The organism is Bradyrhizobium sp. B097 (assembly GCF_038957035.1).
Classification (GTDB): Bacteria; Pseudomonadota; Alphaproteobacteria; order Rhizobiales; family Xanthobacteraceae; genus Bradyrhizobium.
In genome coordinates, this window is sequence record NZ_CP152412.1 from 6650989 (window position 1) to 6766331 (window position 115343).

Annotated in this window: 81 protein-coding genes and 9 pseudogenes (1 of these 90 running past the window's edge); 23 read left to right on the forward strand and 67 right to left on the reverse strand. The window is 59.7% G+C overall.

Annotated features, from left to right (window positions below):
- The 3 genes in view from AAFG07_RS30760 to AAFG07_RS30770 are tightly spaced (at most 49 nt apart) and all read right to left on the reverse strand, a layout consistent with a single transcriptional unit that may run on beyond the window.
- A protein-coding gene (locus tag AAFG07_RS30760) for an ABC transporter substrate-binding protein (protein WP_342723504.1) crosses the window boundary here: on the reverse strand, positions 1-613 show its 5' portion. Its footprint begins 392 nt before the window's first position; only the first 613 of its 1005 coding nucleotides appear in the window; its start codon is at positions 611-613; its stop codon lies beyond the left edge, outside the window.
- 49 nt (positions 614-662) lie between these two features.
- Complete coding sequence (locus AAFG07_RS30765) at positions 663-1523, reverse strand: ABC transporter permease (protein ID WP_342729286.1); 861 nt, start codon at positions 1521-1523, stop codon at positions 663-665.
- A 28-nt stretch (positions 1524-1551) separates the two neighbouring features.
- A complete protein-coding gene (locus AAFG07_RS30770; RefSeq protein ID WP_342723505.1) occupies positions 1552-2322 on the reverse strand; it encodes an ABC transporter ATP-binding protein in 771 nt (256 codons plus the stop codon).
- Between the two features lie 370 nt (positions 2323-2692).
- On the opposite strand from AAFG07_RS30770, the gene AAFG07_RS30775 reads away from it, so the two are divergent.
- Positions 2693-3637, forward strand: a complete 945-nt coding sequence (locus AAFG07_RS30775; protein WP_342723506.1) for a LysR family transcriptional regulator — start codon at positions 2693-2695, stop codon at positions 3635-3637.
- Here AAFG07_RS30775 and AAFG07_RS30780 read toward each other — a convergent pair.
- The 9 genes and pseudogenes from AAFG07_RS30780 to AAFG07_RS30820 form a co-directional block, all read right to left on the reverse strand.
- A complete protein-coding gene (locus AAFG07_RS30780) occupies positions 3626-4369 on the reverse strand; it encodes a sulfite exporter TauE/SafE family protein (protein ID WP_342723507.1) in 744 nt (247 codons plus the stop codon). The genes AAFG07_RS30775 and AAFG07_RS30780 overlap by 12 nt on opposite strands.
- A gap of 36 nt (positions 4370-4405) precedes the next feature.
- A complete protein-coding gene (locus tag AAFG07_RS30785; RefSeq protein WP_342723508.1) occupies positions 4406-4723 on the reverse strand; it encodes an NIPSNAP family protein in 318 nt (105 codons plus the stop codon).
- 47 nt (positions 4724-4770) lie between these two features.
- Positions 4771-5451: a fumarate hydratase C-terminal domain-containing protein gene (locus AAFG07_RS30790; protein WP_342723509.1), complete on the reverse strand. Its 681-nt coding sequence runs from the start codon at positions 5449-5451 to the stop codon at positions 4771-4773.
- Positions 5415-6377 carry a fumarate hydratase gene (locus tag AAFG07_RS30795; RefSeq protein ID WP_342723510.1) on the reverse strand — a complete coding sequence of 321 codons (963 nt, stop codon included), beginning with the start codon at positions 6375-6377 and terminating at the stop codon, positions 5415-5417. The genes AAFG07_RS30790 and AAFG07_RS30795 overlap by 37 nt, the downstream gene beginning before the upstream one ends.
- Positions 6374-8140, reverse strand: a complete 1767-nt coding sequence (locus AAFG07_RS30800) for an FAD-binding protein (RefSeq protein ID WP_342723511.1) — start codon at positions 8138-8140, stop codon at positions 6374-6376. The genes AAFG07_RS30795 and AAFG07_RS30800 overlap by 4 nt, the downstream gene beginning before the upstream one ends.
- 2 nt (positions 8141-8142) lie before the next feature.
- Positions 8143-8487 (reverse strand): succinate dehydrogenase, cytochrome b556 subunit, encoded by a 345-nt coding sequence (gene sdhC / locus AAFG07_RS30805; protein WP_342723512.1) that lies wholly within the window; start codon positions 8485-8487, stop codon positions 8143-8145.
- On the reverse strand, positions 8484-8816 hold the full coding sequence (locus AAFG07_RS30810; RefSeq protein ID WP_342723513.1) for a succinate dehydrogenase: 333 nt from the start codon (positions 8814-8816) through the stop codon (positions 8484-8486). The genes sdhC and AAFG07_RS30810 overlap by 4 nt, the downstream gene beginning before the upstream one ends.
- The gene (locus tag AAFG07_RS30815; RefSeq protein WP_342723514.1) at positions 8810-9544 is read right to left on the reverse strand and encodes a 2Fe-2S iron-sulfur cluster-binding protein; all 735 of its coding nucleotides are present in this window, start codon (positions 9542-9544) and stop codon (positions 8810-8812) included. Before AAFG07_RS30815 ends, AAFG07_RS30810 begins: the two co-directional genes overlap by 7 nt.
- A 482-nt stretch (positions 9545-10026) precedes the next feature.
- Positions 10027-10314: pseudogene (locus AAFG07_RS30820) on the reverse strand (IS110 family transposase); the annotation flags it as partial.
- Between the two features lie 181 nt (positions 10315-10495).
- Between AAFG07_RS30820 and AAFG07_RS30825 the strand changes: the two are divergent.
- Positions 10496-10714, forward strand: a pseudogene (locus tag AAFG07_RS30825) (transposase domain-containing protein); the annotation flags it as partial.
- A 33-nt stretch (positions 10715-10747) separates the two neighbouring features.
- Positions 10748-10903, forward strand: a pseudogene (locus tag AAFG07_RS30830) (IS110 family transposase); the annotation flags it as partial.
- Here AAFG07_RS30830 and AAFG07_RS30835 read toward each other — a convergent pair.
- Positions 10901-11867: pseudogene (locus AAFG07_RS30835) on the reverse strand (IS481 family transposase). The pseudogenes AAFG07_RS30830 and AAFG07_RS30835 sit on opposite strands and share 3 nt — an antisense overlap.
- A 57-nt stretch (positions 11868-11924) precedes the next feature.
- Here AAFG07_RS30835 and AAFG07_RS30840 point away from each other — a divergent pair.
- Positions 11925-12805: pseudogene (locus tag AAFG07_RS30840) on the forward strand (IS110 family transposase); the annotation flags it as partial.
- 582 nt (positions 12806-13387) lie between these two features.
- On the opposite strand, the gene AAFG07_RS30845 reads toward AAFG07_RS30840, so the two are convergent.
- Complete coding sequence (locus AAFG07_RS30845) at positions 13388-13603, reverse strand: transposase (protein ID WP_342723515.1); 216 nt, start codon at positions 13601-13603, stop codon at positions 13388-13390.
- A gap of 74 nt (positions 13604-13677) precedes the next feature.
- On the opposite strand from AAFG07_RS30845, the pseudogene AAFG07_RS30850 reads away from it, so the two are divergent.
- Positions 13678-14265, forward strand: a pseudogene (locus AAFG07_RS30850) (DDE-type integrase/transposase/recombinase); the annotation flags it as partial.
- Positions 14266-14781: 516 nt separating this feature from the next.
- Here AAFG07_RS30850 and AAFG07_RS30855 read toward each other — a convergent pair.
- A complete protein-coding gene (locus AAFG07_RS30855; protein ID WP_342723516.1) occupies positions 14782-15264 on the reverse strand; it encodes an IS630 transposase-related protein in 483 nt (160 codons plus the stop codon).
- An 868-nt stretch (positions 15265-16132) separates the two neighbouring features.
- Between AAFG07_RS30855 and AAFG07_RS30860 the strand changes: the two genes are divergently transcribed.
- Positions 16133-18856 carry a Ulp1 family isopeptidase gene (locus AAFG07_RS30860; RefSeq protein WP_342723517.1) on the forward strand — a complete coding sequence of 908 codons (2724 nt, stop codon included), beginning with the start codon at positions 16133-16135 and terminating at the stop codon, positions 18854-18856.
- Positions 18857-19177: 321 nt separating this feature from the next.
- On the opposite strand, the gene AAFG07_RS30865 is transcribed toward AAFG07_RS30860, so the two are convergent.
- Both AAFG07_RS30865 and AAFG07_RS30870 read right to left on the reverse strand, forming a co-directional pair.
- Positions 19178-20626: an IS4 family transposase gene (locus tag AAFG07_RS30865; protein ID WP_342723518.1), complete on the reverse strand. Its 1449-nt coding sequence runs from the start codon at positions 20624-20626 to the stop codon at positions 19178-19180.
- Positions 20627-20697: 71 nt separating this feature from the next.
- The gene (locus AAFG07_RS30870) at positions 20698-22143 is read right to left on the reverse strand and encodes an ISNCY family transposase (RefSeq protein WP_342723519.1); all 1446 of its coding nucleotides are present in this window, start codon (positions 22141-22143) and stop codon (positions 20698-20700) included.
- A gap of 1655 nt (positions 22144-23798) precedes the next feature.
- Here AAFG07_RS30870 and AAFG07_RS30875 point away from each other — a divergent pair.
- The 4 genes and pseudogenes from AAFG07_RS30875 to AAFG07_RS30890 all read left to right on the forward strand — a co-directional run.
- On the forward strand, positions 23799-29729 hold the full coding sequence (locus tag AAFG07_RS30875; RefSeq protein ID WP_342723520.1) for a shikimate kinase: 5931 nt from the start codon (positions 23799-23801) through the stop codon (positions 29727-29729).
- A gap of 178 nt (positions 29730-29907) precedes the next feature.
- Positions 29908-30663 (forward strand): ISL3 family transposase, encoded by a 756-nt coding sequence (locus AAFG07_RS30880; protein ID WP_342723521.1) that lies wholly within the window; start codon positions 29908-29910, stop codon positions 30661-30663.
- A gap of 537 nt (positions 30664-31200) precedes the next feature.
- Positions 31201-31449: a transposase gene (locus AAFG07_RS30885; protein WP_342723522.1), complete on the forward strand. Its 249-nt coding sequence runs from the start codon at positions 31201-31203 to the stop codon at positions 31447-31449.
- A 227-nt stretch (positions 31450-31676) separates the two neighbouring features.
- Positions 31677-31867: pseudogene (locus tag AAFG07_RS30890) on the forward strand (IS256 family transposase); the annotation flags it as partial.
- Positions 31868-32137: 270 nt separating this feature from the next.
- Here AAFG07_RS30890 and AAFG07_RS30895 read toward each other — a convergent pair.
- The 3 genes from AAFG07_RS30895 to AAFG07_RS30905 form a co-directional block, all read right to left on the reverse strand.
- Positions 32138-41116, reverse strand: a complete 8979-nt coding sequence (locus AAFG07_RS30895) for a shikimate kinase (protein WP_342723523.1) — start codon at positions 41114-41116, stop codon at positions 32138-32140.
- A 1803-nt stretch (positions 41117-42919) separates the two neighbouring features.
- Complete coding sequence (locus AAFG07_RS30900; RefSeq protein ID WP_342723524.1) at positions 42920-43429, reverse strand: plasmid pRiA4b ORF-3 family protein; 510 nt, start codon at positions 43427-43429, stop codon at positions 42920-42922.
- A gap of 212 nt (positions 43430-43641) precedes the next feature.
- Positions 43642-44478: a LysR family transcriptional regulator gene (locus tag AAFG07_RS30905; protein WP_342729288.1), complete on the reverse strand. Its 837-nt coding sequence runs from the start codon at positions 44476-44478 to the stop codon at positions 43642-43644.
- A gap of 154 nt (positions 44479-44632) precedes the next feature.
- On the opposite strand from AAFG07_RS30905, the gene AAFG07_RS30910 reads away from it, so the two are divergent.
- Positions 44633-46132 carry a CoA-acylating methylmalonate-semialdehyde dehydrogenase gene (locus AAFG07_RS30910; protein ID WP_342729289.1) on the forward strand — a complete coding sequence of 500 codons (1500 nt, stop codon included), beginning with the start codon at positions 44633-44635 and terminating at the stop codon, positions 46130-46132.
- 76 nt (positions 46133-46208) lie between these two features.
- On the opposite strand, the gene AAFG07_RS30915 is transcribed toward AAFG07_RS30910, so the two are convergent.
- The 5 genes from AAFG07_RS30915 to acdA all read right to left on the reverse strand — a co-directional run bounded on the left by AAFG07_RS30915 (position 46209) and on the right by acdA (position 51977).
- Positions 46209-46955 carry a CoA transferase gene (locus AAFG07_RS30915; protein WP_342723525.1) on the reverse strand — a complete coding sequence of 249 codons (747 nt, stop codon included), beginning with the start codon at positions 46953-46955 and terminating at the stop codon, positions 46209-46211.
- Positions 46952-47740, reverse strand: coding sequence for a CoA transferase (locus AAFG07_RS30920; RefSeq protein WP_342729290.1), 789 nt, complete (start codon positions 47738-47740; stop codon positions 46952-46954). The genes AAFG07_RS30915 and AAFG07_RS30920 overlap by 4 nt, the downstream gene beginning before the upstream one ends.
- A 224-nt stretch (positions 47741-47964) precedes the next feature.
- The gene (locus tag AAFG07_RS30925) at positions 47965-49290 is read right to left on the reverse strand and encodes a tetratricopeptide repeat protein (protein ID WP_342723526.1); all 1326 of its coding nucleotides are present in this window, start codon (positions 49288-49290) and stop codon (positions 47965-47967) included.
- Between the two features lie 76 nt (positions 49291-49366).
- Complete coding sequence (locus AAFG07_RS30930; RefSeq protein ID WP_342723527.1) at positions 49367-50566, reverse strand: CoA transferase; 1200 nt, start codon at positions 50564-50566, stop codon at positions 49367-49369.
- Positions 50567-50765: 199 nt separating this feature from the next.
- A complete protein-coding gene (gene acdA, locus AAFG07_RS30935; RefSeq protein WP_342723528.1) occupies positions 50766-51977 on the reverse strand; it encodes a 3-sulfinopropanoyl-CoA desulfinase in 1212 nt (403 codons plus the stop codon).
- 113 nt (positions 51978-52090) lie between these two features.
- Here acdA and AAFG07_RS30940 point away from each other — a divergent pair, with 113 nt between their 5' ends.
- Positions 52091-53002, forward strand: a complete 912-nt coding sequence (locus AAFG07_RS30940) for a LysR family transcriptional regulator (protein WP_342723529.1) — start codon at positions 52091-52093, stop codon at positions 53000-53002.
- Positions 53003-53922: 920 nt separating this feature from the next.
- On the opposite strand, the gene AAFG07_RS30945 is transcribed toward AAFG07_RS30940, so the two are convergent.
- A complete protein-coding gene (locus AAFG07_RS30945) occupies positions 53923-54810 on the reverse strand; it encodes a LysR family transcriptional regulator (protein WP_342723530.1) in 888 nt (295 codons plus the stop codon).
- Between the two features lie 360 nt (positions 54811-55170).
- On the opposite strand from AAFG07_RS30945, the gene AAFG07_RS30950 reads away from it, so the two are divergent.
- A complete protein-coding gene (locus AAFG07_RS30950; protein ID WP_342723531.1) occupies positions 55171-56358 on the forward strand; it encodes an ABC transporter substrate-binding protein in 1188 nt (395 codons plus the stop codon).
- A gap of 95 nt (positions 56359-56453) precedes the next feature.
- Here the strand turns inward: AAFG07_RS30950 and AAFG07_RS30955 are convergent.
- The 12 genes and pseudogenes from AAFG07_RS30955 to AAFG07_RS31010 form a co-directional block, all read right to left on the reverse strand.
- Positions 56454-57027 (reverse strand): annotated as a pseudogene (locus AAFG07_RS30955) (SDR family oxidoreductase); the annotation flags it as partial.
- 517 nt (positions 57028-57544) lie between these two features.
- Positions 57545-58303 (reverse strand): glucose 1-dehydrogenase, encoded by a 759-nt coding sequence (locus AAFG07_RS30960; RefSeq protein WP_342723532.1) that lies wholly within the window; start codon positions 58301-58303, stop codon positions 57545-57547.
- Between the two features lie 36 nt (positions 58304-58339).
- Positions 58340-59893: an AMP-binding protein gene (locus AAFG07_RS30965; protein ID WP_342723533.1), complete on the reverse strand. Its 1554-nt coding sequence runs from the start codon at positions 59891-59893 to the stop codon at positions 58340-58342.
- Complete coding sequence (locus AAFG07_RS30970) at positions 59890-61275, reverse strand: acetyl-CoA carboxylase biotin carboxylase subunit (RefSeq protein ID WP_342723534.1); 1386 nt, start codon at positions 61273-61275, stop codon at positions 59890-59892. Before AAFG07_RS30970 ends, AAFG07_RS30965 begins: the two co-directional genes overlap by 4 nt.
- A gap of 9 nt (positions 61276-61284) precedes the next feature.
- Positions 61285-61797: a biotin/lipoyl-containing protein gene (locus AAFG07_RS30975; protein ID WP_342723535.1), complete on the reverse strand. Its 513-nt coding sequence runs from the start codon at positions 61795-61797 to the stop codon at positions 61285-61287.
- Positions 61787-63286: a pyruvate carboxylase subunit B gene (locus AAFG07_RS30980; RefSeq protein WP_342723536.1), complete on the reverse strand. Its 1500-nt coding sequence runs from the start codon at positions 63284-63286 to the stop codon at positions 61787-61789. The genes AAFG07_RS30975 and AAFG07_RS30980 overlap by 11 nt, the downstream gene beginning before the upstream one ends.
- Positions 63287-63290: 4 nt before the next feature.
- Positions 63291-64475: a thiolase family protein gene (locus tag AAFG07_RS30985; protein WP_342723537.1), complete on the reverse strand. Its 1185-nt coding sequence runs from the start codon at positions 64473-64475 to the stop codon at positions 63291-63293.
- A gap of 63 nt (positions 64476-64538) precedes the next feature.
- On the reverse strand, positions 64539-65204 hold the full coding sequence (locus AAFG07_RS30990) for a TetR/AcrR family transcriptional regulator (RefSeq protein ID WP_342723538.1): 666 nt from the start codon (positions 65202-65204) through the stop codon (positions 64539-64541).
- 30 nt (positions 65205-65234) lie between these two features.
- On the reverse strand, positions 65235-65999 hold the full coding sequence (locus AAFG07_RS30995; RefSeq protein WP_342723539.1) for an ABC transporter permease: 765 nt from the start codon (positions 65997-65999) through the stop codon (positions 65235-65237).
- The gene (locus tag AAFG07_RS31000) at positions 65996-66769 is read right to left on the reverse strand and encodes an ABC transporter ATP-binding protein (RefSeq protein WP_342723540.1); all 774 of its coding nucleotides are present in this window, start codon (positions 66767-66769) and stop codon (positions 65996-65998) included. The genes AAFG07_RS30995 and AAFG07_RS31000 overlap by 4 nt, the downstream gene beginning before the upstream one ends.
- A gap of 38 nt (positions 66770-66807) precedes the next feature.
- Positions 66808-67824, reverse strand: a complete 1017-nt coding sequence (locus AAFG07_RS31005) for an ABC transporter substrate-binding protein (RefSeq protein ID WP_342723541.1) — start codon at positions 67822-67824, stop codon at positions 66808-66810.
- 143 nt (positions 67825-67967) lie between these two features.
- On the reverse strand, positions 67968-68612 hold the full coding sequence (locus AAFG07_RS31010; RefSeq protein WP_342723542.1) for a hypothetical protein: 645 nt from the start codon (positions 68610-68612) through the stop codon (positions 67968-67970).
- Positions 68613-69161: 549 nt separating this feature from the next.
- Between AAFG07_RS31010 and AAFG07_RS31015 the strand changes: the two genes are divergently transcribed.
- Positions 69162-69845 carry a hypothetical protein gene (locus AAFG07_RS31015; protein ID WP_342723543.1) on the forward strand — a complete coding sequence of 228 codons (684 nt, stop codon included), beginning with the start codon at positions 69162-69164 and terminating at the stop codon, positions 69843-69845.
- A 24-nt stretch (positions 69846-69869) separates the two neighbouring features.
- Here AAFG07_RS31015 and AAFG07_RS31020 read toward each other — a convergent pair whose 3' ends face one another.
- The 4 genes and pseudogenes from AAFG07_RS31020 to AAFG07_RS31035 all read right to left on the reverse strand — a co-directional run bounded on the left by AAFG07_RS31020 (position 69870) and on the right by AAFG07_RS31035 (position 73533).
- On the reverse strand, positions 69870-70643 hold the full coding sequence (locus AAFG07_RS31020; RefSeq protein WP_342723544.1) for a hypothetical protein: 774 nt from the start codon (positions 70641-70643) through the stop codon (positions 69870-69872).
- Positions 70644-71334: 691 nt separating this feature from the next.
- Positions 71335-72177: pseudogene (locus AAFG07_RS31025) on the reverse strand (nucleotidyl transferase AbiEii/AbiGii toxin family protein); the annotation flags it as partial.
- Complete coding sequence (locus AAFG07_RS31030) at positions 72170-72814, reverse strand: type IV toxin-antitoxin system AbiEi family antitoxin domain-containing protein (RefSeq protein WP_342723545.1); 645 nt, start codon at positions 72812-72814, stop codon at positions 72170-72172. The pseudogene AAFG07_RS31025 and the gene AAFG07_RS31030, both read right to left, overlap by 8 nt.
- A gap of 116 nt (positions 72815-72930) precedes the next feature.
- Positions 72931-73533 carry a site-specific integrase gene (locus tag AAFG07_RS31035; RefSeq protein WP_342723546.1) on the reverse strand — a complete coding sequence of 201 codons (603 nt, stop codon included), beginning with the start codon at positions 73531-73533 and terminating at the stop codon, positions 72931-72933.
- A 118-nt stretch (positions 73534-73651) separates the two neighbouring features.
- Between AAFG07_RS31035 and AAFG07_RS31040 the strand changes: the two genes are divergently transcribed.
- Positions 73652-74110, forward strand: a complete 459-nt coding sequence (locus AAFG07_RS31040) for a PaaI family thioesterase (RefSeq protein WP_342723547.1) — start codon at positions 73652-73654, stop codon at positions 74108-74110.
- Between the two features lie 68 nt (positions 74111-74178).
- Positions 74179-74484, forward strand: coding sequence for a LysR family transcriptional regulator (locus AAFG07_RS31045; RefSeq protein WP_342723548.1), 306 nt, complete (start codon positions 74179-74181; stop codon positions 74482-74484).
- A 685-nt stretch (positions 74485-75169) separates the two neighbouring features.
- Here AAFG07_RS31045 and AAFG07_RS31050 read toward each other — a convergent pair.
- From AAFG07_RS31050 to AAFG07_RS31135, 18 genes are all read right to left on the reverse strand, one after another.
- On the reverse strand, positions 75170-75946 hold the full coding sequence (locus tag AAFG07_RS31050) for an enoyl-CoA hydratase-related protein (protein WP_342723549.1): 777 nt from the start codon (positions 75944-75946) through the stop codon (positions 75170-75172).
- Between the two features lie 121 nt (positions 75947-76067).
- Positions 76068-76739 (reverse strand): nitroreductase, encoded by a 672-nt coding sequence (locus AAFG07_RS31055; RefSeq protein ID WP_342723550.1) that lies wholly within the window; start codon positions 76737-76739, stop codon positions 76068-76070.
- A gap of 30 nt (positions 76740-76769) precedes the next feature.
- Positions 76770-77747, reverse strand: coding sequence for an NADPH:quinone oxidoreductase family protein (locus AAFG07_RS31060; protein ID WP_342723551.1), 978 nt, complete (start codon positions 77745-77747; stop codon positions 76770-76772).
- 77 nt (positions 77748-77824) lie between these two features.
- Complete coding sequence (locus AAFG07_RS31065; protein WP_342723552.1) at positions 77825-78970, reverse strand: acyl-CoA dehydrogenase family protein; 1146 nt, start codon at positions 78968-78970, stop codon at positions 77825-77827.
- Between the two features lie 204 nt (positions 78971-79174).
- Entirely contained in the window at positions 79175-80386 is a 1212-nt protein-coding gene (locus AAFG07_RS31070) for an ABC transporter substrate-binding protein (protein ID WP_342723553.1), read from the reverse strand.
- A 20-nt stretch (positions 80387-80406) separates the two neighbouring features.
- Complete coding sequence (locus tag AAFG07_RS31075) at positions 80407-81426, reverse strand: branched-chain amino acid ABC transporter permease (RefSeq protein ID WP_342723554.1); 1020 nt, start codon at positions 81424-81426, stop codon at positions 80407-80409.
- Positions 81427-81428: 2 nt separating this feature from the next.
- Positions 81429-82307, reverse strand: a complete 879-nt coding sequence (locus AAFG07_RS31080) for a branched-chain amino acid ABC transporter permease (RefSeq protein ID WP_342723555.1) — start codon at positions 82305-82307, stop codon at positions 81429-81431.
- 12 nt (positions 82308-82319) lie between these two features.
- Positions 82320-83033 carry an ABC transporter ATP-binding protein gene (locus AAFG07_RS31085; RefSeq protein ID WP_342723556.1) on the reverse strand — a complete coding sequence of 238 codons (714 nt, stop codon included), beginning with the start codon at positions 83031-83033 and terminating at the stop codon, positions 82320-82322.
- Positions 83030-83827: an ABC transporter ATP-binding protein gene (locus AAFG07_RS31090; RefSeq protein ID WP_342723557.1), complete on the reverse strand. Its 798-nt coding sequence runs from the start codon at positions 83825-83827 to the stop codon at positions 83030-83032. The genes AAFG07_RS31085 and AAFG07_RS31090 overlap by 4 nt, the downstream gene beginning before the upstream one ends.
- Positions 83828-83866: 39 nt before the next feature.
- Positions 83867-84862 (reverse strand): nitronate monooxygenase family protein, encoded by a 996-nt coding sequence (locus tag AAFG07_RS31095; RefSeq protein WP_342723558.1) that lies wholly within the window; start codon positions 84860-84862, stop codon positions 83867-83869.
- A complete protein-coding gene (locus AAFG07_RS31100; RefSeq protein ID WP_342729291.1) occupies positions 84859-86022 on the reverse strand; it encodes an acetyl-CoA C-acetyltransferase in 1164 nt (387 codons plus the stop codon). Before AAFG07_RS31100 ends, AAFG07_RS31095 begins: the two co-directional genes overlap by 4 nt.
- 13 nt (positions 86023-86035) lie before the next feature.
- Positions 86036-86812 carry an enoyl-CoA hydratase/isomerase family protein gene (locus AAFG07_RS31105; protein WP_342723559.1) on the reverse strand — a complete coding sequence of 259 codons (777 nt, stop codon included), beginning with the start codon at positions 86810-86812 and terminating at the stop codon, positions 86036-86038.
- On the reverse strand, positions 86809-87876 hold the full coding sequence (locus AAFG07_RS31110) for a phosphotransferase (protein WP_342723560.1): 1068 nt from the start codon (positions 87874-87876) through the stop codon (positions 86809-86811). Before AAFG07_RS31110 ends, AAFG07_RS31105 begins: the two co-directional genes overlap by 4 nt.
- Complete coding sequence (locus AAFG07_RS31115; protein WP_342723561.1) at positions 87873-89048, reverse strand: acyl-CoA dehydrogenase; 1176 nt, start codon at positions 89046-89048, stop codon at positions 87873-87875. The genes AAFG07_RS31110 and AAFG07_RS31115 overlap by 4 nt, the downstream gene beginning before the upstream one ends.
- A complete protein-coding gene (locus AAFG07_RS31120; protein WP_342723562.1) occupies positions 89045-89806 on the reverse strand; it encodes an SDR family NAD(P)-dependent oxidoreductase in 762 nt (253 codons plus the stop codon). The genes AAFG07_RS31115 and AAFG07_RS31120 overlap by 4 nt, the downstream gene beginning before the upstream one ends.
- A gap of 25 nt (positions 89807-89831) precedes the next feature.
- Complete coding sequence (locus tag AAFG07_RS31125; protein ID WP_342723563.1) at positions 89832-91013, reverse strand: acetyl-CoA C-acyltransferase; 1182 nt, start codon at positions 91011-91013, stop codon at positions 89832-89834.
- A gap of 24 nt (positions 91014-91037) precedes the next feature.
- Entirely contained in the window at positions 91038-92189 is a 1152-nt protein-coding gene (locus AAFG07_RS31130) for an acyl-CoA dehydrogenase family protein (RefSeq protein ID WP_342723564.1), read from the reverse strand.
- A 666-nt stretch (positions 92190-92855) separates the two neighbouring features.
- The gene (locus AAFG07_RS31135; RefSeq protein ID WP_342723565.1) at positions 92856-93503 is read right to left on the reverse strand and encodes a TetR/AcrR family transcriptional regulator; all 648 of its coding nucleotides are present in this window, start codon (positions 93501-93503) and stop codon (positions 92856-92858) included.
- Between the two features lie 43 nt (positions 93504-93546).
- Here AAFG07_RS31135 and AAFG07_RS31140 point away from each other — a divergent pair, with 43 nt between their 5' ends.
- Together AAFG07_RS31140 and AAFG07_RS31145 are read left to right on the forward strand one after the other, a co-directional pair.
- Positions 93547-94365 carry an SDR family NAD(P)-dependent oxidoreductase gene (locus tag AAFG07_RS31140; protein ID WP_342723566.1) on the forward strand — a complete coding sequence of 273 codons (819 nt, stop codon included), beginning with the start codon at positions 93547-93549 and terminating at the stop codon, positions 94363-94365.
- A 46-nt stretch (positions 94366-94411) separates the two neighbouring features.
- The gene (locus AAFG07_RS31145; RefSeq protein ID WP_342723567.1) at positions 94412-95296 is read left to right on the forward strand and encodes an MBL fold metallo-hydrolase; all 885 of its coding nucleotides are present in this window, start codon (positions 94412-94414) and stop codon (positions 95294-95296) included.
- Between the two features lie 257 nt (positions 95297-95553).
- Here AAFG07_RS31145 and AAFG07_RS31150 read toward each other — a convergent pair whose 3' ends face one another.
- The gene (locus AAFG07_RS31150; protein ID WP_342723568.1) at positions 95554-96228 is read right to left on the reverse strand and encodes a helix-turn-helix domain-containing protein; all 675 of its coding nucleotides are present in this window, start codon (positions 96226-96228) and stop codon (positions 95554-95556) included.
- A gap of 269 nt (positions 96229-96497) precedes the next feature.
- Here AAFG07_RS31150 and AAFG07_RS31155 point away from each other — a divergent pair, with 269 nt between their 5' ends.
- Positions 96498-98039, forward strand: a complete 1542-nt coding sequence (locus AAFG07_RS31155) for an acyl-CoA synthetase (RefSeq protein WP_342723569.1) — start codon at positions 96498-96500, stop codon at positions 98037-98039.
- A gap of 207 nt (positions 98040-98246) precedes the next feature.
- Positions 98247-99659, forward strand: coding sequence for an enoyl-CoA hydratase-related protein (locus tag AAFG07_RS31160; protein ID WP_342723571.1), 1413 nt, complete (start codon positions 98247-98249; stop codon positions 99657-99659).
- A gap of 709 nt (positions 99660-100368) precedes the next feature.
- Here AAFG07_RS31160 and scpA read toward each other — a convergent pair.
- The 6 genes from scpA to bioB all read right to left on the reverse strand — a co-directional run bounded on the left by scpA (position 100369) and on the right by bioB (position 110325).
- Entirely contained in the window at positions 100369-102522 is a 2154-nt protein-coding gene (scpA, locus tag AAFG07_RS31165) for a methylmalonyl-CoA mutase (protein WP_342723572.1), read from the reverse strand.
- Positions 102523-102568: 46 nt separating this feature from the next.
- Positions 102569-104431, reverse strand: a complete 1863-nt coding sequence (locus AAFG07_RS31170) for a methylmalonyl-CoA mutase family protein (protein WP_342723573.1) — start codon at positions 104429-104431, stop codon at positions 102569-102571.
- Positions 104432-104508: 77 nt separating this feature from the next.
- A complete protein-coding gene (locus tag AAFG07_RS31175; protein WP_342723574.1) occupies positions 104509-105618 on the reverse strand; it encodes a CaiB/BaiF CoA-transferase family protein in 1110 nt (369 codons plus the stop codon).
- A gap of 58 nt (positions 105619-105676) precedes the next feature.
- Positions 105677-107692 carry an acetyl/propionyl/methylcrotonyl-CoA carboxylase subunit alpha gene (locus AAFG07_RS31180; RefSeq protein ID WP_342723575.1) on the reverse strand — a complete coding sequence of 672 codons (2016 nt, stop codon included), beginning with the start codon at positions 107690-107692 and terminating at the stop codon, positions 105677-105679.
- A gap of 7 nt (positions 107693-107699) precedes the next feature.
- On the reverse strand, positions 107700-109229 hold the full coding sequence (locus AAFG07_RS31185) for an acyl-CoA carboxylase subunit beta (protein WP_342723576.1): 1530 nt from the start codon (positions 109227-109229) through the stop codon (positions 107700-107702).
- A gap of 100 nt (positions 109230-109329) precedes the next feature.
- Positions 109330-110325: a biotin synthase BioB gene (gene bioB / locus AAFG07_RS31190; protein WP_342723577.1), complete on the reverse strand. Its 996-nt coding sequence runs from the start codon at positions 110323-110325 to the stop codon at positions 109330-109332.
- Between the two features lie 275 nt (positions 110326-110600).
- Here bioB and AAFG07_RS31195 point away from each other — a divergent pair, with 275 nt between their 5' ends.
- From AAFG07_RS31195 to AAFG07_RS31205, 3 genes are all read left to right on the forward strand, one after another.
- The gene (locus AAFG07_RS31195; protein WP_342723578.1) at positions 110601-112052 is read left to right on the forward strand and encodes a short-chain fatty acyl-CoA regulator family protein; all 1452 of its coding nucleotides are present in this window, start codon (positions 110601-110603) and stop codon (positions 112050-112052) included.
- 634 nt (positions 112053-112686) lie between these two features.
- Positions 112687-113589 carry a biotin/lipoyl-containing protein gene (locus tag AAFG07_RS31200; RefSeq protein ID WP_342723579.1) on the forward strand — a complete coding sequence of 301 codons (903 nt, stop codon included), beginning with the start codon at positions 112687-112689 and terminating at the stop codon, positions 113587-113589.
- Between the two features lie 232 nt (positions 113590-113821).
- Entirely contained in the window at positions 113822-114829 is a 1008-nt protein-coding gene (locus AAFG07_RS31205; RefSeq protein WP_342723580.1) for a carboxyl transferase domain-containing protein, read from the forward strand.
- The last annotated feature ends 514 nt before the right edge of the window (positions 114830-115343 follow it).

A 115343-nucleotide genomic window follows, 5' to 3' on the forward strand; every position in this document is an offset into this window, starting at 1 on the left:
CCATTTCTTGGAAGGGTGAAGACCCGAAATGTGCGCTGATCCCGGATTTCCCTCCTAGCATTGCCACCTGCGCGTCAGGATGACCGAGCGAGACGGTCAGCGGGTCTAGGCGCGTCGCCTGCCCTTTGCCGAACACCTTTTCTGCCGCCATCTGAAGGGTGGTCGCTTGTATCGACGTCTTCACCCCCGGCATCGCGATCTTGTCGGCACTTGTGAAGTCGGCGATCGTCTTGACGTTCGAGTTAACCGTGACGAGGTACAACGGTAGTGAGGCCATCGCCGATACGCCCCTGACTTTGTAGTTCTTGAGCGTTCGGGACCAGATCGTCAGCATGGGGCCGACACCGCCCGAGGCGATGTCCAGGTTTCCGGACAGAAGAGCCTCGTTCATGCCCGAACCGGCGGAGAACTGCAGCCACTCGGTTTTGACTGTCAGTCCGGCCTTTTCGGCTTGCTTCTCGAGCAGACGCTCTTCTTGCATGACAGTTAGCGGCAGGTACGGCACGCCATACTGTCTAGCGAGCCTTATGCTCGCCACCTCAGCCCGCGACGGCGCCACCGGCACAACACTCATCGCCAAAAGCACGCAAAACGCAGCATACCCGTACTTCACTGTTTCAACCTCCCGAATTGACTTCCTCCGACGCCGCTCGGACGTCCTCTCAACTTTGCACGCCCCATCGATGGATGGTCCGCGCTTCAATGGAGCGGAATATAAGGTTCTCGACGACGAGACCGATCAAGATGACGGTCAATAGGCCGGCGAATACGTTCGGAATGTCGAGCATGCTCTTATTCTCAAAGATGAACCATCCGAGGCCACCCGACCCCGAACTGACGCCGAAGACGAGCTCAGCCGCGATCAGAGTCCGCCAAGCAAAAGCCCAACCGATCTTCAATCCCGTCAGAATGCTCGGAAATGCTGCAGGGATCAGGATCTTCACAATGAAGGCAGGTCCACCAAGACCATAGTTTCGACCGACCATTTTCAACGTCTTGCTTACGGATAGGAAGCCGGCATGGGTATTGAGCGCGATTGCCCATGTCACCGAATGGACCAGCACGAACACCAGGCTCCCGTTGCCAAGCCCAAACCAGATCAGGGCGAGCGGCAAGAGCGCTATCGCCGGAAGCGGATTGAACATCGAGGTCATCGTTTCGAGAAAGTCCCTGCCGATTCGCGACGCGATCGCCAAGCCGGTCAAGACCGCGGCGAGCACGACACCCGCGGCATAACCCATCAGCAGGACCCGGATCGATCCCCATGCTCGGCCCGGCAGAACACCGCTCGCGATGCCTTTGATGAACGCAGTCATCGTCGCGCCGAAGGTTGGGAACAGTAGCTCGTTATTGAGCCAACGACCGTATACTTCCCAGATCAGCGCCAACGCGATGAGGATGAACGCTTTTCGAACGGCGTCCTCACCGTACAGCTTGTCGAACAAAGAGCGCGGCTTCTCGACAACCTTGATTTCACCGAGGTGCTGAACGTTACGAATCTCGGGGCGAACGGCACTCGTCATCGGTGAGCTCGAAACAACGCTCAATTGATTATGCATGGGCTGCCTCCGGCGCCGCTTCAGAAAACAGCATCTCGTGGATCTGACGCTCGAGGTGAGCGACCTCTTCGGGGCTGGTTGCGCTGTTCAATTCCGCACGAACCCGACCTGGATGCGGAGACAATAGGAGTATTCGATTTCCTATCTTGATGGCTTCCGCGATCGAATGTGTAACAAACATCACCGTAAATCGCGTCTTGTTCCAAAGAGCGAGGAGCTCATCCTGCATCTTGCGTCGGGTCAGGGCATCGAGCGCAGCAAAGGGTTCATCCATCAGCAATATGTCTGGCTCCATGGCCATCCCACGCGCAATCGCGACACGCTGTTTCATGCCGCCCGACAGCATGTGAGGATAGCTGCTGGAGAATTTCGAGAGGCCCACCATATCGACGTAGTGGCCGGCCCGATCGGCCGCCTCGCGCTTCGGCATCTTTTTCGCCGCTTCCAGCGCGAAGGCAACGTTCTGCTGCACCGTCTTCCAGGGCAAGAGCTGATCGAATTCTTGGAAGACCATCATGCGATCAGGGCCTGGCTTCGTGATCAGCTTCCCCTTGAGGCGCATCTCGCCTTCCGTTGGCGTGATGTAACCTCCAACGGCTTTCTGCAGGGTGGACTTACCGCATCCCGACGGCCCGAGCAGCACGAACCGATCACTCTTCAACATCTCGAAGCCGACGCGGTATGTAGCCGTTACAATATGAGACGTCGTCTTATATTGAAGCGTCACGCCGGATACCTTCAGTAACGGCTCGTCGCGGTCCATTTCTCCTCCGATTTCATCCCTGATGTCTTGCTTATTGTCATCGAGCTATCGCAGCGCCTCGTTCGTAGGAGGCACTGCGGACGGCGGCACTATGTACTTGATGCTGTCCGCGTCCGGAGAGCGGATATCGTCACCGCGCGTCCGATAGAAAAGGACTGTCTGGCGCCCGATCGAGCCAGTGTTGGCTGCGACGAAGGCGTCTCGGCCCGCAACAAGGCTTTAAGCTCAGCACCTCTGCGCCTCTCCTCACGCGCACTTCGACAACGCCACATTTTCTCGACCGCAAAATATTGGCGTAAAGACCTTCTTTCTCAAAGGCACAAATGCTAACGGTTATTGAAAGTTTGTCTTACATTGCGAGCGGGCTCAGATGTCGATCCGAACTCTCAAGACGCTGATTGCTGTCGCCGATCAGGGCAGCTTCAGCGCGGCAGCCAAGCAAGTATTCATTACCCATGCAGCGGTGAGCCAACAAATCAGAGCACTCGAAGAGGAATGGAAAGTCCCGCTTTTCGACAGAAGTCGCCGAACCCCTGTGCTGACGCCCGCCGGCCGCGCTCTGGTTTCGAAGGCGCGGGAGGTCGTCGCCGCGTACGACAACATCGTCCCGAGCGTTTTAGGCAATCAAGGCATCGAAGGTATCTTGTCGCTGGGCGCCGTGCCGACCACCCTCACGGGGCTCGTCCCCTTGGCGGTTTCGAAGCTGAAGAGAGATTATCCCGCTCTGCATGTCGTGGTGGTACCAGGCTTGACGACCACTTTGATCCAGCAGGTCGAGCGCGGTCAGCTCGATCTCGCAATCGTGTCAAAACCACAGTTCATTCCTCGCAATCTCGTTTGGTATGACCTTGCGGAGGAGGTTCTTGAACTGCTCGCCTCGATCGAGGCCGAAGGCAGGGATCCTGTACAATTGTTGGAGAACAGCCCTTTCATCAGATTTTCGCGCCAAGCCGTGGTGGGCAGCCTGATTGAGACCTGGCTTCAGGAAAACAAGATCATCGTCCGAGAGACTATGGAGCTGGAGAGCCTGGAAGCGATCTCCAGCATGGTCTACTACAATCTAGGCGTTTCTATCGCGCCACGAACCTGCGTCGCAGCGTCAAACGCACTTCCACTTAAGCACCTGCCGCTCGGTCGAGGAAAAGGACTTTCCAGAATGTTGGGGTGCATCTCGCGGGCTGATAGCGTTCGGATACGAGCAATCGACGAGACGAATGTCAGACTGGCCGCCACGATTCGCGAGGGCCAGCGTCCGCTTCTGCAGCGGTCCATGAGAACCCCGCCGAAGGAGAAACGGAAACGGTCAACGAAGTAGGACTTCCTTTGCGACCAAAATGACCCCGGACGCGAACATCAAGCCTACGAGCAGGCGCCGGAATTGATCATCCGTCATTCGCTTGAACGTCCAAATGCCGATCTGGGCGAAGATCAGAGTAATGGGAAGCGCAATGAGGATGAGTGGCACGGTTTGCGCCGAGTAGTATCCGCTGGCGCAGAACACGGCTGCCGAGATCGCCAGAATCAATACGTTGAATGGCTGTAATACCGCCCTTTGTTCGGATTTCGTCCATGGCTGAAGAGCGCACCACATCGTTGGAACGACCCCCGACAAGGAGGCAGCCCCACCCAAAATGCCGCCCACGAAACCAACGCAACAATCCACGACCGGCCATTGCCGCGCAGAACGCGGCAGCCCACGACGTGCCATTATGAACCCGCCATACGAGATCAGGAAGGTCGCCACAACCAGCTTGATGGTAAGCGGATTGACGACGGCAAGGAGGTTCGTGCCTACGGGAATTCCGGCAAGACCGGGCACCAGGAACCTGGAAAGACGCACCGGATTGTCTTGAATGCTCTGCCGCACCAGCGCGACGCCTTGCAGTCCGCTCACAACCGACATGATGACGACCATCGAAACGGCCTCCGTCGGCGGCAGAATCTGGAGCCAGAAGCTCAACGCGAATAGCGCGGTACCGAACCCTGCCAAGCCGTTGATGAAGCCGCCCGCGGCGGAACCGGCAGCGAGCCAGAGATAGAAGCTCATGGCCGCTGAACCTCCGATCCACACGCCAATGGTTCGCTAGGCAGGCACGCGAAAGAAAGGCGCGGGCACTAGGAGCTTGTTCTCGACCTTGACGACGAGGGGGCGCATCTTCTTGGCGTACGACTGCCATTCGGCCGATGCCTGAAGCTGCTTTCGCCGCTCGAACCGATCATCTAAGCTTTCGTAGCCCCACATGTGAACGACTTGGTTGAGTGGACCGAAGTCAGTGTAGTAATAACCGACCATCTTGCCGAGGATGCGTACTTGGCACTCCATTCCCTCGGCTTCGTAAAGCTTCAGGAATGTGGGCACTTGGCCTGCTTGCAAGGTATACATTCTCTCGTCTACAAACATTTCCGCATCCTTGTGGTCCGCCGGTAGCCCAGCTGATAGAGACGCATTCAGCCGATCAGCTCGTCCGAGCGATCGTCGGTTTCCCCGAACCGCTTCAGCACCGCCGGCTTGGTGCCAGCGTAGACACGATCAAGATTTGCGGAGACCTTAGCGTTCTCCCGCTCGAACAGACTATTGCCCTCGAGATCGCTCTCCACGATGAAGGGCCCCATGTTCTCTGCTTCAATCAGCCACATGGCCTGTGCGAGCCCGAGCTCCTTTCGCCAATAGATGTCACGGGCGCGCTTGATGCCCCTGCCCAGCAGCGCACCGGTGCCGTAGCCGACCGTCGTGAGATAGATCGCCCCGTTCGGAACGAAGCTCTCCTTGTAGTCGTGCGAAGTCATGCCGCCTTTGCCGATGATGAGCTTCGCACCCGAGATCCGTATCCACTCACCAATCCACTTCGCAAAGCGGAAGGATGCGGTAGCCGTGACGGCGCCCATCGTAATATTGCCATCAGCCTCAACCGTGGCCGCCGGCGAGCAGTGGAAGTTGGCCGCGCTTTCCTCGGGCAGGTTGAGGGGGAGCGGCTCCTTGCCTTCCAGGACGCGCATGTACACGCCCTCGCGGGCGGTATAAATCAGCCCGTCCAGATAGACGATGTCGCCAATCTTCAGCGCAGCCAGCGCCTCGCGTGTTGGCTTCGTGCTCAGGCGGATTTGCTCAGGCTTGGAAATGCGTTCCATTCCACCGTCTCCCGACGTTGATAATCAGTGAACCAGTCCGGATCGGTGCGATACTCGACGCGACCGTTGCCGTAGATCCGCGCCACTGCGCGGCGAGATGAAAGACAGAATGCGTGAACGCTCATCTGCATTCCTCCGGTGTGGCAGTAGCCAACCTCGATGTGGCAATCGATCACCATCGACTTGCCGACAAAGCCCATCGCTCCCATTCCAATGGAGTTGCCCAGTTCCTTGAACTCGCGCTCCATCTCGGCGATGCGAGGATCAGAGTTTCTGTCGCCGACAGTTCTCAGACAGGCGGCCCGCTTGCCTAACACCATACAGGCGTCCTTCGACCCTCCGAGCCCGATACCGATGATCGCTGGCTGACAGGCCAGCCCACGCTTGCCGAATGCGACCAGGCTGTCGAGGTAGAACCGCTTGATGCCGGCGATCCCATCGGACGGAAACAGCATGCGGTAGTCCGTTCCGAAGAGACCACCCTTGTGAACGGTGATAAGATCGACCCAGTCGCCATCGGGTTCGAACGCATACTCGATCTCCGGCGCCCCAATGCCGACGTTGTTGTCGTGATCGGTGCGCCAAAGGGGATGGACACGGTTGGGTCTGAGCGGAACGCTTCTGGTCGCGTTGGCGGTTGCGCGGCGTAATGCCGTCTCCAGGGCGATCGGGCCCCCCTCGATCCTCGCCTCGTTACCCATCTTTACATACCAACGCGGACACCCAGTGTCGCCGCACATTGCACGACGATCCTGCTTGGCCGCCTCGTAGTTCTCAAGCATCGCTTGCAAGACGAACGAGGACAGATCACCGTCTTCGACATCCGCAGCGGCCCGCAGACCATCGAGATAGTCCTCGGGAATCTCGATTGCGGCCTTCTCCATCAGGCTTTCCGCAGTCTTTTGAATCGCATCGATGGAAATCATTCTGCAGCCCTCACCAGAGTGTCAGGTTCTTCGGTGGATAGGATCGAGTGGCCCGGCCGCACGATAGTGAACTGAACAGGGACTCGGCTCATTTGAAGTCCCTCGTCACTCTTACGTGCCAAGGTGAAATATGACTCCTCCAAGCTGCCGCTTTCTGGAAAGTCTTCTCGATAGTGGGCACCACGAGAGTTTTCTCGCTCCAAACCCGCCTTGGCAATGACCTCCGAGATGTCGCAGAGTGAGCTCACGTTCAGCCAATCGTGCCAGGTGAGATTGAAGGCTCGACTGCCCCCGGCGACGCCGACACTCATGAGTTGCGTCCGAATCTCCGAAGTGCGGCGAATGGCCCTGTTCATACCAGCCGCCGTTCGCATCACGCCAACGTTGTCCCACATTGTATTTTGAAGTTCGTTGCGCAATTCCCGGATGTTTCCCGGTGATTTCGTGAACGGATAGACAACGCGCTGAATTTCGGCTTGAAGAACCGCTTCGTCCGGCTCGCGCAAACGCGCCATCTTGCGGATGTCGCGGCCCATAACGTCGCCGGCGATACCACCGTAGACGGTTGAATTGGCCACGCCATTTCCGCCTAGCCGATTTGACCCATGTGCACCGCCAGCGTCCTCGCCGGCGACGTACAATCCTTCCATCTCGGTATGAGTGTCGGTATCCACAATGATACCGCCCATGAAGTAATGCGCTGTCGGAACGACCTCGACCTGCCCTGCGGCGAGGTCAAAGCCGCTGTCCGCGCAACGCTTCACCATGCCTTTGAACTTCTGCCGGACATTGTCAGGGCCGAGATGCGCCATCGAGATGTAGACCCCTCCGTTCTTGGAGGTGTTGTTCTTGCGCATCTCCGCATAGATTCCGCGACTGACGACATCGCGTGTCGCTCTTTCGCCCTTTGCGTCGTAGTCGAACATGAAGCGATGGCCATAACTGTTTAGCAGTTGGCCTCCGGCGCCGCGAAGTCCCTCTTCCAGGACCGTGCCCGTCATCCGCGTGTCTTCGCCCGCCAGCAATCCCGTGGGGTGAAACTGGACCATCTCCATGTCGCGGAGCGGCAAGCCGGCTCTTAGAGCCATAGCGAGGCCGTCCATCGTCTTGTCGCCAGACGGCGTGTGATACTTGTACATCGTCGGTCCGCCGCCGGTCGCCATCAACACAGTTTTGGCGCGGACGAGCCGAAGCGTCCCGGTACGCATATCGATGAACAGGACTCCGGCAAGCGACGAGCCATCCTTGGACGGAATTAGACCGACTGCACGATGCTCCTGTAATTTCTCGACTGGACGAGCGAGCACTTGCTCCATCAGGCGGCTAATGATCTCGATACCGGTCAGATCCCCCTTATGAACAGTTCTGTCCGCGGTTTGCCCCGCAAACGCCTTCTGGTGCAGCGTGCCATCAGGGTTCCGGTCGAAGAAGCATCCGATCTCGTTTTCAAGTTCGCGGATGCGGACCACGGCCTGCTCGCACAGCCTCCAGGCCATGTCCTGGTTGGGGAGCCACTTGCCTCCGATGATCGTATCCATGAAATGGCGTTCGACAGAGTCGTCGCCGCCCAGAGCCACGTTATAGCCCCCCTGCACCATGCGCGTACAGCCGCACTTCCCGATCAGCCCCTTTACAGCGATCGTGATCTTTGTGCCTTCGGGCGCCGCCTGTTGGGCGTGAAGTACGGCGAACAGCCCCGCGCCTCCTGTGCCGATAATCAGGATGTCGGTGTCGTGGCGCTCGAGATCGAATGCGCTCGCCATAATCAAATCGCCCTCAGAAGAAAACCGCCGGCAACCATGAAAGCGAATGCTACACTGGCCGCGGCCCAGGTTTTCTGATCCTTCGTCCAGGTGAGTAATTCGAAAGCCATCAGACGCAGGCCGCCGAAGAAATGGACCGCCAGCAAGAATACGAGGCCGAACTCTGCAGCCTTGACCAGCGGCCTGTCGGCCCAGTGCAGGAACCCGTCCAGGTCCTTCGGCGAAGTGAGCGCGAGCGAAAGGACGTAGAAGTGGATCGGAAGAAAGATTGCGAGCGCCAGGCCGGATAGCCGGTGCAGGATGTAAGCCAGCCAGAGTGGATGATATCGATGCGGCCGGATCATCATGGCATGGTCACCGAAAGAACCGCGCGCAACCCTGCGAAAAGCAGGAGAACGCAGAGGGCCAAAAAGACGACATTGAGGAGTAGGCCGCACATGCGGAGAACCTCGGCCACAATGACTCTTGCGCCGATCGCAGCATGAACCGAGACTGTGATCACAAAAGTCCCATAGAAGAGAGCCCAAGGAAGGCTCCCTTGCGTTCTGGAAAGAATCGCTCCCGTGGAAAGCCCGCCGCGTACCGCATAAACCATGACGGCCAAGTGTCCCAACACCAGCGGAGCCATTATCAAAGCGGTCACCCTCTGCAACATAAAGAGACGAAGCGTCAGCATGATTCCCGGACCTTGAAGATTGATTTCATCGTCTCGCGCTTCAGTCCGGCGATCGACGTGATCGGGCTCAACTCGTTCGGGCAAAACTTGGCGCAGCTCCCTTGGGAGTGACAATTATGACAGCCCCCGCCCTGTGATACGGCATCCAGGATACCGCCTCGCCGGCCATCCCTTGCATCGTTTACGAGCGTCCAAGCGCGATTGAGCGCTGCAGGGCCGAGATAATCGGGGTTGCCTTGAACGGTGTCGCAAGAGGCGTAGCACACCGCGCAGTTGATGCACTCGATCGCAGCGTCGGCTTGGACGCGCTGATCACCGGCGGGGTCCACCCTCACGATGTCGTCGTCCCTCGTGCCTGTCGGGTGGAACACGCCTTCGGCCTTGACCCACTTCGTGAAGAAGGGATCCATGTCCGCCGCGAGATCCTTGATCACTGGCAAATTGCGGAGAGGCGCTATCTCTATGCGGTTGTCGCGCGCGACCTTTTGCACGTGTGTTCGGCACGTCCAGCGAGGCTGGCCATTGACCATCATCGCACACGACCCGCACATGCCAACGCGGCAAGCGTATCGATAGGCAAGCGAGGGATCGATCTTCTGTTGGATCCAGACCACGACGTCAAGAATGGTCTGGCTTTCCTGGTCAGGAACTTGAAAGCGCTCAAACTTGCCGCCGGCGCTGTCTCCTCGCCACACAGATACGTCAAGGGTCTTTGTGTCCGGGGACAAGCGCCCGCTCCCAAGGATATTGATTGGCCTGGGCTGGACTATATTGACGTTTTTTCTGACAGAAACCCAAAAATAGTGACGCAAAATGTAAGTGAAAGTTTCAATACTGTGGAGCCGCGAGCCCCACCGCCGAGCCGCGCGTTTCGCGCTTGGCGCCGAGAGCGACCACTCCAATCTTGCGCGCCCGATCAGTTGATATCGGCGCACGCTTCATGAATCCTGAAATCCAAGTTCAGGAAAGTTAGTTTGCACATCTGTCTCCGATACGACAGGCTTGACGGTTTTTCCCGATGACACAGGAGACACATGGCCAGCGACACTGAAGATCGAGATGAGCAAGTGGTCGTCGCTGCGCGCAGGCAATTCTTGCGTAGCGGAAGCGCGCTGGTTGGCGGCGTGGTCGCCGGTGGAGACGCGCTCGCGGACCCCTCACAACGTGAAATCTGCCACCTAACGCTCCTGAATGGATGAAGTCGCCGGGCGCCGGCATCGATCTTGTCGGTCTTGACGTGAGGCTGGGCGATCGCCTTCACCTGCAACGGATTGACGATAATCACCCGTGCCACGAACGGCGCCAGAACCCGCAGTACCGCCATGCTGTTGCCGGTCGCCTCGAGCACCACCTCATCACCGGCCAGCAGGGTTTTGCCAAATCCCTCCAGCGCAGTCCGCGTCATATCTATGCGGCCCGCATGTCGGAGCCTGCCGTCCTCCCAAAATACCACCTCTCCGAAAGTTCGGTGGGCGTCGATGCCAATCACCCGTCGCATTCGCACCTCCTATCAGACACATGACGGGAGCTGCGGGTGAGACGACAACTACGGATTCGCGCTGTCCGCGCGACCGGGCGAGTCACAGAGGCGGCCAGCTACTAACTCGAACTCTCGGCTCATCGTGTGTATCGCAAGCGTAGCTTTGCGGCCGTTTTGATTGGCGCTTGACGTCTATTGGCGCAACTGGACCTTCGCCGGCAGTCTGCGTGGCGCTGCCCGCGCCGCCATCATGCTGACGATGATCACGACCTGTCGCCTGAACGACGTCGATCCCAAAGCCTGGCTCGCCGACATCCTCGCCCGTATCGCCGATCTTCCCGCATCGCGTCTGCACGAGCTCCTGCCCTGCCCTGTTGAGGTGGACGGCTCCCAACGGCATCGCAATGTGCCAGAGTGAGTTCGTTGAAAGCTCAATCGAGGGAGACCGCCCGTGGAACAGATTATCCGAATTGGTATGGACACGTCAAAAAGTGTTTTCCAATTGCATGGCGTGAACGCAGCCGAGCAACCAGCCTTACGCAAGAAGCTTTCGCGTAGGGAGATGGTCAAATTCTTCGAGAAAGCGCCGCCGACTATCATCGCACTAGGTGTTTAGTCCCGGCATTTGCTGGAGCGGGTTGAGTTTGAATCGTTCTGGCTGGGAAGTCCAGCATTTGCAGATGTGTTCGTAAGGCGTGAGGCCCTTCAGGGTCTTCAGCCGCCGAGCGTAGTTGTATGCGTTAAATGAAGTCAGCAAGGTGTGCTTCGAGCTGATCGTGTCGATCGTAATGATAGCGTTGGACGGTCGCTTCCTTGATCGTGCGGTTCATGCGCTCGACCTGCCCATTGGTCCAGGGATGCTTGATCTTGGTCAGCCGATGTTCGATGCCATTCTCTTGGCAGCGCATATCGAACATATGTGTCACGTATCTTGCCGTCGGGCCGTCCGCGTAGCGCGGCAAGAAGGTGAACTGGATCCCATTGTCGGTGAGAACCGTATGGATCTTGTAGGGCACAGCCGCGATCAGAGCTTCGAGGAAGGCGGAGGCGGAGGTCCTTCCCGTCTTCCTGACCAGTTGCACGAAGGCGAACTTGCTGGTGCGATCGATGGCGACGTAGAGATAGAGCTTGCCTTCAGCGGTCTGGAGCTCAGCAATGTCGATGTGGAAATAGCCGATCGGATAAGCCTTGAACTTTTTCTTCGGAGGCTTACTGCCTTCGACCTCCGGCAATCGACTGATGCCGTGGCGCTGGAGACAGCGATGCAGGGATGATCGCGTCAGATGTGGGATGGTCGGCTGAAGCGCATAGAGGCAATCGTCGAGCGGCAATAGCGTATGCCGCCGGAAGGCGACGACGATCGCCTCCTCCTCGATGGAAAGGATTGTCGACTTGGCTTCCCTGGGGCCTGTCGAACGATCGGCGACGGTCTCGCGCCCCTTCCACTTCGCGACGGTCTTCTGGTTGATCCCGTAGCGCCTGGCGAGCGCTCTCAGGCTCTCTTGACTATCTTGTATTGCTCGACGGACTGCCTCCGTCGTGGTGGCGCAGCCGTGTAAAACTTGTCCCATAGCGCATCCTTCGAATCGTGCGACAAGAATGCACCATCAAAGCTTGGGACTAAGCACCTAGAGGCCTGTGGTGGCTCTCATCATTGGGCTAGGCTGTTAAGTTCGTTTGGTCATGAGGTGAAATTGATCGCGCCTCATCTGGCGAAGCCTTATGTAAAACGCGGCAAGAACGACGCGGCGGATGCGGAAGCGTTGTGTGAGGCGATGAGCCGACCCACCATGCGCTTCGTGCCGGTAAAGACCGCGGACCAGCAGGCGGCCTTAATGCTGGTCGGTATGCGAGAGCGGCTGATCCGCAATCGGACACAGCTTGCCAATGCCATACGCGGTTTTGCCATGGAGTTCGGCATTGTCGCGGCCAAGGGCATGTGCCGGATCGAACCGTTATTGGAACGAATAGCGGCTGATCAATCCTTGCCCGAACTGGCCCGTGAGCTTTTTGCCATGCATGGCGTTGAGTATCGCGATTTGCTTGCCGAAACGAAAGCCGTCGAGGACAAACTGACCACGCTGCATCGCTCCGATGAATGCTGCAGGCGCCTGGCTGAAATTCCGGGTGTCGGACCGGTCGGCGCCTCGCTCTTAATGATGAAGACCCCAGATCCTCGAATGTTTGAGTCAGGTCGCGATTTTGCCGCCTGGATAGGGCTTACACCCAAAGACCATTCGACGGCAGGGAAGGTCAGGCTTGGCGTGATCACCCGCGCTGGTGACGAAATGCTCAGAAGTATATTGGTGGTCGGCGCAACCGCTCTTCTTCAACACGTCAGAGCAGGACGGAGCAAACATGCGTCCCGATGGCTCACCGAACTTCTGCAACGAAAAAAGCCCAAGCTGGTTGCCGTCGCGCTTGCCACAAGATCGCCCGTGTTGCCTGGAAGCTCATGGTGAGCGGCGAAACATATCGGCGAATAGAGGGGCAACCGAAGGCAGCATAGAAAGATTGGCCGTCACGGGGAGCGCGACAGAATGGCTTCCGTGTTGAGCTAATGCAGTGAACTTGCAAGAGAAGAGCAGATGGTGCGATCGATCGATCCAAGACGCGTGACACTCCGTCATTCCCATTGGCCCTCCGAGGCCGTTGCCCTGTTAGGAACATGCGTTGCGGAAACCATCTTGGCCAGTGGTCATGTGCGACCACACACAAAGGCCGCACATATGGAAGCAAGCGATCCGATCAAAAATATCTGCAAAAAAGCTTGCAAGTGGGAGCCGTCCACATATGGGAATGGAAGCTCCTGCGCCAAGCCGACAACCCCACCGATCAGCAAGCCGCCTGACCTTCACGCATCGCCATGATAGAACTCGCCGTGCCCGCGCGCATGCGTCAATCAGGCGGTCTTCGTCGTACTTCGTCGTATGCGTACGCTTTACCTCGCCGTCAGGAATGCAGGCATACACTGGCGACGACCGGTTGCATGGACCGCCGCGATGGGCCAATTTGCCATCCAGTTCGCCGAGCGCTTTGCAGGCTCAGCGGACTGACCCCATGGGGTCAGTCCGCTGACCCCGCAAACCTCTCACAGAGGCGCTCTTACACAAAACTTCTGACACTCCCCGCCCGCGTCGAACGCCCGAATCGCTTGATCCTGACGCTGCTTCTTCCACGCATAAATCTGGTTCACATGCACCTGGTAGCGCTGCGCCAGATCCGTCACCGTTGATTGTTCTCGCAGCGCCTCCAAGGCGATCTTTGCCTTCAGCGCTGCATCGATTTTCCGTCTCGTCTTCTTCATGGTCCGCTCCGTTTATCAAAACGGAACGGCATCCGCACCACCTAAGCCGCCGGTCCAAAATCCAGGGTCCACTTCAGACCACCGCCATCAACCAGCTCTGGCAGACCGACTTTACCTACCTCAAGATCACCGGCTGGGGCTGGTACTACCTGTCGACCATGCTCGACGACTTCTCGCGCTACATCGTGGCCTGGAGGCTCGGTCCCACGATGTGCGCCTCCGACGTCACGGCCACGCTCGACCAGGCACTCGCGGCCTCCGGCCTTGACCATATCACCGTCGCGCACCGGCCGCCGCTTCTCAGCGACAATGGTTCGAGTTACGTCGCGGACGATCTGGCTAGGTGGCTCACCCATAAGGGCATGCAGCATCTGCGCGGTGCTCCGTATCATCCCCAGACCCAGGGAAAGATCGAGCGCTGGCATCGGACGCTGAAGAACCGCATACTGCTCGACAATTACTACCTGCCTGGCGATCTCGAACGGCAGGTACGCGCCTTCGTCGAACACTACAATCATGTCCGCTATCATGAGAGCATCGACAACCTCACACCTGCCGATGTCTACTTCGGCAGGGCGGAAGCGATCCTTGCAGAACGCAAACGCATTAAGCTTGCCACCATCGCAAACCGCCGCTTGCAGCATCAGCTGCAGGCGGCTTAAACTCGAACCCCTGATGAGCCAGAGCCTCCCTTCTCGAAAAGCTTGATCTGTCTCAAATTATCTGACGACGGACAGTCCTCGATGCTCATACGGGACGGTCCGTCCCAGTCTCCTGTATCGGTACTCTCGCCTTGCGGTTTGCCCCGCTTGAGCTTCTCCCTTCGCATCAGAAGCCTGGTTCCTGCAGTTCCGCGTGAATGCCTGTGTCCGACTCACGCCCTCTCTACGCCGGTCGCCGCCCGCCCTGTCATCAGGCACCCAGCGGACTTGTCCCAGGATGACGAAACACTCCTGGTTTCGACGACACTTACGTTCATAACGACGCGTCTTCGGAAGGTTCACTTTCGTTCGTCTTTCGGACACCCACCTGCTCGGATCTCGTCCGAACTTTTCGTCCGACGCTCACCACCACGGCTCTTTACCGCAGCAGCTCGGACTGGTTTGAGACCCGCTCCTGAAAGCCGATCCCGGAGGGCTATCCCCATCATTCACGCAGCTTTACGTAACGGTGTCAGTTCATGGTGAACTCCTTTCGTTACTCTGCAGCACACTCTGGTCGAGGAAAATCAGCCGGCCGCCGAGGCTCTTCTGCGCCCGCCGCCACGCTTCCCGGCGCTCAGCGACGTCGGGACGATCCTGTTCGCTGGCGCGCACGGTTTTCTTGAAGCTGATCCCCTCGGCGGCGAAGAAGCGCGACAGCATCGACTTGTCGGCCTCGACGCCGTGCGTGCGAAGCAAGCGCTCGACGATCGCATCGAGCGTCAGATCGTTCTCCTTGCTCCGCAGCTCCAGGAGCCAGTCCCGATGCGGCTTCAGTACAGAACGCCGATCCCCGCCGGTCAGCAAAGGCGCCGTGCGGCGCGTCTCCTCGAACGTGTTCACCCACCGGATCGTGCTCGCGATCCCGACCCGGAAAATCCGCGCCGCCTCATTCCGCGAAAGACCGTCCTCAATCACAGCCTTGATCACCCGAATGCGAAGAGTCTCTTCATGCGCCATCCTCGCCGGCCTCCTTCCGGCCATAAGGATGAATCACGCTTCGCTCCCTTTGGGAATCCCGGGCGATTCAATTCGATCCCAATTCGGTCTAAGCTTTTTATCTGAGCCGGATCGCGCGGTTCGGCCGTTTTGCTGCAGCACATTGCGGTTCACGGCCGATCGGCGAAGCTATCGTCGATAGCTATCTATGCACATTCACCACGGCCTCACCGCGGATTGCGGCAGTGTCTGCGTTCCAATACGCGCGACGGTTGGCGCCCGAACGATTCATTGCTTCGACGCCAATTGGTCGTCGATGATCCGGACGCTCCGCTTTTGCGCTCGCCGCCGATCTGCGTGGACGCTACGGCTACTATGGCAGACCGCACAACTATCCAGCGCTTAACGGCTTCTACCGGGAAGTGCGTCGGACATGGCTGCGCTGTCTGAGACGGCGCAGTCAGAAAAAGTCGGCGCATGGGTTGGTCGGAGTTCGAAACCCAGACGGCTCGCTTCCGTCTGCCCGTTCAACGCATCAATTGCTTGGGCGCGGGCGCGGATATGATGCGGTTTACTCTCGGGAAGACCGGGTGCGGGAAAGCCGCAGGCCCACTGTGAGGGCGAAAGCCGAATGGCTGAGCTACTCGACCACGATCCCTTTGCACCGCGGCCCTTTCCGTCAGCTTCCCGACAGCCAACGCTCTTAGCATCAGACGTGGATATCTGGACTGCTGACTAACGCAAAGCCTTCGAAACCGCTCTTTGCGGGGGTGCATGACCGATTTTCACGGCACTTGAAGAAGCACTTAAGCAGGTGCCTAACCTGTTTCCGTCGCTTCGAGCCGGCTTTGCGTCCCGCTAGAGAGAGTGCCCGGTGCGCGAGGTTGGCATGGATGCAACGGCGTCGCTGTTTGATGGCTTCTTTCTGGTTGTCGACATCAACGAGCGGCGTCTCGATTGGAGCGTCTACGGCTCGCGGCAGACGGGCTTGGGTGCGGAAGTTACGAAGAATATCTCGTCGCAGGAGAGCAGCGTGGAACCCAACTACTACGATCCATTCAGCACGGAAACTTGGATGCAGCAATACGCTGCCATGCAAGATCAGCAGCGGGTGATGCAACAATCGGGCAATATGCCGGTAGCTGCAGGGGACTTTGAGCAGCAGCTGGAGCGCTTGCAGCTCAATTCGCCTGATACAAGCTCCGCAGAGTCAGGTTCACCAGATGCTCGCCCTGCAGCGGCGCAAAGAAACCAGCGTCATCATGTCGGCGGCTCGATGCGTGGGCCATCGCAGTCCAGCGCGTGGGATGACCGGTTCGGCGGAGCGCGCCATAGCGTAGACATGCCTCACGCCTACCTTAGTGGTACGGCTGTGGGCACATTTCAGTCTGACTTAGGTGACCGGCTGTTCAGCAGCACACGCTACACGGCCCCATCGCAACCGCAGCCTGTCGCGCCAACAGGGGAAAAAAAGAGCCGTGGACTGTGGTCGCGTGTTAAGTCTGGTATTGGCAAAGCCTTCGAGGGGAATCGACGCAAAATGCCGTTCGGTGGCCCGGAGCCGGACGTCGTCTATTCAGAACTTCGCATCGATTACTTCAAGCGCGGCCGCCCGTCCGATGCGGACGGAAGTCTCATTGAAGAATTCAAGCTGGCATTGGGCCGGGAGAACAGCTGCCGCACGACCATTCAGAACCACGTCGCCGTGCTCAAACTTTTCAGCGAGTTCCTTCAATCCAAAGGGGTGACGCTGGGGGATGTGCTTGGTGACGGTGATCTGATGCAAGCGTTTAGGGAAGGATTTCTCAAAGTAGCGAGCAGCAATAGCAGGCAACGTTTGGGTGCAGCATTGGGTGCGCTCCAGCGATTCCGCGCCGGAACCCTCGCATCCGCCCCGGGGAGTCAGCCAATGCATCCCCAAGACGGTCGCCTTATCGAGCAGTTCGCGGCCGCACTCCGGGCGTACGAAGTTGATCCCGACGGTACCATCGGCCGAGGGACCGGAAGGGTTCCGGATGGAACCATTAGGAAAAATTTGGCGGCTCTTAAGGGGTTTGCTCGTTGGCTCCGGGTAGAGAACAGGGAGCCCATGTCAACCCGGGCTTTTAACGAGTCCGCGTCACTAGCTGCCGAAATCGAGGAGTACATTGCAGGCGATGGAGAGAGGCGTGCCCGTCTCAGGTCGGCACTGTCTCATCTCCGGAGGCTCGGGCCTCAGGGCCTCCAAACGGTCGGTCCCGGGCCCCGCTTGATGGGGCGCCAATTAACGAATCCTTATCCCGACGACGCCCTCATGATCGATGGCCTGGCCAAGGATGCCCTGCGCAAACTTGGACCCGGCGCCACGCGCGAACAGAAACATCAGATCTCCCGCATATCGTCCTCGCAACGTGGGTTTAGTGACTGGCTCCAAAGAGAGCGTAGGGGGAGCATAGCGAGCCGGCTCAACGGTACTCCTCAGCAGGAACGGTCGTTGAAAGCAGATCACAAGGACTTCGCCGAAGTCACGGGGCTGAGAAGCGGCGGAATGAATGATCTTCGGAAATACCTCATGGTCGTCGAGGTAAATAGGGCGCTCGGATTGCCTGCCGGCGTGCGTTCACCCGCCGGGGAGGACGCTCGGCGGTCCCACTCGATCCCGGAATTTTCCGCTCCACAAGACACCCCGAGCGCAGGGGCCTGGGACTGGCTCGGCGACCAGCTGCAGGAACCCGCCTCGCAACGCAGGGCGTTTGACGAGCTTTCCTCAGCAGGCTCAGCGAGCTCAAGTGCTTGGGATTTTCTCAGGGGGGAGCTGGAGCAACCTGCGTCGCCATCTGCTAGGGCTTCGTCGTCAGACATCTACCACGGCCTTGGCACTCTGGTCGATTTGCCCTCCACACCACACGAGCTGCGTGAGGATGCTCAATATGCGCCGGTGTTTCCGGGTCTGCCCCATGATGCTCAACTCGGGGCATTGGATCCGACATCCTCCCTCCACGCCCGCAACCCGCTCCTCCGCTCCCGCAATCGGTTGGACCTTGACCCCACGGATTGGCTGCGCGACGAGCATATCCAGGCTGACTATGAGCTCTTGGGTCAGGAATTGCAGAACACCAATCCAGATCTCGCCGCCCGGACGCGCTTCGTCGATCCCCTCGTAGCCCATTATCATTTGCGCTTGGGCACCGAGAGCGTTGCGCGCCCTGCATTCCAACACATCGTCCGAAATCGCAATGGTGACGATACAGCCGACTTCCTGTTCCTGCCAGTGAACGACGCCAGCGCTACGGATCCCAATCTCCGTGGCGGCCATTGGTCTCTGCTACTCGTTGATCGCCGCGCGCGGCAAAGCCCGGTTGCCTATCACTACGACTCGAGCGGGACCTTCCACAGCGCCCTTGCAGCACAGCTCGCAGAAAGGTTGGGCGCCAATCTGCTGCCAGTCAGCATGGCCCAGCAGCAGAACGGCTATGATTGTGGCGTGTTTGTGGTGGACGGCACGCGGGCTCTAGTTAGACGAATTGCACAAGGACAGCGGCAGCGGGCAACTGTGATACTGGACCTCAACGACCTCGTCGTTGACCGGCAGGCACTCCTGAATCGACTCAGGACTCATCCCCAGTGGCGCTGATGGACCTGGCTTGAGCGGCTCGTGCCGACACAGATTGTGAGGCCGCCGGGAACGAGATCCTCAGAGCGACGACGACCTCGCTTCCTCTTTGAGGGGCGACCGCTCCATCGGTCGAGATGCGTCCTGTTCCAACGCGTCGATCAGCTGGCGAGGAGCCGGTTGATCGCCGCGACAACGAGACCAGCCGCTGGCACGGCATTTGAGGCGAGCTGGTAACGGTACACATCCTGCCTGAGAGATTGTGGGCTTTCAGAGCTCTCCCCTTCGATCCGATGGCTTAGGTATCCGTCCGGGGAAGCTTACGATTACCCACATTTTGAGTCAGAGTTTCGCGCCCGTTGCGATATCGATGAGTCGCGATAATCCGCGCCACATGATCAGATTCCCTGGTGGCGGATCGTTGGCGCGGGCGAGATAGCCGCCGAGCCTGGCGATCTTGATGAGATAATGCGACAATGTCTTTCGTTGTGTGCTGACTGGCTTCTTGTCTTTGACGAGCCGATCAAGCAATTGGATCTCAGCTTTGGTCAGCACAAATTCCGGTGAGGCATTTGGCGCTGAACGATTGAGCATCGTCATCCAAAAAATGCGCCAGCTCACAATGCAGAATACCGAGATCAGATTCGTCAATCGCTGAGCAGTCCGCAGTTGCGAGTCCTCTGCCCTACATCCGGATTTGAGTATCTTGTGGAAGACCTCGATCTTCCATCGCAGGGAATACCATTCGAGTTTCTCGATCGCATCCCCGCGCGATTGCACCGGAAGATCGGTCAGGAGTTTCCATTCAATCTTCTTTCTGTTCTTTGGCGTTCCTCTTTCGTCAGCGTGGATCACTGTCAAAGTCAAAGCTGGATACCGCGACTGCTTGCCTATCGGCGGTAGAATACGGATTTTACGATACCGGATTTCAAGAACAGCCTGGTCTGGATTGCCCTTGCTATCCTGGACTTCGATCCGATGGAGACCTTTGACCACGACCTCGTCCATTATCGTTGCAACGGTATGGTCGCCATCGCCTGCCAGGCGATTGACACAGGTCCTTACCAAGAAATGCGTTCCAACCTCTTGGGCGGCGCAAAACAATTCATAAATATCGGCCTCACGATCACCGATATGGATGCACTGCGATGGCTCCTCGAAAAGCTCCGTGGATTGCTTGAGGTTCTCCAGCCACCGAATGCTCTCCTTGGTTTCAATAGGGATCCGTGTCAGGTTGACCTCGCGCCTGAGCGCAGCGACCCCTCTGAATTTCTTTCTGGTCCAGAACTTCACGGCGCTGAGCCCCAGTGGAATCCCCTCGAGGGTCACCGCAAGGCTCGAATGCATCAATATTCCGCATGTCGTGTATGTTTGGGGTTTTCCGTCCAATCTTCGAGAATTGCTTTTGGGGATACGCTTAATCATCCCGATCAGATCCGGGCGCTCTCTTTGATAGGTGAATTCGGTCGTATCATGCAGGACAAGAACAGGCCCTTTCGCGGCCGCGATACGTTCCCGCGTCGATTTAAAATGACCAGACAGGATGTCGGCCTCGCTTACCCGTTCATTGGAGAAAAAACGATAGGCCGCCTTGGTGTTCGTCCAGTCTTGGCAAACCATCGGAATGCTCTGTCCGATGTCTCCACCAATCTGCTTCAGCAGCATGCGAAATCTCTCGCCAAGTTGAGCGTCCTGGAATTCGCACAGCGCAGCTTCACGGTCAAACCAGGTCACCGCGTCAGACGCCAACCGATGCGCCTTCTCATCCCGGGCGCGTGAAGTCAGTCCCATAGAGCACCTCTTCTCGAATCAGGTGCCCATCAAAGAATCACAAGTGATTCTGGCGACTCAAGTTTTCCGACTCACTGCACCTCAAAAAATGTGGGTAATCGTAAGTTCGTCGTAGACGTACTGTTCGGATAGGCTCCAGGATATTCCACCTGCAACCGGGAGAGCAGTTCGCTGCCAGTCCGCCAGGGTTCGACTTCAAACCATTTTCGCAAATCTGGCGTTGCCCTGATGAGCGGGTCGGGACGTCGCCGGCTTCTCTTCGCTTTCACGATTGGCCGATCCGTCGGTCGCATAGCTCCGTCCTTCCAGGCGGTTCGTAGACTTGCCAGAAAGAGATCAATCGATTGCGATGCCGCAGCAGGATTGACGATTGGCTGGGTATCCGCAAGCGCCGCGAGGCGTTCCTGCGCGCCGCGGATATCGCGCAACAACGCGACCGGGTCGAGAGCGGCATAGATTTCTTGGAGATGGGCGCGAACCGCGTCGGGCGTTCGGGCGTCGGCGACTAAGCGCTGGTGTGGTGTTGCCGGCGCGCTGTATGTCTTGCGCACACGCGCCCCGTCGCGCTGCTTGACTATCAATTTGAACGAGGGTTGGAAGAAGTTCACGAACAGCCGCGCCGATCGATAGAGTTCAGCCAGCAGCTTGGCCGCTTCCAGGCCCTCGAACCGACGATAGCCAACCATCCTGCGCACGATGGCGCCGTTCTTCTGCTCGACGAACGCCTGGTCATTCTTTCGGTAGGGCCGGCAACGCGTGAAGACGATGTTGGCCGCCTCGCAGTAGGCTTTCAGCGTCTCGTTCATGAACACGGTATCATTGTCAGTATCGAGGCCGAGCAGCGCAAAAGGTAATTGTTTGCGCAATTCCGTCAGCACGGTGCTCAACAGCGTCTGTTCGCGCACGATCAGAGGAGCGCACTCCGTCCAGCCGGTAGCAATGTCGGTGAGCACGAGGGTCTGGATGAAGCTGCCGCGCGCAGATGGACCGCTATGCGCTACAAGGTCGGCCTCGACGAATCCCGGCGCCGGATCATTCCAATCTGCCGACGTCCGTATTGGAACACTGCGACGCAACGAGTGCGTCGCGTGCCGCCGGCGCTTGCGACCTAATTCTTCTCGGACCCGCACCAATGCGCGGTCGATCGTCGCCGCGCTCATCGCCAAGAGTTTGGCGCGGATCTCGGGGGCAAGGTCGAGGTGGCCGTGCAGTTCCATCGCCTCAATCAGCGCAGGCATCAACGCCTTCAGCCGCTTCCCGCAGATCCGGTCTGACGCCTCCCAAAGGAGCACGAGCGCGTTGTGTTCTGCCTCATTATAGACTCGACGTCGCGCCCGTCGGCCTGGGCGTGCGTCTTCCTGACCTCGAAGTAGTCGCATCGCATGCTTGCGATGGCATCCGGTGATGTCGACGAACTCGTCCAATATCCGCGCCTTCTTCGCGCGATCCGAACGCCGATAGCGCGCGCCTGCTGCCGCCGTCAGTTCCTTCCGCGTTGCCATGCTTAGCCACCCCATCTTCGCCCCCGCTCGTTCCCGATCCAAGGGAGCAATTTACGTGAGGCAACGGCTCAGCATCTGGTAACAATTAGGGCGAGGCAATGCGGGTCTCACCTTGATCGCCGCCGCCCACGGGAGACCCTCGCGGCTGCTGGATGAACAAGAGGCAGGTCAGTCAGCTTGCCGTCAGCTCGCCTACCTAAATTGCCCCTAAAAGAATGGACCTGAACACGCCTCGGCACAGGCGCTGCTCCGCTCTCGCTCCCAATCCAATCGAAAGGTCTGCCCAGGGATGGATTGCCGTTAGCGATTGCCAAGGAGGCCGCTCAGTTCAGCAGAGTCCTTTTGGCTGATTTCGATCAAAAGGGGTACTTAAAATTGGACCCATCCCACAATTGCATGCAGTGTTTGCCTCGATGTTTACAGCGACGCATCGGCGGGAAAATACGTCAGTGAACAGGTCTGAGATCTTCGAGGTTTTCGATCTGGCTCGGCTAGTCGGCCGTCACGTCCAACGGTCCATCGTCTGGCACAACGAGGTGATCTAGCGGTGTCAGCCTCTCAGCCCTCCCTTTATGAACTGTTCGGCGGGGGTCGTCAGGGCCGCATCTACGCACCGAATACTATAGCGAACACATTCTCGCCTGCATCGGGAAGCGACTTTGACGAACATTAGCGGACGTGGCCGGTCGGGCGCGTCGGGATCGGAAGCCGACGGCACTGAGGGCGCACACGGGGGTCGTGCTGAATTGGATTGCCTTCCCGGAGAAGGAAGCCAATCGTTCAGTTCCGTCCTGCAGCAGATCCGTTCTGACCCTCAACAGTCCGGTACGCCAACTCGGGAAGCAAACTCCTCGCGTTCTGGCGATGAACGTTGGCGGGCTGATCGAGCACCCGGAAGTTCGCAAACAGGTGCGCCCGGTCCCCCTGGGGAATCCCTACTGCCTGAAGCAGGGAGGCGTATCGAAGATAGCCTTCATGAGCGACCTAATAGATCTTATCGTGACGCGCTAGATCGAGGAGCAAGCTCCTCGCCTTCCCTCGGTGAATCCTGCCGTACCGATCAAGGACAAGGGAGCCCGCAAACGGACGCACCCGCACGACGTAGGCAATCCGTACCCGATCGCACGGTTGGACCAGGAACGCCGCGTAGCGGCGAAGTCGCCGCTGCGAGCGTCAAGGGGCAGCCTTGCAGATCTGATCGTGATGCGCCAAATCGGGGAATGACCTCGGCGCGTTCTGGCGGCGAACATCTGCGAGACGATAGAGGTAGCCAATCTGGATCTCTGAGTGGCGGACCAGGAACGCGGCGCATCGACAATGTAGCTTGCTACAGCGCGCACGGTGCAAGCGCGGAGCGACATAGACATGCAGAACTTGACAACGCAAGATTTCGTGAGGCGGTAGTAACTATCGATCGCGCTTGTCGGGCCCACGACCTCTATACGTTTTCAACCGCTGTGGTGCATTATACAAAACCGAGGCATCCCAAGCAGCTGAAGATGCCGCACTTGGCAACCTTCCTGCAAAGGGCTGCGACCCATTTCAAAGATGAATTCGTCCCACGCTGGGAGGACGATGTCCGCAGCGGAAAGTCATGGGGGTACGCTACGACATGCAATGCCGTAAGCCGGCCGGCCGAAGGTCGGCTAGGTAGGAAGGCCTCCGAGGCCATGGCAGAACAACTGTCGCGGCTTGATGACCGTCTGATGAAGGAAGTCGAGCCGAAAGCGCTTTCGCTTTTCGCTTTGTCATTCGGCCGTCACCCAGACTCGACGACCTGCGGCCACGCCACAGTCGCGATCGCGAATGAAATTCTTGGCCCCGATCGACGTGCCGACCGGCTCTCAAACTATAATAATCAGGACCTGGCGAACCTGGTGAACGGCTTTAGCAAGTGGCCGGACAAGACGACTTGCGGCCAAGCCACAGTCGCGATCGCCAATGAAATCCTTGGCCCCGATCGGCGTGCCGACCGGCTCTCAAACTTTAATAACCAGGAGCTGGCGAACCTGGTGAACGGCTTCAGCAAGTGGCCGGACAAGACGACCTGTGGTCAAGCCACCGCTGCAATTGCCGGTGAGATTCTTCGCCGCCGCACCGATACTAATGACCGGTTCTCCGGTTTTACGCCGCAGGAGCTGGCGAACCTGGTGAACGGCTTCAGCAAGTTGCCGGACAATCCGACCTGCGGCCAAGCCACAGTCGCGATCGCCAATCAAATCCTTGGCCCCGATCGACGTGCCGACCGGCTCTCAAACTTTAATAACCAGGACCTGGCGAACTTGGTGAACGGCTTCAGCAAGTGGCCGGACAAGACGACCTGTGGCCAAGCCACAGTCGTGATCGCCAATCAAATCCTTGGCCCCGATCGACGTGCCGACCGGCTCTCAAACTTTAATAACCAGGAGCTAGCGAACCTGGTGAACGGCTTCAGCAAATGGCCGGACAAGACGAACTGTGGTGAAGCCACCGCCGCAATTGCGGGTGAGATCCTTCATCGTGCCAGCCAGCTCTTCCACTTTATTCCACAGCACCTGACGAATCTGGTGAACGGCTTCAGCAAGTGGCCGGATGATCCGACCTGTGGCCAAGCCACGCTCGCGATCGCCAATGAGATCCTTCGTTCCGACCGGATCTCAGACTTTAATAACCAACGCCTGGCACAACTGGTGAACGCTTTCAGCAAGTGGCCGGACGATCCGACTTGTTGCCAAGCCACGGTCGCAATCGCCGGTAAGATCGGCGACAACGACCGGCTCTCTGGCTTTAATGAGCTGCAGCTGGCGAACCTAGTGAATGCTTTCAGCAAGTGGCCGGAGGAGCCGGCGTGTGGTCAAGCCACGATCGCGATAGCCCGTAAGATCGGCGACAACGACCGGCTCTCTGGTTTTAATGAGCTGGAGCTGGCGAACCTGGTGAATGCTTTCAGCAAGTGGCCGGGAGAGACGAACTGTGGTCAAGCCACCGCCATAATTGCCGGGGAGATCTTTCACCGTGCCAGCCAGCTCTCCCGCTTTAGTCCGCAGCAGCTGGCGAACCTTGTGAATGGCTTCAGCAAGTGGTCGGACGAGGCGGCGTGCCATCAAGCGATCATAGATGTTGCGCGCGAACTCGGTTCAGGAGGACGGCGCTTCGGTGAATTCACAACGCCTCAGTTCGGCATGATTGCCAATGCTCTAGGGCGAGGCTTCATGAAGGCGGAGGAAAGTGGAGAAATTGCGGATGCCACTCTGCTGAAGGATCGGTTGCACCGGCTGGCCCATTACCTACACTATGCAAATGATCGGCTCAAGCAAGCCGATGTTCTAAATATCGCTGCCATTTTCAAGGCACTGGGTAAGGCCCGACTGTTCGACGATCTTGGTTTGCTCGCACCACCAGGCTTAGCTCGACTCGAGGAGTTGCTTCGTCATCCAGAGTTTGCCACCGGAAACAATCTCGAAACCCTCGGCCACCTCTGCGCCGCTCTGCTGCCGCTGGCCCGCAGTCCACAGAAGCCGCTGCGCTGGCACCGCAGGCAAGCCCTGAACTTGCTGAACGACCTCCAACCAGCCGTGGAGCAAAAGATCGAGGCGCATCTCAAAGCAAGCAAGACTGGGCGAACTCGCGGGCCATTCGCGAGCCGCTGCCCGGCCTTGTCAGTCTATCAAGTCCTGAAAGTCCGTGCGGCCCTGGAGAATTTATACCGACGACCGTACATCGAGGGCAAGAAATCCGATTTGCGCTTGAGACAGCAAGAGCTGCAGTGCGGGACCAGGGATATCCTGGCCAGCACGCTCACTCTCGTCGAAGGCGATCTTTCTAACATGAGCTGGAATCTGATCGCGCAGATCGAGGCGGACAGTCCGGTCGATGCGCTGGACTCGTTCATGGCGCAGGATGCGGCGAGGATCCAGGCCCAACACCCTGCATCCGACTTCGACGTCCATCAGGTGTTGCGAGACATGGATCATGAGCCGACAGCTCCGCAGGGTGTTGCGGGACTAATGCAGTTGCGGGTAGTGGACATGCAGGGGCGGCGCGTAGCCACGGAGCCCGAGACACGGTATTCGATTTTTCATCGCCTGACATCCGGGGCCGTGCCGGTGGTCGCGGTGCAACTACCGGGAAACCCAAGCGCCTTCATGTTGGCTCGGACGCTCACCGTCGACGGTGTGCCGTACCGCATGGACCTGTTCGGCGGAAGCAAGTTAAAAGCGCCGAAGCCGACCGTAGCGGAGATCGCCGCCCGCGCTCCCGGCAAGCAGACAACGACGTCCGGGGGCAAGCTATTGGCCATTCCGTATGCCGACACCGCACCCGGTACGGCGTTCGAGAAGCTCTCGCGCGTCTGGGCCCCCTTCAAAGAGGCCTATTATTACACCCAGCGCAGGGGGTTTGCGGCGCCGCCGGCGATCAAAGGTTTGGGTCCTCACGACTATGCACTGGAAGGCGCGTTCAAGCTGTTGCTGGTGCCGGACCGGCCTGCGGACGAAACGCATCCCTTTAAGTTGACCGGACCGAAAGGCCCGATCGCCTTGCGAGCGCATGACGGCTGCGGCTTTATCAAGGCTTCACTGGCCGAGCGGATGCCAGCAGTTCGCCGGGCCGGCCAACGGGGAGATGATCGGGTACCTGCCTTTGCTGAGGGAAGGCGATCATCGCTGCCTGCATCGGCGCTGCAACATTATCCGCGCAGTGAGCAGGTGGCGGAGGAGGCGCGTGGGAAGGCCAGAGCGCAGCTTGAGGGCAGAGAAGGACAAAGGCTGACGTCCGAAGCGCTGTTTCGCACCGTCACGGCCGGACATATCAATGGTCCCGGCGCCGTTGCCGTCCCGTCCGCTGATGGGGATCTCCATGTGCCGACGCTCAAGAGCGACACGTTGACGGGAACGGCGGGCGTGTTGATCGGTCGATCCCCCTATGACAAGCCCAATCTGCGCCCGTTCGAAGCCGCGCACGTCAAGTCGCCAGCTGATGGCGACCCGACTGCGGCGTTCCTCGATAGATGCATAGCTATGCAATACAGCTTCAATGTCGCCCAGAAGTCAGGGGCAGAGCTGGCGTCCGACGATCCAAGTTTTTTTGCCAAAGGCCTTCTGATCGTGGTGCCCGATGCGATGTGGCCAGCCAACTACGCTGACCGTGGACTAGTGATGTCTGCCGAGGACGTCAAGTGCCATTCGAGCTGGACCGAGCGAAAGGATCGCGCAAAAGTGGATACTTCGCTCGAATGCGTCGGCATCCTCCAGGCGACCGAGGTGTTCGCTCCGGGCTCGTTGGTCGCCGTCCCGCCCGCTGAACAGAAAAAGCTCGACGGCGACTTCGACGGGGATACGGCCATTGTCATCGCTGACCGGCCGCAGCTTTATGAGCATGTACGCGAGTTCGATCGAAAGGAGCAAGCTCGCGATGTTCGCTCGCTCAAGCAGCCAAAGTCGCATACCCCGGCGATCGAGGACGGCAGGTACCAATTCAGTCGAGCCCGCCAGATCCTCGCTGCCACGCAAAATGTTTTGGAGACTTATACGGGCCTGCAGCGCGGCTTTCTGGGGCAATCTCATCAAGCACGGCGCTGGTTTGCGGAGCGGGCCATCTTTGGCATCTACGAAGGCGTTCACCACGAACTCAGGCGAGATATCCGTGACCTGTTGAACCAAGAACGGGTGAGCGGCCAGGATATTCGAAACATGCTCGAGAGGGCGAGCGGAGAGATCGAGACCGCGGACCATCCGGTCGCCCGGGCAGTCGCCGCGTTGCTCGTTGCTGACCTTGAGGCATGGGCGGCGATGGCGGATCAGCGCGTCCTGCCCGACCAGGCTCCGACGCCGAGCGCAGCGCTTTCAAAGCTTTTCCCGGACCTGGCGGACGCCTATCAGGCACTTCCTCATCCACGAGAGCGCGTCCAGGCCTTGCTCGACCACTATCCTGCGCGCATCGATCCCCGACCGGACGGCTACGATCCGGCTGACGTCGTACAAAGCGCAACTAATCTCTTGAGCCTCGGCATCAAGGTTGGGACCGATGCTTATAAGTCCGACACTGGCACCCGCCTCTTTATGAAGAAGAGCAGTGAGCTTCAGCGGCTTTTGCACCAGACTCCGGGCCTGAAGTCCGTGCCTTACGTCAAGAGCACGGCGGCAACCCTTAACCAGGGGAGGTTCGATGTCGATGCGACCTTGGAGGATCTGAAGGACAATCCGACGCTGGCGGCTTCAATCATGGAAGCCTCGATCAAAGTCGCTGTGGAGAACCGCATTCTGCCCAAAGCCTCTGGGCGGCAGCCGACGGCCGAGGATTCCGCCATGAAGGTCACGTTGACCCGCGAGGAGGCCGCGGAGCGCGCCGAGATTGAGGCCTTCCGGGCCAAAGCCGAAGAGGACAAGATCACCAAGGTCGTATGCGGGATTGCCGAAGCCCTCAGGCGATCGGGTATCCAGATAAATATGCCCCATTTCGATCGCCGCTTGAGATCGAAAGTCTCGATGACACACCAGCTCATCGCAACGAGCGCAACCTCCGACGGCGACTTACAGCTCGTCAGCAACGCCGTGCGCCATGTCTTCGAAATCCCTGATAGGGAATTTACACGTGCCTTCAGGAAAGCCATGCTCGCTTTTGATGAGGACGCCTATACCGAGGTCAGCACAACCAACTGGTTTAGCATACGAAATCCGATCTTTGTCGGCATCAAGACTGTGCTCGCTACCCCCGGCGGCTACCGCTTCGAAGTGGAGTTCCATACTCCGGACAGCTACACGGCCAAAACTGTCAATCACGATACCTACAAGGAGCTGCAGAAGCTGCAGCAGGAACCGAGCGGGGAAAGCCAACCTAAGGCCGAAGAGCTCGCGCAGCACGCGCGAGAAGCCTGTAACAGGGTTGCAATCCCCGACGGCGTTATGGACATCCGCCACTGGACAATCGAAGTAGGGCGTACCGTCGTCGCAGCCTTCGGCTTGCGAGCTGTCGAACGGCCGAGAATAATCGAGAGATCACCGATCGCAAAAGAGGTTGTCACTGCCCTCGGCGCGCGGCCGATCGTGCTGGTCGGCCTTCCCGCGGCTGGCAAATCCACAATCGGCGCGTATCTCGCGCGACGACTGGGCCTACCCTTCATCGACACGGACAAAGAGATCACAGCGAAGGAGTGCATATCGATGTCGGAGATGTTCGCGGCCAAAGGCGAGCCTTGGTTCCGCGAGCGGGAGGCAAGCGAGATTGCGGAGTGGCTCGAGAAGGGGCCTATGGTACTTGCGACCGGCGGCGGCGCGTTCATGCATGACAAGTCCCGACGCCGCATTGGTGAGAAGGCGGTCTCGGTCTGGCTCAATACTGACGAGCGCGATATCATGAAGCGACTTAGGAGGGATACCAGTCGTCCGCTCCTGCAGGGCACCGATCCCGAGACCAAGATCGCGCAACTGATCAAGGAGCGCACGCCGTTCTACGAACTCGCGGATCTGAGGATCATCCCGCGCGAAAAGCGGGATAACAAGAATGCGGATGCCTGCATGACTGCACTGCACGATTACCTTTGCGCCGAGGAGGCCGCGGTGGGACACCCGTCAATTTCGTGGGAGCGGCACAATGAACCGCAGCTCAACGTACGGACTTTATGATCGTCGTGCTCGCGTTAGGCGAGGACAACATGCCTCGAGAGTGCCGCGCCGTAATCAGGATGAGAGCGCGTCTCACCTTGATTGGGTTCTTCCGCACATTTGGTGCAGGGTGCAGGATTCACGAACAGTGCGAATAAGGGCATAAGGTCGGAATCGCAGCCGACGTCCGTGATTCGCCTTGCTCCATGCCTTCCGCTCGCTGGTTTCCCCCGAACTTTCGATTGTCCAGATCCTTCCCCAGACGGACAGGGTGGTGCTCGTGGCTCGGCCGAAGTCAGCGGTCTCGCTCTGCCCCTGTTGCGGCGGCCAGACGGGTCGCGTCCACAGCCATTACGTGCGACGCTTAGCCGATCTGCCGTGGCAAGGTCGAGTGGTCGAAATCCGGCTTCAGGCGCGACGCTTTCGATGCGCGAATCCGCAATGCCCGCGTCAGATATTCACCGAGCGGCTACCGGCAACGGTGCGGCCGAAAGCAAGACGCACAACCCGCCTCGGCGAGAGCCTACTGGCAATGGGCTTTGCGGTCGGCGGAGAACCCGGCTCGCGCCTGTCGCGCAAACTGGCCATGCCGGTCAGCGGCGACACCTTGCTCCGGATGGTTCACTCGGCTCCCTTGCCGGATTTCGTGGCCCCGACCGTCGTCGGCATCGACGATTGGGCTTGGCGTCGTGGCCAGCGATATGGAACGATCATTTGCGATCTGGAGCGCAATTGCGTACTTGACCTGCTTCCCGATCGTAATGCCGACAGTGTTGCGTGCTGGCTGAAGCGCTGGCCGGAGATCAAGGTCGTCGCCGCGACCGTGCGGGCCTTTATGCTGATGGCGCGCGCTGCGGCGCACCCGACGCGGTGCAGGTGGCGGACCGCTGGCACCTGCTCAACAGTCTGGGTGAGGCCCTGCGCCACGCGGTCGGCCGCCATCGTCACAGCATAGCCGCCGCCGTGCAAATCATGGCGTCCGTGCAACGACCGAAGACTGGCAGTTCCACGCTCCCGCCCGGCCTTGCACAATTGCGGGCGGATCGAAAGGCTGCACGACGCGAACGCTGGAATGAAATCTGTCGCCTACGCGAGCAAGGTTGCCCGAAATCTGGGATCGCCCAACTGCTCGGCGTCGACAGGCGCACGGTTCAGCGCTGGCTGGCCGCTGGCGGAGAACCGGAGCATTCGCGTCCTCACAGACCTTCACATCTTCTCGCGCCCTTCTCGGCATGGCTCGAAGCGCGGTGGGCCTCCGGCTGCCAGGGGGGCCAGCAGCTTTGGCGCGAGCTTCAGCAACAGGGTTATACTGGAAGTCGGGTGACCGTCGCGCGATGGGCCGCTGACAGGCGTGCACATGCAGGCTCCGGAGGAGCAGCACAACCGCACCCAACCTGGAAAGCTCCCTCGCGTCGTCGCTGTGCTTGGTATTTGAGTCGGGATCTGGATCAGATCGGAACTCGCCACGACAGCAGAGCTAGCGAAGCGGTTTGTGTCTCTTCTCAGGGGCAGCGACATCGCCGAGCTCGATAAATGGATCGCACAAGCAGCCACCAGCGAGCTCAAGAGCCTCGCCAACGGCATCGCGCGCGACATCGACGCGGTCCGAGCGGCAATAACAACCCCCTGGACAACCAGTCCTGTCGAAGGCCAGATCAGCAGGATCAAAGCCATCAAACGACAAATGTATGGCCGGGCAAGCTATCCGCTATTGCGTCGACGCGTCCTTCTGGCTGCTTGAGTATGACCGGGCAACCTGTCCAACCCCAGCTACTCAAGCTGCACCAAATGTGCGGAAGAACCCAATCAGGATGAGAGCGCGCTTCCTAGCCAGATTGTCGCGCTATATGCAAAACCAATCCCAACAATCTGCTCCCCCGAGTGGCTCCCTACCGATGGTCGCACCATACGCCACGATGTAGAATGTCGAAGCGGAACGTTGGCGCCGAGAATCTCATACCGGTTGCGAATGCAATCGAGCGGCTGCACGAAGAGTTCAAGCGACGGATCAAGGCGCGGACCGTGTTGCTATCAGCGGACACCGCGGCAATGTTGTTCTGGGCTTTGCTCGCTCCGGCCAGATCAACATGCGCAGGGTCGACGGCTGGAAAACGCTCGCCACAAAGCCCATTGATCAGCCAATTGACCTCGCCGCGTAATCAGATAGCTTCACGACGTCGGAGATTACGCCACTCCGGATTCCAGCCGCATCCCAGACAGCACTGAGCGCCAGTCCGCCGCGGCCGTGGAGCGAGGCTGTCGGGTGACAAAGCCCCCATGTGAGCATCGGGTCATGTGTGCCGAAACATCGGCGCAGAAAGAGCTCCGTCACGCAGTTCGGGCGATTTGGGCGCATTCAGATCACCCAGAGAGCCAAGACCGCCGTGGATATCTGACGGTTCCTCCGCATGGCAGCCCTGAACGTGACGTCACTGCCGTACCGAGGCGCGATCGCCGCAAAGATAGGCGTGCAGCGCCTGCATGCATACATCTGCGTTGCTGTTGTCCGTCTTCTCGCTCGGGACGACGGTGAGATCGGCCTGGCGGTAATGCGGGGTGCGCGTCTCGACCATATCGTTGAAGGTCTTATGTGGGTTGTCGGTCTGCAGCAATGGGCGGCTCTTATCCTTTGCGAGGCGCCTCCAAATCTGGCCCTTGTCGGTGTCGAGCCAGATCGAGACCGCATTTTTGCCGATCAGGTCCCGGGTCTCCTCACGCATGAGCGAGCCGCCACCGGTCGCAAGCACTACGGGCCCTTTCTCGAGCGATTGCGCAATCATCGCCGCCTCATGATCCCTGAACCACCGCTCGCCTTTTGTCGCGAAAATCTCCGATATCGACATGCGGGTCACCTTCTCAATGTGTTTGTCCGGATCGATGAAAGGCAGCCCCAGTCGTTTCGCGAGCCGCGGTCCGATGGTGGATTTGCCGGCCGCCGGAAGGCCTACGAGCACGATCGGTCGCACGCCCAGGGCGCCAAGAATCTCTGTTGCCATCGGGGAGTGCGCCGTGCGTCTCGGCTGGGTCACTTGCAACCGGCGAGTTAGGCTAGCACCAAGTGTACTATCCGCGTCGGCTTCCCAGTGGGGGATCTCTATGGCCCCGTCGGGAATGACAACCCTGTCGCAGGCCTGTCGCACGCGCTCCAAGAGTTGCCCGGCTATGGACTGATCCAAGGGCTCCCGGCTCTCTCGCTGCAGCCTTTGCAGCTTCTGCAGCTCCTTGTACATGTCGTGATTGTCGAGCTTGGCCTTGTAGCTGTCCGCTGTGTGGAACTCCGCCTCGAAGCGGTAGCCGCCCGGTGTAGCGAACACAGTCTTGATGCCGACAAAGGTCGGCGATCGCGTCCTGAACGAGTTGATCGTTCTGACCTCAGCATAGCCGCTCTCGTCGAAGACGAGATTGGCTTTCTTGAAGGCACGTGTAAAATCCCTGGCGGAGAATTCGAAGACGTGGCGTACAGCGTTGCTGACCAGCTGGGTGCTGGTCTCAAACGGGACCTGCATGCCGATCAGCTGGTCTGTGAGCGACATTTCCGATCTCAAACGCCGAGCGAAGTGGGGCATCTTCACCTCGATGTCCGCTCTCCTGAGGGCTTCGGCAACCGAGACTGCCGTCTGGGTGATGTCCTTCTCTTCGGCTTGAGCGCGGGAAGCCTCCATTTGGGCGCGCTGTGCGGCCTGCTCGCGAGTCAATGTGAATGTGGCGGCGGAATCGTCGGCAGCAAGCCCTCGGACCGAGGACTCAGGCAGAATGCCCTGCTCGGCAGCGAGTTTGATCGAGGCTTGCATGACCGAAGCCGCCAGCGTCGGATTATCCTTGAGATCCTCCAATGTCGCATCGACATCGAACCGACCCTGGTGGAGGGTAGCCGCCATGGTCTTGGTGTAGGGCACCGATTTCAACCCCGGTGTCTGTTGCAGCAGGTGCTGAAGAAACCGGCTCTTGATCATAAAGATGTGGGCGCCAGTGTCGGATTTATAGGCGTCCGTTCCGACCTTGATGCCGAGGCTCAAGAGATTGTTTGCGCTTTGCACGAGGTCGTGCGGATTGTAACCATCCGGTCGTGGGTCGAGGCGCGTCGGGTAACGGTCGAGGAGAAGCTGGACGCGGTCGCGTGGCTGAGCCGTCGCCGGATAGGTCTCGGCCAGCTCGGGAAACAGCTGGTGGAGCGGTTGGCTCATTGCGAGCTGTGCCTCGCTCACATTGCCGGCTGTTTCGGGCGGGACTTGCGCGTGCTGCGTGGCGGCCCACGCCTCGAGCTCGGCGAGGAGCAACGCGGCGATCTCGCGTGCGACCGGATGGTCTGCCAGCTCGAGCTCTCGCCGCGCGTTCTCGAGCTTGTCCCGGATGTCCTGAGCATTGACCTGTTCCTGCTCCAACAGACCACGGATGTCTCGCTTGAGCTCATGGTGAATGCCTTCGTACATGCCGAAGATGGCACGCTCGGCAAACCACTGTCGGGCTTCATGGGATTGAGCCAGAAAGCCTAGCTGCAGGCCGGTATAAACTTCCAGAACATTCTGCGTGGCGGCAACGATCTGGCTGGCACGACTGAACTTGTAGCGACCGTCCTCAATCGCGGGAGTATGCGACTTTGGCGGCTTGAACGAACGAAATCCGCGAGCTTGCTCCTCTTGATAGAACTGCCGAACATGCTCGTAGAGCTGCGGCCGGTCGGCGACGATGACGAGGCTGTCCCCATCGAAGTCGCCGTCAAGCTTCTTTTGCTCCGCTGGCGGCACGGCAACCACCGACCCCGGGGCGAACATCTCGGTCGCCTGCAGGATGCCGACGCAGTCGACCGCTGTGTCTGCCTTCGCGCGGTCTTTGCCCTTAGTCCAGCTCGAATGGCACTTGACGTCCTCGGTCGACATCACGAGCCCCCGGTCGGCGAAGTCGGCCGGCCATATCTCATCCGGCACCACGATCAGAAGTCCTTTGGCAAAGAAAGTCGGATCGTCGGCTGCCAAGTCCTCTCCCGACTTCTGGGCGACATTGAAACTGTACTGCATGGTCACGCATTGATCGAGGAACGCCGCAGTCGGGTCCCCATCAGCGGCCGACCTGACCAGGTCGGGCGCGAACGGACAGATGTTGGGCTTGTCATAAGGCGTTCGCCCGATCAGCACGCCACCACCGTTCAAGGTCTCGCTCTTGAGCGTCCCCACATGGAGGCAGCCATCAGCGGACGGGACAGCGACTGCGCCCGGACCATTGATGTTTGCCGCCGTCACGGTGCGAAAGAGCTCCTCGGACGACAGCTTTTGCTCTTCTCGGCTCTTAAGCCAGCTCCAGGCCTTCTCGCGCGCCTCATCCGCCACTTGCTGGCTGCCGGGATAATGTTGCAAGGCCGAGACTGGCAGAGGTGATTTCCTTCCCTCACCATAGGCAGGCAGTCGGTCAGGCCCTTCCCGCTCGCCGGCGCGGCGAACCGCTGGCATAAGGTTGGCCAGCGAGGCTCTGATGAAGCCGCAGCCGTCATGCGGTCGCAATGCAATCCAGCCGTCCGGCCCCCGCAGCTTGAAAGGATGCTCCTCATTGGCAGCGCGGTCCGGCAGCAGCGCCAGTTTGAAGGCGCCTTCCAGCGCGTAGTCGTGAGGTGATAGACCTTTGATCGCAGGAGGCGCCGCAAAACCTCTGCGCTGCGTGTAATAATAGGCCTCTTTGAAGGGGGCCCAGGCGCGCGACAGCTGCTCGAAGGCCGTGCCCGGTGCGGTTTCGGCATAGGGAATCGCCAGCAGCTTTCCCCCGGAAGGCCTTGCAAGCTCGCCCGGAGCGCGGGCCGCAACCTGAGCCACGCTCAATCGCGGCGGCTTTAACTTGCTGCCGCCGAACAGGTCCATGCGGTATGGTACACCATTGACGCTCATCGTCCGCGCCAGCATGAAGGCGCTCGGAGGTGCTGGCAGTTGCACCGCGACCACGGGCACGGCCCCCGAGGTCAGGCGATGAAAAATTGAATACCGTCTCTCCGGCTCCGTGGCCACCGGCCGCCCCTGCATGTCCACCACCGGCAACTGCATCAGTCCCGCGTCACCCTGCGGAGAACGTGGCGCGTGGTCCATGGCTCGCAAGACCTGGTGCACGTCGAAGACCGACGCAGTATGTTGCGCCTGGATCGCCGCTGCATCCTGCTTCATAAACAAGTCCAGCACATCCACTGGATTGTCTGCCTCGATCTGCGCGATCAAATTCCAGCTCATGCTGGAAAGATCGCCTTGAATCAAGTCGCGTACGCCGGCCAGGATCTCTCTGGTCCCATGCTGCAGCTCTTGCTGCCTGATCCGTAAATCGGGCTTGTTGCCCTCGACATACGGTGGCCTGAACAATCGCGCCAGGACCGCGCGGGCCTTGAGCGTCTGATAGATCGACAAAGCGGGGCAGCGGCTCGCAAGCGGCCCACGGGTCCGCTCGGCATCGCTTGCGTTCAGATGCGCCTCGATCTTGTGCTCGATCACGGGTTGGAGGTCGTTGAGCAGGCCGAGGGTCTGCCTGCGGTGCCAGCGCAGCGGCCTCTGCGGGCTGCGCGCCAGCGGCAGCAGAGCAGCACACAGGTTACCCATAGTTTCCAGATCGTTCTGGATTGTGAAATCAGGGGCTTGACGCAATTCCGCGAGCCGATTCAAGCCTGTCCGTGCGAGCATGCCGAAATCATCAGCCAGCCGAGCCTTACCCAGTCCCTTGAAAATAGTTGCGATGTGCAGAACGTCCGCCTGCTTTAGGCGATCATCGTCATAATGCAGGTAGTGGGCGAGCTTGTGCAATCGATCCTTCGACAGAGCGGCGTCCGCAATGTCCCCACTGTCCTCCGCGCTCATGATCGTTCGCGACAGAGCATTGGCGAGCATGCTCAGCTCAGACGTGGTGAATGCACCGAATCGTTGCCCTCGCGCGCCCAACCCGCGCGCGATGTCCATCGTGGCCTGCCGGCACGCCGGCTCTTCCGACCACTTAGTGAACCCGTTCATCAAGGTCGCCACGTGCTGCGGAGCAAAGTCAGAGAGCTGGCGCCGACGGACCTCGTTGGCAATCGCAACTGTGGCTTGCTGAGATACCAGCTCTTCCGGCCACTTGCTGAAACCGTTCACCAGATTAGCCAATCCCTGCGGGGCAAAATCAGAGAGTTCGTTGCGGCGGAGGATCTCCCCCGCGATCGCAAACGTGGCATCACGTGAGTCCGGCGATTCCGGCCACTTGCTGAGACCGTTCACCAGGTTCGCCAGTCCCTGCGGAGCAAAGTCAGAGAGCTGGCGTCGACGCACCTCGTTGGCGACCGCAACTGTGGCTTGCTGAGGTGCCACCTCTTCCGGCCACTTGCTGAAACCGTTCACCAGATTAGCCAATCCCTGCGGGGCAAAATCAGAGAGTTCGTTGCGGCGGAGGATCTCACCCGCGATCGCAAACGTGGCATCGCGTGAGTCCGGCGATTCCGGCCACTTGCTGAACCCGTTCACCAGGTTCGCTAGTCCCTGCGGAGCAAAGTCAGAGAGCTGGCGCCGAAGGACCTCCCGTGCGATTGCGATGCCGGCGTCGCGACAGTCCGCCGTTTCCAGCCATTTACTGAAGCCGTTGACCAAATTGGCCAGGTGCTGGTGAGTAAAGTCACAGAGCCGGGCTTCGCGGCGGAGGACCTCATGCGCGATTGCGACTGTGGCTTGCTGAGATGCCGTCGCTTCCGGCCACTTGCTGAAACCATTTACCAGATTGGCCAGTTCGTGCGGAGCAAAATCGCGGAGCTGGCGCCGACGGATATCCCCCGCGATTGCGACCGTCGCCTCGCGACAATCCGCCTCTTCCGGCCATTTGCTGAAACCGTTCACCAGGTTCACCAGGTCCTGATGATTAAAATCAGAGAGCCCGAACTCGCCGCGCCGGGCGCGGCGACAGACCTCATCGGCGATGGCGACTGTGGCTTGGCGAGACGCCGCCTCTCCCGGCCACTTGCTGAACCCATTCACCAATGTCGCCAGTGCCTGCTGAGTAAGATGAGAGAGCTGGTCGTCGCGGCGAAAGACCTCAGCTGCGATTGCAACCGCGGCGTCGCGACAGACCGCCTCATCCGGCCACTTGCTGAAACCGTTCACCAGATTAGCCCGCTGCTGGTGAGTAAGCTCACCGAGCCGGGCGCCGCGGCGAAGGATCTCACCCGCGATCGCTCCGGTGGCTTGGCGAGACCATTCCTCTTCCGGCCATTTGCCGAAACCGTTGACCAGACTAGCCAACTGCCGGTGAGTAAAGTCACCGAGCCGGGCGCCGCGGCGGAGGACCTCGCCCGCGATCGCAAACGTGGCATCGCGAGTGTCCGGCGATTCCGGCCACTTGCTGAAACCGTTCACCAGATTAGCCAATTGCTGGTGGTTAAAATCACAGAGGTGGGCGCCGCGGCGAATGACCTCGTTGGCGATCGCGACTGCGGCTTGGCGAAGGGCCGCCTCTTCCGGCCACTTGCTGAACCCGGCCACCAGATTAGCCAGCTCCTGGTGCGTAAAATCAGAAAGCTCGCGCCGACGGATCTCGCCCGCAATCACGACCGTCGCCACGCGACAATCCACCTCATCCGGCCATTTGCTGAAACCGTTCGCCAGATTAGCCAAGTGCCGGTGGTTAAAATCAGAGAGGTGGGCGCCGCGGCGAAGGACCTCGTTGGCGATCGCGACTGTGGCTTGGCGAAGGGCCGCCTCTTCCGGCCATTTGCTGAACCCGTTCATCAGGTTCGCTAGTCCCTGCGGAGCAAAATCAGAGAGCTGGCGCCGAAGGACCTCCCGTGCGATTGCGACGCTGGCGTCGCGACAGTCCGCCGTCTCCAGCCACTTACTGAAGCCGTTAACCAGATTAGCCAGGTGCTGGTGAGTAAAGTCACAGAGCCGGGCTTCGCGGCGGAGGACCTCATGCGCGATTGCGACTGTGGCTTGCTGAGATGCCGCTGCTTCCGGCCGCTTGCTGAAACCATTTACCAGATTGGCCAGTTCGTGCGGAGCAAAATCGGAGAGCTGGCGCCGACGGATCTCCCCCGCGATTGCGACCGTCGCCTCGCGACAATCCGCCCCGTCCGGCCATTTGCTGAAACCGTTCACCAGATTAGCCAAGTGCGGGTGAGTAAACTCACCGAGCCGGCCGCGGCGAAGGACCTCATGCGCGATCGCGTCTGCGGCTTGCTGATATCCCGCCTCTTCCGGCCATTTGCTGAAACCGTTCACCAGGTTCACCAGGTCCTGATGATTAAAATCAGAGAGCCCGAACTCGCCGCGCCGGGCGCGGCGACGGACCTCATCGGCGATGGCGACTGTGGCTTGGCGAGACGCCGCCTCTCCCGGCCACTTGCTGAACCCATTCACCAATGTCGCCAGTGCCTGGTGAGTAGGATGAGAGAGCTGGTCGTCGCGGCGAACGACCTCAGCTGCGACTGCAACCGCGGCGTCGCGACAGACCGCCTCATCCGGCCACTTGCTGAAACCGTTCACCAGATTAGCCAGGTGCTGGTGAGTAAAGTCACCGAGCCGGGCGCTGCGGCGAAGAACCTCACCCGCGATCGCTCCGGTGGCTTGGCGAGACCATTCCTCTTCCGGCCATTTGCCGAAACCGTTGACCAGACTAGCCAACTGCTGGTGAGTAAAGTCACCAAGCCGGGCGCCGCGGCGGAGGACCTCGTTTGCTATCGCGACTGTGACTTGCAAAGACGCCGCCTCCTCCGGCCACTTGCTGAAGCCGTTCACCAGGTTCGCCAGCTCCTGGTGACTAAAATCTGAGAGCCCGACGTTGGTGTGGGCGCGGCGAAGCACCTCACCGGCGATCGCGACCGTGGCTTGGCGAGACGCCGCCTCTTCCGGCCACTTGCTGAAACCGTTCACCAATGTCGCCAGCGCCGGCCGAGCAAGATGAGAGAGCCGGTCGTCGCGGTGAAAGACCTCACCGGCGATTGCGACCGCGGCGCAGCGACAGTCCACCTGTTGTGGCCACTTGCTGAAACCATTCACCAGGTTCGTCAGGTTCTGGTCAGTAAAATCAGAGAATTGGGCGCGGCGTCGAATGACCTCGCTGGCGATCGCAACTGTGGCTTGGTGATAATTCGCATCGTCCGGGCATTTGCTAAGACCGTTCACCAAGTTCGCCAGGTCCTGCGGCGTAAAATGAGAGAGCCCTTGCTCACGGGCGCGGCGAGAGAGTTCTATGGCGATTTGGACCGTGGCCTGGCGATAGACCGCCTCCTGCGGCCATTTACTAAAACCGTTCACTAGGTTCGCGAGGTCCTGGTGATTACAATCAGAGAGCCCGAACCCGCTGTCGGCGGTGCGGCGACCAACCTCTGCGGCAATTGCTTCAGTGGCTTTGCGCGACCACTCCTCTTCCGGCCATTTTGTGAAGCTGTTTACTAGGTTCGCCAGCTCTTGCTGACTAAATTCAGAAAGCCCGACACGGCGGTCACGACGGAGGACCTCACCGGCGACAGCGCCTGCGGCTTCGCGAGACGCCGCCTCTTCCGGCCACTTGCTGAAGCCGTTCACCAGGTTCGCCAGTTCCTGGTGAGTGAAGTCAGACAGCCGGTCACGGCGGAGGATCTCACCCGCGATCGTGGCTGTGGCTTGGCAAAAGACATCCTCTTCCGGGCACTTACCAAAACCGTTCACCAGGTTTGCCAAGTCCAGGTGATTAAAAGCAGGGAGCCCGAAGTCGCTGCGAGTGCGGCGAAGGACCTCACCGGCGATCGCGACCATAGCGTCACGACAGTCGGCTGCTTCGGGCCATTTGCTGAACCCGTTCACCAAATTAGCCAACTCCTGGTGATTAAAGTCAGAAAGCCGAAGACGGCGGTGGGCGCGGCGCCGGACTTCACGGGCGATGGCTTCCGTGCCCTGACGAGTTTCCGCCCGCTGTGGCCACTTGCTGAAACCATTTGCCAGCAACGATAGACTTTGACTATTCAGCGCCCCAAGTGCCCCGTGTTCATCCCGGCAAAATTCGGCGATTCTGATCGTTCCATTGCGGCATGTCTTCGACTGCGGGTGCCGACCGAATGATACCGCAAAGAGCGAAAGAGCTTTGGGTTCGATTTCGCGCATTGACGCACCATCAAGCTGCGACACCCGAGCTGCCATCGCTTTGCAAGCTTCGATACCGTCCTGACCTCCGGCCTCGCGACTCACCGCGTTGCATGCCGTGGCATAGCCCCACGACTTCCCGCGGCGAATATCGTCCTCGAAGCGTGCAACGAATTGACTTCCGAACCGGGCGGCGGCCTTTTGCATGAAGGCTGCATGACCCCCATCGCTCGCCCCCGCCAGCCGCCTGTCATACTCCACCACTGCACGCGAGAAGCCAACGATGTCACGGGCGAAATAAATCGCGTGTAGAGCTGCATTGGATTGTTGTTCTGAGATTGCATTGCTCTGCGTGGCGACACCCTCCATGCGCCGCCTTTTTGGTCCGGCCCCCCGGTCGGACACCGTATCCCTGTGCGAGAGTGCGTCTGTTTGCGAGCTTGCGGGCGCTCGACCGGCGCGCCATGATTCGCCGCCAGAACGCGGTGGGCCTTCTTGCCGAGTTGGCGCGCCACGATGACGCCTATGAGATCGCTCCGAGCTACCGCTACCGATGTTCTGCGCGGCAACATCCTCGACGCGCAGCCTTTTCTGTCCCCGATCCAAGTCGGATACGGATTGCCTGTGCGAGGAAGGGGCGCCTTGTTGTGAGCTCCTGGACTCATCGGCACGACGGCCCTCGGCACCGGAACGCGACGAACTTTCCTCCCAGGCTGGCGCGCTAGGATGCGGCAAATAGCGAAAACCGGCTTGGCCGTCACGCGTATCGAGGAGAGCATCGGCTGACGTGCGGGGCAGGACATCGCTGGCCGAAGGGGCCCTTTCAGCGGAGGACGCCCCTGGATCTCGATCTTCAGGGCCCAAGCCCTGCACGATAGAACTAAACGTCGTGCCATCTTGTTCATCGTCAAGATCAGGTTCAGTTCGGGACCAGCGCGCACCTGATCCGCTGAGCGCATTCCCGCGCCGGTCAACTCCCGTCAAAATTCACCTCCCATGCAAGCGGGAATGCGCCAAGTACAACGTTTGGCGCTTGCCCTGCCGCCGCGGCGGCCTCAACGACTTTGCTTTGGCACCTCAGAGCGGAGCTCCTTACGCCGTGTCAAGACGCGACTAGCCACAGCCGGCAAGCGCGGATCGTCATTTTTCGCACAAGTGTGTGCACCCCAGCATCAAACATGCCTCCGCTCCTCACCTGAGATGAACCCCACCTGCGCACGGCCGAGCAGCGTCTCGGACACATTGATCAGCATCGGGGCAACGTCCTTGCAGACCACCGCTCCCTCACGACGCACCGAGATCGACGAAATCTCCAACATCACATCGGTTGGACTGCTCGGTGTCATTCCAGTCAAAAATGCAGCTGGGCGACTCACTTTCGACCCGGGACGATCGACGCTTGTTGACACCTCGTTTCGTCCTTCTTCATGCGGCTAGCATGCGACACCTACACCCTCGACCTTATCGAAAGGCAACATCCACATGCGCTCGCCCTGCGAGGTGGTTACAGAAGCGCAGGCACGCCTGGCACCCGCAGGATGTCAAGACTTCTAAGGTCAGATGCAGTGCACCTGAGCAGTCCACACACATTGCTATCGCAATCACAATAAGGGCTGTTGCATAGCGATGTGCACAGCAAGCCCAACCCACTCGTCGCTCATGCTTAACCAACTCTCTGTTAAGCCGCCTATCCTTGTTAAGCCGCCTATCCTTCAGTATTTTTCTTTGCAAACGCGTCATCATCCTGTTTGCGGGTAAACGCTGCGACGCACTTACGCTTTGACGGCAGTGAGCGCGCGCTATTGCGCGCCCCGCCCTCATAGTAGAGGCACCACGGAAGCACCGCTCCGCCACGGCAACGCGCTGGTTTCCGACACCAACGCACAAGGGAAACGCCACACACTCAGGTAGCGGAGTGCGCTTTGGAGCTTGAGACATTCGCAATGTTAGCACCCGCCACGCGGCTTCTGGCCGAAGTTCTGATCCTACTTCAGAAATCCTACCACCTGACGTAACGCGCGATTCAAGCCCCTTGAGCACTGGGTAAGTAAGAATATGCTCGGGGGCCACGGCGCCGCTCCGGGATGTTTCAGGACCCCCTCGCAAGACATGAAGGCGACTGACCCTCCCAGCACAACGTGCAGCGGCCGTTTTCGCCTCGGACGCAACTTATCATGCCTGAGCTAAGATCGCTGACCCGCATGATTTCCCATTTGGGCACCGGCTTGAGGGTAAGCGTTTCCGACAATGCGCTGACGGCGGCGTCGAGCGCCTGCCGCTCGATGACGTTCGGATCGACCGCTCTGGGCCCCAGATGCGCATATTTTCGCGCTGTGAATCGGTAGGATCGCCAATGGCTTCGAGGTAGTTGGCGCAGCCGGTCGGCCCTCCGACATCCTCCGGAGGGCACCGGCCGATGGCATCAAGCAATAGCGGAAGACCGCCTGTCGGCGTGTTGTCGAACCATTTTTCGAGCTTGATCGCACGATCCCAGCCCTCGCCGAAGTCGTAGAGGTAGTGGATCGTCTTGGCGCCGGTCTCGCGAACGATATCGGAGAGGCGCGCTTTGCGGGCATCGATGGGTTGGGGGCCAAAATCACCATCGAGATCGGGGATGCCCCAATGTCCTTCGCCAGCGTGGAACTCGAAGTGATGACTATCGCTGATTGCCGACGTCTTCATCTCACCTATCCGATATATCGCGAGCGTCCTCACCATCTTGTCTATGACGGCGCTTGGCCTCGGCGTGGATCTTCGCGTAATCGGGCAAGTCGGAGCCTGGGTGACGGCGGCCGTAACCTTGTCGCTGATCTTTCTGATATCAGTCAGCTTCTGTATCGTTCCAAACGTGCTAACCTAGCGCTGGATGGATCGGCCGCTTGTAATCGCGCCGCTCAATTCGAAACAAATGTCGATCTGGCTGCCTTTACGGATCCCGATATAAACCGATGCACCTCCCTCACGCGTCGCGTCTCGTGCATGTCGGGATGAGACGTTATCCAATAGTTTCGCACGAAGCGAACCTCTGGCAGCAAGCGCCGCAATTCAGGATATCGCTGCGCCGCATAGTCGTGGAGAATGCCAACGCCATGGCCGGCGCGCACCGCCTCCATTTGTGCGACCACGCTGCCGCACTCGTATCTGCGTGCCATGAGACGGCCGAGAACGGAGGCGTAGTCCAGCGCGCGACTGTAAGCAAAATCCTCGACATGCGTTACGAACAGGCGGCCAGCCAACTCGGCCTGACTGGCGATCGATCCATCGCGCTCGAGATAGCTCTCTGCAGCGTAGACGCTCAGCGTGTAGTCTGTCAGCTTTGACAGGATAAGCCGCCCCTGTTTGGGACGATCCAACGTAATCGCAATGTCAGCCTCGCGCCGGGACAGTGAAAAGACCCGGGGCAACGGAACGAGTTGGACCACCAGCTTCGAATGGCTCGCCGCGAGCGCTCCGAGGCGGTCAGCGAGAAAGTAGTTGCCGAGGCCGTCGGGGGCACCGACGCGCACAGTGCCAGTGATCGCCTCCGTGGCGCCTCCAATGCTGGAGCCGACCCGAAGGAACTCGCTCTCGGCGCGCTCGGCGGCAGCGACTAAGGCTTCCCCCGCTGCGGTCAGAGTGCAGCCAGATGTGTGTCGGTCGAGCAGCCTGGCGTTCAGGCTCCGCTCCAGCGCCGTGAGCTGTCGCGCTACCGTCGCATGATTTAGCCGCAGGCTTTTCGACGCCTTCAGGATCTATCCCGCTCTTGCGACCTCAAGGAATATCCGAACTCGTTCCCAATCCATCGACTACGATTTCTGCACAACGGAGCCGCGAGTTCGGCCGTTGAGATGCAATTTTATGCGCTCCATACCGCAAGCGATCAAGCTTAGTTTTGAGAAAAAGACCATGCAGGCGTCCATTTTGAGTTTCATCAATGGTGAGTTGGTGCCAAGCCAAGGCCCCCGCACCACGGCCGTTTACAATCCTGCCACCGGCGAACAATCGGGAATTCTGGGACTGGCCTCCACTCAAGATGTCCGATCCGCAGTGATCGCTGCTCGGAAGGCGTTCCCGGCTTGGGCGAATACACCTGCTCTGCGACGCGCTCGCATCCTCAACCGTTTCCTGCGGATTCTCGAGGACCGCATAGACGAGCTCGCGCGGATCATTACCGCGGAGCACGGCAAAGTCCTTTCAGACGCCAAGGGAGAGATCCAGCGCGGAATGGAGGTGGTGGAATTCGCGACCGGTGCACTGCAGCTGCTCAAGGGAGAGGTTACGGAGAACGTCGGAACGCGCGTTGACAGCCACTCGCTACGTCAGCCGCTCGGCGTCGTCGCTGGGATCACGCCCTTTAATTTTCCGGCCATGGTTCCGATGTGGATGTTCCCGGTGGCCCTCGCCTGCGGCAACACTTTCATTCTCAAGCCCTCCGAGCGCGATCCCTCCGCGTCCCTGGTTGTCGCGCAATGGCTGAAGGAAGCTGGACTTCCTGACGGCGTCTTCAACGTCGTCCAAGGTGATAAGGAAGCCGTGGACGCCATTTTGTCTGATCCTGGTATCGTCGCCGTCAGCTTCGTCGGGTCGACCCCGATCGCGCGCTACATCTACGAGACGGCTACCCAGCACGGAAAGCGATGCCAGGCGCTTGGCGGCGCGAAGAACCATATGATCGTCATGCCGGACGCCGACATGGATCAGGCCGTCGACGCGCTGATGGGGGCAGCTTATGGCTCCGCGGGCGAGCGCTGCATGGCAATATCGGTGGCGGTGCCCATCGGAGACACCACCGCTGACAGATTGATCGAAAAGCTCGCGCCAAAGGTCCGCGCCCTGAATATCGGCCCGGGAACAGATCCCGACGCCGAGATGGGACCTCTGGTGACGAAGCAGCACTTCGACAAGGTCCGCGGATACATTGATGAAGGCGTCAACGAGGGAGCAAAGCTTGTCGTTGATGGCCGGGATTTTCGGCGTCAGGGGTATGAAAAGGGATACTTCATCGGGGGATCCCTTTTCGACAACGTCACAACCGACATGAAGATCTACAAAGAGGAGATCTTTGGACCTGTGCTCGCCGTCGCACGCGTCAAGACATACGACCAAGCAGCCGATATGATTAACGAGCACGAGTTCGGCAACGGTACCGCCATATTCACGCGCGACGGCGATGCGGCCCGCGAATTTGCGCATCAAATCCAAGTAGGCATGGTCGGTATTAATGTGCCAATTCCGGTACCGATGGCATTTCACTCCTTCGGCGGTTGGAAGGCCTCTCTCTTCGGCGATCATCACATGCATGGTCCCGAGGGGGTGCGGTTCTACACCAAACTCAAGACCATCACCACGCGATGGCCTACCGGCATCCGGTCTGGTGCCGAGTTCGTCATGCCGACGATGAGTTGATCTTCCGTCAGGCGAAGATCTTGCAACCTACCGTGCTCTTCGCCTGGCCTTGAGCGGATAATCTCTCTACACGACATCAGGCGAGCGCAGCGCGCATCTGCGCTGCGAACTCGCCATACGTCTCGGCAAGCTCGTCGAGCACCTTACCGCGGAACAAGCTTAGCGTTGATGCACCGGGCGACGCCGTCCGATTGGGCTGGTCGGCATGCTCGAATCTGAAGCCCGTCGACGCCTTGATTTCATCCAGATCGTGCCCCGGATGAACGCTATCGAGGACGAAACCAGGACGCGATTTGTCGAATCGGAACAGACCCTTGCCCGTCAGCAGTGCGATCGGCCCCCCACTTCGGAAGACCCCCTCATCGCTGATCCCGGGCGCACTTACAAAATCGACCTTGTCGACGAAAACACGGGGCGAATGTTCCTCGCGAAAAATTATGACCCGCGGGACAACGAAATACAGATAGGCCGAGCCGAAGGATCCAGGCCAGCGCACGTTCGACTGCGGATAGCCTCCTGCTCCGACAAGATTGACGTTGCCGGCCCCATCGATCTGACCTCCGCCAAGAAAGAATGCATCAATGCGCCCCTGGCCAGCGCAATCGAACAGCTCCGCCGAAGCATTGGTGAAGAAATTGTGCTCAACCGAGCCGAGAATCGAAATGCGCGGGCCAGCTTCTCCTTTGGCAGCCTTCAGTGCACGCAGGAGCATCGCCCCGGCGGCAGGAATCGGCGACGATGCCCCCACGGCCACATGTCTGACGCCGTCCAACAGCTGCGCGATGGTGTAGATCAGTATCTCGCGGGGAAGGACATCGGTCACGACACTGTCTCCGCGCCGACGTCGGCCATATATCTTGAAAAGCCATCGGCCGTCCGTGCTGCCTGCGCATAGCGAGTGAGCTCTGCCAGATCGGGAGGATATTCCCCCCATAGACCGTAGGGCCACGCGCCTCGCGGAGCTCGTCCGAATGCGGCAATGTATAGGGCCGGCAATACTCCTGCAGCCGTCAGCTCGTCCGCGAGCAGGTTTTCCTCCACGATGCGTTCCACGGTGACTATTGTAGCAGTTGCCGCATAGGCCATGGCTGCGAGCTCGCGGCGACGGCCAATCCAGACGTTCCCGAAACGGTCGGCCATCGGGGCGTGGAAGATCGCGACGTCGGGCTTGATAGCCGGAATCAAGACAATCGGATCCGCAGCATCGGCGAGCGGATTGTTGATTACCCGCCAGTCATCCCGGTGTCGGAGCAGGTCTGTTCCGATCAGCCCTCGCATGGGCAAAAATGGAACGCCTTTCTGTGCAGCCAACAAGCCGGCATGGATCGCCGGACAGGTCGCGTCCATCAAACGAATTGCCCCCTCCTTCACGGCGGCGTTGAAACGAGGCGCGCTGCCGGCCTCGCCCAATGAAATCGCGCTCGTCTCGACTATTCCGACTAAGCCGGCTCCAATGAGCTGATCGACCTGAAGGCCTCCCGTGGGAACGCAGACCAGGTGCAGATCATTCGCACCGCGCCGGATCATCTGGCGCGTCATGGTCATTGATACGCCCGCGTAGTCTACCGGTAGAGCGACAGTCATCCCGCTCTGGATGCACTTCGCCATCGCTTCAAGAGAACTCTCCAAGGATACCTCCGCTTGTTTTGCCGTGGAGCCTGATCATATCGGACGTTGCCGGCGGCTGGCGAAGGTCGCGCCATCTTCTCCGCTCGGCGCCTCCCGCGGATTTCAAACCGTTCGCGCGAACCGCCTGCAGCGGCGCGAGGACCGTTGAACGCCGCTCCGCCCGGCGCTGGCGCGAAATTTCCGCTGAGCCGTACAAGGCGTTTCTAGGCCCGCGATCCTTGCAGTCTGGCCTGCTTGTAGTCGCTCTCGTGGCTGCCAGGTTTCAAGAACCTGCGCTCCTGAAGTAGCTTTTGAGCGAGTGGGATCTTGTTGGCACGAAGAGCCGCCTCAAGAAGGTATTGATCGAAGATATCGCGCTGTGCATGGCTCGCGCCGACAGGACCTGTGACATGGCGCAGCGGCAAGATCCCGTCGACCACATCATCATACCGACCTTGTTCGAAGGCGATGATGCTCTCGCAAAGCGGCACCCCGAGCTTTTGAATGACGCCACTTACGTATTTCAGTTCGTCGGCAGAATAGGCCTTCATCGATTCAATGAGCCGCCTCGCTGCACCGAACCGTCCTTCGCGCGCCAGGGACATAACGAAATGGATATCGGTGAACACCAGCGCATGATCGTCGATGTGGTTCTCGGCGTAGTCCGCCAACTTCGCCCAGCGCGCCCCGACATTGACACCACAAAATTCCAGGCGGGCCAAAAGCGACGCCGCATTTTGAATGTCCAGATAGAAGTCCGACTTGTCGCCCATCACGGCCGAGTCGTACAATTCCAGGGCGCCATCGAGACGACCTGCATCGATGTGAAAGAGCGCCTTGTGCCACCAAAGGTGCCGCCGGAACGGGTTTCGGTCATTCCACTGGTCAAGCGGATGGTTGAGCCACTTCAGGCCATCACTGTGGCGCCCCTGCATCTCGAGTACGTGCGCGACAGCATGCAACGCCCATAGGTCATCTGGACTGACTTCGGCGGCCTCACGCCCGTAGCGTTCGGCGTTAGCGTAATCGCCGTTTTCCTCGCATCCAAAGGCAACCATACCGAGAAGATTTCCATATCCCGGCATGTCCTTGCGCCAATCGGCCAACACAGAAGCGGGGATCGATCTTAGGGCGCGGGTTTGTCCCATCCAGAAGCTGTTGAAGTGATGGAGACGCAGCGCCAGAAGGTCGTGCGGATAATCGTAGAGGATGCGCTCCCAGCATGCGTTTGCCGCCGTCAGATCGCCTTCGATCCATAGGCGCAAGGCTTCGACGTGTCGTTTCTCGCGATCTGTGGCTGCTTCGGAGGTCCGTTGGGCTTGCCCGAGGGCGGCCCTGGCTTTGTCGAGGACCGCGAGCGTCCCGAAGACCATGAAGAAATAGCCCCGCAAGCAGTGTGCGAGGCAAAACTGCGGATCCAAGTCCGCCGCCTGCTTCGCCAGAGGCATTGCCGTCGTCCGATACTCAAGGAAGCTTCTGATCGCCTCGTTATAGGCGCTCACTGCGTCCTCGCTGTTGGAGCTCAACTCCAATCCGCGATCGTCGAACATAAGATCTCTCCATTGTGCAAAAGTTTCTAAGGAGCGACTGTGACCAGATGAAAGAAGCGATCCGGCAGGTCCGCGACTACCCGGCTATGCGGCCGTCTTTGATCATGTCGGCAATCGTCTGGTCCGAATATCCAAGGAGGTTCGAGAGCACGTGGCGGGTGTGCTCGCCCAGTTTTGGCGCTGGCCATTGCCCGTCGTCCTTGTTCGCAGCGATAGGCAAAGCGCGGGGCATTCTAACCGCGCCCAGAACTGGATCGCTTACGGCCATCAACCCTCTGACGTTGAGATGGTCGTCGCTGGCCATATCCTCAATGGATTGGATTGGTCCAACGCCGAGCGCCCGTGCTTCGAAAGCGGCCAGCGCCGCTGCCCGATCCATCCGTCGTATCCATTTCGAAACCCATGCCTCGATCTCAATACGGTGTTCGGTCCTACCTGCGAGCGTTGCGAAACGGGGATCTGAAAGCCATTCCGGACGGCCGACCAGTTCAGCGCAGCGGGCGAACTGCTCGTCGTTTTGAACGGAAAGACATATCCATTTTTCATCGGCGGTCATGAAATGACCGGTAGGAGCACCTCCAAGGCTGTGATTTCCATCGCGCTGCCAGGCCTTTCCGGATGCCTCGAAGTACGAGACAAGGGGGGCAGTCATTCTGAAGGCCAAATCGTAGAGCGCGACGTCGACGGCGGGTATCTGACTCAGACCGGACCTCCGTTGCTGGAGTGCCAGCACGGCGCCAAATGCCCCGAGAAGTCCCGTCATGAAGTCACAGACAGGGACCGCCCCGCCCGCGCGCATCGGCGGACCGTCGCGCTCTCCAGTCAGATAGCTGAGGCCGCAAAAGCCTTGCGCAACCGGGTCGTAGCCCCCTCGTTTCGACTTTGGCCCGCCCCTCCCAAAGGCAGACACGTGTACGATGATGATCTCGGGGTTCAGCGTCCGAAGAGCGTCATCGCTCAATCCGCGCTGATCCAGCACCCCTGGTCTTAAACTGTCGACCAGGATCTCGCACTTCCCAATCAAGTCTCGCAGTACGACAAGCCCCCCTTCGCGGGTGATGTCGACGACAATTGATTTCTTGTTTCGGCTATTAACCTGCCAGAACGCGCTCACACCATCGAGGATCGGACCAAACTGGCGCAATACGTCTCCGCGCCCCGGGCGCTCGATCTTGATTACCTCCGCGCCGTTATCGGCGAGCAGTGTGCCCACAAACGGACCAGCGATCAGTTCACCCAGCTCCACGACCCGGATTCCGGTCAACGGTTTCGTCAAAGACATCCCCTTCACGAATTTCTTCTCGCTATTGGAGCAGCGATAGCCTGGTCGCCGCGGGAGCCACAGAAACGGCCCGGCATGGCCGAAGCTCATGTCGGGCCGAGTGAACGAGGCCTACAACGGAAGACTTCCGATCCGACCGGAGGACGGCCGAAGCTGAAAGCGCGAAAATTGGCTTCGCGAGCGGGCGATATGTTCACTCAGCCGCATCACGCAGCGTGGTAGTCGCCCTGCTGTAGCCTCCGCGGGTTTGTGGAAGCTTCATGTCCAGCACCCGAGAGGCGACCAACGTCCGCAGCACTTGCGCCGTCCCGCCGGCAATCGTGAACATACGGGCATCCCTGACCGCGCGTTCCATCGGATAGTTCCGCGAATAACCGCGAGCTCCGAAGAGCTGCAGCGCCTGATTTGTGACGGCGTTGGCGGTGTCCGACGCGATAATCTTCGCCTGAGCCGCCAGCAGAGGATCGGGAAACGGGTCGGCGCTCAATGCGGCTTGATGGAGCGAAAGCCGCGCCGCGTTAACGGCGACAGCCATATCGGCAACCATCCATTGCAGGCCCTGAAATTCGGCGATGGGCCGTCCGAACTGTTCGCGCTCCTTCACGAAAGCCACGGCCTTCTCGAACGCTCCTTGCGCGATCCCGAGCGCGACGGTACCGGCGCCGACGCGCTGGCTGTTGTATGCGTTGATCAGATCCGCGAAGCCGCGACGCAGGCCGTGTGGCGGCAGGACAAGCATGTCCTCCTTGATCTCGAGATCATTAAAGATGATCTCTGTCTCGGGAATTCCGCGCAGCCCCATGGCTGGTTCGCGCTTGCCAACAATCAATCCCGGAGTGCCAGCTACCGCGATGAACCCACCGATGCCCTGCTCGACCCCGGCCTGATCGAATACGCGGGCGAAGATCAAATGAAGCTTTGAAACGCCGCCTCCCGTGATCCAGTGCTTTTTGCCATTGATAATGTAGCTGCCGCCGCGCTTGTCGGCGCGCGTCGTCATCTCGGTCGCGGCCGAGCCGGCGTTGGGTTCGGTGATACAGATGGCGGGCTTGTCACCAGCGAGCACCAGCTCCGCAGACAAGCGCTTCTGCTTCTCGGTGCCGTACTGCATCACGGCCGAAATGGCGCCCATATTTGCTTCGACGGTAATCCGTCCCGTGGCACCGCACACACGAGCCATCTCTTCGATGATGAGAGCCGCCTCAAAAAAGCTGCCACCGCGGCCGCCGTACTCCCTGGGAATTGTATATCCCATGAAGCCGGCCTGCTTGAGCGCGGCCACGTTGTCAAAGGGGTAGGCCTCCGTCCTGTCGATTTCCGCCGCCTTTGGAGCGAACTCGGCCTCAGCCAGCTCGCGCGCAGCGGCCCGAAGCTTCAGGTGTTCGGCTGACAACTTCATCTGCATGGTTTGGTCCCCTTTCCGGCAACAGGACGACCGCGGCAATTCGCCCCAAAGCCCATCGAAAGGCAAACGAATATTTTATGAGCTCGACTTCAAATTCTGTTAAGTTAAAGTCCATGAGTATCAGACAACTTCGAACGCTTGTGGCTATCGCTGACGGAGGCAGCTTCAATGCCGCCGCGCAACGGCTCTACATGACCCAGTCTGCCGTCAGCATGCAGATGAAGGCTCTCGAGGGCGATATGAGGACGAAGCTTTTCGACCGTACGAGCAGGCCTCCGGTGCTCAACGCCAACGGCTGGCGCCTGGTCGACGAAGCGCGGCAGATTATCGAGCGGTACGATGCCCTCCGGCTTCTCGCTTCAGCGCCAGCCACCGGCCTCACCGGATCCTTGCGGTTGGGGGTGATTCCATCGGTTGCGACGCACTTGCTTCCGCAAACCCTGTCAAAGTTGCGCAGTGATCACTCAAGCCTTCGCATTCAGGTGCGGAGCGGACTGTCGCCCGAGCTCGCATTCAAGGTTGAGGAAAAGCATCTGGATCTTGCCATCGTCACGGAGCTCGAAAGGCTGGATCCGGCCGTCGTTTTTGAACAAATATCCGTAGAGGAACTGAAAGTCGTCATACATAAGGACCTGGCGCGCGGCTCGATCGCCGACTTGCTACGAGCCTATCCGTTCGTTCGCTTCAATCCCGCAATGGGAGTTGGCCGCGTGATCGACGCCACCTTGCGCGAGCGACGTATCCTTGTGAACGACTTCATGGAATTCGACAGCATCGAAACCATGGTCAGCATAGTGAAGTTGAAGCTTGGAGTCGCCATCATTCCAGTCGGCTTGTTCTCGTTCGCAATGGCCGACAATGTCAAGTCGATATCATTCGACCCGCCCGTCCATCGGAGGATAGGCGTCGTGGCGCGCCGGGGAATGATCGATTCTCCAACGGTTCGGGCCGTAGCAGATGCATTCAAGTCCTTTGTGAAAATCTCTCGCCCTCCGTCTCGTTTGCGCACTAAGAAGAAACGCTAGTTTCAGCCGACAACGCCAGGCTGAGCGCCTTGGCAGGCGAACAATCGTTGAAAGCCCGTTCGTTCGACCTATTCGACCTATTCGACCTGGACGCCGGCTGCCTTGATGATTGGTGTCCAGCGGTCAATCTCCCGTTTTACAAGATCTTTGAACACGCCAGGCCCTCGCTCACTGTGCCCAGCATCAGCGCCGAGGTCGGTCAAACGCTGCAATGCCGTCGGATCATCCAATGTCTTTGCCAATTCGCGCAGTCACGTCGGTCGGACCGCCTGCCGCGAACGGCACCACCAACGTAACAGCTCTGCTCGGATACTCGTCTGCTGCCTGGCTGGACCGTCCACACAACACGGCGATTGCTGCGATCGCCGCAACTGCTATCTTGTTCACCGACGCTCCTCTTCCTTTTCCTTAGTTGCTCGTCATTCAGCGCAACGGGAATTGCGAACTCGAGCACAAGCCATACGAAAAGAGAGGCTGCCAAAGAGTTGTCCGCGCTTGGGCATCGTTCTTAGACAGTCGAACTCGATCCAGGTCATTTCGGACCCGAAGCTGATCGAAATGCAAACCAATATTTTAAACGAGGGACTTCAATATTCTTTATCGCGTCTGCCTCACAGATCTGCTCGGTCGGCAGGCGCGAGGCTCGGGGAGCACGAGCCTTGCTGCGCAGCAACGCTTCGCGAACCAGCAGATCTTGTCAAGGACCGTACGCTAAACGCGTGTTGGCGGCTGTCTCCAACATCAGAAATCGCGCGCGACGTCCCACCTGCCGCGGGCTTCTTCTGCGTTGGGATTGAGGTATCCCGGGTTAAGGCGGACCGACGGTGAGGAGCGATATCGCTCTTTAGTACACCCGCGTCGCGGTCGACAGCAGCCGTAGGTGCGGGCTGAACTGTCGGTTTCTTATCGAGCGGCAAAGGTCAGTTTTGCAGAGCCTGAAAGAGAAACTCTCGCAGCGCCTTGATCCTGGGCAGATGCGACTTGTAGCTCGGCCAGACCAGGAATATCGGGACTGGCGCTAGCGCCACCTCCGAAGACACGAGCGTCAATCGGCCCGACCTTAGATCATCCATGACCAAGAAGTCGGGGAGGATGGCCGCGCCGATCCCCGCCAAAGCCATGTCGTAAATCGCATATATATTGCTCAAGATCATTCGCGGCTTTATCTGAAGATGTTTTAAACGCCCATCATGCGTAATAGACCATACGGTCCGTGGCGTGTAGGTACGCTGGACAAGGCAAAGCTCCAATTGCAGATCCTCGGGCTGTCTGATGGAGTTCGATTTCAGAAATTTGGGTGTTGCGCATAGGAACGGCGTTATCCAACCGACGGGTTTGGCGTCGAGCCCCGACACTTGAGGTTCAGCCAATCTGACGGCAAAATCATATCCGTCTGCAAGCAGATCCGCATAGCGATCGAAAAAGTCTACTTGCAAGTGAACTTGAGGGTAAGATTCTGCGAAACGGGCAAGAGCCGGCAATACTCGCGTGCGACCATATCCAAGGGGAGCGGTTATCCGAAGCGCCCCCTGGGCGTGACCGCGATCATCGTTGAGATCGGCGTCAGCCTCCGCAAGCCCAGCAACCAATGCTCGAACAGCTTCACAATAACGGGCTCCCGCCTCCGTGAGAATCAATCGCCTCGTGGTGCGTTCCAGTAATTTGGTCCCTAGATGATTCTCGAGGTCCGCCACACGCCGACTAACCGTAGATTGCGTGACCCCCAACTCCCTGCCTGCCGACGCGAACCCGCCCAGATCCGCCACTTTAAGAAACGTGGCCACGTTCTGCAGATTGGGACCATTCATCGAAAAAACCGATAACTGAAATCTTAGGCGTGCGGGGAGTGCTCGTTCCGTATCCAGCCTATAATACGTTGATTTCAGGAGCAAACCTCCGGCGTTCCGGAGGCTGCGGCTTGCTGTGCACAGCCAATGATCGTGACCGAGGAAGTCGCGTGCCGTCCATCGACCCAAACTTCCTGCCGCAAGCACCCTGGTCGACCGCTCATGCTGTGCGACTGCCGTCCGCCAGCGGACAGCCTTGGAGATTTACGCGGCCCGCAGCGGCCTTGCTGGGCCTCTCTGGCGGCGACGCGATCGAGCTAGGCCAGCGGGAGGCGCGTGAAGAAAACGCAAAAAGCTAACCAAACGAGGGGGAACGAAGCAATGATTAAGCTGACGCGGCGAGAAACTCTTGCCGGCCTATTGTTTGCTGCGGGTGCAAAAACGGCCTCCGCGGCCGAGGAGACGCCAGGAATTACGTCGCAGGACATAAAGATCGGAGAAACGGTACCGTTCTCGGGACCCGCATCTGCCTACGGCGTCGTCGGTCGAGCGCATGAAGCATTCTTCTCGATGATCAACGATCGCGGAGGAGTTAACGGTCGCCGGATCAAGCTTCTGTGTCTCGACGACGCATATAGTCCACCCAAGACGGTCGAGCAAACCAGGAAGCTTGTTGAACAAGATGAGGTCGCCTTCATCTTCGGGAGCCTGGGAACACCGACCAATCTGGCGACACGCAAGTATCTGAACTCAAAGGGCGTGCCGAGCATACTTCTCACCGCAGGTGCGACCACCCTGACCGATCCTGCGCAGTATCCGTGGACGATGTGCTGGCAACCGAACTACTTTGATGAGGCGTTCACTTATGCCAAGCGGATGCTCGCGGAGAAGCCGGACGCCAAGATCGCATTGATGTATGCCAACGACGATTCCGGACGAGACTACGCAACGGGCTTCAAAGCCGGGCTTGGCGACAAAATCGAGCTTCTCGTCGGCCAAGCCACATACGACACATCAGAGCCGACCGTCACATCTCAACTGGCGAAATTGAAGTCTTCCGAGGCAACGGTGTTCTTTTTTCACGCAACACCGAAGTTTGGCGCCCAGATCATACGGGGCATTTATGAGATCGGTTGGCGGCCAGTCACGTTCGTCGCTCAAACTGCTAGCAGCGTTGCAGGAGTCATTGAACCCGCGGGCTACGAGGCTGCTCAAGGCATAATGAGCTCCGCGTATCTCAAGGACGCAAGCGATCCACAGTGGGCGGACGACCGAGAGATGAAGGACTGGCGCGCGTGGATGGCAACGTACCAGCCTCAAGGCGACTTGAACGACTATCTGAATGTCTATGGATACGCCCAGGGGTGGTGCCTGGTGAAAATACTTGAGCGGGCTGGACAGGACCTAACGCGCAAGAACATCATGGCCAGCGCGACGAGCGTTGATTTCCAAGTTCCCATGTTGCTTCCCGGAGTGACCCTTGGGACTAGCAAGGAAGATTATCGGTTGATCAAGAAACTTCGCTTGATGAAGTTCGAAGGTAAGCGATGGGTGTTGCTACCCGATTAGAGCTTTCGCTTCACCTTGCCCCTTGAGGTTTGCCCCACGCAAGTGCCGTCGGCGCCGGAGTTTGCCGACGGCACAGGCATCCCAATTGAGGTGACCTAAAGCACCAATTCCCCGTCCACGATGATTGTCTGGCCAACGACAGAGGACGCCAGCGGGGATGCCAGATAAAGCGCTGCGCCAGCCATATCAGCGGGTGTCCCTAGACGCCTCAGCGGAATGCTTTGAAGGCTCGCTTCCAACCGCTTGGGATTTCCTGTTGTCACCTTTGTCATCTTTGTATTCACGAACCCCGGAGCGATGCCGTTGACGCGAACGCCATCCTCTGCCCATGCCTCGCCAAGGGATCTGGTCAGGCCTACGGCTCCTTTCTTGGATGCGTTATAGGCCGGGTTTCCCTTCGTCGAGTGAAATCCGGCCGTTGAACTTACAATGATTATCGCTCCGCCGCAGCGCTTGAGCATAGGGTGAAATCTTGTGCTGCCCCCATCAGGCTCATAAGATTCAGTTCCATCACCTTCCGAAAACCCGACATTTCGAATTCACCGTCTTGTACAGTACAGCTCCTTGGGCGATCACAAGAATGTCCAGCCGGTCGAACGCGGGTTGGAATCTCTCAATGGCGTCGCCGTCCGTCACGTCGAGCTTCACATACTCTGAAAGATCTGCCCCTCTTCCTGCGCGTATGCCTCAGCGGTTTTCCGTCGCACTTGGGCGCACTCTGTTCGAATTGGGCGTCGAGCTCGTACGACCACGGGAAGGCCGCGCGATCGCTGTCGAGCGATATGGTCGAACGATGCGGGTGCCCGCCGTCACCTTGGGCTGGTTCGACCCCCTGCCTGGTGATCAGTCAGGCGATGTGGTGGTTCGCCCCATTATTGGCCTGACGATCAGCACAACTCTTTCGCTCATTGGTTCTGGGGCCGAACAACGCCCGGACCATTGCGGAACACCTGAGCGACACGCTACAGCGGGAAGCTTGAGACTGCACCGGGATCCGGACGCCGCGGCGGACCAGCTTTGGCCAAACGCCGGCTAATCATGGCCAAGAGTCACAGGGCCAGCAGACCCAGCAGATCCTCCCGCTCGTCTGCGGATCAAGCCCCCGAGGGTTGGCCTCCGCGCTCACAAACGTCCCGCGTGCCCACAGATGCCTCTCTGGAGCGGCGGTTGGAGCTCGCTCGATCTTCTACCGGTACCCGTGATGCGGCCGGATTACCGCCGAAAGCCCGCCATCGACAACCAAATCGGCCCCAGTGACATAAGATGCATCATCAGAGGCCAGAAAGACACACGCCGCAGCGACCTCCTGAGGATCAGCATAACGACCGAGGGGAATTCTCTGTAGCCACTGGCTGTCAGCGCCTTGCTTCCGAAGCTCGGCGTTCAATCCAGTCGCGGTCAATCCAGGCGAGACTGAGTTTACTCGAACGCCACGCGGCGCGAACTCTCCAGCCATCTGGCGTGTTAGCGCCACAACTCCTCCCTTTGCTGCGTCGTATGCTGGATTTGCGCCGCCTCGCGACGCCGCAACCGACGCGACGTTTACGATCGCACCAGCGCCGCTTCTGCACAGGCTGACAAACGCGGCCTTGGTGGAATAGAATATGGACGAGAGATCGATGTCGATGATCCGGTGCCACTCTTCCACCGAAGTCTCTTCGAGATTCCCACGTGCGATCACACCCGCACTGTTTATGATCACGTCCAAGCGTCCCATTTTCTCGATCGCCTGGTCGATCGTCGACTTCAGCTTCTCTTGGTCTGAAACGTCAGCTTCGAACTGCAGCACCCGCGCTTCCTGCGCGGTCAATTCTGCTAACTCCGCCGTCATCCGTTGGTCGATCACAGCCACACTTGCGCCGCCACCGACCAGGCGTTGAACGCACGCAAGTCCAATGCCAGAAGCGCCTCCCGTAACAAGCGCTGCTTTCCCGGTGAACGCCATCCAGCCTCTCTCCACCAATCACCCACATTCCGTGCGCTACGAAACCATGCGCTTCTGTCCGTCCCAATAACCCTTGCGAACCTCGCTCCGCATGACCTTCCCGACCGCGCTGCGCGGCAACGATGTCACAAACTCTATCGACTTCGGGGCCTTCACGCTTCCGATCCGTTCCTTGCAAAGCGCGATGAGTTCGTCATCGGTCACAACCATGCCAAGCTTGACCTCGACGACTGCCTTGATCGACTCACCCCAACGCTCGTCCGGAACACCAATTACAGCGCAATCCTGTACGCTTGCGTGGCTCATAATGACCTGCTCCACCTCGAGCGGATACACATTGAAACCGCCGGTGATGATCATGTCCTTCTTGCGGTCGCAAATGTAGATAAAGCCATCTGCGTCCTGATATGCGATATCTCCCGTGTGATGCCACTCGTAACGGAAGGATTCCTCGGTTGCTTCCGGGTTCTTGTAATAACCCTTCATCACCAGACCGCCCCGCACCACGATCTCGCCCGTTTCACCAGGCGGGACTATATTTCCGTCGTCATCCATGAGTTCAACGCGGACAAACGGTGATTGCCGACCACAACTGAGGAGCCGTTCCTCATTGATCGAACCGTCCGCCCGGAAATGATCCGAAGGACTCATGAACGTCACGGAGGATGGAACCTCCGTCTGACCGTATCCTTGGGTCATGACCGGCCCAAAGACTTCGATGGCCTCGCGCAATTTAGCCGAGGATGTCGGTGCTGCACCGTAGATGAAGTACTTCAGCGACGAGTAATCGTGCTCACGCACGTCTGGCTGAGATAACAGCATATAGATGGCAGTCGGAGGTAGATAGAGCATTGACGCCCGATGCCTTCCGATACCGCGCATGACCTCTCGGACATCGAACTTCCGCTGAATTACCGTCGTACCCGCGAAGGCGATTACGACGAGCGCCAGAATTCCGGCCGCATGCGATAGGGGCGCGGTCGCCAGGAAAATAGGAGCATCCTCGAAGCGGAGGTTTGCCCTATAATTCGCGATCGCGGTTTCAAAATTGCGATTGGTATTCATGACCCCCTTCGGCCGTCCCGTTGTCCCTCCCGTGCCACGTAACATGCATACGGCGTCTGGATCCCACGGCAACACAATACGATCGACCGGCTGTGTCTCGAGCCAAGCGGCGAGATCGTACGCTGAAGCACTTTTACCATCGATGCAGATGAATTCCTTGACTGCCGGATTTGTCTCTCGGACGAGTTGGACGATCCGCTCGAACTCCTTTTGGTAGAAGAGCACCTCGACATCGAAGAGCTGGACCATCTCCAAGATGCGCTCGTCGCCGTCCGCAGTATGAAGCGGCGTCCACGCTCCGCGCGCTTTTAGAATGCCGAGAAGCACGACCATCGCCATGGGGTCGTTACGACTTAGCACCGCACATTTCGTCTCGCGCTCGACGCCCAATGACCTCAAGCCGTGAGCGGCGCGCGTTGCGAGCTCATTCAGCTCACGATAGGTCCACCTTCTTTCCTCAAAGATGAGAGCCGTTCGCTCGGGATAGGAATCAACACCCCGGTCGAAGAAGTCGATCAGATTCATTTTGTTGCTCCGCTCGCTTCGCCGGATATCCACGTTGGCAAGAACAGCGCCTCCACCCAGCGAGTGGTTACAGCTCCTGCACGAAACTGTTGCGCCCGTAGTATCGCCTCATCAAATGCTATGGTCGTCGAGATGCCGCCGACATCGAAGCTGCGCAGGGCTTCGGACGCTTGCCTTATGGCTGCCGAACGATCGCTGCCCCACACAACCAATTTGGCGATCATGGAATCGTAGCAGTGCGGTACCGCGTACCCCTCGGTGCAGTGCGTCTCAACGCGGATTTCTTCTCCTGACGGGGGACACCAACGGGTTATGCGACCTGGGGATGGCCGGAACCCCGATGCGACATCCTCTGCATTGATGCGGCACTCGATGGCGTGACCGCTGATCTGCACATCCGCTTGACGGAATGAAAGGGGCTCGCCCTGCGCGACGCGAATTTGCTCTTGCACGAGGTCGATGCCTGTGACCATCTCGGTAACCGGATGTTCGACCTGAATCCGTGAATTCATCTCGAGGAAGAAGAACTCCCTCTTGTCCATGTCATACACGAATTCGACCGTGCCGGCATTGGTGTAGTTGCACTGACGTGCGAGTTGAACGGCCGCGGCGGTCATCGCATCTCGCATTTCGCTGGAGAGCGCGATTGCGGGTGCCTCCTCGATCAGCTTTTGGTGTCGACGCTGGACGCTGCAATCGCGCTCGAACAGGTGGCACACATTGCCGTGGGTGTCAGCGATGATTTGCACCTCGATATGCTTTGCGTTCTCGATGAAGCGTTCAAGATATACGGTACCATCGCCGAAGGCACTCTTTGCTTCGACTTTCGCGCTGTCATATGCCGCAGGAAGATCGCTTTGGTTGCGTACCACTCTCATGCCGCGGCCTCCGCCGCCTGCGCTAGCCTTGATAAGGCACGGCCAGCCAATCGACTGGGCCGCCGCGTGAGCCGCATCCAGCGTTTCGAGCTGTCTCGAACCTGGGATGATCGGAACACCCGCCCTCTCCGCCAGCGCGATCGCGCTCAACTTGTCACCCATCGCCTCAATAGCCTCTGCTGACGGCCCGATGAACACGATGTCATTCTCCGCGCACAGGCGTTGCAGCGATGCACGTTCGGACAGGAATCCGTATCCAGGGTGCAGCGCCTGACACGCAGTCAATTTTGCGGCTGTCACGATCGTATCCGCACGGAGATAGCTGCTTCCAGCGCTGGCGGGGCCAATGCACACCGCTCGGTCGGCCAGACGAGTCCCAAGCGCGTCGCGGTCGGCCGACGATACTCCGATCACCGTTTCGATGCCGAGCGCGCGGCAAGCCCTGATGATCCGCACCGCGATTTCGCCTCGGTTGGCGATAAAGATTCGCTGAAATGTGCTCATTGACCGTCTCTACTTCGGTCTGACACGCACGAGAGGCTGGTCGTACTCGACCATTTCGCCGTGCACCGCCACGATCTCCTCGACGATGCCGTTGACGCCGGCACTGACAGACGTGAACAACTTCATCACCTCAATCAGCCCAATCGTGTCGTCGGCTGAGATCCTTTGACCAACGACGACATAAGGCGGCTCGCCTGGCGCCGAGGTACAGTAGAACGTCCCGAGGAGAGGCGCGCGAATTGTGACGAACTGCTCGTCCTCCGCCCGCACCTCTGACGTGGAATTCCTCGCCCGTGGGACACTCGCTTCGGCTGATGGAGATGCCGGCGCCACGGGATCTGGCCCACGCTTCTGTGCCGGCGCTCGCGCCGCCCGCTCGGAGCTACGCTCCACCGCCAGCTTCAGGTCTCCGCACTCGAAGCTCAATGAGGTTAGTTCAGTTGAGCTCTTGACCAGCTCTAAAATGCGAACAGCATCCCGATAGGTCATGGAGTACCGGATTTCGTGAAGATCATTGTTCATTCCCGGCCTCCGATTCGGATGCGAAAGTCATGTCGAGCTTGAAGGACTTTTTCTGAACGCGCACGGACCGAAGGCGCGGCTCCTTGAGCAATTCCTTTACCAGCGCCACCAGGGGTCGATCCACGAAAGGACGTGTGTACTGATCAGTCCCCCGAGCCGGCAGCGCTTCAACGTGTTCACGGCCGTAGAACATATGGAGCAGAAGTTCCTCGTCCGACCTGAACGGCCCCGCGTCGCGCCGAAACTCTTCAAGCATCGGCCGCTCGAAGGCGACCTCCGGCGCGCTGTGCTCTTCCAGGGTGCGCCCACCGAGAACGCGATCCAACACCTCCGCATCGATAGGCGCTGGAGCGGCACCGTAGCGCCCCATGACATATAGGCGCAGCTCCTGTGGAATCGTCCTGTACCGCTCCCGTTGGATAACGTTCATTGTAGCCTGCACCCCCACGAACTGAGAGAACGGCGTCACCATGATGGGATAGCCAAGTTCCCGGCGAATCCGTCCAGCTTCTTCCAGCACCTCATCAAGTCGAGAGAGCAGACCCAGTTCGAGCAGCTGGTTCCTGAAGTTCGACATCATGCCGCCGGGGATCTGATGTTCGATGAACTTCCTATAGCGCTCTGCGTCGAATGCGAACGGACCGGCGACGGCCCGGTTCTCGATGTGCGCAACCCAATAAAAATAGTCGTCAGTGCACCTGACCGCCTCGCGGTCAAGTCCGGTATCAAGACCGAGCTCCTCCGCGATTTTCATGACATCCAAGGTACTCGGAACAGATTCGCCGTTCGCCAGCGGCGTACTAGCCGTCGCAACGGTATCCACACCAGCAATCAACGCTTCGCGGTAGGACGCATGGGCAAGTCCCATCGTATGATGCGCGACGAATTCAATCGGCACTCCAGGGCCCACCGCGCTCCGAAGTGCGGCCAGCAGTGATTTCGCGCGCGGGCCGGTCAGAATGCCGCTGGCGTCTCCCAGCGTGATGGAATCGACGTCATAGCTCACCAACTCGCGCGCCTTCTTGACGAAATACTCGTCCGTATGCACAGGACTTTCGGTGAACGCGATGATGCCGGATGACTTCAGGCCCAGAGATCTGGCAATCCGAAAATGCGCCTCGATGTTGCGCATATCATTTAGGCCGTCGAATATCTTGACCCACTCGACGCCAACGTCGCGCAGGCAGCGAAATACCAGCTGCACGACATCATCTGAATAGTGGGACCACCCGAATAGATTGCGGCTTCGCACAAGAACGTCGAGGCTCATGTTCGGCATGTAGGTCTGCAGCAAACGCAGTCGATCCCACGGGTTCTCAGCCAGGAATTTCACCGCGGTCTCAAAGGCGGCACCCGACGTGACGCATACCTTTCTGAAACCGCTTCCTCCGATCGTATCGGTTGCACCCAGCATCGAGCCGGTGCTCATACGGGTTGCCCAAAGTGACTGCGGACCATCCCGCAGCGTCTCATCTACGATACCGACCATGGCTTCACACTTTCACAATCACTGCGTCTGCTTGCCCGAAGCCGCCGCAAATGGCGGCGGCGCCATACCCGCCTCCCCCACGGCGCAGTTCGCGAACCAGCGACATTATAACCCGTGCTCCGCTCGCCCCGGGCGGATGTCCAATCGCGACAGCCCCTCCATTAACGTTCGTAATCGAGCGGAGCTTACTCGTTAGCGCGACATCGCTCTCAGCCATTGTTTTGGTGGAAACCAGGGGCATCGCCGCAAATGCCTCATTGATTTCGATTCTCTTTAGATCGCTCAAGGCAAGGTTAGCGTCGCGTAGTCCCTTTCTGATCGCGTTACCTGGCATATACACTGATGACTCGAGATCTCCCGAGAGTTGGACGTAGCTAACAACTTCCGCCAAGCGATACATGCCAAGGCGACCCGCCTCGATATCGGAGGCTAGGAGTATCGCCGATGCCCCATCGTTCAGACCAGGCGCATTACCCGCGGTGACGGTCGCACTACCGTATACGGTCGGTAGACGGGCAATGACTTCCAGCGACACCGTCCGCCGTGGAGATTCGTCAATGCGCAAGACTTCGTCGTTGGATGAATCCCCATCCATCGGAACGAGTTCGTCCTCATAGAAGCCCGCGTCAAAAGCTTGGAAGTACTTTTCGTGGCTCGCGACCGCCCACTCATCCTGTTCTTCTCTAGAAACTTGATACTTCAAGGCCATCTCGCCTGTGACAGTGGCGAGCGGCCGATTGGTGATTGGATTCTTGAATTGCATGGGATCGTCCATCCGCAAGTTTCCGTTACGACGCTCCCACCGGATATCCTTCAGCAGATAGGGCGTCTGGCTCGAACTGTCGGCACCGCCCGCGATCACAACAGATGCATCCCCGGCCCGGATCTTCAGCACTCCGAGACCGACACAACTCATTGATGAGCAGCACGCGCGGTCCAGGGTCATTGACGGCGTTGTGTCCGGAATACCCGCATGAAAGTTGATTTGACGTGCGACGACTGGTGTCGCGCCAGCGAGTATTGCCGACCCGAAAAGCGTCTCGCTGACCGCCTCGGGGGCGACCCCCGATCTCTCCAGCACCGCCTTTACGACTCGCGCGCCGAGGTCCACCGAACTACAGCGACGCAAAGCTCCGCCAAACTTCCCAAATGGCGTTCGCCGCGCTTCTGCGACTACGATCTTAGTCATGGCATCTGTCTCTGTTGGTCACTTCGTCGCTGCGACCCGCGATCCTATTGCTGAACTCTTACCTCAGCGAAAGTTGAGAAACGCCTGTAGTATCTTGACGACGCTCCTTTCCATCCGCTGATCGTCAAGCGAGACGGGTCCCGGCTCGTTCAGGATTGCGTTCACCAATAATCCGTTGACCACCTGAAGGGCTTCACGGACTTCCTGGTCCCGAGCTGCCTTGTTGCGTCCCGCCAATTGCGGAGCAAGCGCGTTGGCCACCATCCCCGCAGACGTGTGGCCAGACTTTCTGAAGGGCGTCCATTGATCGGCACCCCGGGCGGTATACCGACATGCCGTCTTGTAGATGCCTCTGTGCTTACGAAAGACGCCGACCCAGAAGCGCGACAGCTCACTTAGAAACTCAGCTTTTCCGGCACCAGTGTTGGTGAGCCTATCCAAGAGAGAGGCTAGAATATCGAGCTCTTCGGCAAGTATGGTCTCCTGCACGTAGTCGAAGAAGACCTCTTTGCTTTCGAAGCGGCTGTAAAACGAGCCAACAGACGAGCCAGCTTCAGCGGCAATATCCTCGATCGTTACCTGATCATAATCTCTCACATTGAACGCTAACCGACCAGCCTCCATCAGCGCACGCATCGTCGCTTCCGATCGCGCCTGTTGCGCCGGCATCACGCCTGCTGGGTTTTGCGGCTTCCGCTGCAACCGTCCTTGCGCATCACCAAAGGTCATAATCTGAACATTCCTTTCCACACGCAAGCATCAGCGCCAGCGCAAGAGGTAGCGCTCAACTTGGTCCATGATCCATGTCAGGAGAATTCCCAGGAAAGACATGAAAATTAGGACGGCAAAGACGCCATTGGTATTGAAGGTACCGGCGAGATACGTGAGTTGTTGCCCAAGGCCATTTTGCGAGGCGATGATTTCCGAGCCGACGACACCGAGAAGCGCATAGATCAGGCCGAGGCGCAGCCCTGAGAAGATCGTCGGCACGGCACTTACCAGTGTCACCTTCCAGAAAATCTGTGCTCTCTTCGCCCCCAACATGCGGCTTAGCACCAGCCAATCCTGGTCCACGCTTCTAGCTCCGGCAACGGTATTGCTAAGTACGATGAAAAAGGTCAACGAGAATCCCAAGGCAACCTTCGAACCCGTTCCAAGACCGAACCAGAGAATGAAGAGTGGCGCGAGTGCAATGCGCGGCAACGCGTTGAGCGCTGTGAAGAGCGGATTGAAGAACCGCTCGCACCAAGACCAGACTGAGAAGATCAAACCGAAAGCGACGCCAGCGACGCTACCCATCGCGAATGCAATCAGCGTCGCCCACATTGTCCAAGCGGTATCCTTCAGAAGATCCCGCTCAACAAAGAGAGCGTTGAACAAATGCTCCATGATCTTTGTGGGTCGGCCAATGAAAATAGGATCCACGATACGGTTGACAGCGACCCACTCCCAGACCCCCAGGAAGACCACGACAAACACAAGTTGGGCGGCTAACACGCCCAAGTCGACTTTGAGGGACTTCATCGAGGCCGCTCCGCGGATACCAGCGCCTGTTCCAGACAAGCCCAGACTTCAGCGTAAATCTCGTGGTACCGCGGATCCTTCTGGAGCCCGCGCACGGAGCGGGGCCGAGGGAGCGCGATGGGAATGTCCGCGATAATTCGACCCGGTCGAGCCGACATGACGACAACGCGATCGGAAAGGGTTACGGCCTCATTGAGGTCATGTGTGATGAAGATAACGGTTCGCTTTTCAAGCGACCACAGATCCAGCAGCACCTCCTCGAGCTGGAGTTTGGTCTGCGCATCCAGGGCACCGAAAGGCTCGTCCATCAAAAGAATGGACGATTCCATCGAAAATGTACGTGCGAGAGCTACCCGCTGTCGCATTCCGTGCGATAGCGCTTTGGGATAGGCGCCCTCGAACCCCGACAGACCGACATTCTCGAGAAACTCTCGCGCACGCTTCTCACGCCGCCCTCTGGGCACCCCCCGAAATTCCCCTGCCAGCATGACGTTGTGCAGTGCGGTTCGCCAAGGGAAGAGACTGTCTCTTGCGAGCATATAGGCGACATCATGACGACCGGCCTTGGGCGACCGCTCCGCAACGCTAATCTCCCCTGTCTGATGTCCTATTAGGCCGGCTACCAAATTGAGCAGCGTCGTCTTTCCACAGCCGCTCGGCCCCACGACCGAGACGAACTCGCCTGGAGAAATGCTGAGCGTAGCGTCAGTGACCGCTTGTACGCCCCCGGCAAAAACATGACTTACGTGCTCAAGGCGTATCGTGGTCATTTGCTCGCTTCCCGTATTGGTACCCTGCGTCGCATCTTTCAGGGAGCGTTCTGATAGATGATGCTGTCCGGGTCGACTGGGGTCTTCAAGACGTCGTTCTTGATCAGGAATTTGTTGAAAGCCGGGATTGCCTTTCGGTCAAAGTGATTGCCGATTTGCGAGATACTCCCCTTCACCATCTCCGCCATCACGATATCTCTATTCGGAACGTCATCGGTTAGCTTGAAGTGCCGGGTGGCGATGGCTGAAGCCTCATTGAAATTCGTCGGTTCACGCATCCACTTGGTCGCTCGGGCTTGCGCTCGCAGAAATGCGTCGATCGCTTTTGGGTTTTTGGCCACATATTCGCGACGGGCCTGCCACGCCACAAAACCGCCGTTCATGGCAGCAAGATCGGCCGGCCCCTCGCCTTTTCGCAAATCAACAGCGATAGAGCACTTTCCCGTAGCGCCACACATGGCGGGGACCGGATCCCAAGTCACTGCAGCATCGATCTGCCCCGCAGCCAAGGCCGCATAGGTTGTTGCAGCGGCACCAACCGCCACGAACGTGACCTCGTTAGGTGCAATCCCCGCGCCTGAAAGGAGATCCTTGGCGTACATCTCCACACCACTGCCGCGCGCGCTAACGCCGATCTTCATTCCCTTTAGACCAGCGATGTTTTGGGGGTATCCCGCACCAGGCTTTTCGAGGCCACTGCGAACCGCAAAGCTGTAGACATTGTTGGTCGCAAATGTCCCGACAGCCATGAGATCGCTGCCATTGGCGACCGCTTGTAGCATCACATCGAGCGAGCTTAGAATGAGGTCGACGCTTCCCGCAGCGACCGCTTTCTGCGCAAGCGGCCCATTGGCGAGCAGAATGGGTTCACACCTCAGTCCCTCCTTCTCGCAGAAGCCCTTCTCCACCATGACCCAGTTCACCAGGTGCAAGTTGGAGCCAGGGTACTCCTGGTATCGCACCACGGTGAGGTCCTGTGACAGCGCCGGCGACATCGACTGAACCGCCAAAGAAAAAAGCGCGACGGCCGGCCATTTGCAACGACTGCTCCCCATCGAGACTTCCCTCCCATTTTAGCCGGCAGCTCGAAACCACAGAGGTTGCCGGCAGACCAGAATTAGTATTCTAATTCTATTTCCTGGAACTTCGGCGGGCACGCGGCAAACGTCAAGCTCTTTTTGAACGTTTTTTTTGCGCTTTAACGCCGCACAGGATCACGCCGCCTCGAAATTGCTAATATGAAGTTATCCTGCAGAAAAACTGAACTTAAGCCACCATCAAGCCGGTATCGTTGCTCGAAGGCACTTCCGCGCGAGTTGATCGCAGTCCTTCGAAACACACGCGTGTCACCGCGCCGACCAATGACGCGGACGCCCTCGGCGGCGTTGACCGCGATCAGGTCCAGCGAGATGCCATAGGCCAGCATGACTTGCAGCATGGCGATGATCTTGCGGGTGGTGGCGACCGACAATCCGGCTTCGCGGAGGTCGTCGCGGAATTTTGTGACCATGCCGACGGTGAGTTGCGAGAGCTTGCGAAGCCCGAGGCCTTTCTCGAAAGCCTGAAACTGGTGGTGTGGCTTGGTGTGCTTCTGGGCGTGCCAGTCGGCGTTTGGACAGATATAGTTGCGGACATAGCCTTCATAGACCTGAAAGTTACGGCGCGTCATGCGCTCGCCGCGCTCCATGCGGGCGCGGCAATGGTCGAGGAACACTTCGGCCAACTCGGCAACGAGGACCTTGTCCGCTTCGGGCCGGTAGGTCCCGGTGCGAAGCTGGCTTTCGGTTTCGATGCGAAAATCGTTGGCTTCGCCGCGCGTTTCGAACTGCTTACGCTGGCGCACGCCTTGCGTGTCGAAATAATCGACGGTGAAGCCGCTGCGGGCTTCGCCTTTCGATGTTTTCCAGGTGCGTTTGCGAATAGCCGAAACGCTGGTTGAGGGGGCATGCGCTCTGCCGAAGGTGAAACGTGGGAAGACCGAGCAAGAAAATCAGGCGCGACCAGCAGCTCAATCTGAGCCTAACGGAGGCCGAATACATTGACGCGTACTGGAAAGCGCGCCGTGCCGGCATGCGCCTCGTGGATTACGGGCGTTGGCGGCTCTTGGGCGGCAAGGATCAGCCCTCTACCCCGTCGAAGGTTGGACCAACCCTTGACCCATTGCTCTATACCGAGCTCAAGCGGTCGGGGAACAATCTCAACAAGCTCGTTCGCATTTGCCACGCGACGGACGGGGCGCGGGCCGCCGGCCAGCCTAGAGGCGCTCCTCGAGCGGCTCCGCTCGCTTATCCCCCCGCCTTGGGAAGGCCCGGGTTTGGACGCTTTGTCGCAGATGTCTGACGGTTGACAGATTCGTGACGGCGTTGCTGCGCCGCAGCTAGAAGGTGTCCAAATGCTCCTCCCCGATACACCGCTCGGAGGCCTGTACGCCCGGCTATCGGCGTGGATGGCGCTTGACGAATTTGAAAAAGCGCTGGCGTCGTATTTCGACGGCCCACGGTCGGCGGCGGAGATCGCCGATTACCGCGCCAAGCGCGGCGCCTTGAAGAAGCTTCGCGACGAAGTCGTGCCGGTTCTCCACCATATTACGTACATCAAGGCGAAGGGCGAGATCCGGTTCGAGCTCAACAGCGATGTGCCGGATTGCTGGCTGCGAGACAGCCCTGCCGCGGCGCCACAGGGGCTGGAGATCACCGTCGCACAATCCCGCGAGCAGCAACGGCTGGGCCGACTAATGAACGAGACGAAGGGGATGGTCCCGGGGTATTTGGGATTGCCCGATGACGCATCAGAAGCGCTTTATAAGAAACGGCTGGAGCGGGGCCGCGTCATGTATAGCTCGGATGGCGCGCTGGCGACGATCGGCAACGGCATCAAGGCATGCCTCGCCAAGAAAAATCATCCCAAATATGCCGGCCATGATCTCCTGATCGAAGCGCCGCTGCACAGCTTGCCTCGGGAGCGCTGGAGCCGCATCCATGATGAGTTGCGTGCCGCCGTCAGCGCATTGCCGTTCCGCGAAATCCACGTCATCGGCGATCAGGATCGCCAGCCTTTCGGCTTTCGCATCAAGTAACGCAAGCACGCACGAGCTTCGTCATCAGCTGCGCGGCTTTGCCAACTCGTCGAGCATCTTACGGGCAAGTTCGTCGACCGTATTGAAATCGGCCAGCATCTGCGCGTGAAACACGATGGGCTTGGCTTTCTCCTCGAATGAATGTTGCACCCACGGGCGGAAGCGCCCGAGTTTCATTTGCTCGCCGGCGAGGCGGTCGTATTCGGCAAAATCATGCTTCTTCGCGGCCTCGGTCATCTTGGCCTCGAATTCCCGATAGGCCGCATGGTCTTTTTCTTCGATGACGTAAGGCGGGATGTAGAGGGGAATCCGGTGGGCGAGCGCGTGGCGAAGGTCGGCGAGATGCTCGAACCACTTATCGAGCGTGGCGAGGTAATCCTGAAATTCCTGCGACAGCGTAGCGCGAACGCTGGTGTTCTTCGGGCCGAGCCCGATATGACCGTCCGGGATCGGCGTGCCGTCCTGACGTTTTTGCCCGGCCTGGTGCATCCAGACCCATGCTAAATTGTCGACCGCGCCAAACACGTTGAACACGAAACTCTGCACGTTGATCGTTGCGTCGGATAATTCGTCCCGCGACGGCAATTCGGCCCGTTCGGGTGGGATTTTGTCAAACACGTTGATAATGCAGCGGGCGAGGACTTTGAGGCGGCGCGGCACGCCTTGCCGTGCAAATTCCATCGCCCGGGGGTTCGACAAGGTAAGCGTGATGTACTTCTCCAGAAGATGGCCAAGCTTGCCGTTGAGCGCGGCGTAGTCGTCGGCCAGCATCTTCAGGGCGTTTTCGGAGTAATACATGGGGGTGCCTCGGCGGGGTCCATTTCTATGTCGGCGACAATACCTCGCGATGCAAGTCGGGGTTGTAAAAAAGAACCGAAGCCGCCCGGGTTGGGCGGCTTCGGCTTTTTCTGCTATTCGGCGGCGACCGCCAAAGGTGGCAGCCGCAGCACGGGAGGGAGCCAGCCCGAGCCCTTGAGGCGCATGGCAGCGGCTTCGGCCATGGCGGGTTTCTTTAGCTTGACGAGGTTGGCCGCGCTCGCCGCCGGTTGATGATCTCACCATGCGGTGAGCCCAAGAGCTCGACGTTGGTTAACCTACGGGGACCAATTAAGCTGTTGATCTCGCGAGTGTTTGAGGACCGGCTTCCAGCACAAACGTCAAGCACGCCATCGTGCAATATTGCTCAATGCAGCTACGGCGATAGTCCCTTGCGACTCTACGTGGGGGATACACCCCGACATATAGTTGCTCATCCGATCTTCGCCTAGCGATAATCGCAGTGATGGCGATCATCGGCATGCCGATGATCGGCCAGCAGGTGCTGGTGCTGCGGGTGTTGGTGATGCCGCCGGTGCCGATGATGATGATGATCTTGATGCCGATTGTGCTGCTGGTGCTGCTGCTGGTGATCATGATGATCATCGGCATGATCATCATGGTCATCCCGGCTAGGTCGCCTTGTCCCCGTCTTCAAGGCGAGGGCTTCTTTAGCTCGCGGCATCAGGAATTCCGCAAGCGTTTTCGCCACATCCGTCAGCAGGCCGGGGTCAACCGCAACCTGCTTGGTGAACGCCGCCCACTGATCCTTCTTGCCGGCGTCCTCGGTAAAGGCCGGGGTGAACGCATCCGGCAGCGCGGTCGGAATCTCGGTCTTGCGGCGCGCGAAGGTCGCCTTGATGGCGCGTGCTAGAGTATCGCCCTCGAACTTGTAGGAGCGGATCAGGACCCAGACGTCGTAGAAGTCCTTCAGGCGTGTGTTGGCGAGGCCGAGCGCAACCATCGCCTGGAATTTCTCGGCGATGACGGTCTCGCGCGGATAGGAGCGCAGCTTCGGCGCCGGGAAATCCAGCAGCACCGGAAGGTCCGTTTCCTGCACGCCGGGCTCGATGGCGTCGCCGAACGCGATATCGATCACGACGCGGACGCGGGCGTTATCGACGGTGGCATTGCCTTTGATCCGGACGCCGCCATATTCGTTTTCATCGCGGATGCGGTCGACGGTGAAGCTGGCCGGGTCGAAGATGACGCCGTCGGCGGCATCGACGGCGGCGATCTCCTTGAATATCACCAACAGCGCGTCGGGGTCGGGATCGCCCGAGCCGAGAAGGTCGAGGTCGCGCGTCGGCCGGAATTGGTTGTCGACTCAGGTCGCGAGCAGCATCGCGCCTTTGAGCACGAAGCGGTTGCGGTAATCCGTCGAGCCGAGGCGATAGAGCAGCCGTTCCAGCACGTAGCGGGTGAGGAGAAGCTCGAAGGGCTGGTTGCGCTCCTTGGAGAGCGTGAGCAATCGCGCGCGAACCGAGGCCGCAACATTCTTGGGTGGGTTAGCCATTGGCGGTCATCGCGTCCATATAAGGTTGCATGGCTTTCCAGACCCCGGCCTTGCGCGCAAAATCCGCGATCTCAGACGGCTTGGCCTTGCGGGTTCGCAGGGCCTCACGCAGACCTTCGAGCGCGAGGTTGAGGCCGGTGCTGTGACGATAGCGTGTCCCGGCGCTCCGCCGGTAGCGAAAAAGATCGACGACAGTCTTGGCGGGGCTGAAGATCTTCACCGGGCAACCTTCGATGGTGTGGGTCTCGACGCCCTCCTGAAGCCGCTCCGGGCTGAAGTGCACGAACTGCATGGGCGGGTTGGTTGAAAGCGGTTGCCGGTCTTTGGGGCCGATGGCGAGCCAGACCATGGAGGGTATGGTGTCGGTCAGGTCATGAAAAGCGAGCGCCGAGGTCAGCGCGACAACCCCCTTGGGCACGCGCTTGGCAGCTTCGGCAAGGGAGTGGTGGGTGTCGATGGGAGCGTCGGGCAGTTGGTAGAGGCCGCGCCCGAGTTGGACGACGAGGCCTTTTTTCTTCATGCGCGCGATGGTCGCGGGCGTGACGCCCGCCGTGGCGAGCTCAGAAGGGCGCGCGATGCCGCGCTCCTTGAGGAGTTCGATGGCACGGTCTTGTTGGGTCGAGGCTGGCTTCGCCATGGCTCATGATCCGATTTGTCGGATATAAATGACTTATATCCAGCATTTCATATCATATGGAACTGCCGCTAACAACACGTCAATTTCAAAACAACCCATTGATAAACATAGGTATCTTACGGAATAAAATCGGAACCCTTACGACCAAGCGGACGGGTGCCGATGGGCGGCGTTGGCCCGGCTATATCAGCCGCGATCGCGTCCATGGCCGCGGCATGGCTATCTGACCGGAACAGGTGCCCGTAGCGATCCGTAGTGACTTGCAGGCTGGAATGGCCCGCGAAGGTCTGCACCGCCTTGGGCGGAAGCCCGGCTTCGATCCAGCACGAAATCGCAAAATGCCGGAGCGCGTGCCAGTTGAAGGTCTCGAACGGCTCGTTGCGTCGCTGCTCCTGCCAGAGCTTGGCAAGCCGGACGAAGAGCGGCTGGAAGTAACGCTTCACGAGATTTTCGTGGTTCTTGTAGGTGCCTTCGCGGTTCGGAAAGATGAGATCGTCCTTGCCCGGAAAACGCGTCTTGCCGCGCCCCTCGCGCAGCAGGACCAACATCCCCTCCCCGAGCGGAATGGTTCGCAAGCCCGCAACCGTCTTGGGCACGTCCTCGACACCATAGGGATCGACGCGGCTTTCGATGTTGAGCTCGCACCGTTCGAAATCAACATGCCTCCAGCGAAGGGCGTGAAGTTCTCCCGCGCGAACGCCGGTTGCGGCGGCAAACATCAATTCGACCCGGAACGCGCCTTCGGCGAGCGCAATGAGCTGCCGCGTGATGTCCTTGCTCGGCGGCGTGATCCGCTTGTTACCGTCTGCGAGCAACTCCGATATTGGCGAGACTTAGATGACCGAATTCGATCAACTTGCTCGCGGTATGTTTAAGCGCGCTACATCCGACGACAGTCAGGAATATGGCAACTTCTTTCTTTCAAGACTGCTCGGATTCGAGTTCGAGTTTGGGAGTGGTTTATGCTCTGTTTGCTTTGAGGCCTCACGTCTGCTTCAGAACCCCCAAGGATCACTGCATGGCGGTATCCTGGCGCTAGCCATGGATATGTCTATGGGACACCGTATCCATCACGTCGCCGGTGTTGCAGCGACAGTTGAGCTGAAAGTCCAATATTTCGCGCCGATAACGAGCGGCATCGTCCGTTGTGAAGCTTCATTCCTTTCGCGGGGCCGAAAGATCTCACTTCTGGAGTCGCGCGCCTTGCGCGCCGATCGCGTGCTTGTTGCCCACGCTACTGCTACTTGGAAACAACGCACCCAGATCGACGTTTTCGCGCCCCATCCTAAGTTCTAGGTGGGCGCGTTGCGCTACGTCCTAACCTGCAGCTTTTTCTCGCAGCTCAGGTTGTTGAGGATAGCGAAGTGCGCGACAATCCTCTGGAAGATTTGGGTAAGCGTCGGAGCGAGGGCAGACGCATGTCAATTCGAGATCTGAAGACATTTCTCGCCGTCGTCGAGCACGGATCTTTCGCTGGTGCGGCGACGGCCGTTCGCCGATCGCAATCCGCGATCACTGCCCAGATGAGGGCACTTGAGGAGGAAGTTGGATTTCCACTTTTCGACCGCTCGAAGCGACCGCCTTTGCTTAATGATGCGGGTCGCGCGTTCGCCTCCAAAGCCGCTCAAGCGGTACAAGGTTACGACAGCCTGTTTGAGGATCCCGCCTGATGTGATCGTCGAAGGACAACTGCGACTGGGCGGGGTGCCAGGCGTGATCACTGGGATCATGCCCCGAGCATTGCGCGCCTTGAGAACGAAATTTCCAAGCCTTCACATAAAGCTCATCACGGGGCTTTCCTCTGATCTTGTCGAATGCGTCCGGCGTGGGCTCGTAGATGCTGCTATTGTAAGCGACCTTCGACGTACCGGCGCCGATTTGCGCTGGTCGCCGTTCATGCAAGAACCATTGTTGCTGATTGCTCCCGTAGACGCCGGCAACTGCCCAGCAGAAGAGCTGGTCACAAAGTATCCGTTTACCAGGTACAATCGGGATACCTGGGTGGGCCAACTCATCGAAAGATACCTGAAGCAGAAGCGGCTAAGAGTGAAGGAGGTAATGATTCTCGACACACTTGAGGCGATTACTCGGGGTCTCGATCGTACCTCTTCGAAGCTTTGGTGATCCATTTGCTCTGCCAGTGAAGTGCATGAGCTTCTCAGGCGCACCCGTGTATCGGGCCCTTGGCCTCACACAAAAAGCGAGCGGCAGCAAATCGACGCTCACGCAGGCTCTACTGACTGAACTCAAGATGCTGGCGAGCTCGACATCGCCCATGTCTTCAACATCCCACCACTCGCCAAAGCCAGGCTCCCGACTTAGAACGCGCTGAGTTGCCTGCGTTCACCGGGCGGCCTACCGGCCTTTCCAATTGGGCTTTCGCTTTTCTGTAAATGCCTGCGGACCTTCGACTGCATCCGCGGAAACGAGCATCGCCCTCATGGCGGGGTACTCCCATTCCTCTGAACTTCCTTCGGAAATGGATCGTGACAATCCCCGGAGGACCGCTTCCTTCGTAGCTCGGACCGACATCGGACTACAGGCGAGGATTTCATCGGCCCAACGCCTGGCGGCATCCAGCACGTCGCCGCACACCACTTCATTGACGAGACCAAGCGAGAGGGCTTCTTGGGCGCTGACTCGCCGCCCGGTCAGCATCATGCCCATTGCTCGTTTCAAGCCGATCTCGTGCGGCAAGCGCTGAATTCCGCCAGCGAGCGCCGCAAGGCCCACGCGCGGTTCCGGTAGAGCAAACACGGCGTTGTCGGCCGCCACGACGATGTCGCATGCAAGCGCGATCTCGAATCCACCGCCCATCGCCACCCCGTTGACCGCCGCGATGACCGGTTTCGCAAGATCGAAGCGCTTCGTTATGCCGCCGAAGCCCTTTGGCGGCGTTGCAAGTCCACCGCCAGCAGCCTGCTGCTTCAGATCGTGCCCTGCGCAGAATGCTTTCTGTCCGGCTCCCGTGATGATCGCGACCCACTGTTCGTCGTCTGCGGCAAAGTTGTCGAACACCACTTCAAGCTCGGAATGGCAAGCCGCATTCAAAGCGTTGTGTGCCTCAGGCCTGTTAATCGTGATGATCGTGCAGTGTCCTTCGCGGGAAATCTTGACATATTCGCAAGTCATGGCCGCTCGGCCTTTCGAGGTGGAGTACGCGGGTTGCAGACCGGCGAAGACTATCCGCAGATCCTTCCGGATCTCGGGATCCCGAGACCACGATGTGCGCGGAGTCCTCGCGCCCTTCGCATTAAAGTCCGATGAAGGTGGTAAACTCCGATAGATCGGCGCGGTCTGCACGCAGACTGTTGATCGGATGCTGGGGATCCGTGTAGCCCAGTGCCATGCCGCAAAACAGCATGAGATGGGACGGCAGCCCGATGAAGTCGGAAACGGTCTTGTGCCAGAGCGCCCAGGCCTCCTGCGGGCAGGTACTCAATCCCCTCTCCACGGCAAGCAGCATGATAGACTGCATGTACATGCCGAGATCGGCCCATTGCCCAGGTTCCATCTGCCGATCGATGGCGAAGAACAGGCCAACGGGCGCGCCGAAGAAGGTGAAGTTCTTTGCGAGCTGATTTAGGCGTGCAGCTTTGTCTTCGCGCGGAATTCCAATTGTGCGGTAGAGATCTTCGCCGTTCTTGACTCGTCGGGTTCTATACGGCTCTTTTAGTTCCGGCGGATAGATGTTGTATTCCGATTGCTCGCCCATCGGACTCGTCTTGACCCGCTCCGCCATCAATGCCTTGAAGCGTGCGAGCTCTTCACCGCCTATCACCCAAACGTGCCACGGCTGTAAATTGCCGCCAGAAGGTGCGCGACTGGCAGCAAGCAGGATCTCTCTAACGACGTCTCCGGGGACGGGCTTGTCCGAAAATGCCCGCACGGAGGTCCGCGAATGCAGTGCGTCCGATACTTTCATAAGATCTTCTCCGAGGATCTGTCGGGGAGTTCAGCCGACCCGAACGACCATCTTTCCCAAAGCCGAGCGCGTGGTCATCGCTTTGAACGCTTCATGGAACTCCTCGAATGCGAAGACCTTGCCGACAACAGGAACAAGCGTCTTCTCGCTCAACCAGGCGAACAGCTGGGTTATGACTTGATCTCGCACGTCCGGTTCACGGCGACCAATCTGCGCCAGATCGACGCCGAGCAGCGCGCCTCCCTTCAGAAGCGGCAGGTTGAACCGCAGCGCCGGAATCGTCCCCGACGCAAAGCCGATCACCAGGTGTCGCCCATTCCAGGCGATCGATCGGAATGCCTGAAGGCTAAGATCTCCTCCAACGGGGTCGTAGATCACATCCGCCCCGTGACCGCCGGTGAGCTCTTTCAGTTCGTCGCGCCATCCATCCCGCGTGTAATCTAGGCCGGCATCGGCGCCAAATTTCATCGCGAACTGCCGCTTCTCCTCGGTCGAAGCCGCTGCAATGACCCGGGCACCCAGCAGCTTCCCGATCTGAACGGCAGCTATTCCAACACCGCCGGCGGCACCCAGAACCAGCAATGTCTCGCCGCTCTGCAGCTTTCCGCGAGAGCTGAGCGCGTACAATGCGGTATGATAGTTGGCAAAAAACGAGGCGCCGACTTCGGGATCTATGCCCTTTGGTGTAACGACCAGGTCCGCGGCCGCCGCGCAGATATATTCCGCGAGGCCACCATTTCTGACCAGGCCGATGACCGGCGTGCCAGATGCGAAGCCCTTAACATCTGCGGCCGCGTCCTCGACGACGCCGGCAAACTCAGAACCGGGAATGAAGGGCAAGGGGTCCTTGGTCTGGTACAAACCCTGGACCTTCAGACCGTCAACAAATCCGACCGCCGCTGCTTGGACCCGAACGCGCACCATTCCCGGTGACAATTCCGGCTTGGCCACCTCCCTGATGGTGATATTCTCGATGCGATCGTAGCTCTCGACCAAAACTGCTTTCATGACACCCTCTTGAGTGAGCCGGCCTATCCCGGGCCGCCATCCAGGTCCTTCGATAGAGGTTCTGACATTCCTAAGGCTCAAAGCGCCCTGGAGATGACTTCCTTCATCATTTCGCTGGTTCCACCGTAAATGCGCTGCACGCGAGCGTCAGCATACATGCGGGCAATGAGATACTCGTTCATGAATCCGTATCCGCCATGCAGCTGAAGGCACTCGTCGATCACCTTACCCTGCTGTTCTGACGCCCAGAGTTTAGCCATCGACGCTGTCGCCGCATCGAGCGTCCCGGAAACCAGGGCTTCGACGCACTCGTCGACGAAGCTGCGCGTAACCTTTGTGATCGTCGCCAACTCGGCGAGCCGATATTTCGTGTTCTGAAACTCAGAGATCGACTTTCCGAACGCCTTTCGTTCGCGCACAAAGGCAAGCGTGGATTCGAGCGCTCCCTCCATTGCTGCCACCGCCATCACGCCGATAATGGTGCGCTCATAAGGCAGGTCGGACATCAGCTGATAGAAGCCACGACCTTCCACTCCACCGAGGAGATTAGACGCTGGGACCACGACGTCGTCGAAGAACAGTTCGGATGTGTCTTGCGCCTTCAGTCCCAGCTTATCGAGCACGCGGCCTACCCTAAAGCCGGGTGCTTTTGCCGTCTCGACCAAAATAACGGACATCCCACTTGCCCGCTCGGCCGGGTCGGTCTTCGCAACGACGAGCACCAATCCTGCTAGGAGCCCGTTGGATATGAACGTCTTGGAGCCATTGATGACATAGGTGTCGCCGCGCTTCTCAGCACGGGTTCGAATGGATTGTAGATCGGAGCCCGCTCCAGGTTCGGTCATCGCTATGGCGCCCACGAGCTCGCCACTTGCCAGACGCGGCAAAAACTCACGCTTCTGTTCCTCGGTGCCGTGGTTCAGCAAATAGTGCGCCACGATCGTGTGAACGGACGGATTCATTCCCGTCAAGCCGCGGCGAGCCATCGCATCATAGAGGATCGCTTCGTGCCGAAAATCGCCGCCGCCCCCGCCATATTCAGTCGGAATGTCCGAACACAGAATCCCAAGCGCTCCGGCCTTCCGCCAAAGCTCGTGCCCGACATTGCCCCGTTCGCGCGCCTCTTCGTCCCGAGGCAGCATCTCTTTGTCGATGAAGCGGGACACCGTGTCGCGATACATCTCGAGGTCAGAATCGAGCCAAGAGGGTCGATAGTTGATCATGCGCGCTACTCGTTGATTCTACGAAGGCAACAATTTGGCTCGCTGTGTTACACACACGGCGAACGCTACAACGTACAAGTTGGTGTCGGTCGGGCGGCCTTCTTCTTGCCCGACGCTATCGACTGTGGCCGGCTCCGCATGCCTTCAACACAGTCTGACGTACAGACGTCGTGTCGAAGACATGCGTAATTGCCTGCGAGCCGCTTAGTCGGCCATGTCCCCGTCGATCACGTCTCCAAACAGTTCCCACTTCTCGCCGCTAAAGCGCATCAGCTGAAGCTGGGTAATGGGTGCGAAGTCGGTCGGCGAGGTGTTAACGTAGATCCCAGGCAACAGCGCCTCGGTCCGCCACTGCTTAAGGTTAGCTGCCTGCTTCATGACGTTCTCCCGTGTGAGATCGTCGCCGCATTGCTTCAAGGTCTGCGCCAGTGTTTCCGCGAGGGCGTAGCCGGTAATCAGCAAGATGTCCCGCTTGTTGCCTTCAGGGTAGTACTTGCTCAGGAAGCTCTGAAACTCCTTCATCCCCGGATCACTGTCCCACTGCGGATCCGCGGGGTCCTTCAGATAAGTGGCCGAAATGATGCCTTGGGCGTTCTCAAAACCGGCAGGTTTGATCACGCTGCCAATAGAGGAAGAGACGTTGCTCAGAACATGCAGCGGCTTCCAATCGACTTCAGCAATCTTCTTGATCGCTTGAGCCGCAAATTTCGGGGAGCTGATGTTGACCAACGTATCCGCACCAGAGGCTTTGAGCTTCACGATGTGACTGTCGATTGTCGGTTCGGTCGTCTCGTAACTTTCCTCGGCGACAATCTTCATGCCGAGCCTGTCCTTGAGGCCCTTCAGATAATCCTTGCCCAGATCGTCATTCTGAAAAAATACGGCGACCTTGGCGTTTGGCTTCTCCTTGAGAATATACTTCGCATAGGCGTGTGCCTCGCTCTGGTAGGACGGCTGCCATCCCGTGGTCCAGGGGAAGTTCTTGGGATCGTTGAACTTGGTGGCGCCGGCCGCTACGAAGAGCTGCGGGACCTTCTTGCTATTCAGGTATTTCTGGATGGCAGTGTTGTTCGCGGTACCGAGAGGATCGAAGATCAGCAGCACTTCGTCGCTCTCGACCAGCTTGCGGGTCTGCTCGACAGCCTTGGGCGGGGAGTACGCATCATCATAGCTGATGAAGTTGACCTTGCGGCCGTTGATGCCACCCTTGTCGTTGATCATCTTGAAGTATGCAGCTTGCACCCGTCCGATGACACCATAGGCTGATCCAGGCCCGCTATACGGCATGAGGTTGCCGACTTTGATCTCGCTGTCAGAAGCCCCTGTGTCGTATTTTTTTTGCGCGAGTGCGGCTCCTGATGCAAGCGTCATCGCTGCTGTCGCCAAGGCGGCAGTGCGTATAATTCTCGAAAACATGTGACGTCTCCTTGTCGGTTTCACTTCTGATTTGCTTTGGCGATCCGGCTTTGGACCAGGATCGCGACCTGCCTGGCGCCATGTGGCACAAGATAGATGACGAAGAACAGCAGCACGCCGAACACGGCGCCGGAGAGGCCCTTGGAGATGCCCTCCGCGATGTTTGGCACGAAGATGATAAAGGCGGCGCCGACAATCGAGCCGGGCAGCCAGCCGACGCCGCCGACGACCATGCCGAGGAACAGCTGGATCGCGAGCGTGATGGTGAAGCTGTCGGGTGCGACGAACTGAACCGCGATGGCGCTGAGGCCGCCAGCGACGCCGGTGATCCCGGCGGAGACGCCGAAGGCGAGCGTCTTGTAGAGCGCGACGTTGATGCCCATGGCGGAGGCCGCGATCTCGTTGTCGCGGATCGCCATGAAGGCGCGGCCCGACCGGGAGCGCAGCAGGTTCACCGAGAAGACATAGATCCCCAGCGACACAGCGAGCGTGAAATAATAGAGCCACATGTCCTGCGACATCGGCAGGCCGAACGGCGCGTCGGGCTTGGTGACGACGAGGCCCTGCACGCCGCCGGTCCAGTGCTCGAGGAAATTCAGCTTGAGGAGCTGCGGCATGGCGGTGGCAAGCGCGAAGGTCGCAAGCGCCAGGTAGACACCGGAAAGCCGCAGCGCAGGTTGGCCAAACAGGAAGCCGGCGCCGAAGCAGAGCACGCCCGCGACCGGAAGGCAGACGAAGTACGGGACGTTGAGCCGCTCCATCATGACCGCGGTGACGTAGGCACCGATGGCGTAGAACGCGCTCTGGCCGAGCGAGAACTGGCCTGAGCCGCCGGTCAAGATGTTCAGCGCCAGCACGGCGAGACCAAGATACAAGAGCTGGGTCAGTTGGAAGATGATGAAGTTCTTGGCGAACAACGGCACTGCCAACAGGACTAGCAGTACCACAATGGACGTGATGGAGCTCATGGTCATCGCCCGCTTCGGAACCGGTTCGACCGCTTGGTGGCTCTCCGCAACAACTTCATCGGCAGTGGTCATGATCAAACCCGCTTAACAGTACTTCGGCCAAAGAGGCCCGCGGGCTTAACTCCCAGGACGGCAATGATCAGCGCGAGCGCGATCGGGAGTTTCAGCTCGTTGCCGACGCCGGGGATGTAGGTACCGACGAGGTTCTCGAAGATGCCGACCAGGAAGCCGCCGACCACGGCCCCCAGCGGCGAGCTGAGGCCGCCAAGGACAGCCGACGCAAAACCATAGATCAAGATACCGCCCATCATGTTGGGCTCGAGGAACACGACCGGTGCGACCAACATGCCGGCGATCGAGCCGATCGCCGCTGCCATGCCCCAGCCGAGCGCGATCATCCAGGACGTGTTGATGCCGACAAGGCGGGCCGATTCAGGCACCGAGGCCGCCGCCCGCATGGCGAGGCCGATCCGCGTGTACTGGAAGAAGAAGTAAAGACCAATCAGGAGCAGCAGGGTCACGCCGATCATGCCGGCCTGGTGGGTCGAGATCAGCTGGCTGCCGAGGAAAGGCGCGGAGCCGAACGGGGTCGGGTACTGCTTGATGGTGAAGTCCCAGATCAGCCCGGCCAAGGAATTGATGATCGCGAACAGCGCGATGAAGCCTGCGACGTTGGTCAGCACCGGCGCCTTCGCGAGCGGCTTGAACAGGATGCGCTCGATCGCAATGCCACCGATGAATGAAAATGCCACCGTAATCAGGAAGGCGGCCCAATAGGACACGCCCCACTGCATCAGCTGCCACGAGATGAACGTCGAGAACATCGCCATCTCGCCCTGCGCGAAGTTGAGATGGTCGATCGCCTGGTAGATCATGACCACCGCGAGCGCCATGCAGGCATAGATCGCGCCCGTTGCAATCCCGGCCAGGACTTGGTTGGCGAAAAGCTCCATCGGTCCGGCTCCTCAGTAACCCAAATAGGATCTGCGGATTTCATCGTTGTTCGCGATGTCCTTGGCGTCGCCCGACATCACGATGCGTCCGGTCTCGATCACATAGGCCTGGTCGGCGAGCTCGAGCGCGAGCTGCGCGTTCTGTTCGACCACCAGAATCGACACCTTGTCCTCGCGGTTGATCTTGCCGAGGATGCCGAACAGCTCGCGCACGACCAGTGGCGCAAGGCCAAAGGACGGCTCGTCCAGCAGCATCAGCCGCGGCCGCAGCATCAGCGCGCGGGCGACCGCGAGCATCTGCTGCTCACCGCCCGACAGCGTGCCGGCCTGCTGGGTGTGGCGCTGCTTCAGAACCGGGAAATGCGCATACATGCGCTCGATGTCGGAGACGATGCCGGCATTGTCCTTGCGGGTGACGGCCCCTAACTGGAGGTTTTCCTCAACCGTCATGGTGGTGAAGGTGCCGCGGCCCTGCGGCACATGGGCGATGCCGTAGCGCACGATGTTCTCGGTGGAACGGTTGTTCAGCGGCTTGCCGTCGAACTCGATCCCGCCGGTCGAGCGCACCATGTTGCAGATCGCGCGCAGCGTGGTGGTCTTGCCGGCACCGTTGGCCCCGAGCAGCGTCGTCAGCGAGCCCTCGTTGAGCGAGAAGGACAGGCCGTGGAGGGCCTGGACCTGGCCGTAATAGGCGCGCAGGTCCTTGACGTTGAGCAGCATCGTCATTGGTCCTTGCTCCCGAGATAGGCCTTGATGACGTCGGGATCCGCCTGCACCTGGGCGGGCGTGCCTTCCGCGAGCTTCTTGCCGAAATTCAGCGCGACCACGTGGTCGGCGATCGACATCACGAGGCCCATGTGGTGTTCGACGAGCAGCACGGTCATGTGCCTGCCGTCGCGGATGCGGCGAATGAGATCGCCGAGCACGTAGACTTCCTCGTGATTGAGGCCGCCCGCCGGCTCGTCGAGCAACAGGATTTTTGGATCAGCCGCGAGCGCACGCGCCAGCTCGACGCGCTTTTGCGTGCCGAACGGCAGGCCGGACACGATGGTGTGGGCGACATCCTCGAGATCGAGATAGGCGAGGATCTCGTGGACCTTCTTGTTGACGGCGGTCTCGCTGCGGCGAACCCAGGCCAGCCGGAGCGAGTCGCTGACGATGTCGCTGGAGGTCCTCGCATGGGCGCCGACGCGGACATTGTCCATCACCGACAGGTTGGGGAACAGCGCGACGTTCTGGAAGGTGCGGCCGATGCCGATCTCGGCGATGCGATGCGGCGCGCGCGACAGGATGCTCTTGCCTTCCATGAGGATGTCGCCGGACGACGGCTGGTAGAGGCGGGAGAGGCAATTGAACAGCGTGGTCTTGCCGGCGCCGTTGGGGCCGATCAATCCGAGGACCTGGCCCTTGGGCATGTCGAAAGACACGCCGTTAAGCGCGACAATACCTCCGAAAGCAACGGTTACGTCGCAAACCGAGAGCAAGGCTTCTTGAACACCCACTTGCCTCGCTTGAATCATACCCCTCCCCCAAAGTCGTTCATCAGAAATCCCGGCTCCTCAAGCCGTAAGGCCTGCAGTCTTCAGCAACCCAGCGAGCCGGCCGTAAATCGTCACTTGCGCATCAGCAACAATTCTCTCCACCAGCTCCTGACATGTGGGGACGTCGTGAATCAGGCCCTGCACCTGTCCGGCCCAGATAAGCCCAGCGTCTAGATTGCCAGTCTCGAGCGCTATTCGCCCCTTGGCTCCCGAGACCAACGGTCGGACATCCTCGAACTGCGTCCCTGCTGCACTTGATATCTCGACAACCTTATCGGAAACGCTGTTCCTGGCGACGCGACCAGTATTTCGAAACTTTCGGAAGATAAGATTTGTCGCTCGCTCATCGTTCTGAACGAGAAATTGCTTCACTGCGTCGTGTATGGGAGCTTCGAGCGTTGCACAGAAGCGCGTCCCCATATTGATCCCGTCCGCTCCAAGAGCGAGGGCGGCTGCCAGACCCCGTCCATCGCCGAAACCACCACTGGCCAGCATCGGAATGGAAATTCTGTCGGCCGCGGCGGGAATCAACACGAGACCAGGTACGTCATCCTCTCCGGGATGGCCCGCACACTCAAAGCCATCGATCGAAACCACGTCGACTCCCATCTTCTCGGCAGACAGGGCATGCCGAACTGACGTGCACTTGTGGATGACGATGATTCCGTGGGACTTGAACTCCTCCACATGCTCCTGCGGTCGCGCACCAGCGGTCTCGACTATCTTGATGCCGCTTTCGATGATGGCCTTTCGATACTCCGCGTAGGGCGGCGGCGTTACGGACGGAAGTATCGTCAGGTTGACGCCGAATGGCTTGTCGGTCATCGACCGGCAACGATCGATCTCCCGTCGAAGATCGTCCGGTGTCGATTGGGTCAAAGCCGTGATGACGCCCAACCCGCCAGCGTTGGAGACCGCGCTAGCGAGTTCAGCCCGCCCCACCCACATCATGCCGCCCTGCATGATGGGATGGAGGACACCGACAAGCTCCGTAAAGCGAGTTTGGAAAGTCATCCCAAAGCCTCAACGATCGTCACGTTGGCGATGCCACCGCCTTCACACATCGTCTGGAGGCCATACCGCTTGCCGCGGGCTCTTAGAGCGTGGACCAGGGTCGTAAGGAGTTTCGTGCCCGAAGCGCCGAGCGGGTGACCGAGAGCAATCGCGCCGCCGTTGACATTGAGCTTTGCAGGGTCGGCCTCGATCGCCTGAAGCCAGGCGAGCGGCACTGGAGCGAATGCCTCGTTGACCTCGTAGAGATCGATTTCGCCGATTTTCATTCCCGCCTTCGCGAGAGCTCGTCGGGTCGCGTTGATCGGCTCTTCAAGCATGATGACGGGGTCGCCGGCAGTCACCGTAAAACCGACGATGCGCGCGATCGGCTTCAGATTATGGTCCTTCAGGGCCTTTTCACTGACGACCAGTGCAGCAGAGGCGCCGTCGCAGATTTGACTCGCATTTGCGGCACTGACGACGCCATTCTCCTTCAGAAGCTTGACCGAGCCGATTGACTCCAGCGAAGCGTCGAATCGAATTCCTTCGTCGAGGGTGTGCTCACCTCCCTCGATCTTGAGGGGAACGATCTCATTCTTGAAGGCTCCAGATTTCGTCGCCTCCGCCGCACGCCGATGGCTTTCGAGAGCGAACCGGTCCAAGGTCAGCCGATCAAACCCATACTTCTTTGCGATCATCTCGGCGCCCTCAAACTGACTGAAGGATTCTACGCCAAACCGCTTTTGAATGCGGTCGCTGATTGGGCCGGTCCCAATGCCCTCCTTCTGGTGCAATGAAATGTTCGAGAACATCGGCACGCGCGTCATGCTTTCCGCGCCCGCCGCGATCACGACGTCCTGAGTGCCGGACATCACGGCTTGGGCGGCGAACTGAACGGCTTGCTGAGAGCTGCCGCATTGCCTATCGATCGTCACGGCCGGAACGGACCCCGGGAGCTTCGAGGCAAGAACCGCATTCCGTCCGAAGGCGAACGCCTGCTCGCCGGCCTGCGTCACGCAACCCAGGATCACGTCCTCAACGGCGCCCGGATCAATTCCCGCGCGATCGACGACCGCGTTGAGGGTTTCCGCTGCCATGTTGGCGGGATGCCAACCAGCCAGCTTGCCGTTACGCCTGCCACCCGCCGTCCGTACCGCTTCGACGATATAAGCTTCCGCCATGGCCTGTTCCTTTTCATCCGTTTGAATTTCGACGAGCGGCGAATGCCGCGACACGGCGACGTGATTCTTCGGAGCCACCCAGCTCGGCAATGCTCCACATCTCCAACTCGAGCTGCGTCTCCAACGTGCTTTCGTAGCTTTCGAGTAGGAGACGGCGCACGGCGCCGAGCGCCGCCGCCGGCTCTGCCGCAAGCTTCGCAGCAATTTCAGCGCCGGTAGCAAGCAGCCTCTCCCCGTCGACGATGCGCGTAACGAGACCAATTCGCTCGGCCTCGTCGCTCGGCACGCGTCGATTAGACAAGATGATCTCCTGCGCTCGCCTAAGGCCAACCACTCGCGGTAGCAGCCAGCTCATCCCTCCGTCCGGGCTGAGACCTAAGGCGGTATAGGCTGCGCAGAAGTGCGCTGACCGCGCTGCCAACGCAAAGTCACCGATCATTGCGAGGCTCATGCCAGCGCCGGCTGCAGGGCCGTTCACAAGCGTAATCAGCGGCTTTCGCATGTACATGAGGCGCACAATCGCCGCGTGAAGCGTTCCCGCCAAATTCTCCAGAAATGCCGATACGTCGGTGCCAGCCGCGGCGAAAGCACTGACGTCGCCGCCTCCGCAAAACAACTTTCCGCGGCCGGTCAGAATGACGCAGCGAATATCATCATCCTCATCGCAACGCTCGGCAGCCTTCAGAAGAGCGAGGGCCATGGCAGGGTCAATCGTGTTCCCGTGGTTCGGGCGCGACAAGGTCAGCGTCGCAACTTTATCGACACAGGAGAGTTCGACCGGACCGCTCATAATGGGTCCTCCAGTGCGCGAACCGCCAGCGTCGCCAGTTCCGGAAACGTCTTTCCGCGCTCGATGGCCTGGGTCGACGAAGCGGTCCCGCGCAGCGCGCGACCGGCTATGCCGTGCATGATCGCCGCAAGCCGAAAGAAGTTGAAAGCAACGTAGAACTGCCAGTCTGCAATCGCGTCGCGACCGGTCGCTCGACAATAGCTTTCGATGTACTCTGCTTCTCTCGGGATATTGAGAGCGGCCAGATCTGCTCCCGCCAGGCCGGCAACGATGTGCGGAGGCATGCGGTACATCATCGCGTGGTAGGCGAAGTCCGCAAGAGGATGTCCGAGAGTCGATAGTTCCCAGTCGAGCACTGCGACGACCCGCGGCTCGCTCGGATGAAAGATCAAATTGTCGCAACGAAAGTCGCCATGGACGATGGAGACCTCGTCGCCGCTGGGAACCAACCCAGGAAGCTCCTTGACGAGGCGCTCCATGTTTGCGTCACGGCCGGCGTCCGGATCTTCCTGATACTGTCGGGACCAGCGACTTATCTGCCGTGCGAAGTAGCTCCCGGGCTTGCCGTAGTCGCCCAAACCGATCGAAGCAGGGTCAACGGAGTGCAATTGCGCGATCACGTCGCACATGGCGTTGAAGTAGGAAGGACGCGCGTCTCGGCTTACTCCGGGGAAGGTTGCATTCCAGAAGATTCGGCCCTCCACCAGCTGCATCACATAGAACTCGCTTCCAATGACGGACCTGTCGGCGCAATAGCCGTCAATGCGCGCCACGGGAAATCCGACTTGCGACAGCGCGCGCTGTACGCGTGCTTCGCGGTCGACCGCGTGCGCGCCGGAAACCAACGCCCCCGGCGGTTTGCGTCGGAGCACATAAACGCCATCCGCGGACTGAAGACGATACGTCGGGTTCGATTGACCTCCCTTGAATTTGGAGACGTTGAGAGGCCCCCGAAACCCGTCGACGTTAGACGACATCCAGCGCGACAAGGCATCCTCGTCGAGACGATGGGTATTGGATGGCTCTGCCAATCCGGAGTTTGCAGCTTCGTCGAGGGCGCTCACGGGTTCGCCTTCCGCCAGTCGCGTTTGATCTTCTTCGCGAGCGACCATTTGTGCACCTCGGTGGGACCGTCATAGATGCGAAATGCACGAACCTCGCGAAACACCTGTTCGACGATGGTTTCGTTGGTGACACCCGTCCCGCCCATGACCTGGACGCAACGATCCGCGACCCGCATGAGCGCCTCGCTCACCGCGACTTTGGCCATGGAGCTCTCGTTTGTTCCAAGCGAACCAGTGTCGAGGACGCTGGCACACCAGGCGATCATCAACTCAGCCTGTTTGAGGTCGATCAGGTTGTCGGCAAGCATGAAGCCAACTCCCTCGTGATCGATGAGCGTCTTGCCGAACGCCTGCCTGCGATTGGCGTACCTGGTCGCGATCTCGTTGGCCCGAATGCAGGCGCCCAGCCAACGCATGCAGTGCGACAGCCTGGCCGGCGCAAGCCGGATCTGTGCGTACTTGAACCCCTCACCCGGGTGTCCGAGCATTTGATCGGCCGGGATGCGCAGATTACGGATGGTCACGACGGCGTGGCCGCCCGGCATGGAACTGTCGATCGTGTTGGGCACGTGATCGATGGTGATTGCAGGATCGGGCAAATCGACGAGGAACATGCAGGCGCCCTCCTCGGCCTTTGCCATAACGATGCCGACCTGGGCTCCGCGAGCACCTGTGATGAACGCCTTGCGTCCATTCACAACCCACTGGTTTCCGTCCAGACGACAGGTCGTGGTCATCATCGATGGGTCGGATCCTGCTCCGCCCTCTTCGGCCGGTTCAGTCATAAAGAAGGCGGACCGAGCGCACCCCTCGACGAGTGGCTTTAGAAAGCGCTCCTTGATCTCTGGTGAGCCGATTTTGCCCAGAAGGTACATATTGCCTTCATCGGGAGCCGCCGTGTTGCACGCGAGCGGCCCGAGCGGCGATAGCCCCGTCTTGGCTAGAACGATTGCGGTTTCGCTCTGCGTGAGGTGCGAACCATCGGGCAGGATGTGCGGCGTCAATACGCCCGCAGCCCGCGCCAATTCACGCAGCTCTGCGACCAACTCGTCCTTGGGGCAATCATGATGATCTCGCCGGGGATCGCGTTCGAACGGAACCACGACGTCCCGAACGAAGCGCTCGACGCGATCCGCGATCTCTTGAGTACGCTCCGCGCCGAACCCGCTCATTTCGGTGCCATCCGGATTGCGCCGTCGAGGCGGATTGTTTCGCCGTTGAGCATCGGATTGGCGACGATGGACTCGACCATCTGGGCGAATTCGGACGGGTGACCGAGGCGGCTCGGAAATGGAACCTGCTTGCCGAGCGACTTCTGTGCCTCTTCCGGAAGCGACATCAGCAGCGGTGTAAGGAAGATGCCCGGCGCGATCGTCATCACCCGGATGCCATAACGCGCGAACTCACGAGCAAGGGGCAGTGTCATGCCGACGATTCCACCCTTTGATGCTGAATAGGCGGCTTGGCCGATCTGGCCATCGTATGCAGCTACGCTGGCCGTATTGACGACAACGCCCCGCTCCTCACCGACGGTATCGGCCGCATGAAGGCGGGCGGCAAATTTCGAGAGCACGTTAAAGCTGCCGATCAGATTGACGTTGATGGTCCTGGCGAAGTCGCGCAGCGGCAGCGCCTTGCCGTCTCGACCAATCGCTTTACCGGGCGGTCCGAGGCCGGCGCAGTTGACCAGGATGCGCGCCTTGCCGTGCATGCGCTCAGCTGCCTCGAGCGCCTGTTCGACGCCGTCTTCGTCAGTCACGTCGGCTTTGATGAAGTGCCCGCCGATGGTCTTGGCGTGAGCCTCGCCCAACTCGGTGTTGAGGTCCAGGATGGCAACCTTGGCGCCCGCGGCGGCCAGTAGCTCAGCCGTGGCGCCCCCAAGACCAGACGCGCCGCCGGTCACAATGGCGGCTGTTCCTTTGATTTGCATGATTGTCCTTTGCCCTTTCCGGTGTTCAGATTTCGATCGCCATTGCCGTCGCTTCGCCGCCCCCAATGCAGAGGCTGGCCAGACCGCGCCTGAGACCCCGCGCCTTAAGCGCAGCTATCAACGTGACAATGATCCGGGCGCCACTTGCGCCGATGGGATGACCGAGGGCGGTCGCACCGCCGTTGACGTTGAGTTTCTCGGCCGGAATGTCGAGCTCGCGTGCAGCGATCATCGCCACAACGGCAAATGCCTCGTTGATCTCGTAGAGATCGACCTGCGAGGCGGACCACCCCGCTTTGGCGAGGGCCTTCTGAATCGCAGGTGCGGGAGCGGTCGTGAAGAGAGCCGGCGCATGAGCGTGCGCAGCGTGTGCGCGGATTGTGGCGGCGATTGGAAGCCCGAGCTTCTCGGCGATGCTTCGACGGGTCATCACGAGAGCAGCGGCCCCATCAGAGATGGACGACGCGTTGGCAGGGGTGATGGTGCCGTCAGCCGCGAACGCCGGCTTCAGCAGAGATATCTTCTCGGGCTTAGCCTTTCCTGGCTGCTCGTCCGTGTCGACGACCGGACCATTCTTGGCGGCCGCCGGCATAGCGACGATCTCGTCGGCAAATGCGCCGCTGGAGATCGCAGTCCGAGCTCGATCCAAGGACCGGAGCGCATATGCGTCTTGCGCGTCGCGACCGAACTGATATTCGCGCGCAGCGTCTTCCGCGAAGGCACCCATGGCCTTGCCTGGAATGTATGCATCCTCCAATCCATCCATCATCATCGTGTCCACGATGCGGTCGTGCCCGATGCGCGCGCCACCGCGATGCTTGGGCAGGGCATACGGAGCATTCGTCATGCTCTCCATGCCACCTGCAACGACGACGTCGGCTGAGCCCACGGCGAGCGCATCATGGGCCAGGATCGCGGCTTGCATGCCCGAACCGCACATCTTGTTGACAGTGGTCGCCTGCGCGCTCAATGGCAGTCCCGCTCCCAACGCGACTTGTCGTGCGGGAGCTTGACCGAGCGCGGCCGGTAGCACGCATCCCATCATGACCTGATTGACCCGCTCCGCCTCGATGCCAGCACGTTCAACCGCCGCTTTCGTTGCCGCCGCACCGAGTTCGGTGGCCTTGAAGCGAGCGAGCGCGCCCTGAAAGGACCCGATAGGCGTACGCGCGTAGCTCGCGATTACAACTGGATCGGACATGGACATGGAGACCTTCCGTTGGTTTCGAGGCTAGTCGCGAGCGGTCGCCTCTCGGGCGAGTTCGCGCGCAATGACCATTCGCTGGATGTCCGAGGTGCCTTCGTAGATCTGGCAGACGCGCACATCTCGATAGATCTTGGCGACGGAGAAATCCTCCAGATAGCCGTAGCCACCGAAGGTCTGCAGCGCACCGGAGACCACCGCCTCGGCCGTCTCGGATGCAACAAGCTTGGCCATTGACGCTTCTTTGAGACACGGCAGAGCCGCGTCCTTCATTGCGGCCGCATGCAACACCAGTTGATGAGCCGCTTCTAGTCGAGCGGCGAGGTCGGCGAGGCGGAACCCGACGGCTTGATGCGAAATGATCGGCGCGCCGAAGCTCTTTCGCTCGCCCGCATATTTGGTAGCCGCCTCGAGAGCCGCACGAGCCATCCCAACACATTGGGCAGCGATGCCGATGCGGCCGGCCTCGAGATTGGAGAGCGCGATTGAATAACCGGCGCCCTCCTGACCAAGTCGCATCTCTCCTTCGACGTAAACATCGTCGAACCGCAGCGCGCAAGTGTCTGACGCAGCTTGTCCTAACTTGCTCTCAACCCTCTCGACGCTGTAACCGGGACTATCGGTGCGGACGAGAAAGGCTGTAATACCCCGCTTGCCTGCAGAAGGGTCTGTGACGGCGAATACGATGGCGAGTCCAGCTGTTCGACCGGACGAGATGAACTGCTTCGCACCGTTAAGCTTGTAACCAGACCCCGCACGGGTCGCGCGCGTCCTCAACGCAGATGCGTCAGAACCTGCCTCCGCCTCCGTGAGAGCGAACGCACCGATCATTCGACCGGAAATGAGTGAAGGCAGAAAGCTTGCTCGCTGTGCCGGCGTGCCATCCTTGAGGAGGCCGGATACGATCAGGCTGTTCTGGATGCTGAGGATAGTCGATAGCGCGCCGTCCGCTGCCGCGATTTCGATGAGCGAGGCTGCATAGGAGACGTAGTCCGCGCCCGCTCCGCCCTGTTCTTCGGGTGCGATCATTCCCATGAGACCAAGGCCCGCAAGTTCCTCAAAGAGCTGCGCTGGATATCCCTTGGCCTGTTCGAAATCGCGCGCGTGGGGAGCAATTCGCTGTTGGGCGAATTTTCGCACCTCATCGCGTATTGCCGCCTGAGTTTCACTGAGGATCACGACGCACCCCCCGCCGAGCTTTCGCCGCAGGTCACGCCAGAGCAACCGAACGCGAGCGCGAAAACGAACCACGGACAGAGTGATGAAGCCGTTGTTTTCATTTAACTCTTGCCGATTCTCTCGGCCCCTCCCCGGGTGAAACGTTCCGCGCTTCTGTGGTGGCGCTAAAAAATGATATTGACGTCATATTACTGAACAGGTGGTCTCGTCAAGCCGGGGCGCGTATCGCTTGTGACCGAAGTCGAGAGGCTGGCGCTTGGACGCACGACCACCGCGTCTTATCCCGGAGCCGGAATTCGAGGCCGAAAGGCTTCACTGCCCCTGAGGCGCTACATGGACGTCGATGGCCGCCAAGTCGGTCGATACAGGGCCGGTGACGCCGAAGGCGTGAAAACCATCGACACGGACAACATGCGAATCCAAGCGAACCCAAACGAAGATAGCTCGGAACACTGTTCGATCTGAGCCCATCCGCCATCGACGCACAGCTCGTTCGCTGTCACGCAGGCTGAACATCAGCGGCGAAGAACAGAGCAGCTCTTGGCCATCGCACCGATGGTGCCGCTGCGGTGGGCTGGAATGAGGGCGCCCGTCTATTCGATCACCTCCTCGCTCATTCCCGTTCTACGCGCGAAAATCCGTGTCGATCAGCCGACGCCATAGCGTTCACCGCATCGCTTTGGTAGGCCTCTTTCTGGGCCGCGATTTGGCACCGTAGCGTATGCCGTCCATGAGCAAGCCCACCATCCGTTGCGGATCAGTGGGTTCGCCGCAATGAGGCGGCACGCACAGCATCGCAACCGCGTGGATCAGCTCATGGGGCTTGATTCCGCCTCGTATCGCACCGGCCGCTTCCGCTTTATCCAGCAACCTCTGAAGCGCAGGCCCTAGCCGCTGCTGGAAATAGGCGGGCAGTCCTTCCAAAGCCGGATCGCCCGAGTTCAAGGCTGCTGCCAATCCACGATGAGCAGCTATGAAGTCGACGTAGCTCTCCACCCATCGAGAAAGCGCCTCGCCCGGCGGGTCTTTCGCCGCAAGGGCCAGCACCGCATCGACGCTTTCATCGACCTCCTTGCGATAGACCGCCACGATGAGGTCAGACCGGGTCGGAAAGTGGCGATAGAGAGTGCCGACGCCGACTCCCGCCCTTTCCGCGATCTCGCGCATCGGGACATCCACGCCTGAAGTGGCGAAGTCCTTAGCGGCCGTCTGCAGAAGAACCTCTATGTTGCGCTGCGCGTCGGCCCGCACGCGCCGCCGCCTGCCCGAGCGGGCCGTGGCTGCGCCCTCCGGTCTCTCGCTGTGGTCCGTCAACGCTGCCCCTTGATAACCGGAATGCTATTCCACATATTGCTAAGTGGACACGCGTTCCACATATAGTGCGAACGCGCGCCTTTGCCCACCCTCAAGCGGAGTTCAAAGCATGCAAAATAACAAGCGCGTCGCCCTGGTAACCGGAGCGAACAAAGGTATCGGCCTGCAGATCGCCAAGGATCTCGCAAAGGAGGGCTTTGCCGTTCTCATAGGCTCTCGCAGGCTTGAGGCGTGCGATGCCGTCATCAGCAGCGTGGCGGCCGACGCCCAGGCGGTCCAACTCGACGTCACCGACGCTGCCTCTATCGCCGCCGCGGCGAAGCACATCCGCAAGACCTACGGCCGGCTCGACGTTCTCGTGAACAACGCCGGCGTCTCGCACGCCGGTCCCCAAAGCCGGACACCCGAGCAAATCATGGGCGAGACCTATCTGTCGGTTGTGACCATGGATGAATTGCGCGCGGTGTATGAGACCAACCTGTTTGGCGTTGTCGCCGTAACGCAGGCGATGCTGCCCCTGCTGCGCGAGGCGGCTGCGGCAAGAATTGTCAACGTATCGAGCATGACCGGGTCTCTGACGAAGAACGCCGACCCGTCACATCCGATGCGCCAATATGCCGGCAGCTATTCGTCGTCGAAGACGGCTCTCAACGCGGTCACGCAGGCATTCGCGATCGAGCTTGAAAAGACCAACATCAAGGTCAACGCCGTCTGCCCCGGATTTACGGCGACCGACAACAACAAGTTCATGGGCCCCGGCACGGTCGAGGAGGCCGCGCGTGAGCCCGTCCGTGTCGCCTTGCTCGGCCCAGACGGCCCATCGGGAAAATTCACCAATTTCGAAGGCATGATCCCGTGGTGAGCGACATCAAATTCGCAGTCAATCCCTACATTACCAGGAGTAGATAGTGAGCATTCAGTCTTGGCAGATCGGTGATGTAAAGGTCACCAAAATCCTCGAAAGCGAAGGACCAAGTCCTTACCCGATGATACCGGAGGCGACACCTGAGGCGGTGCTTCCCATGAAGTGGATGCCCCCGGGTCTTTTGACCGAAACCGGCGATCTTATCCTGAGTTTCCACGCTCTTCTGGTCGAAACCGGCAATCTGAAGATCGTCGTGGACACCTGCGTCGGCAATGACAAGCAGCGCGGCGAAATTCCCGGTATGCACATGCGCCATGGACACTTCCTGGAGACCTTCGAAAAGATCGGCTGCCGGCGAGAAGAGGTCGATATTGTTCTATGTACCCATCTGCACGTCGATCATGTGGGCTGGAATACGATGCTCGTGGATGGGAAATGGCAGCCTACATTTCCGCGCGCACGCTACCTTTTCGGACGAACGGAATACGAGCATTGGATCAAGGAAGCGGACAGTACCGGTGAAAGCTTCGAGAAGCTGATCGTAAGGAACCTGGTTGCCGATTCCGTACGGCCCATCGTCGAGGCAGGTCTAGCCGACTTCATTGGAACGGACCACGTCATTTCGCCCGAAATACGGCTGCTTTCCACCCCCGGTCATTCGCCAGGTCACACAAGTGTAGAGATCAGCTCGGGCGGCCAACGCGGCTTCATCACCGGCGACATCATGCACCATCCTTGCCAACTCGCGCATCCCGAATGGCGCACGGTTGTCGACTACGACATCGAGCAGGGTGTCGCCACGCGCAAGCTGTTCTGTGAAGAGGTCGCCGACAGCGAAGCGCTGGTGATCGGCACGCACTGGGCAGGCCCGACAGCCGGTCAGGTTGTCCGCAACGGCACTACCTATCGGCTGCGGACCGCAGAATAAGCTGTATCCAAGCAATCCAATGGCTGCAGCTTGATAAAGTCGAGCTGCAGTTTTTGGTTAAATCCCGCAATTCAGCAGTAATTCGTTTGGCTGGATCAGAGTTTCTCCAATGCGCACGTGATCGCCCAGACCAACACGACCAGCGCATTGTGGAATGGTGCCACCCATCTGGGAGCGGCAACTCACGATCTTGTCACGCTCTTATTTCGTCGCGGCTCGGAGCGATTGTGAGTTCTCGGTTCAGGTCGCCAAGTCTGTCAATTCGGCACCTCAGATCTTGCTTTGGCTACCCCAAACACGCCCCGATACCAGACCTTGGCGCAGTGTGTGCCTATGTGCTCGATCTCAGCATCGCTCGGATCTTTCGGCGCCAGATCAAATTTCATATAGGCAACCTGCTCCATCGTAGAACCAAGCACCTCAGCAGCCATCTCAGGATCAAGTTCGCGACTTAGTTCGCTCAATCCTTGGAGCCGTGTTAGCCAGGTGGTGGTTCGTCTCACGAAGCGGCTTCGTTCCGAGACGTAAAGAGACAGGAATGTGGCTTTCTCGCCGCGAGCTGCCGCTTCGCGCATGACGCGCAACAATTTGCGGTGTCTTGCATAGATCTTGAGATAAGCGATCGTGTTTTCGATGAATTCCGCTTCGGTCGCCTTCAATGAGCGACCGATCCTGCGCTTGCTCGCGACGTAGATCTCGTCGACCAAGGGTCGTAACACTGCCAGCAGAATCTCGTCCTTATTTCGAAAGTGCCGATAGAAGTTGCCGTAGGACGTACGAGCAGTCTTGACGATGTCCTCGACCCTGGTGGCCTCGTATCCCTTTCGCGCGAAGACGCGTGCCGAGGCATCCACGAGGCGCTGGCGCATCGCAGCCCCCTTCGCCGTGGCAGGCGCCAGCGGCTCCAGCGCAGAATCATCGGTATCCAGCATTTGCAACCCTTAGCATCGGGACCGCTTGACCACCAGCCAACAATCAGTAATGTGACATCAATATCAGTTCTTGTTCAAGCCTGAACTGTAAGCAATTCAAAGGGCGAAGAAGCAGTCGGGGGCGCAGCGTTTGCCTGCCCTTGGGCCGAGCCGGCGAAAGCCAGCCTTGCTGGCACCTCGACCTTGGCGGGCGCAAGAAAACCGATCCGGCCGAATTCCGCTCCAGATCGAAACTCCGCCACTTGATGGGCGGTATCCAGGGAGTGTTTATGTATCCGGGGACCCACGCACTTACAAATCCGAACCGCCCTGCCCTCATCATGACCGCCACTGGCGAGGTCGTGACCTACGTGGCCTTGGAGAATCGGTCGCGGCGGATCGCGAACTGGCTGTTCGACGCTGGTCTGCGGGTCGGCGACGTAGTTGGCCTACTCTCAGACAACAGTTCTTGGATATTTGAAATCTATTGGGCCACTCAACGATCCGGCTTGTACCTGATGCCGATAAACTATCGGCTGAGCGCGAGCGAAGTCGACTATATGCTCGAAAATTCTGGCGCTGCCGCGTTATTCGTTGGTCAAGGTGCCGTCGAGACGGCCTCCAGGCTTGGCGCTCATCCAAAGCTGAAGCGACGGGTTTGTCTCCACGGAGAATTGGCAGGTTACGAGTCGTACGATCAAATACTGAAATCGGCTCGGACTGATGCGCCGTCGTCTCAGCCTCGCGGCGCCGACATGCTCTACTCTTCCGGTACGACCGGTCGGCCAAAGGGTGTGAAACATGCGTTGCCGCAGCGAGATGTTTCCGAACCGGGCGATACGATGGTGCAGATGTTCTCATCGAATTTCAGCTTCGATGAAAACACCACCTATCTGTCTCCTGCGCCTCTCTATCACGCGGCACCGCTTCGCACCTGCGCCACCGTCCAGGCACTAGGTGGTACTGCACTCGTCATGGACAAGTTCGACGCCCAAGCAGCTTTGGCCGCCGTCCAGGACTACAAGGTGACCCACAGCCAGTGGGTACCGACCATGTTCGTGCGGATGCTCAAGCTGCCTGAGTCCGTCAGACGTCAATACGACATCAGCAGCTTGAAGGTGGCTATCCACTCGGCCGCCCCCTGCCCCGTTGAGATCAAGCAAGAGATGATCAAGTGGTGGGGCCCGATTCTTTGGGAGTACTATTCTTCTACCGAAATGAACGGCATGACCGTAATTGGATCGGAAGAGTGGCTGAAGAAGCCTGGTTCTGTCGGTCGCGCCGTGCTCGGGACGATTCATATCTGCGATGAGGAAGGAAAAGAGCTTCCGGCCGGTGAGTCCGGCGCCATCTATTTTGAGCGCGACAAAATGCCGTTCATCTATCATGATGAGCCGGAGAAGACACGATCGGCACAACATCCCGCAAATCCGCACTGGACCACCGTTGGCGACATCGGACGCGTCGATATGGATGGCAATCTCTTTCTGACCGACCGCAAGGCCTTCATGATCATCTCCGGCGGCGTCAACATCTACCCCCAGGAGATCGAGAATGTTCTGGTGGTTCACCCTTCGATCTCAGATGTGGCCGTTATCGGCATTCCCGATCCGGACATGGGCGAACAGGTAAAAGCCGTGGTTCAGCTAGTTCCCGGCATCGAAGGTAGTGACAGCCTGGCGCAAGAGATCATCGCCTTCGTGAAGGCCAGGGTTGCCAGTTACAAAGCGCCCCGCAGCGTCGACTTTGTACCTGAAGTTCCGCGGTCGCAGACGGGCAAGCTCATGAAGCAGGAGCTTCGTAAAAAATACTGGCCCGAGAAAGCCGCCTAACAACTTCATCGCCGCAAAGCAAGGGTGGCAAGACTCAAACATCGGAGCTGTAAGAAGCAGCTTTGGCGGTTGTGAAAATGTGCTCACCCTTTTCGGAGAGCGTTACGTCGACGCAGAACAAGTCCATGCCCCCGCGAACGCCCCGCCATGCACGGACAGCTTTGCGGACAGGCAACCCAATTATAAGCACACAACAAGCGGCCCGATATGATCGGCGAACAGATTCGGGACAACATCCTAGTTGCAACCATCGACATGCCCGGGCGTTCGATGAACGTTTTCTCGAATGCCTTGATGGATGCCTTCGAACTGATCATCGATCGCGTAGAGACAGATCCCGCCATCCACGGGCTCGTAGTGGCCTCCGGCAAAAGCGCCTTTCTGGCCGGCGCCGATCTTGAGATGGCTCGCGAGTACACGAAATTGGGGCTCGTTGCAGACCGTGACGAGCTTCGCACGGCATGTGGTCGGTTGGGCCGCCTGTTCTTGCGTCTCGACGCCTTGCCGAAACCTACGGTCGCCGCGCTCAACGGCCTCGCGCTCGGAGGCGGTCTAGAAGTGGCAATGGCCTGTCGTTGGCGGGTGGCCGTCGATAATCCGCGCGTGCAGCTTGGGTTACCAGAAGTCAAGCTCGGCCTGATGCCATGCGGAGGCGGAACGCAGCGCCTCCCCCGCTTGATCGGAATCGAGCGAGGTTTGGAATTGCTGTTGAATGGGCAATCCGTCGGCCCGAGCGCATCAAAATCATTGGGGCTAGTCGATCAACTCGTCGCCAAGAATGATTTGATCGACTGCGCTGTCGTATTCGCCAAGGAAGCAGCACAGACTCAAGTGCCGGGCAAGTTTCCTCCAAAGCTCGCCCCCGGGCCTTTCAACCTGCGAGATCCTGATATCGTTCGCCAAATCACGCGACACTACGGTTATAGCGACGAGGTCACCGCGGAATATCCGGCATATGACGCCATCGTGCGCAGCGTCGTCGAGGCGAGCGATGTCCCGATAGAAGACGGAATGCGCATTGAGTTGGATCGCGTCGTCGATCTCATGCAGAGTCCCGTGGCCGGCAATATGGTCTCGACGCTATTTCTGGCCCGTCAACGAGCAAACAAGCTGTTGGCCCAAGCGACTAGAGCGGCTCGCTTTGCGGTCTGCGGCACCGGCCCTGAGGCGCAAGCGCTAGTTTCGGCCCTTCGCGCCTCTCATGCGACCATCATCGATTCTTCTGACTCTCAGCCGTCGGATGTACGCATAACCTCGGAGCCATTTGATAGAAACCATGTGTTCGATCTCAAGATCCTGAATGCGCCTCACGATCGCCGGGGAAATCTAACCGGCATCTACATCGCCAGTTCATCCGAGCACGGGATCGCGGTCGAGATAGTCGCGACGCCCGGGGAAGATGGAGTCGGTAAAGCGCTGGCATTGGCCAAGCAATTGCGGGCGACGCCCTACCTCCACGGTGGTTCGCGCTCATTGTTAGCCAGCTTGGCGACGATCAAGGAACGGGCCACCGCGGAAAAGCTTCCAACCTACCTCATTCTTGCTGCACAGGCGCTTACACCCAAGCGGGCAGGGCCTGTCCTGCGACAGAACGCTGGACAAGAATGTCTGGCATTTTGAGGCCTTCGCCCAGACTTCCAACTGGTGCTGAGAATTGTCCCAGACTACACCGTATGAGGTACAGCTTGAGAAAGACCGATGTAACGTGCTCAGGGTGTGGCGCCGGTTTTCAGCGCCTCGAATTGTGGTCGCAGCCAGGAGAGAAAGGGGAGTATCGCTGCCCGGGCTGTAACAATGCTTTAGAGGTTTTCGACGGCACGAAGCGTATCGGTTACCGCCTCACTATTGAACCGTCTATTAGGCCAGTGCGCGATTGAGACCGCATCAGTTGGTGGCCTCTTTCTTCCACAAAGTATCACCTATTGAGCCTTTTGCAGATATAAGCATTTGGCCAAATGTCTGGCCCCGTCGATGTCGTGGTGAGGCGCCTCATGGGGCCGCTCTCGTCCATCTCAGCATTTTCGGCGACCGACTTTGCCCTTCGCAGGATGAGGTCTCGCTTTTGCCAATTCGTTGCGTCGAAGACACAATTCTTCGATCTTCGCCAGCATTGCTTTTACAGTAGCCTCCGCCGAGTCGACGTGTATCCCAGCGCGTTGAAGACGGGCGATCTCCCTGCGATGTCGCCCAACCTGAAGACGCATGCGGTCTATCTCGTGACGAATCACTTCAAGAGTTGGCATGATGCTGATTCTTCTGCTCTGAACCGCGATCGAAGCGGAACCTCAATGTGGCGACAGTTTCACAGACCGTCTCGGGAGCCAGGCCGCTACGCCGCTGCATCGTGACCTAGCCGCGCATTCAGCTTGCGGATCAGCTCCTCGGCCGCGTCCGAGATCACGGTGCCCGGTGGGAAGATCGCCTCTGCACCGGCCGCATACAGCGCATCGTAGTCCTGCGGCGGCACCACGCCGCCGACGATGATCATGATGTCGTCGCGGCCCTGCTTCTTCAGTGCTGCCTTGAGTTCAGGCACGGCGGTGAGGTGGGCGGCGGCGAGCGAGGAGACGCCGAGGATGTGGACGTCGTTCTCGACCGCCTGCCGCGCGGCCTCGTCGGCGGTGGCAAACAGTGGCCCGATGTCGACGTCGAAGCCGATATCGGCAAAGGCCGAGGCAATCACCTTCTGGCCGCGGTCGTGGCCGTCCTGGCCGATTTTTGCGACCAGGATGCGCGGACGGCGGCCCTCGGCTTCCTCGAACGCGTCGATCAGCGACTGAACCTTCTCGACCCGGTTGCCCATGCTGGACGCCTCCCGCTTGTAGACGCCGGTGATGGACTTGATCTCGGCGCGGTGGCGCCCGAACACCTTTTCCATCGCGTCCGAAATTTCGCCGACCGTGGCCTTCGCGCGCGCGGCGTCGATCGCGAGCGCCAGCAGATTGCCGTTGCCTTCGCCGGCCGAGCGGGTGATCGCGGCGAGCGCCGCATCGACGTCCGTCTGGTTGCGCTCGGATTTCAGCCGTGTCAGCTTGTCGATCTGCAAGCGCCGGACATTGGTATTGTCGACCTTGAGGATGTCGATCGGCGCATCGTCTGATGGCTTGTACTTGTTGACGCCGATCACGGCCTGGCGACCGGCATCGATCCGCGCCTGGGTCTTGGCGGAGGCTTCCTCGATCCGCAATTTTGGCACGCCGGCCTCGATCGCCGTGGCCATGCCGCCGAGTTCCTCGACCTCCTGGATGTGACCCCAGGCCTTCTGCGCGAGATCGCGGGTCAGCCGCTCGACATAATAGGAGCCGCCCCAGGGATCGATGATGCGGTTGGTGCCGCTCTCCTGCTGCAGGAACAGCTGGGTGTTGCGGGCAATGCGGGCCGAGAAATCGGTCGGCAGCGCCAAGGCCTCGTCGAGCGCATTGGTGTGCAGCGACTGGGTGTGGCCCTGCGTTGCCGCCATCGCCTCGATCGTGGTGCGCATCACGTTGTTGAACACGTCCTGCGCGGTCAGCGACCAGCCCGAGGTCTGGCAATGCGTGCGCAAGCTGAGCGAGCGCGGGTCCTTCGGATTGAACTGCTTCAGCAGCTTGGCCCACAGCAGCCGCGCGGCGCGCATCTTGGCGACTTCCATGAAGAAGTTCATGCCGATCGCCCAGAAGAACGACAGCCGCGGCGCAAAGCGGTCGACGTCGAGGCCCGCGGCAAGCCCAGCGCGCAGATATTCGACGCCGTCGGCCAGCGTATAGGCGAGCTCGAGGTCCTGCGTAGCTCCAGCCTCCTGCATGTGATAGCCGGAAATCGAAATGGAATTGTATTTCGGCATCCGCTGCGAGGTGTAGGCGAAGATGTCCGAGATGATCCGCATCGAGGGCGTCGGCGGATAGATGTAGGTGTTGCGCACCATGAACTCTTTCAGAATGTCGTTCTGAATGGTGCCCGACAGTTTCTCCGGCGGCACGCCCTGTTCCTCGGCAGCCGCAACGAACAGCGCGAGGATCGGCAGCACCGCGCCGTTCATGGTCATCGACACGCTCATCTGGTCGAGCGGGATGCCGGCGAACAGCGTGCGCATGTCGTAGATGGAATCGATCGCGACACCGGCCATGCCGACGTCGCCGGAGACGCGCGGATGATCCGAGTCATAGCCGCGGTGGGTGGCGAGGTCGAACGCGACCGACAGGCCCTTCTGTCCGGCGGCAAGGTTGCGGCGATAGAAGGCGTTGGAATCCTCCGCCGTGGAGAAGCCGGCATATTGCCGGATAGTCCAGGGCTGGTTGACATACATAGTCGGATAGGGGCCGCGCAGATAGGGCGCGATGCCGGGCCAGGTCTCGAGGAAATCGATGCCTTCGAGATCGGCCTCGCTGTAGGCGGATTTCACCGGAATGCCCTCGGGCGTCAGCCACGGTTCGGCGCTGCCGGCCGGTGCAATGGCGGTTGCTCGCTCGAAGGCGACGTTTGCGAAATCGGGAATGCGGCTCATGATTCCAACCAGCCAAAGTGAGCACGGGATTGTCAAACACGGTCAATTAGTTTGGCGCGAGCCATCGGTAGATGTCCTGCAATGTCGCAAGCGCATCGCCGCCGGCGAAGATGCAGCCCGTGACGCCGGCCGCTCGCAGCGCCGGCTCGGCGTCAGTCGGACGACCTGCCAGATAGATCCGCGCACCGGCCGTTTGCAGGGCCTTGGCCGCGGCTTCGGCGTGTTCCGCATAGACCTTGTCGCTGGAACAAAGACAGGCGAGGTCTGCGCCAGACGCCTTGTACGCGGCCGCGAGCCCGCCCGGATCGGCGAAACCCTCGCTGTCGAGGGCCTGGATTCCGCCGGCCTCGAAGAAGCTCTTCGCAAAGGTCGCGCGCGTGGTGAAATCGGCGGGCGTGCCGAGATTGGCCAAGAACACTTTTGGCCGCGCGCCGCTTCCCTTCAGCGCCGCATCGGATTTGTCGCGCAGCGCCTCGAACGGCTCCGCCAGCCGGATCGGCGGCAGTGGTTCGAAGTTGTATTTCTGCTTGCCGTAGGGCGCGAGCGCGACCGGCGTCGCCTTCAGCACCGCCGTTTCGCTCTCAAGCAGGTTGGGAAACTCGCTGACGCCTGTCAGCATATCGCGGCGTTTGGCGATATTGGCGTCGCGCGCTTTTCGCGCGGCCGCGACCTTGCTTTGGAACAGGCCTTCCTGAAGCGCAGCGAAGGCGCCGCCGGCTTTCTCGCTCTCCTGGAACAGCGCCCAGGCGGCGTCGCAGAGCTGAGCCGTCAGTGTCTCAATGCCGCCTGCGCCCGCTGCGGGATCGCTGACCTTGGCGAGGTTGCTTTCGTCCAGCAGCAGGGCTTGCGAGTTGCGCGCCACGCGCCGCGCGAACGGATCGGGCAACCCGAGCGCCAGGGTATGCGGCAGCACGGTGATCGCATTGGCGCCGGCGAGCCCGGCCGCGAACGTCGCGATGGTCGTGCGCAGCATGTTCACGTCGGGATCGCGCTGCGTCAGCATGCGCCAGGCCGTATCGGCGGCGATGAACAGCGGCTTCGGCGTCAGCCCGCACGCCGTCTCGATGCGCGCCCACAGCAACCGCAGCGCGCGGAATTTTGCCATGGTCAAAAACTGGTCGGCATCCGCGGCGAGCCGCGCATAGACCATCCCCTGCGCCTGCTCCAGCGGAACGCCGGCGCCGTCGATCGCGCGCAGATAAGCCACGCCGCAGGCGAGCACGAACGCGAGCTCCTGCACCTCGGAGCCGCCGGCATCGTGGATCACGCGCCCGTCAGCGGACGCGAACGGTCCCTTGAAGCCGAGCGCGGCGAGCCCCTTGATGGCGCCGGTGACGGCCGGAACGATCTCGTCCCATGTGTCGGGGCTGTGCCCCCACAGCGCGCCGGCCGCAAGCGGATCGAGCCCGAAGCGGATGTTGCAGGCGGCGGGATCGTGGCCATTGCTCTTCACATATTCCGCGACATGGATCGCCGCCATCCGCGATTGCGGACCGATCTGGAGCTCGATGCCGATGCCGGCATCGAGATGAATATCCTTGAAGACCTTTGCGACCGCATCGGCCGAAGGTTCCAGCCCGAACCCGTGAGCGCCACTGCCGCCGGCGAACACCAGCGCGAGCCCGGTCCCGCCATTTTCGAGATCGGTCAGTGCCTGCGCATTCGCGAGCGCCGCATCGGGATGGTCGATCCGCTGCATGATCTGCCACGGTGCGGCGGCAGGCCGTCCCACCACGGGCGCAACGCCCCTGGCGCGCGGATAGAGCGGGTCGATCTTCAGGCCGTCATAGGTCTTGCCGACCAGCTTCTCGAACGGCGCCCCCTTCAGCACGCCATCGACCAGCTTGCGCCAGTCTTCGACTGTCGCCTTGGGGAAATCGGCCGCCAATGGCAATTCAACCGTTGTCACACCTGGCTCCCTTCATATCTGCACAATTTTGCGGATCGAGCTGCACGACATCCATTGATACTTCGAGCGCTATAGACCTATCGGTGATCCTTCCAGCGCTGCACGACGCTGGCGAGCGGCAGTTCCTCAGGGTCCCTGACCATTGAAGGGGTCCTCGAGAAGCGCGGTGCCGGGGCGGGCTGCAGCACTCCGTGCCGAGTCAGAAACGCTTGGCGGGAAACCATGTGTTTGTGGTGCGAGGCCTCAGCCATTGTCAGCACCGGGGCGAAGCAAACGTCGGTGCCCTCCATGATCTTGCACCACTCCTCGCGTGTCTTGCTCTTGAAAACTGCCGCAAGTTTCTGCTTCAAGTTGGGCCAGGCTACGGGATCCATCTGAGCGTCGAATTCAGAATCGAGCAGGCCTGCATGCTGCCGCAAAAGCGCGTAGAATTGAGGCTCGATAGATCCGATCGAAACGAAATTGCCGCAAGCGCATTCGAAAGCACCGTAAAAATGCGCGCCTCCATCGAGCATATTTTGCTCGCGGCCTTCCACCCATTTCCCACTGGCGCTCAGGTCGAAGAACATGGTCATCAATGAGGCGGCTCCATCACACATTGCGGCGTCCACGACCTGTCCTCTGCCCGACTTCTTCGCCTCCATCAGCGCGGCGAGAACCCCTACGAGGAGATAGAGCGCACCTCCACCGAAATCACCGACCAGGTTGAGCGGCGGGACCGGCCTTTCCCGCGGACCGATTGCGGCGAGCGCGCCTGTGATGGAGATGTAGTTGATATCGTGACCGGCCGCGTTGGCGAGAGGGCCCGACTGGCCCCAACCGGTCATTCGACCGTACACGAGTCCAGGGTTTCGACTTAGAACGACATCTGGACCGAGCCCGAGGCGCTCCATCACCCCGGGACGAAACCCCTCAATGAGAGCGTCAGCCGCACAGAGGAGCTCAAGCACCTCCCCGATGCTGTTGACGTCTTTGAGGTCGACGTGGACCCACTTACGACCGCGCTCCGCAATTCCTTTTAGGTTTCTTGCGCTACCGATACGATCAAGAGTTACAACCTCGGCACCCATGTCCGCTAACATCATGCAAGCGAACGGGCCAGGGCCGATGCCGGCGAACTCTACAATGCGAACGCCTGCAAGAGGACCAGCGCCGCCAGCGGTCTGCGAGCTCGACTCAGCAACCATGTTTCATCTCCCTTCAGATAGTTTGTTTTGCGACCGATTGCTCGGGGAATGGAGGCGGTTATGCAAACTCCAGGATCAGCGCGTCCACCGCGAGCGTGGCGCCGGCGGCGGCGTGGATCTTCTTGACCGTGCCGTCGCGCTCAGCGCGCAGCACGTTCTGCATTTTCATGGCTTCCACCACCGCGAGCGTCTCGCCGGCCTTGACCTCCTGGCCCTCGGTCACCGCGATCGACACCACGAGCCCGGGCATCGGACACAGCAACTTCTTGCCGGTGTCGGCCGCCGAGGTCACCGGCATCAGCCGCGCCGAGGTCGCCTCGGTCTCGGTGAAGACGTAGACCGGCACCTCATAGCCCTGATGCGCGAGCCGGAAGCCGTTATTGATGGCACGCACCTGCACGGCGACAAAATTGCCGTCGATGGTGCCCTGCCAGACCGGCTCGCCCGGCGCCCAGCTCGACACCAGATTGTGCGGATTGCCCGGCAGGCCGTCGGCGCCGATGAAGCGCACCGCGATAGCGTCATCCTCGCGCGCGACGTCGAGCGCGATTTCGGCGCGATCGAGCCACACCGCGCGGCGGCGCTCACGCTGCACCACGCGGCCACCCATCTGGCCGGAAATCTGCCGCTTGCGTTCGCCAAGCACGTGATCGATCGCAGCGCCGACCGCGGCCAGCCGCCGCGCGATCTCGCCCTCGGGCGCGCGCGCCGAAAACCCCTTCGGGAATTCCTCCGCGATGAAGCCGGTCGAGAGCCGGCCCTCGCGCCAGCGCGGGTGGTTCATCAAGGCCGACAGGAACGGAATGTTGTGCCTGATGCCGTCGACATAGAACGCATCGAGTGCGGTCGCCTGCGCCTCGATCGCGGCCGCACGCGACGGAGCATGGGTGACGAGCTTGGCGATCATCGGATCGTAATGGATCGAGATCTCGCCGCCTTCCTGCACGCCGGTGTCGTTGCGGATGGTGATGCCGTCATGGCTGGCCTCGGCCGGCGGACGATATTTCACCAGCCGCCCGATCGAGGGCAGGAAGTTGCGGAACGGATCCTCGGCATAGACGCGGGATTCCACCGCCCAGCCGGTCAAGGTCACGTCCTTCTGCGCGAGGCTAAGCTTCTCGCCGGCCGCGACCCGGATCATCTGCTCGACGAGGTCGATGCCGGTGATCAGCTCGGTGACGGGATGCTCGACCTGCAGACGGGTGTTCATCTCCAGGAAGTAGAAGCTCTTGTCCTGGCCGGCGACGAATTCCACGGTGCCGGCCGAATCGTAGTTCACCGCCTTGGCCAGCGCGACCGCCTGCTCGCCCATCTTGCGGCGGGTCTGCTCGTCGAGCAGCGGCGACGGCGCTTCCTCGATGACCTTCTGGTTGCGGCGCTGGATCGAGCATTCGCGCTCGCCGAGATAGATCACGTTGCCATGCTTGTCGCCGAGGATCTGGATCTCGATGTGCCTGGGATCGACGATGAATTTCTCGATGAAGACGCGGTCGTCGCCGAACGACGACTTCGCCTCGGCCTTGGCGAGGTTGAAGCCTTCGGCGACCTCGCCCTTCGAATGCGCGATGCGCATGCCCTTGCCGCCGCCGCCGGCGGAGGCCTTGATCATCACGGGATAGCCGACCTCGTCGGCGATCTGGACGGCGTGCTTGTCGTCCTCGATGACGCCGAGATGGCCGGGCACGGTCGAGACCTTGGCCTTGGCCGCGGCCTTCTTGGATTCGATCTTGTCGCCCATCGCGGCGATGGCGCCGGGGTTCGGGCCGATGAAGACGATGCCGGCGGCTTCCAGCGCGCGCGGAAACGCCTCGCGCTCGGACAGGAAACCGTAGCCGGGATGCACCGCCTGTGCGCCGGTCTTGCGGCAGGCGTCGACGATCTTGTCGATCAGAAGATAGCTCTCGGCCGCGGCGGGCGGGCCGATCAACACGGCGTCGTCGGCCATCTCCACATGCAGCGCGTCGCGGTCGGCCTCGGAGTAGACGGCAACCGTCTCAATCCCCATACGGCGCGCAGTCTTGATGACCCGGCAGGCGATTTCGCCGCGATTGGCGATCAGGATTTTTTTGAACACAGCCATCTCACAAGGGCAAATTGTCGTGCTTCTTCGCCGGGATCTCGACCTTCTTGTCCTTCAGCATCGCCAGTGCCCGCGCGATCCGGCGGCGGGTCGAATGCGGCATGATGACGTCGTCGATGTAGCCGCGCTCGGCGGCGATGAAGGGCGACAGGAAGCGGTCTTCGTATTCCTTCGTTCGGGCGGCGATCTTGTCGGGGTCGCCGATGTCAGCGCGGAAGATGATTTCCACCGCACCCTTGGCGCCCATCACGGCGATCTGCGCGGTCGGCCAGGCGTAGTTCATGTCGGCGCCGATTTCCTTCGACGCCATCACGTCGAAGGCGCCGCCATAGGCCTTGCGGGTGATGATGGTGACGAGCGGCACCGTGCACTGCGAATAGGCGAACAAGAGTTTTGCGCCGTGCTTGATCAGGCCGCCATATTCCTGCGCGGTGCCGGGCAGGAAGCCCGGCACGTCGACGAAGGTGACGATCGGGATGTTGAAGGCATCGCAGAACCGCACGAAGCGCGCCGCCTTGCGCGAGGCATCACTGTCGAGCACGCCGGCCAGCACCATCGGCTGGTTGGCGACGAAGCCGACGGTGCGGCCGGCGATGCGGCCGAAGCCGGTGACGATGTTTTTGGCAAAGGTCTCCGAGATCTCGAAGAAGTCGCCCTCGTCGACGACCTTCAGGATCAGCTCCTTCATGTCGTAGGGCTTGTGCGGATTGTCGGGGATCAGCGTGTCGAGCGACATGTCGACCCGGCCGATGTCGTCGAAACTCGGCCATTCCGGCACACCGTCGGTGTTGTTCGACGGCAGAAAGTCGATCAGGCGGCGCATCTGCAACAGCGCATCGACGTCGTTCTCGAACGCGCCGTCGGCGATCGAGGAGCGCGTCGCGTGCACCGAGGCGCCGCCGAGCTCCTCCGCCGTCACGACTTCGTTGGTGACGGTCTTCACCACGTCGGGGCCGGTGACGAACATGTAGCTGGTGTTCTTCACCATGAAGATGAAGTCGGTCATGGCGGGCGAATAGACGTCACCGCCGGCGCAGGGGCCCATGATGACGGAGATCTGCGGGATCACGCCGGAGGCGATGACGTTGCGGCGGAACACGTAGGAATAACCCGCGAGCGCAGCGACGCCCTCCTGGATGCGCGCGCCGCCGGCGTCATAGAGGCCGATGATCGGCGCCCTCGCCTTCATCGCCATGTCCTGAAGTTTGGTGATCTTCAGCGCGTGGGTTTCGGAGAGCGAGCCGCCGAAAACGGTAAAGTCCTTGGCAAAGACAAAAGTCTTGCGGCCGTTGACCGTGCCCCAGCCGGTGACGACGCCGTCGCCGGGGATCTTGTTCTTCTCCATGCCGAACTCGATCGAGCGGTGCTCGACGAACATGTCGAATTCCTCGAACGAGCCCTTGTCCAGCAGCAGCTCGATCCGCTCGCGGGCGGTGAGCTTGCCGCGGGCGTGCTGCGCCTCGATGCGCTTTTCGCCGCCGCCGAGCCTGGCGCCGGCACGTCGATCTTCGAGTTCAGCCAATGTCGTCACGGCAGCGTATGTCCTTACAGTCAGGTCCGACTTGGTGCGAACCAAGAAAAGAGAATGGATGCAAGGCAACAGTCGATTTGCCGATAGTGCGAGGCCTTCGTCAGTGCGGCCGGAAGCTCATGCCGAGCCGCTGTAGAAGACCTTCATCCCGCTCGCGTTGCGGGTTTTTCGTCGTGAGCAGTACGTCACCGATGAAGAGCGAATTCGCGCCAGCCAGAAAGCAAAGCGCCTGCAGCTCATCGGTCATATACTGTCGTCCGGCCGACAGCCGGACCACCGCGTGTGGCATCAAAATGCGGGCGACCGCGACCAGCCGCGCCACCTCAATCGGATCGGGACGCGAGGCGGTATCCGCAACCGGTACACCCCTGACCTCATTCCAAAGGTTAATGGGTACGCTTTCTGGATGGGCCGGCAGATTGGCAAGCAATACGAGCATGCCGAGCCGATCTTCGATTCCCTCGCCCATTCCGATGATGCCCCCCGAACAGACGCTGATGCCGGCGTGGCGTACGTGCTCCAACGTGTCCAGGCGGTCCTGCAAGGTACGTGTGGTGATGATCTTGCCGTAGAACTCGGGCGAGGTGTCGACGTTATGGTTGTAAAAGCGGAGGCCGGCGGTGGCGAGCCGTTCGGCCTGCTCGGACGTCAGCATTCCGAGCGTGACACAAGTTTCGAGACCTAGTCGCTTCACCGCGGTTACCATGTCGCAAACGCGATCAAGTTCCCGGTCCTTTGGGCTACGCCAGGCAGCGGCCATGCAGAACCGGGTCGCGCCGGCGCTTTTGGCTCGCCGCGCGGCAGCAACTACGTCGGCCTGATCCAATAAACGAGTTGCACCGACGCCAGTATCGTAGCGCGCGCTTTGCGAACAATATCCGCAATCCTCAGGACAACCGCCGGTCTTGATGCTGAGCAAGCTCGCGAGCTCAATAGCATTGGGATCGAAGTTGCCGCGATGAGTGCTCTGGGCACGGAAAACGAGATCGGAAAACGGAAGATTGTAGATCGCTTCGGCCTCGGAGCGGGTCCACTGCCGACGAACTGCCCCCGTGGGGGCGGCGTCATCTTGATAGGCTTGGTCAATCACGCTCATAACGACTCGTCTCCTCAGCGCCGCCATTGATCCCGGAAACGAACCGCGCGCCCCTGCGATCGCTCCACCAAAGGCTCGCAAGCCGGCACGACCGACGGGGTGATTCCCCGCCGGTCACGCGCTCCCCGGAATGCAATCCCCGCCTGGGCTGGAGGCATCAGCAACCTTTGCACCTCGATCGAATGTATGCAAAGTTAGCAAATCGGTCGCCATAGGAGGACAAAAGAAGTGCTCATTATTGCTGATTCCGCCACAGATTTTGTTAAGTTTGCAAAGTGACGAAGCACCGGAAGATCTTTGCCGGCGACCGGCTGCGGCGGCTGCGCGAACAACGCGGGACGACACAAGCGGAACTCGCAGACGCTCTTGGCATTTCGGCAGGCTATCTGAGCCAAATGGAGGGGGATCAGAGGCCAATCACGCGCAAGCTGCTGATGCGGCTTAGCCGGCTGCTCGGCATTGAACCGAACTATTTCGCAGCCGATGATGACTTGCGGCTCGCGAGCGAACTTCGCGAAAGCGCCAGCGACCCGCTGTTCGGGTCAGCCATCTCGGCCGACGAGGCGAGCGCGGCCGTCCGGGTCGCACCCGACATCGCGCAGCGCTTTCTCCATCTCTACCGCGGCTATCTCGCGCTCGAAGAAGAGCATCGTTCCCTGCAAACGCGCGTCGCGCAGAACGATGTAGGAGCCGCCAGCCGCTTTCCCTACGATGAGGTCCGGGACTGGGTGCAATCGAAGCGAAACTATTTCGATGCGCTCGACCGCGCCGCCGAAAGACTCGCCGAAGCACGAGACTTCCATCCCGAGAACCGCAACGAAGACTTCATCAAGTACTTGCGCGATGCGTATGGGATCCGAACGGGCCAAGCTCGAGAGGATCTTGGTAAGGGGATGATCTGGCGGCTCGATAACAACGCCAAGACCCTCTTTCTATCCGAAGATGCCCCCGTAGAAAGTCGACTGTTCTGGATCGCTCACGTCATCGGCCTCCTTGAACAGCGAGACAGCATCGAGCGCCAAATCAAACAGGCACGACTGAGTAATGAGGAGGCAGCATCGCTGGCACGCGTCGCTCTCGCCAACTACTTTGCCGGTGCACTGGTCATGCCGTACGAAGCATTCCTCGCCACCGCGCGCGAAGTTCGGTACGACATCGAACGCCTTCAGCGACGCTTCGGCACGAGCTTCGAACAGGTCTGCCATCGCTTGAGCACGCTTCAACGTCGTGACTCGCCAGGAATTCCGTTCTACTTCTTGAAGATCGACATCGCCGGAAACGTGCTAAAGCGCAGCAGCGCCACCCGCTTCCAGTTCGCCCGCTTCGGAGGTCCCTGCCCCCTGTGGAACGTGCATCAATCGTTTTCGCAGCCTGGCCGCATCTTGATCCAGTTGGCTGCCACGCCGGATGGAACGAGATATCTTTCCGTGGCTCGAACCGTGAGTCTTTCGGCAGGCTCCTATCTTAGTCGCCCGCGCGCCGTCGCGGTCGGACTCGGATGCGAAATTGCCTATGCAAACGAGACGGTCTACTCGAAAGGCCTCGACCTGGATGACCTCGATGCAACCGATCCCATCGGTCCAGGATGCAGAGCCTGCGAACGTAAAGATTGTCGTCACCGGGCGTTACCGCCGATCGGACATCCACTTGACGTCGGTACAATAGAAAGAGGGGTGCTCCCGTATCAAATCGACACTAAAATTCCGCGAGCCGGCGGCATCAGATGACCGCGCAAGAGCCAACACTGCGATAGCTTCCGATGGACAATCCGGTTGCGCGGCTGCTCCGGTTGCCTTGGTTACCGAAACAGCCAGGCAACTTGAGACGGGGTTCAGATTTTCTAAGGACTCTCACTCCTATCCCTTTTCCGCTGACATTTGCGAAAAAAGAGCTGTTCGTACGCCCAGCGCGCCCGACGCATCGAGGTGCAAGTTCTCGGCGATCGTTCCGGCTGGCTCGCCCACCCCTTTGAGCGGGATTGCAGCGTTCAACGTCGATTTCAGAAGATAATCGAAATTGCACCGAGCCCCTGGCTCAGCGACGAAATGAGGAAGCGGTTGATCGACGCCGCAACCGGCATTGTCGATGGGTTAGGCTACGTCGGCCTGGGTACCGTTGAATTCCTCGTCTAGATTGATAAGCGAGGACACGAGACCGGACGCTTCGTCTTCATCTAAATGAATCCTCGACTCCAGATTGAGCATACTGTGACTGAGGAAGTAACCGGGGTCGATCTTGTACAGACGCAGATCAAACTCGCGGCAGGTACGACGCTTGATCAACTGGATTATTCGACCACGACACCCACGACTCATGGTTACGGGCTCCAGTTGCGTGTCAATATGGAGGATATGTCAGAGGATGGAATTGCGCGTGAGCTCCGGCGCACTTTCCACGTTCGACCCGCCTTCTGGCGCAGGGATCGGGATCGAGCCAGCCGGTCATCGGGGCTACGCCGCCAACCCGAGCTTCGACTCGCTGCTCGCCAAGGTCGTAATCAGGTCTGCGTCCAGTGAATTCGAGGACGCGACGCGGCGTGCCTATCGATCGCTGTGCGAATTCGATATCAGCGGAGCGCAGACTAATCTTGCGCTATTGCAAAATATCTTACTCCATCCCGAGTTCGTCGCCGGCCACATCGACACGCGGTTCGTCGAAGCACACGCCAAGGAGCTCGTCGCGGTTTCGAGTGACATGCACCCCGGCTTCAGACGCTCCGTTGGAAGCCAACCGACGGAAGCGGCGCTTGTCGACGACAACTCTTACGTCGCAGATGGCGTACTGGTCCGCTCTCCAATGCAGGGCCGGCTGCTGTCGATTGACGTCAATGTTGGCGACCGCATTCGCTCAGGCCACGCTCTTCTCGTGGTTGAAGCGATGAAGATGGAGCATTCTGTTGTCGCCGAGGTAGCTGGCGTCGTGACAGAGGTGCTTTGTTCGGCGGGGGATTCGCTACGCGCAGGCGCCCCCTTGGTGGTGATTGCGCCTTACGACCTCGCTTTGGACGACGATGCCAATCGAACGGATGCGACGACCAGCGCGACGGAACGTCTTGACGTTCTGCTCGAGCAGCGGGCGGCGCTTCTCGATGAGGCCCGCCCCGGCGCCGTCGCCAAACAGCGAGAACGTGGAGCCTTGACGGCTCGCAAGAGAATCGCCCTCCTGTGCGCAGACAGCTTTGTGGAATTCGGCTCCTCGATAGCCGCCCGACGGTCGTCTTCGCACAGGATTTCACAGTGTTCGGTGGCAGTGCTGGCCATCTGAGCAGCGCAAAGGTTGACCGTGCTATCTCTCTGGCGTTGTCGAACGGGCTTCGTCTTGTCTTGTTGCTTGATGGAGGCGGCCATCGCATTCAAGACGGCCAAAATTCCAGATCCTACGCGCACGGGGCGGCGACGTTTCACGATTTTGCTCGCCTGTCGGGCTGGGCTCCCGTGGTTGCAGCCGTGCTCGGCGCTGGATTTGCAACTATTGCGGTCTCGCAGACTTCGTCGTCATGCTCAAGGGTAAGGCGACGATGGGACTGGCGGGGCCCGCCCTGGTGCGAGCCGGCACGGGCGAGGTGATCGCGTCGCAGGCGCTCGGCGGCGCTGACGCGCAAGTCGATCGCCACGGACTTGCAGACCTCGGTGTCGACACGGAACCGCAAGCAATCGATGCCATTCGGTCGTTTCTCTCCTATTTGGCAGCGAATGCACAAGCGGCGGGCCCACGGGCGGCTGTACCGCCGGACGCCGACAGTCCCGAACGAGCTGAGCGGCTGCTGGACGCAGTACCCGCCAACACACGTCGAAATTATGATGTTTTGCCGTTGATTTCGCTCATCGCCGACCCAGAGAGCGTGTACGAAATCAAACCTACCTTTGCGCGTAACATCGTGACCGCGTTTGCGCGCCTGGAGGGCCGACCAGTCGGTTTCATCGCCAGTCAGGCGCTGCACGCAGGTGGCATGCTCGACTCGCCTGCGTGCGAAAAGGCAGCGCGCTTCATCGCGACTTGTGATGCATTCGGTTTGCCCCTGATCTGTTTGATCGACGTTCCCGGCTTTTCGATAGGATCTGAGGCGGAAAGAACGACGTCGGGCCGCAGGAGCGCTAAGCTCATCTACGAGCTGGGCCACGCAACTGTGCCGCGCATCTCGATCGTTCTGCGCAAGGGGTACGGGTTGGGTTACGTGGCGATGGGCGGCGGCCACAGTTTCGATGCCGACGCCTGCCTTGCATGGCCGACGGCGGAGATCTGTGCAATGTCGGTCGAGGGTTCTGTGGATGTCGCGTACCGTGCCGAGTATGAGCGTGCCGCCGATCCCGCATCGCGGCGCCAGGAGCTGATCGATGCCATTCGCAGCCGGATCGGCCCGATCCATGCCGCGGAAGGCTTCGGCGTCGACGAAGTGATCGCCCCCCGAACAACACGAGGTCGCTTGCTCGAGCTTCTTGAACGAGCGCCGGCGCGGCGCGACGTGCATCAACCTCGAAATTTTCGATCAATCAGTCCGATTTGATCACGAAGGACGCAGGAGAGTCGTCAATGGCTGCCGATCGCCACCGGATTTTGGAACACCCCTAAATATCTCCAGCTTAACGGTCTCTGAGAGGATACCGTCGCACCATTCAAACTTGCAGCCGGGATGAATGGCAGTCGGATTTACGTCCAGATTGCTCACTTCGGAGAACCGGCCATCTCTAGTTCTAGTTCGATTGATCTTCGCCTGCCGATCCATCGTGGATCCTTGAACTATCGACTGGTGAGGTCTCTCAGCCCAGGCTTCTGCCGTCAGAGTTTGAAGCTACCGCCATCCGCATAGCCCTTGGGCCTGATTTCCAGAGACGCGGCCTGATCCAGGCGCTGCTTTCGGCAACGAAAATGTGGAGCGCTGTCACTCACCCGCAGCCATGCTCAGTCGCGCCGCTCCAGCCAGCCGGAGACGAGAAGATCTCCGGCCCGAAAGTCAGCATTCACAGCTCCGATCCAGCGCTCGCAGTCGGCCGTTGGCCCATCGACCGAGATGCGGGGCG

Bases quoted from the DNA above. Each gene is read 5' to 3' on its own strand.
- AAFG07_RS30765 (WP_342729286.1), bottom strand. From the start codon at position 1,523: ATGACGAGTGCCGTTCGCCCCGAGATTCGTAACGTTCAGCACCTCGGT.
- AAFG07_RS30770 (WP_342723505.1), bottom strand. From the start codon at position 2,322: ATGGACCGCGACGAGCCGTTACTGAAGGTATCCGGCGTGACGCTTCAA.
- AAFG07_RS30775 (WP_342723506.1), top strand. From the start codon at position 2,693: ATGTCGATCCGAACTCTCAAGACGCTGATTGCTGTCGCCGATCAGGGC.
- AAFG07_RS30780 (WP_342723507.1), bottom strand. From the start codon at position 4,369: ATGAGCTTCTATCTCTGGCTCGCTGCCGGTTCCGCCGCGGGCGGCTTC.
- AAFG07_RS30785 (WP_342723508.1), bottom strand. From the start codon at position 4,723: ATGTTTGTAGACGAGAGAATGTATACCTTGCAAGCAGGCCAAGTGCCC.
- AAFG07_RS30790 (WP_342723509.1), bottom strand. From the start codon at position 5,451: ATGGAACGCATTTCCAAGCCTGAGCAAATCCGCCTGAGCACGAAGCCA.
- AAFG07_RS30795 (WP_342723510.1), bottom strand. From the start codon at position 6,377: ATGATTTCCATCGATGCGATTCAAAAGACTGCGGAAAGCCTGATGGAG.
- AAFG07_RS30800 (WP_342723511.1), bottom strand. From the start codon at position 8,140: ATGGCGAGCGCATTCGATCTCGAGCGCCACGACACCGACATCCTGATT.
- sdhC (WP_342723512.1), bottom strand. From the start codon at position 8,487: ATGATGATCCGGCCGCATCGATATCATCCACTCTGGCTGGCTTACATC.
- AAFG07_RS30810 (WP_342723513.1), bottom strand. From the start codon at position 8,816: ATGCTGACGCTTCGTCTCTTTATGTTGCAGAGGGTGACCGCTTTGATA.
- AAFG07_RS30845 (WP_342723515.1), bottom strand. From the start codon at position 13,603: ATGAAGAAGACGAGACGGAAAATCGATGCAGCGCTGAAGGCAAAGATC.
- AAFG07_RS30855 (WP_342723516.1), bottom strand. From the start codon at position 15,264: ATGGCGCATGAAGAGACTCTTCGCATTCGGGTGATCAAGGCTGTGATT.
- AAFG07_RS30860 (WP_342723517.1), top strand. From the start codon at position 16,133: ATGGATGCAACGGCGTCGCTGTTTGATGGCTTCTTTCTGGTTGTCGAC.
- AAFG07_RS30865 (WP_342723518.1), bottom strand. From the start codon at position 20,626: ATGGGACTGACTTCACGCGCCCGGGATGAGAAGGCGCATCGGTTGGCG.
- AAFG07_RS30870 (WP_342723519.1), bottom strand. From the start codon at position 22,143: ATGGGGTGGCTAAGCATGGCAACGCGGAAGGAACTGACGGCGGCAGCA.
- AAFG07_RS30875 (WP_342723520.1), top strand. From the start codon at position 23,799: ATGGCAGAACAACTGTCGCGGCTTGATGACCGTCTGATGAAGGAAGTC.
- AAFG07_RS30895 (WP_342723523.1), bottom strand. From the start codon at position 41,116: ATGGAGGGTGTCGCCACGCAGAGCAATGCAATCTCAGAACAACAATCC.
- AAFG07_RS30900 (WP_342723524.1), bottom strand. From the start codon at position 43,429: ATGAAGACGTCGGCAATCAGCGATAGTCATCACTTCGAGTTCCACGCT.
- AAFG07_RS30910 (WP_342729289.1), top strand. From the start codon at position 44,633: ATGCAGGCGTCCATTTTGAGTTTCATCAATGGTGAGTTGGTGCCAAGC.
- AAFG07_RS30920 (WP_342729290.1), bottom strand. From the start codon at position 47,740: ATGGCGAAGTGCATCCAGAGCGGGATGACTGTCGCTCTACCGGTAGAC.
- AAFG07_RS30925 (WP_342723526.1), bottom strand. From the start codon at position 49,290: ATGTTCGACGATCGCGGATTGGAGTTGAGCTCCAACAGCGAGGACGCA.
- acdA (WP_342723528.1), bottom strand. From the start codon at position 51,977: ATGCAGATGAAGTTGTCAGCCGAACACCTGAAGCTTCGGGCCGCTGCG.
- AAFG07_RS30940 (WP_342723529.1), top strand. From the start codon at position 52,091: ATGAGTATCAGACAACTTCGAACGCTTGTGGCTATCGCTGACGGAGGC.
- AAFG07_RS30945 (WP_342723530.1), bottom strand. From the start codon at position 54,810: ATGAATGGTCCCAATCTGCAGAACGTGGCCACGTTTCTTAAAGTGGCG.
- AAFG07_RS30950 (WP_342723531.1), top strand. From the start codon at position 55,171: ATGATTAAGCTGACGCGGCGAGAAACTCTTGCCGGCCTATTGTTTGCT.
- AAFG07_RS30960 (WP_342723532.1), bottom strand. From the start codon at position 58,303: ATGGCGTTCACCGGGAAAGCAGCGCTTGTTACGGGAGGCGCTTCTGGC.
- AAFG07_RS30965 (WP_342723533.1), bottom strand. From the start codon at position 59,893: ATGAATCTGATCGACTTCTTCGACCGGGGTGTTGATTCCTATCCCGAG.
- AAFG07_RS30970 (WP_342723534.1), bottom strand. From the start codon at position 61,275: ATGAGCACATTTCAGCGAATCTTTATCGCCAACCGAGGCGAAATCGCG.
- AAFG07_RS30975 (WP_342723535.1), bottom strand. From the start codon at position 61,797: ATGAACAATGATCTTCACGAAATCCGGTACTCCATGACCTATCGGGAT.
- AAFG07_RS30980 (WP_342723536.1), bottom strand. From the start codon at position 63,286: ATGGTCGGTATCGTAGATGAGACGCTGCGGGATGGTCCGCAGTCACTT.
- AAFG07_RS30985 (WP_342723537.1), bottom strand. From the start codon at position 64,475: ATGACTAAGATCGTAGTCGCAGAAGCGCGGCGAACGCCATTTGGGAAG.
- AAFG07_RS30990 (WP_342723538.1), bottom strand. From the start codon at position 65,204: ATGACCTTTGGTGATGCGCAAGGACGGTTGCAGCGGAAGCCGCAAAAC.
- AAFG07_RS30995 (WP_342723539.1), bottom strand. From the start codon at position 65,999: ATGAAGTCCCTCAAAGTCGACTTGGGCGTGTTAGCCGCCCAACTTGTG.
- AAFG07_RS31000 (WP_342723540.1), bottom strand. From the start codon at position 66,769: ATGACCACGATACGCCTTGAGCACGTAAGTCATGTTTTTGCCGGGGGC.
- AAFG07_RS31005 (WP_342723541.1), bottom strand. From the start codon at position 67,824: ATGGGGAGCAGTCGTTGCAAATGGCCGGCCGTCGCGCTTTTTTCTTTG.
- AAFG07_RS31015 (WP_342723543.1), top strand. From the start codon at position 69,162: ATGCTCCTCCCCGATACACCGCTCGGAGGCCTGTACGCCCGGCTATCG.
- AAFG07_RS31020 (WP_342723544.1), bottom strand. From the start codon at position 70,643: ATGTATTACTCCGAAAACGCCCTGAAGATGCTGGCCGACGACTACGCC.
- AAFG07_RS31030 (WP_342723545.1), bottom strand. From the start codon at position 72,814: ATGGCGAAGCCAGCCTCGACCCAACAAGACCGTGCCATCGAACTCCTC.
- AAFG07_RS31035 (WP_342723546.1), bottom strand. From the start codon at position 73,533: ATGTTTGCCGCCGCAACCGGCGTTCGCGCGGGAGAACTTCACGCCCTT.
- AAFG07_RS31040 (WP_342723547.1), top strand. From the start codon at position 73,652: ATGACCGAATTCGATCAACTTGCTCGCGGTATGTTTAAGCGCGCTACA.
- AAFG07_RS31050 (WP_342723549.1), bottom strand. From the start codon at position 75,946: ATGACTTGCGAATATGTCAAGATTTCCCGCGAAGGACACTGCACGATC.
- AAFG07_RS31055 (WP_342723550.1), bottom strand. From the start codon at position 76,739: ATGAAAGTATCGGACGCACTGCATTCGCGGACCTCCGTGCGGGCATTT.
- AAFG07_RS31060 (WP_342723551.1), bottom strand. From the start codon at position 77,747: ATGAAAGCAGTTTTGGTCGAGAGCTACGATCGCATCGAGAATATCACC.
- AAFG07_RS31065 (WP_342723552.1), bottom strand. From the start codon at position 78,970: ATGATCAACTATCGACCCTCTTGGCTCGATTCTGACCTCGAGATGTAT.
- AAFG07_RS31070 (WP_342723553.1), bottom strand. From the start codon at position 80,386: ATGTTTTCGAGAATTATACGCACTGCCGCCTTGGCGACAGCAGCGATG.
- AAFG07_RS31075 (WP_342723554.1), bottom strand. From the start codon at position 81,426: ATGACCACTGCCGATGAAGTTGTTGCGGAGAGCCACCAAGCGGTCGAA.
- AAFG07_RS31080 (WP_342723555.1), bottom strand. From the start codon at position 82,307: ATGGAGCTTTTCGCCAACCAAGTCCTGGCCGGGATTGCAACGGGCGCG.
- AAFG07_RS31085 (WP_342723556.1), bottom strand. From the start codon at position 83,033: ATGACGATGCTGCTCAACGTCAAGGACCTGCGCGCCTATTACGGCCAG.
- AAFG07_RS31090 (WP_342723557.1), bottom strand. From the start codon at position 83,827: ATGATTCAAGCGAGGCAAGTGGGTGTTCAAGAAGCCTTGCTCTCGGTT.
- AAFG07_RS31095 (WP_342723558.1), bottom strand. From the start codon at position 84,862: ATGACTTTCCAAACTCGCTTTACGGAGCTTGTCGGTGTCCTCCATCCC.
- AAFG07_RS31100 (WP_342729291.1), bottom strand. From the start codon at position 86,022: ATGGCGGAAGCTTATATCGTCGAAGCGGTACGGACGGCGGGTGGCAGG.
- AAFG07_RS31105 (WP_342723559.1), bottom strand. From the start codon at position 86,812: ATGAGCGGTCCGGTCGAACTCTCCTGTGTCGATAAAGTTGCGACGCTG.
- AAFG07_RS31115 (WP_342723561.1), bottom strand. From the start codon at position 89,048: ATGAGCGGGTTCGGCGCGGAGCGTACTCAAGAGATCGCGGATCGCGTC.
- AAFG07_RS31120 (WP_342723562.1), bottom strand. From the start codon at position 89,806: ATGCAAATCAAAGGAACAGCCGCCATTGTGACCGGCGGCGCGTCTGGT.
- AAFG07_RS31125 (WP_342723563.1), bottom strand. From the start codon at position 91,013: ATGTCCATGTCCGATCCAGTTGTAATCGCGAGCTACGCGCGTACGCCT.
- AAFG07_RS31150 (WP_342723568.1), bottom strand. From the start codon at position 96,228: ATGCTGGATACCGATGATTCTGCGCTGGAGCCGCTGGCGCCTGCCACG.
- AAFG07_RS31155 (WP_342723569.1), top strand. From the start codon at position 96,498: ATGTATCCGGGGACCCACGCACTTACAAATCCGAACCGCCCTGCCCTC.
- AAFG07_RS31160 (WP_342723571.1), top strand. From the start codon at position 98,247: ATGATCGGCGAACAGATTCGGGACAACATCCTAGTTGCAACCATCGAC.
- scpA (WP_342723572.1), bottom strand. From the start codon at position 102,522: ATGAGCCGCATTCCCGATTTCGCAAACGTCGCCTTCGAGCGAGCAACC.
- AAFG07_RS31175 (WP_342723574.1), bottom strand. From the start codon at position 105,618: ATGGTTGCTGAGTCGAGCTCGCAGACCGCTGGCGGCGCTGGTCCTCTT.
- bioB (WP_342723577.1), bottom strand. From the start codon at position 110,325: ATGAGCGTGATTGACCAAGCCTATCAAGATGACGCCGCCCCCACGGGG.
- AAFG07_RS31200 (WP_342723579.1), top strand. From the start codon at position 112,687: ATGGAATTGCGCGTGAGCTCCGGCGCACTTTCCACGTTCGACCCGCCT.
- AAFG07_RS31205 (WP_342723580.1), top strand. From the start codon at position 113,822: ATGCTCAAGGGTAAGGCGACGATGGGACTGGCGGGGCCCGCCCTGGTG.